Annotated in this window: 92 protein-coding genes and 2 pseudogenes (1 of these 94 only partly in view); 55 read left to right on the top strand and 39 right to left on the bottom strand. The window is 71.0% G+C overall.

Annotated features, from left to right (window positions below; all coding sequences use genetic code 11):
- Positions 1 to 289: 289 nt before the first annotated feature.
- The 3 genes from RPQ07_RS33065 to RPQ07_RS33055 all read left to right on the top strand — a co-directional run bounded on the left by RPQ07_RS33065 (position 290) and on the right by RPQ07_RS33055 (position 2,913).
- On the top strand, positions 290 to 505 hold the full coding sequence (locus RPQ07_RS33065; protein WP_313947907.1) for a hypothetical protein: 216 nt from the start codon (positions 290 to 292) through the stop codon (positions 503 to 505).
- Between the two features lie 155 nt (positions 506 to 660).
- Positions 661 to 1,443, top strand: a complete 783-nt coding sequence (nagB, locus tag RPQ07_RS33060) for a glucosamine-6-phosphate deaminase (protein WP_313949112.1) — start codon at positions 661 to 663, stop codon at positions 1,441 to 1,443.
- Positions 1,444 to 1,650: 207 nt separating this feature from the next.
- Positions 1,651 to 2,913: a globin domain-containing protein gene (locus tag RPQ07_RS33055; RefSeq protein ID WP_313947906.1), complete on the top strand. Its 1,263-nt coding sequence runs from the start codon at positions 1,651 to 1,653 to the stop codon at positions 2,911 to 2,913.
- Positions 2,914 to 3,001: 88 nt separating this feature from the next.
- Here the strand turns inward: RPQ07_RS33055 and RPQ07_RS33050 are convergent, their stop codons facing one another.
- Entirely contained in the window at positions 3,002 to 5,164 is a 2,163-nt protein-coding gene (locus RPQ07_RS33050) for a ThuA domain-containing protein (RefSeq protein ID WP_413777859.1), read from the bottom strand.
- Between the two features lie 27 nt (positions 5,165 to 5,191).
- Positions 5,192 to 8,011, bottom strand: coding sequence for a carbohydrate-binding protein (locus RPQ07_RS33045; protein ID WP_313947905.1), 2,820 nt, complete (start codon positions 8,009 to 8,011; stop codon positions 5,192 to 5,194).
- Between the two features lie 322 nt (positions 8,012 to 8,333).
- On the opposite strand from RPQ07_RS33045, the gene RPQ07_RS33040 reads away from it, so the two are divergent.
- From RPQ07_RS33040 to RPQ07_RS33010, 7 genes are all read left to right on the top strand, one after another.
- Complete coding sequence (locus RPQ07_RS33040; RefSeq protein ID WP_313947904.1) at positions 8,334 to 9,056, top strand: transporter substrate-binding domain-containing protein; 723 nt, start codon at positions 8,334 to 8,336, stop codon at positions 9,054 to 9,056.
- Positions 9,057 to 10,358: 1,302 nt separating this feature from the next.
- Positions 10,359 to 12,779, top strand: coding sequence for a Pls/PosA family non-ribosomal peptide synthetase (locus RPQ07_RS33035; protein ID WP_313949110.1), 2,421 nt, complete (start codon positions 10,359 to 10,361; stop codon positions 12,777 to 12,779).
- 5 nt (positions 12,780 to 12,784) lie between these two features.
- On the top strand, positions 12,785 to 15,496 hold the full coding sequence (locus RPQ07_RS33030; protein WP_313947903.1) for an amino acid adenylation domain-containing protein: 2,712 nt from the start codon (positions 12,785 to 12,787) through the stop codon (positions 15,494 to 15,496).
- A gap of 13 nt (positions 15,497 to 15,509) precedes the next feature.
- A complete protein-coding gene (locus RPQ07_RS33025; RefSeq protein ID WP_313947902.1) occupies positions 15,510 to 16,514 on the top strand; it encodes a TauD/TfdA family dioxygenase in 1,005 nt (334 codons plus the stop codon).
- Positions 16,511 to 17,581 (top strand): 2,3-diaminopropionate biosynthesis protein SbnB, encoded by a 1,071-nt coding sequence (gene sbnB / locus RPQ07_RS33020; protein WP_313947901.1) that lies wholly within the window; start codon positions 16,511 to 16,513, stop codon positions 17,579 to 17,581. Before RPQ07_RS33025 ends, sbnB begins: the two co-directional genes overlap by 4 nt.
- Positions 17,582 to 17,620: 39 nt before the next feature.
- Complete coding sequence (sbnA, locus tag RPQ07_RS33015; RefSeq protein WP_313947900.1) at positions 17,621 to 18,703, top strand: 2,3-diaminopropionate biosynthesis protein SbnA; 1,083 nt, start codon at positions 17,621 to 17,623, stop codon at positions 18,701 to 18,703.
- Between the two features lie 302 nt (positions 18,704 to 19,005).
- A complete protein-coding gene (locus tag RPQ07_RS33010; protein WP_313947898.1) occupies positions 19,006 to 20,655 on the top strand; it encodes a PHB depolymerase family esterase in 1,650 nt (549 codons plus the stop codon).
- Between the two features lie 348 nt (positions 20,656 to 21,003).
- On the opposite strand, the pseudogene RPQ07_RS33005 reads toward RPQ07_RS33010, so the two are convergent.
- Together RPQ07_RS33005 and RPQ07_RS33000 are read right to left on the bottom strand one after the other, a co-directional pair.
- Positions 21,004 to 21,198, bottom strand: a pseudogene (locus tag RPQ07_RS33005) (IS5/IS1182 family transposase); the annotation flags it as partial.
- Positions 21,199 to 21,241: 43 nt separating this feature from the next.
- Positions 21,242 to 21,877: a hypothetical protein gene (locus RPQ07_RS33000; RefSeq protein ID WP_313947897.1), complete on the bottom strand. Its 636-nt coding sequence runs from the start codon at positions 21,875 to 21,877 to the stop codon at positions 21,242 to 21,244.
- Between the two features lie 368 nt (positions 21,878 to 22,245).
- Here RPQ07_RS33000 and RPQ07_RS32995 point away from each other — a divergent pair, with 368 nt between their 5' ends.
- Both RPQ07_RS32995 and RPQ07_RS32990 read left to right on the top strand, forming a co-directional pair.
- Entirely contained in the window at positions 22,246 to 23,097 is an 852-nt protein-coding gene (locus RPQ07_RS32995) for a serine hydrolase domain-containing protein (RefSeq protein WP_313947896.1), read from the top strand.
- Positions 23,098 to 23,354: 257 nt separating this feature from the next.
- On the top strand, positions 23,355 to 23,525 hold the full coding sequence (locus RPQ07_RS32990) for a hypothetical protein (protein ID WP_313947895.1): 171 nt from the start codon (positions 23,355 to 23,357) through the stop codon (positions 23,523 to 23,525).
- A 40-nt stretch (positions 23,526 to 23,565) separates the two neighbouring features.
- On the opposite strand, the gene RPQ07_RS32985 is transcribed toward RPQ07_RS32990, so the two are convergent.
- From RPQ07_RS32985 to RPQ07_RS32970, 4 genes are all read right to left on the bottom strand, one after another.
- Positions 23,566 to 24,381 (bottom strand): inositol monophosphatase family protein, encoded by an 816-nt coding sequence (locus RPQ07_RS32985; RefSeq protein ID WP_313947894.1) that lies wholly within the window; start codon positions 24,379 to 24,381, stop codon positions 23,566 to 23,568.
- 11 nt (positions 24,382 to 24,392) lie between these two features.
- On the bottom strand, positions 24,393 to 25,241 hold the full coding sequence (locus tag RPQ07_RS32980; RefSeq protein ID WP_313947893.1) for an alpha/beta hydrolase: 849 nt from the start codon (positions 25,239 to 25,241) through the stop codon (positions 24,393 to 24,395).
- A gap of 198 nt (positions 25,242 to 25,439) precedes the next feature.
- A complete protein-coding gene (locus RPQ07_RS32975) occupies positions 25,440 to 25,871 on the bottom strand; it encodes an SRPBCC family protein (RefSeq protein ID WP_313947892.1) in 432 nt (143 codons plus the stop codon).
- A 203-nt stretch (positions 25,872 to 26,074) separates the two neighbouring features.
- On the bottom strand, positions 26,075 to 27,307 hold the full coding sequence (locus tag RPQ07_RS32970) for a cytochrome P450 (protein WP_313947891.1): 1,233 nt from the start codon (positions 27,305 to 27,307) through the stop codon (positions 26,075 to 26,077).
- A 317-nt stretch (positions 27,308 to 27,624) separates the two neighbouring features.
- Between RPQ07_RS32970 and RPQ07_RS32965 the strand changes: the two genes are divergently transcribed.
- Positions 27,625 to 28,557, top strand: a complete 933-nt coding sequence (locus RPQ07_RS32965; RefSeq protein WP_313947890.1) for a Ku protein — start codon at positions 27,625 to 27,627, stop codon at positions 28,555 to 28,557.
- A 130-nt stretch (positions 28,558 to 28,687) separates the two neighbouring features.
- Positions 28,688 to 30,118 (top strand): serine/threonine-protein kinase, encoded by a 1,431-nt coding sequence (locus tag RPQ07_RS32960; protein ID WP_313947889.1) that lies wholly within the window; start codon positions 28,688 to 28,690, stop codon positions 30,116 to 30,118.
- A gap of 133 nt (positions 30,119 to 30,251) precedes the next feature.
- Here the strand turns inward: RPQ07_RS32960 and RPQ07_RS32955 are convergent, their stop codons facing one another.
- Together RPQ07_RS32955 and RPQ07_RS32950 are read right to left on the bottom strand one after the other, a co-directional pair.
- Positions 30,252 to 30,455 (bottom strand): cold-shock protein, encoded by a 204-nt coding sequence (locus RPQ07_RS32955; RefSeq protein ID WP_313947888.1) that lies wholly within the window; start codon positions 30,453 to 30,455, stop codon positions 30,252 to 30,254.
- 255 nt (positions 30,456 to 30,710) lie between these two features.
- Positions 30,711 to 31,610 carry an RNA polymerase sigma factor SigF gene (locus tag RPQ07_RS32950; protein WP_313947887.1) on the bottom strand — a complete coding sequence of 300 codons (900 nt, stop codon included), beginning with the start codon at positions 31,608 to 31,610 and terminating at the stop codon, positions 30,711 to 30,713.
- A gap of 143 nt (positions 31,611 to 31,753) precedes the next feature.
- On the opposite strand from RPQ07_RS32950, the gene RPQ07_RS32945 reads away from it, so the two are divergent.
- Positions 31,754 to 32,161, top strand: coding sequence for a contact-dependent growth inhibition system immunity protein (locus tag RPQ07_RS32945; protein WP_313947886.1), 408 nt, complete (start codon positions 31,754 to 31,756; stop codon positions 32,159 to 32,161).
- Positions 32,162 to 32,389: 228 nt separating this feature from the next.
- Here RPQ07_RS32945 and RPQ07_RS32940 read toward each other — a convergent pair whose 3' ends face one another.
- Positions 32,390 to 32,851 carry a VOC family protein gene (locus RPQ07_RS32940; RefSeq protein ID WP_313947885.1) on the bottom strand — a complete coding sequence of 154 codons (462 nt, stop codon included), beginning with the start codon at positions 32,849 to 32,851 and terminating at the stop codon, positions 32,390 to 32,392.
- Positions 32,852 to 33,009: 158 nt separating this feature from the next.
- Between RPQ07_RS32940 and RPQ07_RS32935 the strand changes: the two genes are divergently transcribed.
- Positions 33,010 to 34,188: a PP2C family protein-serine/threonine phosphatase gene (locus tag RPQ07_RS32935; RefSeq protein ID WP_313947884.1), complete on the top strand. Its 1,179-nt coding sequence runs from the start codon at positions 33,010 to 33,012 to the stop codon at positions 34,186 to 34,188.
- A 260-nt stretch (positions 34,189 to 34,448) separates the two neighbouring features.
- Positions 34,449 to 35,585, top strand: a complete 1,137-nt coding sequence (locus tag RPQ07_RS32930) for a winged helix DNA-binding domain-containing protein (protein ID WP_313947883.1) — start codon at positions 34,449 to 34,451, stop codon at positions 35,583 to 35,585.
- Between the two features lie 40 nt (positions 35,586 to 35,625).
- Here the strand turns inward: RPQ07_RS32930 and RPQ07_RS32925 are convergent, their stop codons facing one another.
- Together RPQ07_RS32925 and RPQ07_RS32920 are read right to left on the bottom strand one after the other, a co-directional pair.
- Positions 35,626 to 36,534 carry a GNAT family N-acetyltransferase gene (locus RPQ07_RS32925; protein WP_313947882.1) on the bottom strand — a complete coding sequence of 303 codons (909 nt, stop codon included), beginning with the start codon at positions 36,532 to 36,534 and terminating at the stop codon, positions 35,626 to 35,628.
- Between the two features lie 114 nt (positions 36,535 to 36,648).
- Entirely contained in the window at positions 36,649 to 37,578 is a 930-nt protein-coding gene (locus RPQ07_RS32920; RefSeq protein ID WP_313947881.1) for a LysR family transcriptional regulator, read from the bottom strand.
- A 149-nt stretch (positions 37,579 to 37,727) separates the two neighbouring features.
- On the opposite strand from RPQ07_RS32920, the gene RPQ07_RS32915 reads away from it, so the two are divergent.
- Positions 37,728 to 38,954, top strand: coding sequence for an MFS transporter (locus RPQ07_RS32915; protein WP_313947880.1), 1,227 nt, complete (start codon positions 37,728 to 37,730; stop codon positions 38,952 to 38,954).
- Positions 38,955 to 39,002: 48 nt separating this feature from the next.
- On the opposite strand, the gene RPQ07_RS32910 is transcribed toward RPQ07_RS32915, so the two are convergent.
- Positions 39,003 to 39,425 (bottom strand): hypothetical protein, encoded by a 423-nt coding sequence (locus RPQ07_RS32910; protein WP_313947879.1) that lies wholly within the window; start codon positions 39,423 to 39,425, stop codon positions 39,003 to 39,005.
- A 140-nt stretch (positions 39,426 to 39,565) separates the two neighbouring features.
- Complete coding sequence (locus tag RPQ07_RS32905; RefSeq protein ID WP_313947878.1) at positions 39,566 to 39,700, bottom strand: hypothetical protein; 135 nt, start codon at positions 39,698 to 39,700, stop codon at positions 39,566 to 39,568.
- A gap of 273 nt (positions 39,701 to 39,973) precedes the next feature.
- On the opposite strand from RPQ07_RS32905, the gene RPQ07_RS32900 reads away from it, so the two are divergent.
- From RPQ07_RS32900 to RPQ07_RS32875, 6 genes are all read left to right on the top strand, one after another.
- Positions 39,974 to 41,077 carry a DNA glycosylase AlkZ-like family protein gene (locus tag RPQ07_RS32900; RefSeq protein ID WP_313947877.1) on the top strand — a complete coding sequence of 368 codons (1,104 nt, stop codon included), beginning with the start codon at positions 39,974 to 39,976 and terminating at the stop codon, positions 41,075 to 41,077.
- A gap of 393 nt (positions 41,078 to 41,470) precedes the next feature.
- Positions 41,471 to 43,465 (top strand): SpoIIE family protein phosphatase, encoded by a 1,995-nt coding sequence (locus RPQ07_RS32895; protein ID WP_413777858.1) that lies wholly within the window; start codon positions 41,471 to 41,473, stop codon positions 43,463 to 43,465.
- Positions 43,466 to 43,600: 135 nt separating this feature from the next.
- Positions 43,601 to 43,990: a TraR/DksA family transcriptional regulator gene (locus tag RPQ07_RS32890; protein ID WP_313947875.1), complete on the top strand. Its 390-nt coding sequence runs from the start codon at positions 43,601 to 43,603 to the stop codon at positions 43,988 to 43,990.
- Between the two features lie 150 nt (positions 43,991 to 44,140).
- Positions 44,141 to 44,560, top strand: coding sequence for a PPOX class F420-dependent oxidoreductase (locus tag RPQ07_RS32885; protein ID WP_313947874.1), 420 nt, complete (start codon positions 44,141 to 44,143; stop codon positions 44,558 to 44,560).
- Positions 44,561 to 45,042: 482 nt separating this feature from the next.
- Entirely contained in the window at positions 45,043 to 47,106 is a 2,064-nt protein-coding gene (locus tag RPQ07_RS32880; protein ID WP_413777857.1) for a transglycosylase domain-containing protein, read from the top strand.
- A 124-nt stretch (positions 47,107 to 47,230) separates the two neighbouring features.
- Positions 47,231 to 47,497 carry a hypothetical protein gene (locus RPQ07_RS32875; RefSeq protein WP_313947872.1) on the top strand — a complete coding sequence of 89 codons (267 nt, stop codon included), beginning with the start codon at positions 47,231 to 47,233 and terminating at the stop codon, positions 47,495 to 47,497.
- Positions 47,498 to 47,540: 43 nt separating this feature from the next.
- On the opposite strand, the gene RPQ07_RS32870 is transcribed toward RPQ07_RS32875, so the two are convergent.
- Positions 47,541 to 48,932 (bottom strand): FAD-binding oxidoreductase, encoded by a 1,392-nt coding sequence (locus tag RPQ07_RS32870; protein WP_313947871.1) that lies wholly within the window; start codon positions 48,930 to 48,932, stop codon positions 47,541 to 47,543.
- A gap of 265 nt (positions 48,933 to 49,197) precedes the next feature.
- Between RPQ07_RS32870 and RPQ07_RS32865 the strand changes: the two genes are divergently transcribed.
- Together RPQ07_RS32865 and RPQ07_RS32860 are read left to right on the top strand one after the other, a co-directional pair.
- Positions 49,198 to 50,316, top strand: coding sequence for a sulfite oxidase (locus tag RPQ07_RS32865; protein ID WP_313947870.1), 1,119 nt, complete (start codon positions 49,198 to 49,200; stop codon positions 50,314 to 50,316).
- A 188-nt stretch (positions 50,317 to 50,504) separates the two neighbouring features.
- Positions 50,505 to 50,747, top strand: coding sequence for a hypothetical protein (locus RPQ07_RS32860; RefSeq protein ID WP_313947869.1), 243 nt, complete (start codon positions 50,505 to 50,507; stop codon positions 50,745 to 50,747).
- Positions 50,748 to 50,818: 71 nt separating this feature from the next.
- Here RPQ07_RS32860 and RPQ07_RS32855 read toward each other — a convergent pair whose 3' ends face one another.
- Positions 50,819 to 51,244, bottom strand: coding sequence for an OsmC family protein (locus RPQ07_RS32855; RefSeq protein WP_313947868.1), 426 nt, complete (start codon positions 51,242 to 51,244; stop codon positions 50,819 to 50,821).
- A gap of 497 nt (positions 51,245 to 51,741) precedes the next feature.
- On the opposite strand from RPQ07_RS32855, the gene RPQ07_RS32850 reads away from it, so the two are divergent.
- A complete protein-coding gene (locus tag RPQ07_RS32850) occupies positions 51,742 to 52,194 on the top strand; it encodes an SseB family protein (protein ID WP_313947867.1) in 453 nt (150 codons plus the stop codon).
- 150 nt (positions 52,195 to 52,344) lie between these two features.
- The gene (locus RPQ07_RS32845) at positions 52,345 to 53,613 is read left to right on the top strand and encodes an FAD-binding protein (protein WP_313947866.1); all 1,269 of its coding nucleotides are present in this window, start codon (positions 52,345 to 52,347) and stop codon (positions 53,611 to 53,613) included.
- A 69-nt stretch (positions 53,614 to 53,682) separates the two neighbouring features.
- On the opposite strand, the gene RPQ07_RS32840 is transcribed toward RPQ07_RS32845, so the two are convergent.
- Positions 53,683 to 53,934 carry a DUF3253 domain-containing protein gene (locus RPQ07_RS32840; RefSeq protein ID WP_413777856.1) on the bottom strand — a complete coding sequence of 84 codons (252 nt, stop codon included), beginning with the start codon at positions 53,932 to 53,934 and terminating at the stop codon, positions 53,683 to 53,685.
- Positions 53,935 to 54,498: 564 nt separating this feature from the next.
- Positions 54,499 to 55,620, bottom strand: a complete 1,122-nt coding sequence (locus tag RPQ07_RS32835; protein ID WP_313947864.1) for an XdhC/CoxI family protein — start codon at positions 55,618 to 55,620, stop codon at positions 54,499 to 54,501.
- Positions 55,621 to 55,888: 268 nt separating this feature from the next.
- Between RPQ07_RS32835 and RPQ07_RS32830 the strand changes: the two genes are divergently transcribed.
- The 6 genes from RPQ07_RS32830 (at position 55,889) to RPQ07_RS32805 (ending at position 64,616) form a co-directional block, all read left to right on the top strand.
- The gene (locus RPQ07_RS32830; protein WP_313947863.1) at positions 55,889 to 56,413 is read left to right on the top strand and encodes a hypothetical protein; all 525 of its coding nucleotides are present in this window, start codon (positions 55,889 to 55,891) and stop codon (positions 56,411 to 56,413) included.
- A 160-nt stretch (positions 56,414 to 56,573) separates the two neighbouring features.
- Positions 56,574 to 57,509: an ornithine cyclodeaminase family protein gene (locus RPQ07_RS32825; RefSeq protein WP_313947862.1), complete on the top strand. Its 936-nt coding sequence runs from the start codon at positions 56,574 to 56,576 to the stop codon at positions 57,507 to 57,509.
- A gap of 288 nt (positions 57,510 to 57,797) precedes the next feature.
- Entirely contained in the window at positions 57,798 to 58,973 is a 1,176-nt protein-coding gene (locus RPQ07_RS32820; RefSeq protein WP_313947861.1) for an ROK family transcriptional regulator, read from the top strand.
- A gap of 7 nt (positions 58,974 to 58,980) precedes the next feature.
- Positions 58,981 to 60,840: an alpha-galactosidase D gene (locus RPQ07_RS32815; RefSeq protein ID WP_313947860.1), complete on the top strand. Its 1,860-nt coding sequence runs from the start codon at positions 58,981 to 58,983 to the stop codon at positions 60,838 to 60,840.
- Positions 60,841 to 60,960: 120 nt separating this feature from the next.
- On the top strand, positions 60,961 to 63,369 hold the full coding sequence (locus tag RPQ07_RS32810) for a glycoside hydrolase family 95 protein (RefSeq protein WP_313947859.1): 2,409 nt from the start codon (positions 60,961 to 60,963) through the stop codon (positions 63,367 to 63,369).
- Between the two features lie 155 nt (positions 63,370 to 63,524).
- Entirely contained in the window at positions 63,525 to 64,616 is a 1,092-nt protein-coding gene (locus RPQ07_RS32805; protein ID WP_413777800.1) for an SGNH/GDSL hydrolase family protein, read from the top strand.
- A gap of 20 nt (positions 64,617 to 64,636) precedes the next feature.
- On the opposite strand, the gene RPQ07_RS32800 is transcribed toward RPQ07_RS32805, so the two are convergent.
- Together RPQ07_RS32800 and RPQ07_RS32795 are read right to left on the bottom strand one after the other, a co-directional pair.
- On the bottom strand, positions 64,637 to 65,842 hold the full coding sequence (locus RPQ07_RS32800) for an aromatic ring-hydroxylating dioxygenase subunit alpha (RefSeq protein WP_313947857.1): 1,206 nt from the start codon (positions 65,840 to 65,842) through the stop codon (positions 64,637 to 64,639).
- 249 nt (positions 65,843 to 66,091) lie between these two features.
- The gene (locus tag RPQ07_RS32795) at positions 66,092 to 67,264 is read right to left on the bottom strand and encodes an epoxide hydrolase family protein (RefSeq protein ID WP_313947856.1); all 1,173 of its coding nucleotides are present in this window, start codon (positions 67,262 to 67,264) and stop codon (positions 66,092 to 66,094) included.
- 102 nt (positions 67,265 to 67,366) lie between these two features.
- Between RPQ07_RS32795 and RPQ07_RS32790 the strand changes: the two genes are divergently transcribed.
- The 4 genes and pseudogenes from RPQ07_RS32790 (at position 67,367) to RPQ07_RS32775 (ending at position 70,239) form a co-directional block, all read left to right on the top strand.
- Positions 67,367 to 67,942 carry a CGNR zinc finger domain-containing protein gene (locus RPQ07_RS32790; protein ID WP_313947855.1) on the top strand — a complete coding sequence of 192 codons (576 nt, stop codon included), beginning with the start codon at positions 67,367 to 67,369 and terminating at the stop codon, positions 67,940 to 67,942.
- Positions 67,905 to 68,083: pseudogene (locus tag RPQ07_RS32785) on the top strand (ISL3 family transposase); the annotation flags it as partial. The gene RPQ07_RS32790 and the pseudogene RPQ07_RS32785, both read left to right, overlap by 38 nt.
- Positions 68,084 to 68,483: 400 nt before the next feature.
- Complete coding sequence (gene ssuE / locus RPQ07_RS32780; RefSeq protein ID WP_313947854.1) at positions 68,484 to 69,038, top strand: NADPH-dependent FMN reductase; 555 nt, start codon at positions 68,484 to 68,486, stop codon at positions 69,036 to 69,038.
- A 46-nt stretch (positions 69,039 to 69,084) separates the two neighbouring features.
- The gene (locus RPQ07_RS32775; RefSeq protein WP_313947853.1) at positions 69,085 to 70,239 is read left to right on the top strand and encodes an LLM class flavin-dependent oxidoreductase; all 1,155 of its coding nucleotides are present in this window, start codon (positions 69,085 to 69,087) and stop codon (positions 70,237 to 70,239) included.
- Positions 70,240 to 70,264: 25 nt separating this feature from the next.
- Here RPQ07_RS32775 and RPQ07_RS32770 read toward each other — a convergent pair whose 3' ends face one another.
- Positions 70,265 to 70,651, bottom strand: a complete 387-nt coding sequence (locus RPQ07_RS32770; protein WP_313947852.1) for a helix-turn-helix domain-containing protein — start codon at positions 70,649 to 70,651, stop codon at positions 70,265 to 70,267.
- Between the two features lie 158 nt (positions 70,652 to 70,809).
- Here RPQ07_RS32770 and RPQ07_RS32765 point away from each other — a divergent pair, with 158 nt between their 5' ends.
- Positions 70,810 to 71,781 carry an NADP-dependent oxidoreductase gene (locus RPQ07_RS32765; protein ID WP_313947851.1) on the top strand — a complete coding sequence of 324 codons (972 nt, stop codon included), beginning with the start codon at positions 70,810 to 70,812 and terminating at the stop codon, positions 71,779 to 71,781.
- 18 nt (positions 71,782 to 71,799) lie between these two features.
- Here the strand turns inward: RPQ07_RS32765 and RPQ07_RS32760 are convergent, their stop codons facing one another.
- On the bottom strand, positions 71,800 to 72,279 hold the full coding sequence (locus RPQ07_RS32760) for a DUF2000 domain-containing protein (protein ID WP_313947850.1): 480 nt from the start codon (positions 72,277 to 72,279) through the stop codon (positions 71,800 to 71,802).
- A 73-nt stretch (positions 72,280 to 72,352) separates the two neighbouring features.
- On the opposite strand from RPQ07_RS32760, the gene RPQ07_RS32755 reads away from it, so the two are divergent.
- Positions 72,353 to 72,832: an Lrp/AsnC family transcriptional regulator gene (locus tag RPQ07_RS32755; RefSeq protein ID WP_313947848.1), complete on the top strand. Its 480-nt coding sequence runs from the start codon at positions 72,353 to 72,355 to the stop codon at positions 72,830 to 72,832.
- Positions 72,833 to 72,907: 75 nt separating this feature from the next.
- Here RPQ07_RS32755 and RPQ07_RS32750 read toward each other — a convergent pair whose 3' ends face one another.
- From RPQ07_RS32750 to RPQ07_RS32735, 4 genes are all read right to left on the bottom strand, one after another.
- A complete protein-coding gene (locus RPQ07_RS32750; protein ID WP_313947847.1) occupies positions 72,908 to 75,334 on the bottom strand; it encodes a phosphoketolase family protein in 2,427 nt (808 codons plus the stop codon).
- Between the two features lie 21 nt (positions 75,335 to 75,355).
- Positions 75,356 to 76,765: an NADP-dependent succinic semialdehyde dehydrogenase gene (locus RPQ07_RS32745; protein WP_313947846.1), complete on the bottom strand. Its 1,410-nt coding sequence runs from the start codon at positions 76,763 to 76,765 to the stop codon at positions 75,356 to 75,358.
- Between the two features lie 87 nt (positions 76,766 to 76,852).
- Positions 76,853 to 77,227 carry a hypothetical protein gene (locus RPQ07_RS32740; protein WP_313947845.1) on the bottom strand — a complete coding sequence of 125 codons (375 nt, stop codon included), beginning with the start codon at positions 77,225 to 77,227 and terminating at the stop codon, positions 76,853 to 76,855.
- Between the two features lie 1,025 nt (positions 77,228 to 78,252).
- Positions 78,253 to 78,543, bottom strand: coding sequence for a hypothetical protein (locus RPQ07_RS32735; RefSeq protein ID WP_313947844.1), 291 nt, complete (start codon positions 78,541 to 78,543; stop codon positions 78,253 to 78,255).
- Positions 78,544 to 79,032: 489 nt separating this feature from the next.
- On the opposite strand from RPQ07_RS32735, the gene RPQ07_RS32730 reads away from it, so the two are divergent.
- Positions 79,033 to 80,607 (top strand): MFS transporter, encoded by a 1,575-nt coding sequence (locus RPQ07_RS32730; protein ID WP_413777799.1) that lies wholly within the window; start codon positions 79,033 to 79,035, stop codon positions 80,605 to 80,607.
- Here the strand turns inward: RPQ07_RS32730 and RPQ07_RS32725 are convergent.
- A complete protein-coding gene (locus RPQ07_RS32725) occupies positions 80,574 to 81,212 on the bottom strand; it encodes a DUF6629 family protein (protein WP_313947843.1) in 639 nt (212 codons plus the stop codon). The genes RPQ07_RS32730 and RPQ07_RS32725 overlap by 34 nt on opposite strands.
- 100 nt (positions 81,213 to 81,312) lie before the next feature.
- Here RPQ07_RS32725 and RPQ07_RS32720 point away from each other — a divergent pair, with 100 nt between their 5' ends.
- Complete coding sequence (locus RPQ07_RS32720; RefSeq protein ID WP_313947842.1) at positions 81,313 to 81,939, top strand: GntR family transcriptional regulator; 627 nt, start codon at positions 81,313 to 81,315, stop codon at positions 81,937 to 81,939.
- Between the two features lie 82 nt (positions 81,940 to 82,021).
- On the opposite strand, the gene RPQ07_RS32715 is transcribed toward RPQ07_RS32720, so the two are convergent.
- Together RPQ07_RS32715 and RPQ07_RS32710 are read right to left on the bottom strand one after the other, a co-directional pair.
- Positions 82,022 to 82,819 carry a carbon-nitrogen hydrolase family protein gene (locus RPQ07_RS32715; RefSeq protein ID WP_313947841.1) on the bottom strand — a complete coding sequence of 266 codons (798 nt, stop codon included), beginning with the start codon at positions 82,817 to 82,819 and terminating at the stop codon, positions 82,022 to 82,024.
- 25 nt (positions 82,820 to 82,844) lie between these two features.
- Positions 82,845 to 84,212 (bottom strand): MFS transporter, encoded by a 1,368-nt coding sequence (locus RPQ07_RS32710; protein WP_313947840.1) that lies wholly within the window; start codon positions 84,210 to 84,212, stop codon positions 82,845 to 82,847.
- A gap of 121 nt (positions 84,213 to 84,333) precedes the next feature.
- On the opposite strand from RPQ07_RS32710, the gene RPQ07_RS32705 reads away from it, so the two are divergent.
- Positions 84,334 to 85,020: a DUF2848 domain-containing protein gene (locus tag RPQ07_RS32705; RefSeq protein ID WP_313947839.1), complete on the top strand. Its 687-nt coding sequence runs from the start codon at positions 84,334 to 84,336 to the stop codon at positions 85,018 to 85,020.
- A gap of 93 nt (positions 85,021 to 85,113) precedes the next feature.
- Here the strand turns inward: RPQ07_RS32705 and RPQ07_RS32700 are convergent, their stop codons facing one another.
- Positions 85,114 to 85,485, bottom strand: a complete 372-nt coding sequence (locus RPQ07_RS32700) for a VOC family protein (protein WP_313947838.1) — start codon at positions 85,483 to 85,485, stop codon at positions 85,114 to 85,116.
- 274 nt (positions 85,486 to 85,759) lie between these two features.
- Here RPQ07_RS32700 and RPQ07_RS32695 point away from each other — a divergent pair, with 274 nt between their 5' ends.
- From RPQ07_RS32695 to meaB, 3 genes are read left to right on the top strand one after another with little or no spacing between them, the layout of a single operon-like run.
- Positions 85,760 to 87,643 (top strand): methylmalonyl-CoA mutase family protein, encoded by a 1,884-nt coding sequence (locus RPQ07_RS32695; protein ID WP_313947837.1) that lies wholly within the window; start codon positions 85,760 to 85,762, stop codon positions 87,641 to 87,643.
- Positions 87,643 to 89,844 carry a methylmalonyl-CoA mutase gene (scpA, locus tag RPQ07_RS32690; RefSeq protein WP_313947836.1) on the top strand — a complete coding sequence of 734 codons (2,202 nt, stop codon included), beginning with the start codon at positions 87,643 to 87,645 and terminating at the stop codon, positions 89,842 to 89,844. Before RPQ07_RS32695 ends, scpA begins: the two co-directional genes overlap by 1 nt.
- Positions 89,845 to 89,848: 4 nt before the next feature.
- Positions 89,849 to 90,841 (top strand): methylmalonyl Co-A mutase-associated GTPase MeaB, encoded by a 993-nt coding sequence (gene meaB, locus RPQ07_RS32685; protein ID WP_313947835.1) that lies wholly within the window; start codon positions 89,849 to 89,851, stop codon positions 90,839 to 90,841.
- A 908-nt stretch (positions 90,842 to 91,749) separates the two neighbouring features.
- Here the strand turns inward: meaB and RPQ07_RS32680 are convergent.
- On the bottom strand, positions 91,750 to 92,979 hold the full coding sequence (locus RPQ07_RS32680; RefSeq protein WP_313947834.1) for a DUF2993 domain-containing protein: 1,230 nt from the start codon (positions 92,977 to 92,979) through the stop codon (positions 91,750 to 91,752).
- A gap of 124 nt (positions 92,980 to 93,103) precedes the next feature.
- On the opposite strand from RPQ07_RS32680, the gene RPQ07_RS32675 reads away from it, so the two are divergent.
- Positions 93,104 to 93,703, top strand: a complete 600-nt coding sequence (locus tag RPQ07_RS32675; RefSeq protein WP_313947833.1) for a putative glycolipid-binding domain-containing protein — start codon at positions 93,104 to 93,106, stop codon at positions 93,701 to 93,703.
- On the opposite strand, the gene RPQ07_RS32670 is transcribed toward RPQ07_RS32675, so the two are convergent.
- The 5 genes from RPQ07_RS32670 to RPQ07_RS32650 are packed head-to-tail and all read right to left on the bottom strand — an operon-like array spanning position 93,670 to position 100,765.
- Positions 93,670 to 96,600 carry a glycoside hydrolase family 2 TIM barrel-domain containing protein gene (locus tag RPQ07_RS32670; protein ID WP_313947832.1) on the bottom strand — a complete coding sequence of 977 codons (2,931 nt, stop codon included), beginning with the start codon at positions 96,598 to 96,600 and terminating at the stop codon, positions 93,670 to 93,672. The genes RPQ07_RS32675 and RPQ07_RS32670 overlap by 34 nt on opposite strands.
- A complete protein-coding gene (locus tag RPQ07_RS32665; protein ID WP_313947831.1) occupies positions 96,600 to 97,445 on the bottom strand; it encodes a carbohydrate ABC transporter permease in 846 nt (281 codons plus the stop codon). The genes RPQ07_RS32670 and RPQ07_RS32665 overlap by 1 nt, the downstream gene beginning before the upstream one ends.
- 12 nt (positions 97,446 to 97,457) lie before the next feature.
- The gene (locus tag RPQ07_RS32660) at positions 97,458 to 98,426 is read right to left on the bottom strand and encodes a sugar ABC transporter permease (protein ID WP_313947830.1); all 969 of its coding nucleotides are present in this window, start codon (positions 98,424 to 98,426) and stop codon (positions 97,458 to 97,460) included.
- Positions 98,423 to 99,706: an ABC transporter substrate-binding protein gene (locus RPQ07_RS32655; RefSeq protein WP_313947829.1), complete on the bottom strand. Its 1,284-nt coding sequence runs from the start codon at positions 99,704 to 99,706 to the stop codon at positions 98,423 to 98,425. Before RPQ07_RS32655 ends, RPQ07_RS32660 begins: the two co-directional genes overlap by 4 nt.
- Positions 99,707 to 99,748: 42 nt before the next feature.
- Positions 99,749 to 100,765, bottom strand: coding sequence for a carbohydrate kinase family protein (locus RPQ07_RS32650; RefSeq protein ID WP_313947828.1), 1,017 nt, complete (start codon positions 100,763 to 100,765; stop codon positions 99,749 to 99,751).
- Here RPQ07_RS32650 and RPQ07_RS32645 point away from each other — a divergent pair.
- From RPQ07_RS32645 to RPQ07_RS32635, 3 genes are read left to right on the top strand one after another with little or no spacing between them, the layout of a single operon-like run.
- Positions 100,715 to 101,641 (top strand): DeoR/GlpR family DNA-binding transcription regulator, encoded by a 927-nt coding sequence (locus RPQ07_RS32645; protein ID WP_313947827.1) that lies wholly within the window; start codon positions 100,715 to 100,717, stop codon positions 101,639 to 101,641. The two genes, RPQ07_RS32650 and RPQ07_RS32645, sit on opposite strands and share 51 nt — an antisense overlap.
- A complete protein-coding gene (locus tag RPQ07_RS32640; RefSeq protein WP_313947826.1) occupies positions 101,638 to 102,978 on the top strand; it encodes a 6-phospho-beta-glucosidase in 1,341 nt (446 codons plus the stop codon). The genes RPQ07_RS32645 and RPQ07_RS32640 overlap by 4 nt, the downstream gene beginning before the upstream one ends.
- 9 nt (positions 102,979 to 102,987) lie before the next feature.
- Positions 102,988 to 106,032: an alpha-mannosidase gene (locus RPQ07_RS32635; RefSeq protein WP_313947825.1), complete on the top strand. Its 3,045-nt coding sequence runs from the start codon at positions 102,988 to 102,990 to the stop codon at positions 106,030 to 106,032.
- 73 nt (positions 106,033 to 106,105) lie between these two features.
- Here RPQ07_RS32635 and RPQ07_RS32630 read toward each other — a convergent pair whose 3' ends face one another.
- The gene (locus RPQ07_RS32630) at positions 106,106 to 107,062 is read right to left on the bottom strand and encodes an NAD(P)-dependent oxidoreductase (RefSeq protein ID WP_313947824.1); all 957 of its coding nucleotides are present in this window, start codon (positions 107,060 to 107,062) and stop codon (positions 106,106 to 106,108) included.
- 204 nt (positions 107,063 to 107,266) lie between these two features.
- Here RPQ07_RS32630 and RPQ07_RS32625 point away from each other — a divergent pair, with 204 nt between their 5' ends.
- The 4 genes from RPQ07_RS32625 to RPQ07_RS32610 are packed head-to-tail and all read left to right on the top strand — an operon-like array spanning position 107,267 to position 112,626.
- Complete coding sequence (locus RPQ07_RS32625) at positions 107,267 to 108,115, top strand: hypothetical protein (RefSeq protein ID WP_313947823.1); 849 nt, start codon at positions 107,267 to 107,269, stop codon at positions 108,113 to 108,115.
- Positions 108,116 to 108,124: 9 nt separating this feature from the next.
- A complete protein-coding gene (locus tag RPQ07_RS32620; RefSeq protein WP_313947822.1) occupies positions 108,125 to 110,614 on the top strand; it encodes an FHA domain-containing protein in 2,490 nt (829 codons plus the stop codon).
- 12 nt (positions 110,615 to 110,626) lie between these two features.
- Positions 110,627 to 111,616, top strand: a complete 990-nt coding sequence (locus tag RPQ07_RS37845; protein WP_413777798.1) for a hypothetical protein — start codon at positions 110,627 to 110,629, stop codon at positions 111,614 to 111,616.
- Positions 111,616 to 112,626 carry a serine/threonine-protein kinase gene (locus RPQ07_RS32610; RefSeq protein ID WP_313947821.1) on the top strand — a complete coding sequence of 337 codons (1,011 nt, stop codon included), beginning with the start codon at positions 111,616 to 111,618 and terminating at the stop codon, positions 112,624 to 112,626. The genes RPQ07_RS37845 and RPQ07_RS32610 overlap by 1 nt, the downstream gene beginning before the upstream one ends.
- Before the next feature lie 42 nt (positions 112,627 to 112,668).
- On the opposite strand, the gene RPQ07_RS32605 is transcribed toward RPQ07_RS32610, so the two are convergent.
- A complete protein-coding gene (locus RPQ07_RS32605) occupies positions 112,669 to 113,952 on the bottom strand; it encodes a streptophobe family protein (RefSeq protein ID WP_313947820.1) in 1,284 nt (427 codons plus the stop codon).
- Positions 113,953 to 114,129: 177 nt separating this feature from the next.
- Between RPQ07_RS32605 and RPQ07_RS32600 the strand changes: the two genes are divergently transcribed.
- Positions 114,130 to 115,343, top strand: the 5' portion of a protein-coding gene (locus RPQ07_RS32600; protein ID WP_313947819.1) for a DUF6777 domain-containing protein. It continues 64 nt past the right edge of the window; 1,214 of the gene's 1,278 nt are visible here — the first part of the coding sequence; it begins with the start codon at positions 114,130 to 114,132; its stop codon lies beyond the right edge, outside the window.

Below are 115,343 nucleotides of genomic sequence, written 5' to 3'. Positions count from 1 at the left end.
ACACCGACACCGACACCGGCACCGGCACGGGCACGGGCACGGGCAGCGTGTCCGGGGCCAGGCACCGACAGCCCGGGCGTCCGGAGCCAGGCACCGTGGGTCGCGCGTCCCGGTACGGGGACGGGAACGGGCGACGGCAGGTCGGGCCTGAACCGGCAGGTCCGCGCATCCCCGCACCCGCGCACCCCGCGGCCCCGGCCGGCCACCCGCGCAGCCCACCGGCCGGCCACCCGCACACCGCGCGCGTCCGGCAACGCCCCTTGTCGGACCGTGCTGGCAGACTGGACGAATGTCCGCTCCCCGCCGGCTGTGCCCGGTCTGCCGCCGCGAGATCGCCGTCGTCGGCGGCCGTTTCGCCCGCCATGACCCAGCCGCCTCGCGCACCGCCGCCGAGCTGGTCTCGTGCCCCGGCTCGCTGCGGCAGGCGCCCTACGACCCGGCGGTGCAGCCGTCGCTCGACGGCTCCGTGGTGCCCGCCTTCCCCGGTCAGCTGCCGCTGTTCTGACCGGACGACCCGGCCTCCGCGGCCGCGTGCCCACGGGTGTTCCGGACCGGCCATCCCGCGTTCCCCGGAGGTACGGCAGGACTTCGCGCGACAGCACCCCCGCTCACCGGGTAGATTGGTCTACACCAGTGATGTCTTCAGAGACAGGGATCTTCGTGGAAGTTGTCATCGTTCCGGATTCCGCCGCGGGCGGCGAACTCATCGCCGAAGCCATGGCCGACCTGCTGCGACGCAAGCCCGACGCCCTGCTGGGGGTCGCCACGGGGTCGACCCCGCTGCCGGTCTACGAAGCCCTCGCCGCCAAGGTGCGCGCCGAGGAGGTGGACACCTCCCGGGCCCGGATCTGCCAGCTCGACGAGTACGTGGGCCTGCCGTACGGCCACCCCGAGTCGTACCGGTCGGTGGTTCTGCGTGAGGTCGTCGAACCGCTCGGACTGACCGACGAGGCCTTCATGGGCCCCGACGGCACCGCCGAGGACGTCGCCGCCGCCTGCGCCGCCTACGACCGGGCGCTCGCCGAAGCGGGCGGAGTCGACCTCCAGCTCCTCGGCATCGGCACGGACGGGCACATCGGCTTCAACGAGCCGTGCTCCTCGCTCGCCTCGCGCACCCGGATCAAGACCCTCACGCAGCAGACCCGCCAGGACAACGCCCGGTTCTTCAGCGGTCTCGACGAGGTCCCGCACCATGTGATCACCCAGGGCATCGGCACCATCCTGGAAGCCCGTCACCTGGTCCTGCTGGCCACCGGCGAGGCCAAGGCCGACGCCGTGGCGCTCGCCGTCGAGGGCCCATTGGCCGCCCTGGTCCCCGCATCCGCGCTGCAACTGCATCCGCACGCCACGGTGGTGGTCGACGAGGCGGCGGCGTCCCGGCTGAAGCTCGGCGACTACTTCCGCGCCACCTACGCCGCCAAGCCCGCCTGGCAAGGGCTCTGAGGGACTCGGCGCTCCTGTCGTTCGGATCTCGCCCGCAGATCCGAACGTACAGTCGGCCGCTCTGTCCGACGGCTCACAATATTGTCCCGTTCAGAACATATTCCGCTCCGAACGGCCCTTATCCGCCACCGAGTTGATACGGTGCGCTGGCTCGGCACTTGACGCGCGTTCAACTGACGCACGTACGTGCAGCCCCGGGGGATTTCCATGGACGACGACATATATGACGACATTCATGTGGTCAGAGCCAGTCTGGAGCGGGTCCGACGCCGGGCCGCTCATGTGGTCCGGTACTTCTACGCACATTTGTTCACCCACCATCCCGAGCTGCGCCCGCTGTTCCCACCCGCCATGGACGACCAGTACGACCGGCTGTTCACCGCCCTCGTCCATGTGGTGGAGCACCTCGGGCACCCGGGACTCCCCGCGCATCTGGAGGTCCTGGGCCGCGACCACCGCAAGTTCGGGATTCTGGACGAGGACTACCGGGCGGTCGGCGAGAGCCTCGTCGCCGCGATCAGCCACCACAGCCCGGATTCGTGGGACCGGCGCACGGAGGCGTCCTGGCAGCGGGTGTACGACTACGCCGCCTGCGCCATGACCGGCGGGGCGCGCCGGTCCTGTGCCACCGGCGAGCCTGCCTGGTGGGCGGCGACCATCCTGTCGCACCGGCTCCACGGCGATCACACGGCGGTCGTGCGCGCGTCCGTGTCCGAGCCCTACTCCTGGCTCCCCGGCCAGTACGCGACGATCGAACACCCGGAGCTGCCGGGCGTGTGGCGGCCCTACTCGCTCGCGGGACGCCCGGGCGACAGCCATGTGCTCGAATTCCATGTGGGCCGCGTGCCGGGTGGTCAGCTCAGCAATGTGCTGTGCGACCGGACCGAGCCGGGCCAGGTGCTGCGGCTCGGCGCCGCCTCGGGTTCCGCGCTCACCCCGCCGCCCGACACCGGCGCCGTCACCCTCATCGCCGCCGGCACGGGCTGGGCCCCGGTCAAGTCCGTCCTGGACGCACTGCTCTCCCGCAGGCCCGCACCCCGTATCCGTATCGACGTCGTGGCCCGCGGCGAGTCGCACTTCTACGACGGCGCGGCCCTGGACGACATCCTGCGCAAGCACCCCTGTCTGAGCGCCTATTGGTGGTACCAGGAACGCGGTGAGGGCCGGATGCGGGCCGCGGAACGGCTGCACACACATCTGCGGGAACGCCGGGACTGGCCCGGCGAGACGGTCTACCTCTGCGGGCCGGTGATGTTCGTGCACGAGACCGCGGAGTTACTGCACGAATGCGGGCTGCCGGAGGGCGCGCTCATCCGTGATCCGCTGCCCTCGTCGGTCAGAGCGCGCGGTCACGTCTCCCATGCGGAGGCCTTTCTCGACCCGCCGCCGGTGAACTGGATCGACCCGGACGCCCGCACCCGCCCGCTCGATCTTCCGCTCCCCCTGCCGCAGAGCTCGATCGGTCACTGACCACCGGCCCGGACAGCGCGGCACGAAGAGGCGCACCGCGGCGCCGGTTGCGGAATCCGGCGACGCGGCAGGAACGGGCGGACTCATCTCAGGGGCGTCGCGCGGCTCGCAGTTTCTCGAACTCGCCGACCCAGTACTTCGTACGGTCGAGATACGCCGTCTCGGCCGCGGCGCCGGTCTTCCCGAAGGCACCCGAGTAGGTCTGATAGCCGTGCCCGGCAGGCGGGTTGGCCGCGGCGGGCTCGATGGAGCTGCCCTCGTGCCACTCGTTGAAGGACGTCACGGAGACCCATGCCGGGGAGCCGCCGATCGCCGGATCGAGCGCGTTGTTCCACTCCTTGTCGTAGGTGGCGCCGTTCGAACGGCCCAGTGTGGGTGTGGTGTTGCCGGGCACGGCACGGTCGTCGACATAGCCGGGCGCGACCGAGGGGGCCCAGATGAGGTTGTTCGCGCGGGCGTAGTCACCGGCCTGCTTCCAGCCGGGGGCGGTGGCCCCCGCGATGCCGTCGTAGGTGTAGAGACCGGAGAAGTGGGCGATCTTCGTCGTGTCGGTGGTCTGCGCGAGAACGATGCTGCTCGCCGTGACCTGGTCGAGCGCCGTCCAGTCGGCGATCCGCAGGCTCTCGAAGATGTAGAAGGCCGAGCGGTTGCCGTGGGCGGCGTCCCGGTAGAAGGCGGGGTGGCCGCCGTAGGTCGAGTTCAGGTAGCGGATGTCGTCGACGACGGACTGCGCGGTGCGCCCGGCGTACGGCTCGATGTGCCAGGCCACCTTGATCCCGTGGCGCTGGGCGGCGTCCATGACCCGGCGGGCGATGCCGTCCTCGTAACCGCCGCGGCCCCACCAGCTGTAGACGAGTACGCCCGCACCCGACTGCGCCGTCCATCGCATGTGCTGGTCCACCGCTCCGGTGGTGTCCCCGGAGTCGTACGGCCCGAGGGCCGGGTAGAGGTCGGCGCCGATGTCGTCGGGCGGGGTGCGACCGCCCTGCTGCCAGTGCCGCCAGCTTCCCTGACCCGCGGGCGTGCCGTACCAGGGGTAGTAGAAGAGGTGCACGTTCTGCGAGAGGGCCTCGGTCACCGGCGGCGCCGTCGCGAGGGTGAAGGTGTCGATGTCGAAGAGAGCACCCGCGCCGCCGGTGAAGCGGAGGAACAGGGGTCCGCTCCCGGTCGCGGTGAGGGTCGTGGAGACGGTGGTGAAGGTCTCCCAGCCGCCGGTCGGCGCGACGCGCACCGAGCCGAGCAGCGTGCCCGTCGCGGAACCCGCCCGTACCTCGATGGTGCCCCCGGCTCCTGCCGAGGAGACCTTCGCGGTGAAGGTCCGGGCGCCGGCCGTGGCGACGGACGCGTAGCCCGCCCAGTCGCCGTTCTCGATGTATCCGAGCGTCTGGCCGCCGCTCGCGTTGGCGTGGGCCGCGGGCTGCACGCCCGACCCCGAGGTGTAGGACTCCCCCTCGACGGTCTTCGGCCCGGTTCCGCCCCGCGGGCTGCAGTCGGCGGGGGCGGTGCCTGCCGCGTAGCGGATGCCGCCGAGCAGCAGCGAGCGGAACGCGGGGTCGGCGTACGACTCGGCGGTGTGGCCGAGACCGGTGTAGAACGAGCGTCCCGAACCCTGCGGATGGCACCAGGTGATGGGGTGGTCCCCGCCCATCTCGCCGCCGCTGTACGAGGATTCGTCCAGGCTCTGCAGGACACGGACCCCGGCCCGGGGGTTGGAGCGGTAGTTGTACCACTCGTCGGTCCGGCTCCAGTCGGCTCCGAGGTGGGTGGTCGCGGGGTGCGAGCGGTCCTCGGTCTTCACCGTTGCCCGCTGGATCGCGGGATGGCTCTGGAAGCGGGCGCCGACGAGCTGTTCGTAGTGCGGCCAGCCGTATTCGGTGTCGGCGGCCGCGTGGACGCCGAGGAAGCCGCCGCCCGCGTCGACGTACGACTGGAGCGCGTTCTGCTGCGCGTCGCCGAGCACGTCGCCCGTCGTGTTGAGGAAGACGACGGCTTCGTAGCCCGCGAGTTGGGAGGCGGTGAAAGCGGCGCTGTCCTCGGTGGCGGTGACGGAGAAGTTGTTGGCGGTGCCGAGCGAGCGGATGGCATCGATCCCGGCCGGGATCGAGTCGTGCCGGAAGCCGGCCGTCTTGGAGAACACGAGCACGTCGTAGTCGGCCGCGGCCGCGGTGGCGGGCACGGTCACTGCCCCGGCGAGTCCGAGCGCCAGGGTGGCGAGTAACGCCAGGGAGCGGCGTCCGGGCGTGCGGTGGATGCGTTTCACGATGTCTCCTTCCACCCGTCAGCCGAGGGTGAAGGTGTCGATGTCGAGGAGGGAGCCGGACCCGCCGGTGAACCGGAGGAACAGAGGTCCGGTGCCCGTGGCGGTGAGCGTGGTGGAGACGGTGGTGAAGGTCTCCCAGCCGCCGGTCGGCGCGACCGCGACCGTGCCGAGCAGGGTGCCGGTGGCGGAGCCGGCGCGGATCTCGACGGTGCCGCCGGCTCCGCCGGACGACACCTTGGCGGAGAAGGTCTTCGCACCGGCCGTGGCGACGGAGGCGTAGCCGGCCCAGTCGCCGTTCTCGATGTAGCCGAGTGTCTGGCCGCCGCTCGCGTTGCCGTGGGCCGCGGGCTGGACGCCGGACCCGGAGGTGAACGCCTCACCCTCGACGGTCTTCGGTCCGGTGGGTGCGCCGGTGGCGAAGGTGAACGCGTCGACGTCGAAGAGGTTCCCCTGGCCCGTCACTCCCTTGAACACGAGGTAGAGGGTGGTGGTGCCGGACGGGGCGTTCGCCAGGTTCGTCGACACATCGGTGAAGTTCTCCCAGCCGCCGGTCGGCGCGACGGCCATGCTGCCCAGCAGGGTGCCGGTCGCCGAGCCCGCCCTCACTTCGAGGGTTCCGCCGACGCCACCCGAGGAGACCCGTGCCGTCACGCTCCTGGCGTTGGAGAGCGCGTACGGCTGGAAGGAGACCCAGTCCCCGTTGTCGGTGAAGCCGACCGTCTTGGCGCCCTCGGCGGCTCCGTGGTCCGCCGTCTGGATACCGGACTGAGCAGTGAAGTGCTCCGCCTGCCGGTGCCTGGGCTGGAGGATGCGGACGCTGTGGGAGGTCAGTCCGCCGTTGTCGGTGTACTCGGCGTCGAAGACGCCGTAGAGGTTGGCGGCGCTGTCGTGCTCGCCGTCGGCCGGGACGGCGATGGAGCCGGAGCAGCCGTTCTTCGAGGTGATCTGGTGCCGGTGGCTGTCGTGCCCGAGCAGATAGGTGACCTTCACCTTGGCGCAGTCGACCGGCCCGTCATCGGGGTCGGTGGCGGTGACGGTGAAGGGCACGGTGTCGCCGAAGGAGAACAGCGCTCCGTCCGCGGGAGTCGTCAGGGTGACGGTCGGTGCGGTGTTGCCCGCCGTGACGACCAGGCTCGCGGTGCCGGTCAGACCCTCGGGGTCGCGTACGGTCAGCGTCGGGCGGTAGGTGCCCGCCGTCGTGTACGTGTGGCTGGGGTTGGCGGCTGTCGACGTCGTGCCGTCACCGAAGTTCCAGGAGTACGTCAGGGCTTTGCCCTCGGGGTCGGAACTGCCCTGTGAGGAGAAGGCGACCGTGAGCGGTGTGGGCCCGGAGGTCTTGTCGACGGCGGCCTTGGCGATGGGGTTGCGGTTGCTGCCGCCGATGTACTCGATGCGGTACAGCGCCTGATTGCCGCTGCCCGAGCCGTAGTCGAGGACGTACAGAGCGCCGTCGGGTCCGAAGTCGGAGTCCATGACCTGGGTGCCGGTCCAGGGGAAGTCCTCGATCAGGCCGTACGAGCCGTCGGACCTGACCTCCACGGCCTTGATCCAGCGGCGTCCGTACTCGGAGGCGAAGTAGCGCCCGTCGAGCGACTGCGGAAACTTCACCGAGGAGTTGAGGCCCGCGTCGTACCGGTACACCTCGCCGCCCATGGGCGACTCGGAGCCGCCGCCGAATTCGGGCGGGGAGCCCGCGTCGCCGTATTTGATCCAGCTGGGCTTCGCGGCGGGAAGGGTGGCGAGTCCGGTGTTGCGGAAGGAGTTGTTGGCCGGCCCGCCGGCGCAGTTGTACATGGCGGCGCCGGGTCCGCTCGGGAAGGTGTACTCGTTGTACGTCTCCGAGGCGGTGTTGGTGCCGGTGCAGTACGGCCATCCGTAGTTGCCGGGGCCGGTGATGCGGTCGAACTCCACCTGACCGCCGGGGCCCCGGTTCGGGTCGGTACCGCCGGCGTCGGGGCCGTAGTCGCCGAGGTAGACGACTCCCGTGGCACGGTCGACGGACATCCGGAACGGGTTGCGGAATCCCATCGCGTAGATCTCAGGCCGGGTCCTGGCGGTGCCGGGTGCGAAGAGGTTGCCGGCCGGGACGGTGTAACTGCCGTCGGGCTGTGGCTTGATCCGAAGGACCTTGCCCCGCAGGTCGTTGGTGTTCCCGGAGGAGCGCTGGGCGTCGAACTGCGGGTTGCGGTCGGTCCGTTCGTCGATGGGGCTGTAGCCGCTGGACTCGAACGGGTTGGTGTCGTCGCCGGTGGTCAGATAGAGGTTCCCGGCGGTGTCGAAGTCGATGTCACCGCCGACATGGCAGCACTGCCCACGGTCGTTGGGGACTTCGAGGACGACCTTCTCGCTGGCGGGGTCGAGTGTGCCGTCGCTCCTGAGCGTGAACCGGGACAGATTCAGATGTCCCTTCCACTGCTCGAAGTCGGCGGCGGTGCCGGTGACCGGGGCGTCGCCGGCGGGGGTGCTCAGCTTGGGCGAGTAGTAGAGGTAGACATGGCGGTTGGCGGCGAAGCCGGGGTCGGCCGCCACGCCCTGGAGTCCTTCCTCGTCATGGGTGTAGACGTCCAGCTTGCCGGCGACCTTGGTGTTGCCCGCGGGGTCCGTGTACCGGACCGTGCCGTCGCGCGCGGTGTGCAGGACGGAGCGGTCCGGAAGGACGGCGAGGGACATCGCCTCGCCGAGTTCGGCTGCCCCGTAGGCGAGTTGGACCTGCTGGTAGTCGGAGGGCGGGATGGCGGCCGGCGCCGGGGCGGCCGCGGCGGGCACCGGTGCGCCGGACAGCACCAGCGCGAGGGCGGCGAGTGGTGCCGCCCATGCCGGAAGACGGCGTAAGGACATGGAGGTTCCTTCCTGACCTGGTGGGGGTGCGTCAGGCAAGGCGCGCGACGGCATGCGTCCACCGTCAAGGGGCATACGGCCCTGCGGAGTTCTTGCATGGATCGCAAGATTCTTGTCTACGTCGTGCGAGTGTTTTGCATGTTCGCAACGCAATCGTAATTTGTCAAGGCTATGTCAAAATCATCGGTTCGGCCCCCACCGTGCGTGTGGCGGTGCGGAGTTGGGCCATCCAGCGGCACTGCGGAGCGCGGCGATCGTCCGCTCGGGGTGGAGGCCGGTCCCCCGGGCCGGTGGCACCGGTTCGGCACCTACACTCCCCTTCATGAGGATCACGACTGCCGCCATCACCGAGGACCTGGCCCCGAGTGGCGTGCTGCGGGCCTCGATCAATCTGGGCAACGCGGTACTGGCCCAGGGCACACCGGAGGCGCCGTCCGGCATCACGGTCGACATCGCGCGTGAGGTCGGCAGGCGGCTGGGCGTCGCGGTGGAACTCCTCTGCTTCGACGCGGCGCGGAAGTCGTACGAGGCGATGACCTCGGGCCGCGCCGACCTGTGCTTCCTCGCCGTCGATCCCGCGCGGGAGGCCGAAGTGGCCTTCACCGCCCCGTACGTCGTGATCGAGGGCGTGTACGCCGTACCCCGCGACTCACCCTTCACCTCCGCCGCCGACATCGACCGCGCCGGTGTGCGCATCGGAGTGAAGAAGGGATCGGCCTACGACCTCTTCCTCTCCCGCACGCTCCAGCACGCGACGGTGGTGCGCGCGGACGAGGGGACCGAGGCGTTCCGCACCGAGGGGCTGGAGGTCGCGGCAGGCATCAGGCAGCCGATGACCGAGTTCGTCGCCGCGCATCCAGACATGCGTCTGATCGAGGACCGCTTCATGCAGATCCAGCAGGCGGTGGGCACGCCGGTCACCCGGCGGACCGAGACCGTCGAGTTCCTCCGGGAGCTCGTCGAGGATCTGAAAGCCGGCGGGTTCGTCGCCGATTCGCTGCGCAGGGCGAACCAGTCGGACAGCCTGGTCGCCCCTCCCGCGTAGGCACGGTCCGCCAGGTGGCACGCGGCCTGCGGGATTCACCTGATCGGCCGCGCCTGGAGCTGTGCCACGGGGGCACGCGGGGGATGCACGGCCGGCAGTGACCGCAGCTCGGGGATGAGCGCGCCGTGCACGGCCTCTCGCGAGGGGCTCGTCGGCGGGCGGGGCGACGTTCTGCGTCGACCCCGCCCGGTCGGGGCACAGCGTGTGACCGCCTTTCCCGTCGGCTGCGGGGAGAGCGCATTGCGGCGTGTCACGCGCGGCCGGTTTCGATGCGCGGCGCCCTTCACACACCGTCCGTGCGTAGGCGCCCGGGAGAGCGGGCCGGCCACCGGCGCACTGTCCTGCCACTTCGGCGCTCGCCGAGGCGACGGTGGTGGTGCGGCGAGCGGTGCACTCGGCTCCGCCCTGGGCGCGGCCGTGGCAGTCACCGTTTCCGGCCGATCGGTGCCGCGCTGCTGGTGCGGGCGACGTCGATCCCGCTTGTCGACAACCCGGCCACATCGGTCGTGACGGCAGCCCCGCCGGCCGGTCGGCGCGGCGGCGCGTCGTGGCTGCTGAAGACGTCCGCCATCCGGGCGGGACGCTCGGCACGGCGCTCGTGGGGGCCATGCCCGTACGGGCCGCGGGCCACCGCCGCTGCCGGGCGAGGCGTTCGCCGGGAGCCTCTTCGTCATGGCCGGGGTTCCGGCCGCGGCGGCGGTCACCCGGATGGTTCTGCCGGGCGGGGCGGGCGGGGCTGAAGGGCGCCCGCGCACCTCTCGTCGCTCCGGGTTCAGGCGCTGCGCGGACGGTACAGGGTTCCCGCCACCTCCACCCCCGGGGCGGCCCGGCACTGTCCACGGTTCGAGATCAAGACCGATATGCGAGACAAGTCACGATTTGGCCAATCCGTCCCACTGCCCGTGTCGAATACAGGTCAAGACGTCCGGCAGTGTCCGGCGTCGAGCCCCATGGGCACCGGGTCGGGTGAAGTGCCGACCGGTTTGCCGTCCGTGCTCGATACGCCACCCGCCGTACGGATCGCACGATCGACGCGTCGCGGGGGCGACGCCCGGGCCCTGCGCCTGGGCCCGTAGCGGTCCGGCCGTCACGACCTTCCGAGGAGCTCGCATGGTGGGAAAGCCCGTTGAAGCACTGGCCCCCGGCCCGGCACCCGGGTCGGCGGAATCCGCCGTGGTCCGGAAAAACGGGTACGACACCGCCACCGCCCCAAGCGAACAGACCCCCGCAGTCCCGGTCGGGCAGACACCCACCGCGCCAACCGAACCGTCCGCCGCCGGAACCGAGCAGATCCTCGCCGAGATGCTGGCCGATGTCGCGGGCGTTCCGGAGGTGTCGGCCGACAGCCACTTCTTCGACGAGCTCGGCGCCGACTCACTGGTGATGGCACATTTCTGCGCACGCATCAGAAAGCGCGCGGACCTGCCGTCGGTCTCCATGAAGGACGTATACCGGAATCCGACGATCCACAGCCTCGCCACGGCGCTCACCGACGCACCACAGCCCTCCACCCCCGTCGAGCCACCGCCTGCTCCCGTACCGACGGCTCGGACGAGCCTGTGGGAGTACGTCCTGTGCGGAGCGCTGCAACTGCTCGCGTTCGTCGGATACTCCTGTGTCATCGCGTTCATCACCGCGCGGGGCTACGAGTGGATCTCCGCCGGGTCGGGTGTGGCCGACATCTATCTGCGGTCGGTCGTGTTCGGCGCCGTCGGCTTCCTGGTGCTGTGCTCCCTGCCGGTCGTGGTGAAGTGGACGGTCATCGGCCGGTGGAAGCCGCGCGAGATACGGGTCTGGAGCCTGGGATACGTACGGTTCTGGCTCGTCAAGACGCTGGTGCGGGCGAACCCGCTGGTGCTGTTCGTCGGCTCGCCGCTCTACACCTTCTATCTGCGGCTGCTGGGAGCGAAGGTCGGCCGGGGTGTCGTGATCTTCTCCCGGAACATGCCGGTGTGCACCGACCTCTTCGCGGTCGGCGACGGAACCGTCATCCGCAAGGACTCGTTCTTCGCCTGCTACCGGGCCCACGCCGGCCGCATCCAGACGGGCCCGGTCACGCTCGGGCGGGACGTGACCGTCAGCGAGGCGACCGTGCTCGACATCGGGAGCTCCATGGGGGACGGGGCCCAACTGGCCCACGCCTCCTCGCTGCACAGCGGACAGACCGTCCCCGCCGGAGAACACTGGCACGGATCCCCCGCCGTTCCGGCCGACAGCGCGGTGGACTTCCGCGGAGTGGGACCGGCCGGCTGCGGTGCCGTGCGACGGGCCGTGCACAGTGTCCTTCAGCTGCTGACAGCACTGCTCTTCTACATGCCGCTCGCGGTGGGTGTCGTGGGCCTGATGTTCTCCCAGGTGCCGCAGTTCGCCGCGGCCCTGGAGCCCGGGCCCGCGGCGCTGACGAGCTGGACGTTCTACGTCGAGGCGCTGGTGGCCTCGGTCGTGCTCTTCTTCGGTGCCATACCCGTCGGCCTGCTGATCATGACCACGCTGCCCCGGCTGTTCAACCGCGCGATGACACCCGGCCGGGTCTATCCCCTGTACGGAATCCACTACGGGATGCACCGGGCGATCGTCCTCCTCACCAACAGGAAGTTCATGACCCGGCTGTTCGGCGACAGCTCCGCCATCGTCCACTACCTGCGGACGCTCGGGTACCAGCTCTCGCCGGTCGAACAGACCGGATCGAACTTCGGCACGGACGTGAAGCACGAGACGCCGTACCTGAGTTCCGTCGGAACGGGGACGATGATCGCCGACGGCCTGTCGATGGTCAACGCCGACTTCTCGAACACGTCCTTCAGCGTCTCCCGCACCTCGATCGGCCCGCACAACTTCCTCGGGAACAGGATCGCCTACCCGTCGCGGGGCCGGACCGGCGACAACTGCCTGCTCGCCACGAAGGTGATGGTCCCCATCGACGGGACGGTCCGTGAAGGCGTCGGCCTGCTGGGCTCGCCCAGCTTCGAGATCCCCCGGTCCGTCCACCGGGACAGCACGTTCGACCAGCTCAAGAACGAAGAAGAGCTGCCCGCCAACCTCGCCGCCAAGAACAAGCACAACGTCGTCACCATGGTGCTGTATCTGCTGGTGCGGTGGTTCTACTTCACCTGGTTCACACTCCTCGTCGCGGTGACCGCGGAGCTCTACGCCTCGCTCGGCGCGTTGGCGATCGCGCTGGGCAACCTCCTCCTCCTCCTGTCCGGCGCCGTGTACTACGTACTGGTCGAGCGGGCCGTCACCGCTCTGCACCCGCTGTGTCCGGTGTTCTGCTCGATCTACGACCGCCGCTTCTGGCGACGTGAGCGGTACTGGAAGGTGCCCAACGAGACCTGGCTGCGCATCTACAACGGCACCCCGTACAAGAACCTGATCTGGCGGCTGCTGGGAGTCCGGCTCGGCCGCAGAGTCTTCGACGACGGCTGCTCGTTCACGGAGCGCCCCCTGGTCGCCGTCGGCGACAACTGCACGCTGAACGCGGGGAGTGTCGTCCAGTGCCACTCCCAGGAGGACGGCACGTTCAAGTCCGACCGCAGCAGCATCGGCGCCGGCTGCACGCTCGGGGTCGGCGCCTTCGTCCACTACGGCGTGACGGTGGGCGACGGCGCGGAGCTGGCCCCCGACTCCTTCCTCATGAAGGGCGAGGCAGTCCCGCAGAACGCCCGGTGGACCGGGAACCCGGCTCGGCCGATCGGCCGGGACACCGGCGAGCAGTGGAGGTAGGAGTGATGGCAACGTCCACGCAGACCGACGCCGAGTTCTGGCGCGGGGTGCTCACCGCCGGCACCTTCACCGCGATCCCCCGCTGGTCGGGCGACCGCGTGCCGGGGACCGCCGAGTACACGGCGGCCGTACCGGACGAGTTGCTGGCATCGCTGCGCCGGTGGGCGGACGAGGCGGACCTGCCGCTGAGTTCGGTGCTGCTGGCCGCGCACGCCAAGGTGCTCGCGGCGCTGTCCGGCGAGCAGGCGGTCGCGACGTACGTCCGCACGCCGGACGGCACGCCGCTGCCGTGCCGGCTGTCGACCGCCTCAGGGACCTGGCGTGCGCTGATCGAGGACACCGACCGGGCACAGGCGGAGCTGCTGGCGCACCAGGACTTCCCCGTCGACGACTTCAGGCGCGAGCTGGGTCTGGGGGAGCCGCTGCCCGAGACCCTCTTCGATCCGTACGGCGACGGCGACGGCGAGGGCCGGGAGCGGGACACCGTACTGCGCGTGGCGCTCCCCCACCACGGCGCCCGTCGCGGTCTGCGGCTGTTCTACCGGACCGATGTGCTGGACGCCGAATGCGCCGCCAGGATCGCCGGCTATCACCTCACCGCGCTCGCGCTCATCGCCGCCGATCCGGAGGCCGATCACGGGCGGCAGAGCCTGCTGTCCGCCGGGGAACTCGATCTCCAGCTCGACGGGCTCGCCGGGCCCCACCGGGAGCTGCCGGACCGCCGGTTCCACGAACTGTTCGAAGAGCAGGTGCGGATCCGTCCGGACGCGGTCGCCGCCGTACAGGGCGAACGGCAGTGGACGTACGAGGAGCTCAACACCCGCGCCAACCGCCTGGCGGGCGCCCTCCTGGCTCGCGGACTGCGCCGCCAGGACGTCGTCGCGGTCGTGACCGAGCGCAATCTCGACTGGATGGCGGCGGTGATCGGCGTCTTCAAGGCGGGCGGCGTCTATCTGCCCGTCGAACCGCACTTCCCCGCCGGCCGGATCGCCGCCATGCTCGACCGCGCCGCGTGCCGGCTCGTCCTGACCGAACCCGGCAGCACCGCGACACTCGACGAGGCACTGGAGTCGCAGCGCCGAGAGTCCGGGGCCCGGGCAGCGGGGTCCGACCCATCGCAGCCCGATCGGTCGGCGGCCGCAGAGTCCCGCCCCGGAGTACAGACGCTCCTCGTCGAGGCCGCCTACGCGGAGGACCACTCCGACGCCGACCCCGGTGTCCGCGTCGGGCCGGACCAGCTCGCCTACGTCTTCTTCACCTCCGGATCCACCGGTGAACCCAAGGGCGCGATGTGCGAGCACGCCGGCATGCTCAACCACCTCTACGCCAAGATCGACGACCTGGGCATCGACGAGGGACATGTCGTCGCCCAGACCGCGCCCCAGTGCTTCGACATCTCCCTGTGGCAGTTGCTCGCGCCCGTACTGGCCGGCGGGCGGACCCTGCTCGTCGGGCAGGAAGCGGTCCTGGACGCACGGCAGTTCCTCGACACCATCGTCGACGGACGTGTCGCCGTCCTCCAGGTGGTGCCGTCCTACCTCGACGCCGTGCTCTCCTGCCTGGAGCGCCATCCCCGCGAACTCCCGGATCTGCGACGGGTGTCGGTGACCGGCGAGGCGCTGAAGATGGAACTCGTCCAGCGCTGGTTCGCCGCGCAGCCGGGGATCGCGCTGGTCAATGCCTACGGACTGACCGAGACCTCCGACGACACCAACCACGAGGTCATGGACCGGGTGCCGGACACCGACCGCGTACCGCTCGGCCGCCCCGTCAACAACGTGCACATCTACGTCGTCGACGAGCACCTCTCCCCCGTGCCGCTGGGGGCTCCCGGCGCCATCGTCTTCTCCGGCGTCTGCGTCGGCCGGGGCTACATCAACGACCCCGAACGCACCCGGCCCGCCTTCATGGAGGATCCGCACCGTCCTGGCCTGCGGCTGCACCGGGGCGGCGACTACGGCCGCTGGCTGCCCGGGGGAAAGCTGGAGTTCCTCGGCCGCAAGGACAGCCAGGTCAAGATCCGCGGCTTCCGGATCGAGATCGGCGAGATCGAGAACACCCTGCTGCGGGCACCCGGTGTCCGCGACGGTGCGGTGGTGATCACCCGAGCCGCGGGCCGCAGTGCGCATCTGGTGGCGTTCTACTCCGGCCCCGGCCCGCGGGAGGCCGACGACCTGCGGCACCGGCTGAGCCGGTCACTGCCCCCCTACATGGTTCCGTCGTCCTTCCACTGGCAGGAGAGCCTGCCCCTGACCGCCAACGGCAAGATCGACAAGAAGGCGCTGACGGCGCTGGCCGAACAGCTCGACGCCGCCGGGCCGCCCGAAGCGGCGGAGAACGGCCACCGCGCACCGCTGACGCCGACCGAACAGCGCCTGGCCGCGGCCTGGGCCCCGGTGCTCGGCATACCGCAGGACCGCGTCGGCCGGCTCGACCACTTCTTCGACCACGGCGGCACCTCGCTGACAGCGGTCAAGCTCGTGGTGTCCCTGGACCGCGTCGTCTCCCTCAAGGACATCACCCGCCACCCGGTCCTCGCCGACCTGGCCGCCCTCGTCGACGAACGAGCCGCGGCCGCCGACGCCCCCTCCCCACAGAACTCGCCGCTGCTGAGGCCCGTGTCGGTGCCGGACGGTCCACAGCCGGCCGGTCCACAGGACGGCGCCGTCTCCTGGCACGACCAACCCTCCGCCGCATCCGTCCGGCCCCCCGCCTGAAAGGAAGCCCACCATGCCCTCCTCGCTCACCACCGCGCTGCCGGGCCTGGAATCGCGCCCAGGCCGGCCTCCCGTGCTGGAACTGGAACCCGGCACCGACACCATGAGCTGGCCCGCCCAGCAGCGGGACGCACTGCGCGCCGCCGTCGCCGAGCACGGCGCGGTCCTGGTCCGCGGCCTCGGGCTGCGCGACGCGGACGACGTCGCCGCGGTGCTCCGGCAGCTCGCCACCGGACCGGCGGCCGACAAGGAGGCCTTCGCGCTGCGGGAGACCTACTCCGACGGCGTCTACTCGTCGACGGCCTGGCCGTCGAACCAGCCGATGTGCATGCATCACGAGCTGAGCTACACACAGGAGTTCCCCGGCCTGATGATGTTCGCGTGCCTGACCGCGCCCACCGAGGGCGGGGCCACCGCGGTCGCCGACTCGGCGGCCGTGCTCGACGATCTGCCCCCCGCCCTGACCGAACGGTTCGAGCGCGAGGGCTGGCTGCTCACCCGCAGCTACAACGACGAGATCGGAGCCTCCGTCGCGGAGGCGTTCGGCACCGAGGACCGCGCCGCCGTCGAGAACTACTGCCGCGCCAACGCGATCGAGTTCGCCTGGCAGCCCGACGGTGGACTGCGCACCCGACAGCTGCGCAGCGCCGTGGTGCGTCACCCGGTCACCGGCATGCGGTGCTGGTTCAACCAGATCGCGTTCCTCAACGAGTGGACGACGGCACCCGAGGTGCGGGAGTACCTGATCGACGAGTACGGCGCGGACGGTCTGCCGTTCAACACCCGCTACGGCAACGGCGACCCCCTCACCGAGGACACCGTCCAGCTGATCAACGCGGTGTACGACACCCACACCTCCCGGCAGCCCTGGCTGGCCGGTGACCTGCTGCTCGTCGACAACATCCGTACCGCGCACAGCAGGGAGCCCTTCGAAGGACCCCGGGACGTGGTCGTGGCGATGGCCGACCCGGTGCGCCTGGGCGACTGCTCGCCGACCGTCCAGGCGGCTGTCCGATGACCACCACCCCCTCTCCCGCAACGGAGCCAGCCATGCCAGAACCGCTGTCCGCGCCGTCCTTCGCCGTGATCACGGGCGACCAGGTCCAACACGCTCTGGAAGGCCGCGAAAAGGAGATCGTGGAGGTGGTCGAGGGCACGTACCGGCTGCACGGAGCAGGCGAGTCGGTGAACCCGCCGTCGTCCTTCCTCCGCTTCCACGACCGTCCCACCTCCCGGATCATCGCGCTGCCGGCGTCGATCGGCGGCCGGAACCGCGTGGACGGACTGAAGTGGATCTCCAGCTTCCCGCAGAACGTGGCCTCCGGTATCCCCCGGGCCTCGGCGGTGCTGATCCTCAACGACCCGGACACCGGCTATCCGTTCGCCTGTCTGGAGAGCTCGATCATCAGCGCCACCCGGACCGCCGCGTCGGCCGCGTCGGCCGCCGACCGGCTCACCCGTGACCGGCCGCGTCCGTTGCGCGTCGGCTTCTTCGGGGCCGGTCTGATCGCCCGGTACATCCACACCTTCCTGGTGGGGACGGGCTGGTCGTTCGACGAGATCGGGGTGCACGACCTGTCGGCCGACAGCGCGGCGGGCTTCCGCGTCTACCTCGAACAGTCGGGCGGCGGCGGACGCATCACCGTGCACAGCAGCGCCGAGGACCTGATCCGGCTCAGCGACCTGGTGGTGTTCGCCACCGTCGCGGGTCAGCCGCACGTCGGCGACCTGTCGTGGTTCGAGCACAACCCCGTGGTCCTGCATGTGTCGCTGCGCGACCTCGATCCGGAGATCCTGCTCGCGTCGACGAACATCGTCGACGACATCGAGCACTGCCTGCGAGCCGGCACTTCACCGCATCTGACCGAACAGCGCACCGGCAACCGGGACTTCGTGCACGGCACGCTGGACGACGTGATGGCCGGACGGGTCACGGTGCCGCCGGACCGGCCCGTCGTGTTCTCCCCCTTCGGTCTCGGGGTGCTCGATCTGGCGGTCGGCAAATACGTCTACGACGAGGTGGCCCGCACCGGAGAACTCCGGGTCGCCGACGGCTTCTTCCACGAACTGCGCCGGTACGGCTGAGCAGCCCACCCGCGCGCCCCCCACCACACGGAGGCCATCGTGCCTGTCATCTCCGTACCTCAGGCCTTCAACGAGGAGGAGCTCTATGTCGATCTCTCGGCGATCTACGGGCGTTCACTCTTCCTCAAGTGCGAGGGCTTCAACTTCGCCGGTTCGATCAAACTCAAGGCGGCGACCGAGATGGTCGAGACCGCGGAGCGGGAGGGCATCCTGACGCCGGACTCGATCCTGATCGAGTCCTCGTCCGGCAACCTCGGCGTCGCACTGAGCATGATCGCGGCCAGCAAGGGCTACCGGTTTCTGTGCGTGACGGACTCCCGCTGCAATCTTGCGACCAGGCTGATGATGGAGGCCCTGGGCAGCCAGGTGCACATCGTCGCCGGCCAGCGGTCCAACGGCGGACTCCTCGGCGCGCGCCTCGACTACGTCCGCGCCATGTGTGCGTCCGACGACCGCTACGTATGGCTGAGCCAGTACACCAATCCGGCCAACTGGAAGGCGCACTATCAGCGGACCGCCCCCGCCATCGCCCGCGCCTTCCCGAAGCTCGACGTCCTGTTCGTCGGCGCCGGCACCACGGGAACCCTGATGGGCTGCGCACGGTATTTCCGCGAGTCGCGCCGGCCGGTGCACATCGTCGCCGTGGACAGTGTCGGCTCGGTGAGCTTCGGCGGCGCCCCGGCGCGCCGGATGATCCCCGGCCTCGGCATGAGCGTCCGTCCGCCGCTGCTGGACGAGTCGTTCGTGGACGAGGCGGTCCGCGTCGAGGAGGCCGACACCGTTCGCGCCTGCCGCCGTCTGGCCAAACGCGGATTCCTGTTCGGCGGCTCCACGGGCACGGTGGTCAGCGGCGCCATGGGCTGGCTGGCCCGGCACGACGCGCGCGATCTCACGGCCGTGGCCGTCGCCCCGGACCTCGGCGAACGCTACCTCGACACCGTGTACCAGGCCAACTGGGTGCAGGCCCTGTACGGCGCGGACGTACTGGACCCCGACGGACAGACCGCGGGCCCCTCGGAGCCCGTGCGATCGCCGGGCTCGAACGCACGCTCCCGGCAGGAGAGGGACGACTCCTGGACCCCTGCCTCACCGGAGGGGCGGCCACGCCGCGGCGCGTGGTGAGGAACTGAGGGCAGCGGCCGGGGCGAAGGTGCCTCGGCCGCGGGCTGCGGGTTGCGGGTTGCGGGTTGCGGGTTGCGGGTTGCGGGTTGCGAGCTGCGGGCTGCGGGCTGCGGGTTGCGGGTTGCGGGCGTCAACTGCCATGCCCGATGCGGCACTTCGTCCTCGTGGTCTCCGCTGTGCACACACGCCCCCTCGGTGCTTTGTAGGTGCGAGCGACATATCCGGTCGGGTGACGGGCTCCTAATCTCCCGGAATCCACGGACGGGATTCCGCCGTGGGCCGCACCTCACCCGGGAGGGTCCATGAGATCGTCGCCCGCTGCCCGTCTCCTCCGGCCCGCCGCGCTCATTCCGTTGCTGGTCGTGGCCCTCGCCTTCCCCACCTCCGCGCCCGCGGCCGCCGCCCAGGCACCGGTCCAGGCATCTGCGCCCGTACCGGTATCCGCACCGGCACGGGCGCCGGTACCGGGTGAGCTGCGACCGTACGACGTGAGCGACGTCTACAGCGCCGGCATCTCGTCCGGCGGCTATATGGCCACCCAACTGCATGTCGCGTACTCCGGCACGTTCGACGGCTCGGCGGCGTTCGCGTCCGGCCCGAACTTCTGCGCACAGAACGACCTCAACAAGGCCCTGCTGGCCTGCATGGACACCCTTCAGGACCTCCAGCTCGACAAGCTCGAACAGACCACCCGTGACTGGTCGGCGCAGGGTCTCGTGGACCCGGTGTCCCAGCTCGCCGGAGATCCGGTCTACGTCTTCAGCGGATCGGGTGACACCACCGTCAAGCGCCCGGTGGCCGACGCGCTGTCGGACTACTACGGCCGATTGGGCGCGCGCGTCCGCTACGACAACAGCACGGCGGCCGGCCACGCGTGGATCAGCCCGCTCGGCCCCAACTCCTGCACGGTCACGGCGAATCCGTGGATCAACAACTGCGGCTTCGACGCGGAACGCGACCTGCTCGGCCACCTCCTCGGCAGCGTCACCGCCCCCGCCGCCGCACCCGGCGGAACCCTGACCCAGTTCGACCAGAACCCCTACGCGCCCGGTGGCCAGGCACGGACGATCTCGATGGACGAGAAGGGCTTCGTCTACGTACCCGACACCTGCGCGGACGGCGCGGCCTGCACCCTGGTGGTCGCGCTGCACGGCTGCAAGCAGGGCTACTCGTACCAGGGCTTCGGCAGCCAGTTCATCGACAAGGCGTATCTCAACGAGTACGCCGACACCAACAACCTGATCGTGCTGTACCCGCAGGCCGTCCCCACCACCACGCTCGACAACCCCAACGGCTGCTGGAACTGGTGGGGTTACCAGGGAGACTCCGCCTACGCCCGGCACGGCGGCAAGCAGATCGAGACCGTCATGGCGATGGTGAGGGCACTCGGCGGCGACGGCACACCGCCGCCTGCCGGAAACCGAATGACACTGCCGAGCACGGACGCCCAGGACGGCTACATCAAGGCCGCAGCGGACGGCTCGGTCGCGTCCGTCGGCACGCTGGAAACGACGTACGGCCTCGCTCTGGGCCGCGGAAGCGACGGCAAGTACAACCGGAGCGTGCTGTCCTTCGACACCTCCCGCATCCCGCCCGGCAAACAGCTCACCCGCGCCTATGTGACGCTCACCCACAGCAGCGGCTCCGGTTCCCCATGGACCAGCCCGACGGGCAACCGCCTGCTGGTCGATGTGCACCACGGCTGCCTGAGCGCCTGCACGGTAGAGCCGGCGGACTGGTCGGCCACCACGACGGCCCCGGGATCGGCGGAGGTCACCGCGTTCACCGCGGGCACCAGATCCTCGACGAACCTGTCGACGGCGGGACTTGCGGCGGTGAACCGCTCGGGGGTGACACAACTGCGACTGCGTTTCGCGGCGAACCAGACGTCGAATGCGTATGTGTTCGTCAACAAGGACACGAGGGCCACGCTGACGGTGGAGTACGAGTAGAAGTACGGGGGCAGGGGCCTGCCGGTGTCGTCGTAGTGCCGAGGCACCGGCTGAGCTCTCCGGGGAATTCGCCGAAGACTGTGACCTAAGGGCTGTCCCGTAATCCCCGGCGGGCGCACGACGACATCTACGGCACCTCGCTGCGTTGTCGGATCGCCCGAATACGCCCAGTATGAGGACGACCCTTCGCCTTGCGATGCACCGCATCTGACGCCGCGCGCTGGTCCACCGGGGATTACGGGACAGCCCTTAGCAGCCGGTGTGGAATGTCCCGCCGTGCACGGCGGGATGCCGACCGGGTTCCGGGGGCGAACACCGGGCCACGAGGTACGGCGAATCCGACGTCCCCGTCAGGTTCGTGCGCCAGTAGGCAGCGACGAGCAACACCCGGTCCTCTAGCGCCAGGCTCCAGGGCCGGCCCTTGCGCACCGGATCCGCATCCTCGCGCCGCAGCGCGGTGACCAGCTTGCCGAACTGGCTCGGGCTCAGCCCGGTGAATCGGGCTATCCAGGACGGCTCCGACACCGTGATCACACCAGCCACAACGCGATCGTCTCATGCGTGACCAGCGGTCTTTGCGGCAGTCTCAGCTGCTCAGAGGCGAGCCCCATGCGGGATCGTGCCACGGTCTCCCGGTCAGGCCGGTGAGCAGATGCTCCGTCGTGCTCAAGGCGATGTCTTGCGCCACCCCTACTGCGGTCAGGGCAGCGCTGAGCCGGGCAGACGCCTCCTCCGGCACCTCCAAGTCGTTGAGAATGAGAAGGGGAAGAAGCAACAGAAGGCGGGCGGCAGGCTCGTCGACACCGTCGACACCGTCGGCTTCTGACGCGGGGTTCTCGGCGATGCGGACCAGTTCCCGCCACGCAAGCCCGGTCCCCGAGAGTTCCCCCTCCCAACTGGCGAGCTGCTGGGCGTGGCTCTGGCCTGGATGGATGAGCAGGAAGTCGATGCCGCAGTCGCCGACCAGGTTGCGGAATACCACCACGACTCCGGAGCCGTCCGCACTGGGCACCCGGAGCACCGGCCAGCGTTCGGGATCGAAGAGGATCTCGGACAAGGCATCGACATCAGCTCCGTCCTCGCCGAACCACTCCGGAACGGGACTCTCGGCGTTGGCTCCACCAGCGCAGATCTCCGACAAGTAGTTCGACCAGAAGCCCGGGCGAGCAAGCAGTGACTCTCCTGCGTCCAACGGGCCGTCGTCGTATCCCTCAATCAACACCCCGTAATCCTGTCACCAGCCACTGACATGGCTCGTCCCAGGGGCAGGGGTCCAGGCAGTTGCGGGACGGCCCTTAGTTCCTCCATTTACCGTACTCAATTCAACAATCACGCGTTGTGCTGATCATCACAGTGCAACATCTTGAGGACATCCAAGACACCCTCATAGAGTCGTGATCATGGCAGGCAAGTGAGTCCGACTTTGCACCCTTCAAGCAATTTCGGGTACGAGGTGTCGGCTACAACTGAGCCCCACGTGGGCCACCTTCCGCCCCCGTCGGAACACAAGCCGCCGCCTCGATCGGCTTTCACGTCTCCATTGCTGTGTTCACGGGCGTAATTCCCCGTTCCCCAACCGGCAGGATGACCATGCCCGATATCCCCACCTGCATCATCGGCAGCTCACACAACACCGCCCCACTCGCTACCGGTGGACACGACCCCGACAAGTACGCCGAGGTGGGCTCCTTCACCAAAGTCATCACCGGAACCATCCTCGAACAGTTGGCCAGGGAGGGCGTATTGACTGTTGACGATCCTGTCGAACGGTGGCTCGACGCCCCTGCCGGGTCCGGTATCACCCTGCGGCATCTCGCCGAGCACACCTCCGGCCTCCCCCCGGTGCCACCCGGCACCACAAACATCGATCCCTACAAGAAGTTCAGCGACGACAGGCTGCGTGCGATCCTCGCTGCGGGTCTCGACCGGCTCACCACCGCACCCGCAGGAGAACGCGAGGAGTACTCCAACTTCGGCTACGCCGTGCTCGGGGCAGTCCTGACGGCGGCCGGCGGCCAGGACTACAGCGATCTTGTCGCCACGCACGTCCTCTCTCCACTCGGCCTGCCACCAGAAGCGATGACCGCGCACCCGCCGGAACACAACCGATCACTCGCGAGCGGGTGGTTCGGACGCAGCGTCACACCGTGGGACATGACAGGCGCGATTCTGCCCGCAGGCGGTCTCTGGGCCGCTCCCCGCACCGTCGCCCGCGTACTGACCGGCCTCGTCCTCGACCGCACGCTGGGGGAGCCGTCACTCAGCTGGCAACGAACCGGACCGCTGCCGCTGATGTGGCACAACGGGGGCACCCGTAGATCAACGGTCTTCGCCGGTGCCGTCCCCGACGGCCGCTGGATCGTCGTCCACCGCCTGCACGGGTCCCTCGAAGAGACGGACCGCATAGGACTGGGACATCTTCGCGCCGCCACCGCAGACTGACGTCGGCCAACGCCTCAGGGCTGTCCTGCTCCGTTACGTCACCCGCCGGAACAGATTCGACGCCGCTGTCAGGCAAATGCCGGGACCTCACATGATTCGCGGCTCATGGAAACGAAACTGCGCATCTCATGCTGACGTATTCCCGGCCCGGGAAAGGAGCAGGGATGTGTTGTGATCGCTCGGACGGGTACCCGCTTCACAGAATGCCCTCAGGGCATTTTCCCTTCCACGCCAATTGAGGATGAAGGAGTCTGACCGTGAACGGCTCACCCACGGAAAGCGGGCTGATCACCAGTCGGCACAGCAGCACCGGAGAGCCCGTGCGCATGTGCATGCCCGCTGTGATCGTCCCGGAGGACGGATCAGTGCCGAAGCAGAGCGACCGCCGAGACGAGGAAGAGCGCACCATCGTCGTCGGCGACGACTGAGACCCCCGGGCAGTCGCCAGGGGCCAACGCCCCCTCTGTGTCAGCCCTGTCCGCGCATCATCGACAGCAGCCGCCCATGCGTCTCCGCGTCCGAGGCCACGACGAGACCCCGGCCTCCCGGGCCGGCCCGTCCGGTCTCTCCGACCGGCACGCCGTCGACTCCGGTGACGACGCAGCCGGCGGCCCGGCACACAGCGATACCGGCCGCGAAGTGCACGCTCTCGGTCAGGTCACCGCCGTCGGTGACGTACGCGGCGCGCTTGCCGGCCGCGACCCAGGCAAGTGCCAGGGTGCTCGACACCACCCGCGGCCGGAACCCCGCGACGAAATCCGGGTGAGCGAGCAGGTCCACCGCCCTGAATCCGGGGGCGCTCGGAAAAGGCGGATCCAGGTTCACGTCCACCAACCCGGTGGCGGCCGTGGGTGTCAGCAGCTCGTCCACCGCGTCGCGCCGCACCCACGCCGTCGTGCCGTCGGTGAAGAAGACCTCGCCGCTGAACGGATCGGCCACCGCCGCCGGGCCGTCGCGCAGTGCCACGTTCACCGCGACCAGCATGTTGCCGACCGCGTAGTTGAGCGTCCCGCAGAGGGGATCCACCAACCACTGTCGCCCCGCGTCCGCCGGGCCCCGTCGGCCGCCCTCCTCGCCGTGCACCGCGTCCTCGGGCCGGGCAGCGCGGATGACGGCGAGGATCGCCTCCTCGGCCGCCACATCGGCGTCGGTGGCGAAGTCCCCGGCACCTTTGTCGATGCGGGAGAGCCGCTGCCCGTACCTGGCGAGCACAACCTCCGCACCGGCACGCGCCGCGGCCGTCGCGACCTCGGCATCGTCCCGGTGTGCGGTCGAGTCGGTCATGACTGGTTCGGTCATGACTGCCGGCCGAGGAAGCGGGCGGTGGTGGCGACGAAACGGTCCGCGTCGTCGAGCCACGGAAAGTGACCGGCACCGGGCTGGACGACGTATGCGGCGTCCGGGAACAACTCCGCGCACTCCGCCGTCGGCCCGGGGGGAGAGTTCAGGTCGAACTCCCCCGCGAGCACCAGTACCGGCCCAGCGAAGCGCGCGAGCGCCGCCCGCGTGGCATCCGGATCGAAGGCGCCCTCGGCGCCGAAGACCGCCGCTGCCTCCTCGTTCTTCTGACCGTCCTTCGCCGCCTGATGGGCGCGGGCGGTGTCGTCCCAACGGCCGTAGAAGAACGGCTCGATGGCCTGCCAGCTGTCGTCCGTCGCCTTGCCCGAGGTGATCGCCTCCAGGGCCGCGAAGGCGGTCGGGAACCACGGCTCCTCGCTGCGCAGTTGCGCGGTCTCGCGCCGGGCCTCTCCGGGGACGGCGATACCGAGGGCCGTGGCGCTCGGCGTGATGAGCGCGATCCTGCCGACCCGCTCGGGGTGACGGGCCACGTAGAGCGCCGCGAGGTTCGTGCCCGCGGAGTGGGCGAGCAGGTCCATCCGGTCGAGGCCGAGGTGCTCGCGCAGCGCCTCGATGTCGTCGACCAGCCGGTCGCAGCGGTAGGAGTCGGCGCTCTGCGGCACCGCGGATCTCCCGGTCCCCCGAAGGTCCGGCAGGATCAGCCGCCGGTGCGCGGACAGGCCGCCGAGGTCACCGAGGTAGGCCGACGCCTGCATCGGTCCTCCGGGCAGGCAGACCACGGGAGGACCGTCGCCGACCACGTGGTAGGCGAGTTCGGTGCCGTCGTACGCGGGGAGGGTGGGCATGGCGACGACCTTGTCAGCGGCATCCGCTCCCGGCAACTCAATTCGCGGCCCACAGCCGGGGAGTCGGGCCACAGCGGCCGGTCGTCGAGCGCGGCCGGGCAAGCCGAAGCCCTCCGCCGGCATGTGCGGCGGAGGGCTCGGACCGTACGGGTTCAGCGGGACCTTTCGGCTCCTGCGGGTTTTCGCGGCCGTCGCGCGTCAGACACGCCGGCCGGCGAGTTCCTCCGCCATGCGCTGGAACTCGCCCAAGTCGTAGTTGGCGAGCGTCTTGTCGAGGTTGGTGAGCGCGCCGAGGTGTTCGAGGAAGCCGTCGGGCTCGTACTCGACCTGAAGGGTCACGCGGCTCGTGGTGTCGCTGAGGTGGTGGAAGGTGACCACGCCGGCGTGGTGCACCCCGGCGACCGTCTTCCACGCGATCCGGTCCTCCGGCACGACTTCGGTGAGCTCCGCGATGAACTGCTTGTCCGCACCCGGCAGGGAGAGCCACCAGGCGAACCTCCGGTCGTCGAGCCGGTCGACCCGCTCGACATGGCTGAGGAAGCGCGGCCACTCGGTCACGTCCTGCCACAGACCCCAGCTCACGGAGACGGGGGCGTTGACGTCCACGGCTTCGATCAGAGATGCCGACATGGAGGGTCCTTTCCTGACGATCCGGTTTTCCGCGTTCCTCCACCGGGTGCCCTCCGATGCGCCGCGCACACGATCTGTTCCGGCGTGCCGGGGTCGGGAAGTGCCGCGGTGGGACGACGTCTGCGGCCACACCGTCCCAACTCGCCCCCGGCGCCTACAGGATGGGCACCGGCGCACGCGAGACGTATCCGCCCCCGTACCCCTCAGGCGTCGGAGGGCACCCGGAGCGACATGACGAAGCCGCTGCTCGGACGCGCCGGCACCCGGCGCAGACTGATCGACAGGTCCTGCGGCGGCACCAGGTAGTTCATGTCCGCCAGCCGCGTGGACAGGCAGGCCAGCAGGGCGACGGTGATGTCCTCGCCCGGGCACCGGTGGCCGGTGGCCGCGTCCCCACCGCCCTGCGGGATCAGCTCGTCGCTCGCCACGCTCCGGCCGAGGAAGCGCTCGGGGCGGAAGGTGTACGGGTGGGGCCACAGGCCGGGGTCGTGCTGCTGGCCGTAGACGTCCAGCAGGACGAGGCTTCCTTCGGGAATGACCACGCCCTGCCACCGCAGGTCTCCGGCCGCCAGACCGCCCACGAACGGCACGAAGGGGTAGAAGCGCCGAACCTCGTGCGCGAAGGCTTCCGCGTACGCCGGGTCACCCTGACGCAGTGCGTCCCGTCGGCCCGGCCACCGCTCGAGCGCGTGAGCCGCGAACGTCACGAACCAGGCGACGGCCACCGTGGGGCGAATGATGTTGAGGACCTCCACGGCGGCGGTGTGCGAGTCGAGCAGCCGGCCACTGTCGTCGCGGTGGAGCGCCACCGCCCGCAGGGGTGAGCCGGCGGGGTAGTGCGTGCCCCGGTCGGTGCCCGGGTCCGTACCGGCCTCCGCCCGCGCCGTACGGATCAGGGCCTCCAGCCACACCTCGCGCCGGGCCCGAGCGGCACGGGCCGTGAGGTGCCGGGGGCCGATCGCGGCGAAGCCGTCGACCATCGCCACCAGATCATCCGCCAGCTCCGCGGTCTCGGCCGCGCCGAGCGGAATGCCGGCCCAGTCGCACACCGCGCGGGTGAGCACCCGGCTCGACTCGGTGAACAGTTCGACGGCGGGGCGCATCGCCCATTCGCGCGCCGCCGCATCCCACTCCGCTCCGGCCAGCTCCGTCAGGCGCGCGACGGCACCCCGGTTCTTGAGCAGGGACATGAAGAGCGCCTTGCGAGCCAGGTGCTGGTGGCCGTCGAGGGTGTGCACGGCGCCGCGGCCGAACAGTGTGTCGAGAACGGGGCCGGGAAGTGCGGATCGGCGCTTCACATGCTGGTCGTCGTAGAAGAAGCGCACGGACTCCCGGCCATGGACGGCCGTCGTCGGCCGGCCCAGGATCCGGGTCTGCACCGGCGAGCCCCCGCTGCTGCGCATACGGTCGGGCAACCAGGCGTACCCCTTGGTCATCAGAGGAATGCTGCTGTCGCGGAGGGGGGCGGCGAGAGTGTTCATAGGGTGCCGAGTGCCCGGAGCGGTGATGCCCAGACACGCGACGGACGTCGGACGGGCGGGGCCGGTGCGGCCGGGCGGGGCATGCCTGGGTACGGCCGCGTGCGAGAGACGCTCAGCCGCGGCCACGCGGGCCCGGCCCGTCGCGTACGCCCCAGCCGGTCCCCCCCGGAAAGGCGGCCCCTGCGCCGTCCCCGGACTGGCGGCTGCGGGGGTGCCGCGTCGGGGACCCGGCCGTACGCTGACGGTCTCGGGGCTGCACACGGAGGTTCGTCATGCCCCGCCCCGTCTGGTCCGGAGCCATCTCGTTCGGCCTGGTCACCATCCCCATCAAGGTGCTGCCGGCTACCGAGAGTCACAACATCAGCTTTCACCAGTACCACCTGGACGACATGGGGCGGATCCGGTACCGGAAGATCTGCGAGCTGGACGGCAAGCAGCTGCGCGACGACGAGATCGGAAAGGCGTTCGAGGTCTCCAAGGACACCTTGATCGAGATCACCGACGAGGACCTCGCGAACATGCCGTTGCCGACGGCGAAGGCGATCGAGATCGTCGCGTTCGTACCGGCGGACAGCATCGACCCGATCCGTATCTCGAACGGTTACTACCTGGCCGCGAGCGGAGCGGTGTCGGCGAAGCCCTACACGCTGCTGCGGAAGGCGCTGGAACGGTCCAGCAAGGTGGCGGTGGCGAAGTTCGCGTGGCACGGCCGCGAGCGGCTGGGGCTGCTGCGGGTGAAGGACGACGCGATCGTTCTCCATGCGATGCGCTGGCCGGACGAGATCCGCTCCCCCGAGACACTCGCCCCCGATCCCGTCGAGGTCGGTGACAGCGAGATCGACGGCGCCGTGGCGCTGATGGAGGCCATGAGCGAGGACGACATCTCCGGCTACCGGGACCACTACCGCGAAGCCCTGGAGGAGGTCATCGCCGCCAAGGCCGAGGGGAGGACACCGACCCGGGCCGAGGACGAAGCGCGGCCGGCGGGCGAGGTCGTCGACCTGATGGCCGCACTGAACGCGTCGGTTCAGGCGGCGAAGGAGTCCCGCGGGGAGAGCGGCGAGCACGCCACCGTCCACGACATGCCCACCTCGAAGAAGCGGGCCGCGAAGAAGACGGCGGCCAAGAAGACCGCGGCGAAGAAGGCCACCGCGAAGAAGGCCGCTGCCAAGAAGACGAGCGGACGCAAGCCGCGCAGCGCCTGAGGACAGGCGGCCCCGGTGAGCGCCGTCGGGGCTCCCACGTGCGTTGCCGGGGATGGTCGGCCATGTGGTGGGTACACGGGTGGAGCGTCGCAGGACGCTGCCCGCTGCCGTCGAAGACTCGGGAGACCTCATGAAGGTCCGCCGCACGCCGTCCGTGTGGGAATCCGGGCTCACAGCCAACGTGCTGGCCGGCCGCTACCGGATCGACGACCTCGCCGGACGAGGCGGGGCCGCCGACGTGTACCGGGGTCTGGATCTGCGCCTGAGGCGTCCGGTGGCCGTCAAGGTGTTCCGGCCCGGGGCTGATCCGGAGATGGAGGAACGCTTCGCCGACGAAGCGCTCCTGCTGGCCCGCCTTCAGCACCCCGGTCTGATCACGGTCTACGACACCGGGCACCACGAGGGTTCCGACTTCCTGGTCATGGAGCTGGTCCAGGGCGTCACTCTGCGGCGGCGCATCGCCTCCGGCCCGCGTCCCCTTTCCTGGGTGTGCAGGTTCGGAGCCGCGCTCGCGGGAGCGTTGACCCATGTGCACGCCGCCGGAATCGTGCACCGCGACGTCAAGCCCGGCAACATCCTGCTCGACGCCGAGGACAAGCCGCACCTGACCGACTTCGGCATATCCCGGATGCTCGACACCCCCACGCACACCGAGCCGGGCGCACTGATCGGCACAGCGGCCTATCTCGCACCGGAGCAGGTGCTCGGCAAGGGCGCCGGAACGGCGGCGGACATCTACGCCATGGGCCTGGTGCTGCTGGAGTGCCTCAAGGGCGAACTCGAGTACACGGGGACCCCGTTGGAAGCCGCGATCGCGCGTCTGCACCGGCCTCCCGCCCTGCCTCCTTCCCTCCCCGGCGAGATGGCGTCCCTGTTGACCGCCATGACCTCCGTGGAGGAGGCGGATCGACCGGACGCGGACGAGTGCGCGGCGGCGCTGGAGTCACAGCGCCTGGACCCTCCCGAGGTCGCGCCTCCCTCGCCCGCCCCGCGCCGGTTCGCCGTCCGCTCGCTCGGCTCGGGCGCTCACGGCAATGTCCTTCCCCGCCGCCGGGACGGCGCCCCGACCCACCGGATCGACGCCTCCGCCGCACCCGGGCCGACACGGAGCCGGCGCCTGATGATGGCCGGCGCTGCCGCCCTCGCCGCCGTGCTCGGCACCACGCTCACGGCGGCGGACGGCGGTTCGGACGCGGGCCGCAGGCAGACGGCCGTCCCCCAGCCCGATCCCGCCCCGGAGCCCGAGTCCGCGCCCCGGCACGGGCGCCCCGGCACACCCGCGCCCGAGCCCGGAAGTGCGCCGGCGGCAGCGGGGCCGGCCGCCGCGCCCCGCGGTCCGGCCGGTGCCGTCGACCCCGCCCGCAGCGTGGCCCCCGCGGAACAGCTGCCGGTGGTCGGCTCCCGCACCTCGCTCCCGGGCGGACCCGGCGCTGTCCGGCCGCCCGCGTCCTTCGGTACACCGGAGTACGGATCGCCCGGGCACGGCCCGGAGAAGGATCACCGGTCGAAGAACCGGTCCGCCCGGTCGAAGGAGAAGGCGGGCAGGGGCACGCACGACTGACGCCCTCTCACGTACCGGAGAGCCCCACGCGACCCACCGGGCCCGGTCACGCCTCGGAGCACTGCCCCACGACACACCGGTGCCCCGCCCCCGGAAGCCGGGAACGGGGCACCCTCTTGCACCTTCAGGCGACTCAGACGGGGGTGATGTTCTCCGCCTGCGGGCCCTTCTGGCCCTGCGTGATGTCGAAGGAGACCTGCTGGCCCTCCTGGAGCTCACGGAAGCCCGTCGCGTTGATGTTGGAGTAGTGGGCGAAGACGTCCGGACCGCCACCGTCCTGGGCGATGAAGCCGAAGCCCTTCTCCGCGTTGAACCACTTCACCGTACCGCTGGCCATTTGTCCTCCAAGGACTTGACGTCGGCTCCGCACCTTGCGGAAGCCGGAGGTGATCGCCCTGGTCCTCAGGCACTCTGAACAGCAAGACGCCCGTGAACACGGGGCTCACGGACGTTGGATACTTGGAACCACGACAGCTGACGCTGACGCTACACCGCTCCCCACCGGCCTGCCCAGCAACCTGATCAAGTTCGTGCGGCCAAGGCGTGTCTTTCGGACGGCCGGTGGGGGTGACGCGGTGCGTACGACTGCCCGTCAGCCGGTGAGCAGCCCGGTACGGAGCTTCGTCAGCGTGCGGGCGAGAAGACGCGATACGTGCATCTGGGAGATGCCGAGCTCCTCGCCGATGCGTGCCTGCGTGAGCTCCTGGCCGAAGCGCATCTCGATGATGGTGCGCTCCCGGTCGTCGAGCTGTTCGAGCAGCGGAGCGAGGGAGTGCAGGTTCTCCAGCAGGTCCATGGCGGGGTCGTCGTCGCCGATGCCGTCGACGACGGTGCGGCCCCCGTCGCTGGAGTCCTCGTCACCCGCGGTCGGTGTGTCGATCGAGTCCGCGATGTAGCCGTTGGCGGCGACGAGGCCCTCGATGATCTCGTCCTCCGTGAGATCGAGGTGGTCGGCCAGCTCCTTCACGGTGGGGTCGCGATCCAGCCGGTTCGCGAGCTCCTCCTTGGCCTTGGCCAGTTCGACACGGAGCTCCTGAAGGCGGCGCGGCACATGCACCGCCCAGGTGCTGTCGCGGAAGAAGCGCTTGATCTCCCCCACGATGTAGGGGATGGCGAAGGACGAGAACTCGACCTCGCGGGACAGCTCGAACCGGTCGATCGCCTTGATCAGGCCGATCGTGCCGACCTGGGTGATGTCCTCCATCTCGCCGTCACCCCGGTTGCGGAACCGGCGCACCGCGAACTTGACGAGCGAGAGGTTCATCTCGATCAGGGTGTTGCGCGCGTACTGGTATTCGGGAGTGCCCTCCTCCAGCACCTGGAGCTGATCGAAGAACAGCTTCGACAGCTGCCGGGCATCCTTGGGAGCGATCTTGCCCGCATCCTCGATCCACGGGAGGGCGTCGGCTCCGCTGCCGGTCACGTCCGTAGACGCCCCGGCAGCGTCGAGGTCCTGAGCCGAAGCGCCGGTCAACTGAGTCGAGAAAGTCACAACTTCACCTCGGGGTGGGGGCCATGTCTGACGACCGCCTGCCCACTCGCCACACATCCACACTGTTGCCGCTCGACAACTTTTCGCTGAATGCACATGAGGGTGACCGCCGCGCCCCGTCGCGCGCCCTCTAGCCTGTACGGATGAGCCGCCTGCTGCACCTGGACCGGTCCCTCGAAGACCTTGAAGGCGAGCGCTGGCCGGAGCCGTCTGCCGGGACCACACGCCTGGTCAGGACGGTGCACGCCCTGCGGCGGGTGAAGGTCGGAGCGCTCACGGTGGACGACCTCCGCACCCTGATCGCGCAGGATGTGGGCCTGCCCTTCCTCCTCCCCGTCGCGCTCGCCGTGTTGCGCGACGATCCGCTGGCCGAAGGCAGGTACTACGAGGGCGATCTCCTGTCGGTGGTGATGCGGAAGAGCCCCGCCGCGTGGTCGATGTTCCCCGACCTCCGCCGGGAACTGGTGGCCGTCGTGTCGTCGCTGCCCGAGGTGCCCGAGGAGCTGACGACCGAGGTCGGGCGGTTCCTGGACCGAGCGGATCGCCCCTGACGCCCAACGGCACCGGGTCGCCCCTGACGCCCAACGGCACCGGGTCGCCCCTGACGCCCAGCGGCTCCGGGTCACCCCTGCCACCACGGCCGCTCCGGAGCGGCCGTGACGCTCCGGCCGCCGCAGACGGGCCGAGACTCGATCCGACCGCCGCGGACCAGGCCGAGAATCGATCCCGCCGCCTCGTGCCCGACGCGTCCGAGGCGCCACGCCGACCCGGCAAAAGCCTCAGTGCACGCAGAATTCGTTGCCCTCCGGGTCCGTCATGACCACCCACTCCCCCGACGGTTCCTTGATGTGGGTCTGGACCTGGGCGCCGAGAGCCCGCAGGCGCTGCACCTCGCTGTCCCGCTCGCCGGCCGGGCCGTGCAGGTCGATGTGGAGACGGTTCTTGGCCGTCTTCTCGGGCTGCGGCACGCGGTTGAAGAGCAGCCGGCGGCCCAGGCCCGCGCCGCTCTCCGGGTCGTGCGGGTCCTCGGGGTGGCGTACCGCCGCCGCGTCACGCCAGCCGTGCCGGTCATGGCGATCGACCACGATCTCGGCCGGGATGGCGCCGAGGCCGAGGAGCTTGTCGATCAGGACGCTGTGGTCCTCGACCGTGTAGTGCAGCGCGGCCGCCCAGAAGTCGGCCTGCGCGTGCGGATCGTCGGCGTCGACGACGAGCTTCCAGTGCATCGGAGTGGGAGTCATGCTCACCACTTATAGGCCCCGGCACCGACATCCGCGAGGAACCCGGGATCTCCGACCCCACGGACCCGCGCGTGTGACACTCCCCGGAGGTACATCGCCCCGGCAAGGCCGGACCGCCCCGGTCGTAGGATGGACTCCTTTCCGCAGAAATGGGACATGTGAAGGCTGACAGACCCGGCGGGGTGGAGCGTCAGCTCCGCGACGCTGCACCCCATGCGCTGTTCGACGTCGCCCGCGCGCTGATCGAGGAGCGCTTCGACGCGGTGACGGTCGACCTCCTCATGGCGGACTACGCCATGACCAGACTCCAGCCCGTGGCGAAACTGCCGCGCACGACCACGCCCCTGCCTCTGAACTCCAGCGCCGCCGGCCGCGCCTTCGGAGCGCAGGAGCCGCACATGGTCGCCGAGACCGGCAACCGCGCTCCGACCGTGACGGTCCACCTGCCGGTGAGTGTCCGCGGTGACCGCCTGGGGGTGCTGAGCGTGACCCTGCCCGGTACGGAGCCCGGTCCCGCGACCGTCGAAGCGCTTCAGGAGATCGCCGACGCCCTGGCTCACGAGATCATGGTGGCCGAGCGCGACACGGACGTGTTCCTGCTGGCCCGGCGGGCCGAGCGGCTCACTCTGGCCGCCGAGATGCAGTGGCAGCTGCTCCCGGGCCGCTCCTGCTCGCGCACCGAGTACAGCATCGGCGCCCAGCTGGAGCCGGCGTACGCCATCTACGGGGACAACTTCGACTGGTCCGCCTCCGCCGACCACCTCACGCTGAGCGCCAACAACGGCATGGGCGAGGGGATCGATGCCGCGCTGCTCACCAATCTGGCGGTGAACGCTCTGCGCAACGCACGCCGCGCCGGTCTGAGCCTCGCCGGTCAGGCGTCCCTGGCCGATCAGGCGGTCTACGGCCAGCACGCCGGCCGGCAGTACCTGTCCATGCTGCTGTTCCGCTTCCATCTGCCGACCGGCAGGGCCGAGGTCATCGACGCCGGGTCGCCGCGGGTGTGGCGCATGCGCCAGGGCGTCGTCGAGCCGGTGGAACTGGAGGCGCAGCTGCCGCTCGGCATGTTCGAGGTCACGGACTACACGCCGCAGCATTTTCAGGTCGAGCCGGGCGACCGGCTCCTCTTCGTCAGCGACGGGGTCTACGACGTGCCCTCGCCGAGCGGCGAACGCTACAGCGAGCGCGCCCTGATCAGGGCCGTGCGCGACACCCGGCTGCTGCCGCCGTCCCAGGTACCGCGGGCGGTACTGGAAGAGCTCGCCGGCCATCGCGGCCCCGGGCCCTCCGAGGACGACGCCATGGTCGTCTGCCTCGACTGGCACGGCCGTCCCTGACGGCTCGCAGGTCATCCGGCTGATATCGGGCCTGCGGCACGAACGCCCACGGCTCCTTGTCCTCGCACCTCCCGGAACCGCTCTCGTGCTCCAGCCCGCGGTACCGATGCCGCAGCTGCTCGCTCAGGTCCCGACGGGGAACCGCAGCACCCGCAGGTGGCGCGAAATGACGGGGCGACGGCGCCCGCACCTCCACCTGCACGGATACCGGAGCCGGACGGGTCGATGAGCCGGCTGACCATTTTCGGCACAATCGCGGTATGAGGATCACTCCACGGGAACTCAACCGGTCCACGCTCGGCAGACAGCTGCTTCTGCGGCGGGAGCCGTTGGGTGCCGTCGACGCGGTCCGTCGTCTCGTCGCACTCCAGGCACAGCACGCCGCGTCGCCGTATCTCGCGTTGTGGAACCGGCTCAGCGGATTCGACCCGGCCGACCTCGACGCCGCCTTCGGTGAGCGGGCGATCGTGAAAGCGACGCTGGTACGGATCACCCTGCACGCCGTCCACCGGGACGACTACCGGTCGTTCCGCGAGGCCATGCATCCGACGCTGCGTGCCGCCCGGCTCAACTCCCGCTTCACCGCGAGCGGGTTGTCGCCCGACGACGCGGACGCACTGGTCCCGGAACTGCTGACCTTCGCGGACCGGCCGCGCACGACCGCCGAGATGGAAGCCTGGCTCGAAGCACGGATCGGTGTGCCGCCGAAGTCCGGCGCGTGGTGGGGACTGCGGTCGTACGCACCCCTGGTGCACGCCCCCACCGGAGGGCCGTGGTCGTTCGGGCTCCGCCCGTCCTACGTCGCGTCGGGGACCCGGCCGGCGCTCGACCCGCACACGTCCGCCGCCTCGCTCCAGACGCTGGTCCGCCGCTATCTGGAAGGGTTCGGGCCGGCGTCGGTTGCGGACATCGCGCAGTTCGCCACGGTTGCGCGCGCGAGGGCCCGTGAGGCGGTGGGCGCGCTCTCCGACAACCTGGAGGAGTGGGAAGGGCCGGACGGCAAGACCCTGTTCGACATCCCCGGCGCCCCGCGCCCGGCGGCCGACACACCGGCACCGCCCCGGCTGATGGCCATGTGGGACAACGTCCTGCTGGCGTACGCCGACCGCAGCCGCATCATCCCGCCGCCATACCGGCCCCTGGTCATCCGGGTGAACGGTGACGTCCTGCCCACCCTGCTGGTCGACGGCTATGTGGCCGGCGTGTGGCGCCCCGTGGAGGGAGGCATCGAGGCGACGGCCTTCCACACCCTCCCGGCCGCCGTCTGGGACGAACTCGCCGCGGAGGCCAAGGGTTTGATGGCGCTGCTGGCCGACCGCGACGCGCAGGTCTACCGCCGGTACGCGGGATGGTGGGCCGGGTTGCCGAGCGCCGAGGTCCGGGTGCTCCCCGGGTAGCGACACCGATCGCCCGCGTCCGGACCGGAACCGGGCGCGGCTACGACGCCTTCGGCGCGGGCATCCCGTCGGTTCCGGGGTCACGCGGACGGGAGTAGGAGTACAGACGGTCCACCTCCGCGAAACCCACCGACTCGTACAGGGAGATCGCCGCCGTACGGTCCCGCTCGTCCCCGGCCGCCGCGTCGTCGTCCACGTACAGGACCACCTTGTCGGCTCCGCATTCGGTCAGCACACCGAGAGCGTTGCCGAGCATCGCACGGCCCAGGCCCCGGCCGCGCAGGTCGGGCAGGACGCCGATCCAGCGCAGCACACCGGTCCCCTGTACGGGAGAACCCACGACGGCTTCGGCCACCACCCGGCGGTCCCGGTGAGCCTCCAGTCGCCACGCCTGCCGGTCCCCCGGCTCGTGGCCCACCCGCACGTCCGGCAACCGCGGCATGCCGTCGACGGGCAGCGCGGCCAGCATGTACCGCCACAGCCGCTCCCCGGCGAACCCGGCCCGCCGAAGCGCCTCCGCCGTCGCCGGACGGTGCAGGACCGGCAATGCCTCCAGACCCAGGGAAAGAGCCGACGCGAAGCTGAAGGCATGCGCCTCACGCGTCCCGAAGGCGGCGAGGGCATGGCGGACCAGCGCATCGGCCGTCCGCGCGTCCTCCCGGCAGTGGAGCCACAGCAACTGGCCCGTGTCGTCCTTGAGCCGCAGGGCGTAGGACGCCACACCCACGACGACTCCGTCCGTGTCCTCGGCCACCACGACGTCCGGGGGCTCCAACTCCGCCCACCACCCGGCGTCGACGGACGAGCGGCCCTGGAGGGCCTCGTCGAGCATCGCCGGGGTCGAGACCGGCTGACCGCCCATCCGGTCGTCATCGACCAGGGCGAGGACGGCGTTTCGGTCCGCGGACGTGAAGGGACGCAGCGTCGGGCCGAGCAGGTGAGGGCTCACAGTGACGACCCTGACCGGGACGACCCGTTCTGTCCAGGATCGAGCCCTCCCGGCAGTTCGCGGCCGAGCAGCGGTCCACCGCCCTCGTGGAACCGGCCCGCGACGCCTGCGGGATCACTGCGCCCACTGCGGTGTCCACGTCTCGCCATGGCGGTGGCCGGACCGGAGGGAGCCGAGATGGTCGCGGAGTGCGGTGAGCGCGGGATGCGGATTGTCGCTGCGCCAGATCAGTGAGTGGGGATAGACCGGCGTGGGTCCGCGCACGAAGACGCGCCGCAGGTCGTCACCGGCGGGCCGGACGAACTCGGTCTGTTCACCCACGAAGGTCGCCAGCACCGAGGAATCGGCGATCGTTTCGAGGAGCGGCTCGGTGCCGAAATCGGGGCCGGTCGCCTCGATGGTGAGCCCGAAGGCGGCGGCGAGGTCCTCGTAGTAGGCCGCCCACTCGGTACCGGCGACGATGCCGGGCATCCAGATCCGGTGCCCCGCGAGCTGTGCGGGTGCGACCGCGCACGCAGTGGCCAGCGCATGACGCGGCCCGGTGAGAAGGTGCAGTGGCTCGTCGAAGACCCGGACGGTCTCGACGCCTTCGGGAAGCTGCCGGGCGGGCAGGGTGACAGCGCGGAACGACGCGTCGATCGTGCCGTTCCGGACGGCGGCGATCGCCGCGTCGGCGTCGAAGAGCGTCACCACGTCGAGCGCGATCCCCGGATGGGCACGGTGGAAGCCGCGCATCAGACCTGCCGGCGCAAGCCGTCGGCCGATCACATCGACACGCAGCGCGCGACTGCCGGGCCGTACGGAAGCAGCAGCTCTCTCCGCGGCGCGAAGGAGATCACGGGCGTGCGGCAGGAAGACCTGCCCGTCGAGGGTCGGCCGGGCACCACGCGGCGTACGCGTGAACAGCCGGACGCCCAGGGCCTTCTCCAGCGCCGCGATGCGCTTGGAGACGGCCTGCTGCGTGATCGACAGATCCGCGGCCGCTTCCTGGAACTGCCCGGCGTCCGCGACGGCGACGAACGTGCGTACGGCTTGGAGATCCACGCCGCACATCCTAGGCCGTGTGCTGGGAGTACAACTTCTGGTTGTACCTCACGAACCGAGCGGTTGTTTGATGCGCGGACCCACTGGTGGCTTTGATGTGACCGGTCGAACGAGGGTGTCGGGGAGCGGCGGCGAGGGGTGTGCTGGGCATGGGCGCCAGGCGGTCGCTGGGCCGGGAGTTCGCGTGGCTGTGGTCCGCGTACGCGATCAGCACCTTCGGCACACGGCTCGCGTTCGGGGCCTTCCCCCTGATCGCGATCCTCGTGCTGCACGCCGGGGCGGCGGAGGTCGCGGCGCTGGCCGCCGCGGGCCTGGCGGTCGGCGCGGCCGTGGCGCTGCCGCTCGGGCCGTGGGTGGACTTCCGCCGCAAGCGCCCCGTCATGATCGCGATGGACCTGGCCCGCTTCACCGCGTTGATCAGCATCCCCGTCGCGTACGCCCTCGATCTGCTCACCTTCGTCCAGCTGCTCGTCGTCTCCGTCGTCGTCTCCGCCGCCGAGATCACCTTCGGGGCGGCCGGTGGGGCATTCCTCACGTCACTCGTGCCGCCGCAGGACCTCCTGGTCGCCAACGGACGGTTCGAGGCCACGACATGGACCGCCACCATGCTCGGACCGCCCGTCGGCGGAGCCGCGATCGGGCTGTTCGGTCCCGTGATGACCGTGCTCGCGGACGCGGTCAGTCACCTGCTGTCGGCGGCGGCCATCCGCGCGATCGGCAGCAAGGAGGCACCTCCCGCAGGCGCCGGTGCGCGGCCCCGCCTCCGCGCCGGCGATGTCCTCGACGGATGGCGGCACATCCTGGCCGAGCCGGCCCTTCGTCCCCTGTTCTTCAACACGGTCCTCGTCAACGGCCTGATCATGGCGACCTCACCGCTGCTGGCCGTCCTCATGCTCGGTCAACTCGGCTTCGCACCCTGGCAGTACGGCCTCGCCTTCGCCGCGCCCTGCATCGGCGGGCTGATCGGCTCACGGCTGGCCCGCCGCCTCGTCGCGCGGTACGGGTCGCACAGGGTCCTGCTCACATCCGGGTGGCTGCGGGCGTGCTGGCTGCTCGCGCTTGCCTTCACCGGCCCCGGCGCTGCCGGGCTCCTGCTCGTCATGGCCGTCGAGCTCGGGCTGATCACCTGCATGGGAGTCTTCAACCCGGTGTTCGTCACGTACCGACTCGACCACATCGCAACGGATCGCATCGCCCGCACGCTGTCCGCCTGGTCGGTCACCAGCAAGGCCACCATCGCGGCATTGACCGCCCTGTGGGGCCTGCTGGCCGGCCTCACCGGGCCGCGCACAGCACTCGCGATCGCGGGCCTTCTTATGCTGGCCACGCCGCTGCTGCTCCCCCGTCAGAGCCTCACGGCAGACCGGGCGCGGTGATACCTGCCGAGCGGGCCGAGGCGGCCCGCTCCCCTACGGGTTCGCCCGCTACCTGATCGTGAACGAGCAGCCTTTCAGGGTCTGTCCGCCGTCGTTGTCCGCGACCGCCTTGCCGTCGACCGTGATGAAGCAGGGGGCCGGCTTCTGCGTACCGTCGACGGACTTGATGGCCCCCGGGACGATCGACACCGGATAGCCCGCCTTCTGTTCCGCGGCGGAGAGCCGGACGGTCTCCGTCTTCCGCCACGGCAGGGTCTGCTCGGCGAAACCGCTGGTCTCGGCGCGGTAGGTGATCGGCACCTTGCCCAGCCCCTCGACCGCCAGGGTCACCTCGTGGGACTCGCCCGCCTCGGCGGGCGACGGCGAGGCACTCCGTGAGGCGTCACTCCTGCCGCGATTCTCGTCCTGCGTGGTCCCGCCGCCTTCGCAGCCCGTCAGTGCCACGGCCACGAGCAGTGCCACAGCGGTCATCGACGTTCGCATACGTCCCGTTCCCGTGCTCTCGGTTCCTGCCGTCCCTCGGGCAAGGGATCCGACATCCGAAGATCCAAGCACGTGCGGTACGGCACGAACGGTCATGAGCCCCGGTGGCGGGAGCCGAATTCCCGGTGTCAGTCGTCGCCCGAATCGGCGGACCCGCCGCCACCCTTGCTGCTACGGCTGAAGACAACTGACAGGACGTCCACGACAGCGGCGAGGACGATCAGGGTCACGCGACCGGCGTGGCGCATACGCGGAGAGGCCATGCGCCGGATCCTACGGACCGGCCCCGCGAGCTCCGAGAAGGGTGGCCAGGGGAAGCCGGTACGGGCGTCCCGCCGGTCCGTGCATCGCCGGGCAACGCGGACGTAACGCCGCGCAGTTTTACCCCTCCCCCGTTGCCGCCTTCTTGTCGTCACTGAGGTGAGGCGAGGAGGCCAAGGGGCTTGTTATCGGATGATCTACGCGCCTGCGGTGCCCTGCCCCTCCGCTGAACCGCGTATACGGTACGGACAGGACGTACGAAGGGGGCCGTCGTCGTGAGCAGCGCGCAGCGGATCGAGGTCCGGCGGGAGCAGGTGCTCGCCCATCGGGTGGCGGCTCATGGCTTCGACCGGGCCTCCGCCGCACCGGGGGTGCTCGACCTCGGGGTGCAGGACACTCCGTACGGCTCTGCCCGGTTGGCGCTCGCCGCTCGCAGTGCGTCCGCCGAGGGGCTGGAGCTCGTGTGGTCGTTCCGTGGCGCGCCGCATCTGCACAGCCGCGCGAGTCTTCCCGGTCTCGCCACGGCGCTCTGGCCGGTCGGCGACACGGACGCGACAGCGCGGATCGACACCGCCGTGATCAAGGAGGGGGCGCGGCTCGGGGTCGAGGCTTTCCGCCTCACCGCCGAGGCGTTCCGCGACACGGTCACCACCCCGATGGCCAAGGGCGAGGTGAGTACCGCGGTCAGCGCCGCCGTGCCCCCGTCGCTGACGTACTGGTGCGAGCGGTGCGGAGCCGAGCACATCTCCGGGCTGCTCTTTCAGCAGGCCGGGCTCTTCGGTGCGACCGGGGTGGGCGTGGAAGGGGGCCGGACCGTTCTCGCTCCGCTGGAGCACGGGTTCCCGGTGCCGGCCGAGGCATCGGGCACCGCCGGGCTGGTGCGGGCGTATCTGCGCCACCTCGGTCCCGCGACACCCGCCGAGGTGGCGAAGTACCTCGGCACGAAGCCGGCCGTGGTGAAAGCGCTGTGGCCGGACGACCTCGCCGAGGTGCGGATCGAGGGACGGACGTCCTGGCTGCCCGAGACCGATCTCGACGCCTTGGTATCGGCGGAGTCGGAGTTCGCGTCGACGTTCCGGGGGCTCGTCCGCCTGCTGCCGCCCGGTGATCCGTTCCTCCAGGCGCGGGACCGGAGTCTTCTGGTGCCCGACAAGGACCGCGCGAAGGAGATCTGGCGGGCGATCGGTGGCCCGGGCGTCCTCCTGACCGGCTCGGAGATCGCCGGCACCTGGCGTGCCAAGGCCGCCGGCCGCAGGCTCGACCTCACGGTCACGCCGTTCGGGCCGCTGTCCGCAGCCGTACGCAAGGCCGTGGAGGCCGAGGCGGACACCGTGGCCGCGGCCCGCGGCGCGAGAGACGTCCGGCTGCGGTTCGCGTAGGGCGTCGCTGCCCCGCGAGGCCTTGTGGGGCAGCCGGTGACGAGCACGCCATTCGCCTGTCCGTACGGCTCGGCCGCGGCGACGGCCCGCCCGAGCGCTCCCGTACCTCGCCCCGGCGGCCGGGGCCCGCGGCGTCGAGATCCCTGCACCCGCGACTGCGTCGCAGACCGGCCCGGCCGCCCGGGCGCCCCCTCCTGGCACGGCGGAGCCGCCCTGATGTCGGCACACTGGTGGGGAAAGACTCTCGGCGCCTCGCCCGCCTGTCGGGGTACCGGGCGAGACGCTGTGTGCCGCGAGTGGAAGGCGACGTCAGTGGCGTCAGACCGTTCGGAGGATGATCGGGCTCCTGGACCGCTCTGGTCGGAGCCCGGGTCGCTTCTTGAACACGTGCCCGTGGCCGTCCTCGGCATCGACGAGGACAACCGCATCTGCTACTGGGGGCCGGGCGCCGAGGGACTCTTCGGGCACGACTCCGCGGAGGTGCTGGGCAAGGCCGCCGCCGTACTGTTCTCCGACGGCCCGGACGACTCCCCCGGCCCCTCGGTCCGGCTGGCGGAACACGGCCGCACGCTGGGGTACTGGCGCGGACGGCTGCCGGCCCGGCACCGGAACGGCGAGGTCTTCGACTGCGGTTTCCGGGCCTTCCGCGTGGTCGGTACCGACAGCACGTCGATGGTCCTGGCGCTGGCCAGCCGCAGTGACGTCCTCGATCGGGTGAAGACCAATCTGGCGTTTCTCGATTCCCTCTTCGAGACGACCCCCATCGGCCTGGTCATGCTCGACGACCACCTGCGGTACGTCCACCTCAATGAGGCCCTCGCCGACATGGACGGGGTGTCCATCGAGGAGCACATCGGGCGGCCGATGGACGACATCATGATCACCTCCGACGGCGGCGCCTATCTGCGGATGCTGCGCTCGGTCGCCGAAGAGGGACGGACTGTCGCCGGTGTTCTCGTGGGGCTGCGTACCCCTGGTCACCCGGATCTGGACCAGGTGCGGTCGGTGAGTCTCTTCCCGCTCAGCGGCGCGGTCGGTACACGGTCCGGGGTGGGCGGCCTGATGGTGGATGTGACCGAGCGGGAGCAGGCCATCATGGAGGCCAGTGCCGCTCGTCGGCGTCTGGCTCTGCTGGCCCGGGCCACCGCGCGGATCGGTACCACCCTGGATGTGGATGTCACCGCCCGGGAGGTGGTCGCCGCCGCGATTCCCGACTTCTGCGACGCCGCCGTGGTGGAAGTCGTGGAGTGGATGGACGAGCGGGCGCTGTTCGACCCGCAGCAGCCGCTCGTCACCCGAAGAATCGCCTCCGGCACGGTCCTGGCCCCACCCGCCGGCGAGCTCGTGGGCGGGCTGGACCGTGTCACCTACCCACCGGATTCCTCCATCCACCGGACACTGATGTCGGGCCGCCCCCTCTACGTCCCGGTCGACGACGACTTCATGACCCGGACCGTCATTCACCGGGCGCGTGCCCAGCTCCTCAGGGACAGCGGCCTGACCGGCCTCGTCATCGCCCCGCTCATCGCCCGCGGCACCGTCCAGGGCATCACCATGTTCGGACGCTCCGCGGCCAGGCCGGCCTTCACCGACGAGGACCTCCGCCTGGCCGGCGAGCTGTCCTCCAGGGCCGCTCTGTGCCTGGACAACGCGCGTCTCTACAGCCGGGTGCAGCACATCGCCCTCACCCTCCAGCGCGCACTGCTCCCGAGCGCGCTGGCGACCAGCCCCCATGTGCAGGTCGCCCACCGCTACGTGCCCGGCAGCCAGGTCACCGAGGTGGGTGGCGACTGGTACGACGTGATCGATCTGCCCGGCGACCGCGTCGCGCTGGTGGTCGGTGACGTGATGGGACACGGCGTCCGGGCCGCCGCGGACATGGGGCGGCTGCGCATCACCGCCAAGGCACTGGCCAGGCACAACCACGAGCCGGCGGACCTGCTCGCCGAACTCGACGCCTGCGCCCAGGAGGCAGGCATCGAGCTGGCGACGTGCCTCTACGTCTCGTACGACGCCGCGACAGGACGAGCCCGCATCGCCAATGCCGGCCACCCGCCGCCCCTCGTACGGCACCCCGACGGCACGGTCGAGATCCTCGGCGAGGTCCTGGGCGTGCCCCTGGGCGTGGGCGGTCACCCGTTCCGGACGATCGAGACCGATATCCCGGACGGCGCGATTCTCGCGCTGTACACCGACGGCCTCGTCGAGGCCCGCGGCCACGACATCGAAGAGGGCCTGGCCGCCGTCTGCGCGGAACTGAGCCAGGTCTCGGACCAGCTCGAAACGATGGCGGACCGCATGCTGTCGCGCCTGCTGCCCGATCCCCCGATCGACGACACCGTCCTCGTCCTCGCCCGTGTGCGCCGGAGCACCGCACCTGAGCGGTGAGCGGGCCACCAAAGCCTCCGGGGCGCCGAGGACGACGCCGGGCGGCTGCCGCACACGGCGACGGCAGGGACGGCAGGGACGGCACGAATGGCACACACCGGAATGAGCGGCTGATCCGATTTGTTCTGCCCCGGCATGGAGGACGAGACCGGAGCGGCCGCGAGCTCACCCGCCCAGCGGAAGGCCGCGGCAGAGCTGATCGACGACGCCCGCGCCAGTGGTCGGCGGCTGATCGACTCCCTGACGCGCCTGTGGGACGGCGTCGTCGAAGCGTCGACCATGACCAACATCGACGACGAGCACGACCCCGAGGGCGCCACGGTCGCCTTCGAGCGTGCCCAGCTGCGGGACATGCTCACCCGGGCACGGGCCGATCTGGAGGACCTCGACCGGGCCGCGGAGCGGGTGCGCACGGGCGCCTACTGGATCTGCGAGCGCTGTGGCGGCCCGATCGCTCCGGAGCGGCTCGCCGCGCGCCCGACGGCCACGGTGTGCATCACCTGCGCGAACAAAGCCGCCCGCTGATGCGTATCACTGTGTGAGAGGGATGCAGTGGCGCGACGGCTCGACATGTAGAAAGGTCATGGCGGCCGAAAAGCCTCGAAACGCCCGGTTCGGACGATCATGCCGATGACCGTCCGTACGACTTCAGCAACGCCTGACGGAAGGTGTCCCATGTCGAAGCCACCGCTCCCCGACGAAGCAGTCGCCATGCTGACGAAGGCCAACCCGGCAGTCGTCACGACCCTGCGTTCGGACGGCCAGCCGGTGTCCACGGCCACCTGGTACCTGTGGGACGACGGCCGGGTGCTGATCAACATGGACGAGGGTCGCAAGCGCCTGGAGCACGTGCGGAACGACCCGCGTGTCTCGCTCACCGTGCTCGACGAGGGCAACTGGTACACCCACCTCAGCATCATCGGCCGCGTCGCCGACCTCGTCGAGGACAAGGAGCTGCTCGACATCGACCGGCTGGCCCAGCAGTACCTCGGCAAGCCGTACCCGCAGCGGGACCGCCGCCGGTTCAGCGCATGGATCGAGATCGACCGCTGGCACGGGTGGGGCACCCTGAAGGACAACAGCCAGCCCGGGTGATGGGCGACCGGCCGCGACCGGTGCGATGAGGAACCTCCGGCGTTCACGTCGAGCACACGAACGAGCATGTGTTCCCGTCGAGGTTTCGAATGTCCCTCCGGCACGGCCGGTTTCGTCTCCCGACAAACCCTCCGGGCACTCTCCTGACCGGCGTGTACTGTGTGCCGCGCCGCCATGCCAACGTTCCGGCAATCGTGATGGTTGCGCCGGGAGTTGCGCGGCCGGCTTTCACATTCGCCTCCCGGAGGAGTGTCCGTTCGATGACCCAGAACCGTCCCGATGGGCCCCAGTCCCCCGACGGCGAGAACACGGACGACCGCCGTCGTCCCGGATTGGCCCCCGAGGACGGGACGGACACCGGCCACGCCGAAGAGGACGGGACGGACACCGGCCACACCGAAGGCGACGGTGGCCGGGGAGATGTCGAGGGCGGCGACGGCAAGGCCGACCGCGACACGGACGCACATGCCGACAAGAAGCGCCTGATCGACTACCCCCGTCGCGACAAGGGCGGGGTGCGCCGCTGGATACCCTCGTGGCGGCTCGTCGTCGGCACCTCCTTCGCCGTCGTCACCGCAACGGTGGGGGCCGCGACCGTCGCCTACGCACTGGTGGAGGTCCCTGACCCGACCAGCGCGGCCGAGGCGCAGAACAACGTCTACTACTGGGCCGACGGCACGCAGATGGCCGCCACCGGTGGAGAGATCAACCGCCAGATCATCGGCATCGATCAGATCCCGCAGGCCATGCAGAACGCGGTGATCTCGGCGGAGAACAAGACGTTCCGCACCGACGCGGGCGTCGACCCCATGGGGATCGGCCGCGCCGTGGTGAACATGACCAAGGGCAGTGAGACCCAGGGCGGTTCCACCATCACCCAGCAGTATGTGAAGAACACCCGGCTCGGCGACCAGCCGAGGAGCGTGAGCCGTAAGGTCGCAGAGCTGTTCGTCTCCATCAAGGTCGGCGCCGACATGGACAAGTCGGAGATCATGGCCGGCTATCTCAACTCCGCCTACTACGGGCGGGATTCCTACGGGATCCAGGCCGCGGCCCGTACGTACTACGGGAAGAACGCCAAAGCCCTGAACCCCAGCGAGTGCGCCTTCCTCGCCTCGCTGCTCAAGGGCGCGGTGTACTTCGATCCGGCCGGTTCCGTGGACGTCGATCCGGCGGCGACACCGGAGGCCAATCTGGCGCGGGTGACCGACCGCTGGAAGTGGGTCATGAACGAGATGGTCAAGGACGGGCATCTGAGTGCTGCCGAGCGGGCGCAGTACCCCTCGTTCCCCATGCCCCAGTCCATCTCCAAGGGGACCCAGCTCGGCGGACAGGTCGGTTATCTCGTCGAACTCGCCAAGGCGAACGTCCTCAAGGACCGGACCCTCGACCTGACTTCGGACGACTTGGCGCGCGGCGGCTACGAGATCCACACCACCTTCGACAAGAAGAAGGTCGACCAGCTCGAGAAGGCGGTGCGGAAGGTCCGCGAGGCCAGCATCAAGCCCGACAAGCGGCCGAAGACGGACACGCACGTCCAATTCGGCGGTGCGTCGGTCGACCCGCGGACGGGTGCGATCGTCGCCGTCTACGGCGGTGAGGACGCGACCGAGCACTTCACCAACAACGCCGACGCGACCGGCGTCCCGGTCGGATCGACCTTCAAGGCCTTCGTCCTGGCGGCGGCGCTGCGCGACGGTGTGCGCGACCCGCAGGGCGGCGCGACTCAGGGAAGTGCCGAGCGTACGCCCGTCGATCCCGACACAAACGTCTACAGCGGCCAGGACAAGCTCAAGATCAAGAACTATGACGGCTCGGTGTGGCTGACCGCGGAGGGCAAGGAGTGGCTGCAGACGAACGACGGCAACGAGTCGTACGGAAACCTCTCGCTGCGTGAGGCCATGATCCGCTCGGCGAACTCACCGTTCGTTCAGCTGGGCATGGACGTCGGCATCCCCTCGGTCCGCCGGGCCGCCGTCGACGCGGGCCTTCTCGAGAACTCGCTCAACACGTCGGACGTCCCCTCGTTCTCCCTCGGTACCTCCTCCCCCAGCGCCATCCGTATGGCCGGGGCCTACGGCACCTTCGCGGACGGGGGCAAGCAGCGTGAGCCGTACTCCGTCACCAAGGTGAGCCGGGAGGGCAGGGTGGTCCACGCGCACAAGGACGAGTCCAAGCAGGCCTTCCCCGCCGCGGTCGCCGGCTCCGTGACCGACGTGCTCAGGGATGTCGTCGAGAACGACGAAGGCACCGGACGGAACGCGCGGCTGCCGGGCCGTGAGGTCGCCGGTAAGACCGGTACGACCGACGGCAACAAGTCTGCCTGGTTCGTGGGCTACACCCCGCAGCTGTCGACCGCGATCGACATGTACCGCCTCGACGACGACGAGAAGAACCGCAACGGCACATTCCTGGAGATGTTCGGTACGGGTGGCCAGGAGAAGGTCCACGGCGCCTCGTTCCCGTCGGAGATCTGGCGGACGTACATGACCGAAGCCCTCAAGGACCAGAAGGTGTTGCGCTTCCCCGCCCCCGAGCAGCCGTGACGGCAGGGCCGGTGTTCCCGCCGCACTGAGCCTGGGCGCCATATCGGCTAACGGCTCGGTGACGGCGGGATTGCGGATCGGACGCGTGCCGGGCCCTTTCGGCCGGCCGGACGGTTGATTCGGCATGAGCGCTTGGGAAAGTGACCCGTTGCCCGTGGCCGGGGTTTCGGTCGTGACCGTCACCCGGCCACCGGACGAACGGCCGTGCGGCGGAGAGGACGAGGGCGGCGCCGTGTGCACCGCCCCAGGAGACGTGCGTGCCGTCCCCGTGTCGGACGCCCGGTTCCGGATGGCCGTGACCGACCTCCTGGTGGCACCCGTGCGGACGGCCTTCCTGTGCGTGGCCGCCGCCACGGTCGTCGCGGCCGTGCTCGTCGTGTGGTCGACCTGACGGCGACGGGGGCGGAGCCCGGAACATCCGGACCGTGGGCCCGTCAGCGGCCTGCCGGTTCGGCGGGCCGGACGTTCTGGGTGGCGTGGAAGAGGTTGTGCGGGTCGTAGGTCCGCTTGATCTCCGCCAGCCGGTCGAAGTGGTCCCCATAGGTGGCCCTGACCCGGTCCTGGCCCTCGTCCTCACCCAGGAAGTTCACATAGGAGCCGCCCATCGAGTACGGGCGGAGCGCCTCCTCGTAGGCGGTGCACCACTCCTTGAGCGCCGGGGCGTTGGCGGGGTCGGGGTCGATGCCGACGACGACACCGGACCAGATGGCGTCCCGGTGGCTCCAGGCGGTGGCATCCCTCGGGACCCGGCCGGCGGCGCCGTCGACCGGATACAGGTGCATGGTCGACAGAGGGGTGGGGAGGTTCTCACCGTAGTGGAGATGGACGTCGAGGGACTCGTCGGTGATGCGGTCGAAGAAGGCGCCGCGCCAGTACCACTGGAGTCCGCTCGGAAGCAGGTCGTCGAACATGCTCTGGAGCGCCGGGTAGGGCATCGGCGTCGTGAAGTGGAAGGCCGGGGTCCCGGCGTCGTTCACGGGCCGGAGCACCTCGTCCAGGCGGTCCGGGTCGCCGGTCCAGCACCACACCACCCCGCACATCTTCCGTCCGTGGATCTCCTCGGGGAACGGCGGGCCGGGCGGTACCGACAGCAGCGCGAAGAAGCCGTTCAGGTCGTCGGCGGACTGCGGCAGGAACTCGCGGTACCACCGCAGCACCTCACGGGTCCGCTCGACCGGCCACAGGGTGAACGCGACGCCCACGGTGCTGACGGGATGCAGCCGGTAGCGGAACGAGGTGACGATGCCGAAGTTCCCGCCGCCTCCACGCAACGCCCAGAACAGATCGGAATGCTCGCTCTCGCTCGCGGTGACGAGGCTGCCGTCCGCGAGGACGACGTCGGCGGAGACCAGGTTGTCGATGGTGAGGCCGTATTTGCGGGTGAGGTGGCCGTGGCCGCCGCCCAGGGTGAGTCCGCCGACGCCGGTCGTCGAGTTGATGCCGGAGGGGGTGGCGAGACCGAAGGCGTGGCCGGCGTGGTCGAGGTCGCCGAGCTGGCTGCCGCCGCCGACCAGGGCGGTCCGCGTGCCGGGATCGATGTGCGTCCAGCGTATGGGCGCCAGGTCGATGGTGACGCCTTCGTCCACCAGACACAGTCCGGGACCGCTGTGGCCGCCGCCTCTCACGGCGAGCTCGAGACCGTGGTCGCGTACGAAATCGACGGCGGCCATGACATCGGCCACGTCCGTGCATCGCGCTATGGCCGCCGGCCGGCGGTCGATCATCCCGTTGTAGATCTTGCAGGCCTGCCCGTAGTCCAGATCGTCCGGGCCGATGACCGGACCGCGCAGCGCTGTCCGCATCGCTTCCAGAGTGGTGTCGTCCATCACGATCTCCTCCGGCGGGGGCACGGACCGTGACCCGCCTGCCCTTCGGCTCTTCCGGCTCTTCCGGCCGTCCCGGCCGCAGCTTCCGAACGCCCCGCCGTCGTGGTCCCCGCCGACGGGGGCATGGCCCGCAACCGACGCGCGGTCAGGGCCTCTCAGGTGTCCACATGGCTCGTACGTCCAGGGTCCCGCCGACCGGGGACCGCCGCAAACCCCGCACGTCCCACGAGGCGCCCGCACTGCCGTGGAAGAGCACCATGGGGTCATGGACGGACACATCGGCCGGGTCAGCGGTCCGGCACGGGTGGCCGGGCCCGGCGAAGGCATCGGCCTGGAGGAACTGGCGCTCGCGGCCCGGAACCACGGGCTGCCGCTGGAAGCCATGCGCGACGACGTGACCCCGCCAGGACTGCACTACGTACTGACCCACTACGACATTCCCGCCGCCGCTGCCGAGGCGTGGGAGCTGACCGTGCAGGGGCTGGTCCGCACCCCACTGACCCTCGGCATCGACGCCCTGCGGTCCTTCCCGGCCGTCACCCAGCGCGTGACGATGGAATGCGCCGGCAACGGTCGCGCGCGCCTCTCGCCACGACCGGTCAGCCAGCCGTGGCTGGTCGAGGCGGTCGGAACCGCCGACTGGACCGGAGTACCGCTACGGGTGCTCCTGGCCGAGGCGGGGCCGGCGGCGGATGCCGTGGAGGCGGTGTTCACCGGCGCCGACCACGGCATCGAGCGGGGTGTGGAGCAGGACTACCGGCGGAGCCTGCCGTTGGCGGTGGCCACCGGCGACGACCCCGAGGTGCTGGTGGCGTACGAGATGAACGGATCTCCCCTGCCGCCGCAGCACGGCCATCCCCTGCGGCTGGTGGTGCCCGGCTGGTACGGCATGGCGCACGTGAAATGGCTGTGCGACATCGACGTCACCGCGACGCCGTTCACGGGATTCCAGCAGGCGGTGGCCTACCGCTACCGGCAGTCGGCCGACGAGCCCGGCGAGGCGGTCACCCGGATCGCCCCGCGGGCCCTGATGATCCCGCCGGGGTTCCCGGACTTCATGTCCCGTGCCCGCGTGCTGAGGCCGGGTCGCGTCCTCCTGGAGGGCCGGGCGTGGTCCGGCAGGGCACCGGTGACCGCGGTCGAGGTGAGCACCGACGACGGCCGAAGCTGGCGCGCGACGGAAGTCGACCCTCCGGGCCGACACGGCTGGGCGTGGCGGCGCTGGCGTACGTGGTGGGACGCCGCACCCGGGACGTACGTGCTCAGCGTCCGCGCCGGCGACGCCGAGGGACATGTCCAGCCTCTGACGCAGCCGTGGAACCGCGGCGGCTTCGGCAACAACGCCGTCCAGCGGATTCCGGTCCTGTGCCTGCCTCCGGACTGATCCGCGCCGACGCGCCCACCTCGGTGGGGGCACCGGCACCGGGAGACCCCCGCGCCCCGAAGTGCGGTGAGCAGCGGCGCTTCTAAAATGGACCTGGTACACGCACCTTGCGTTGCGTACGCGCACCCTGCGTCCGATGAACCACGGTTGCATCAGGGAGCTGTGATGCCCAATCGTCCCGGTCGGTCATGATGACCACCCCTGAGGATGAGCCGCGGAGCCCCTGGCCCCCGCCGATCGTGGTTCACCCCGTCATGCAGGGCGACCCGCCGTTCCGCTCCGTCGAGATCAACGGGGAACTGGCCGGCATCGCCCGCGATCTCGTGGAGTTGCTCGACCTGGCGTACAGCGCGGGTCTGAAGCACATCGATCTGGACGACCCCGCGCAGGTGAGATGGGTCGGCGGCGCCAAGTACAAGTGGGTTCTCTGACGGCCTTCCCACAGCCCAGGGCGGGCCGCCGCCCAGGCGGCGGGCGGCGGCGCGGCACAGGGATCGCGGCGTCAGTCGAGCGCGGCGGTGAGCGTGATCGTGGTGCCGGTGAGAGCCTTGCTGACCGGGCAATTGGCCTTCGCGTCCTCGGCCGCCGCCTTGAAGCCGGCCTCGTCCGTACCCGGCACCTGACCCGTCACCGTGAGGTGGATGCCGGTGATCCCGGGGCCCGGCTCGAACGTCACCGCGGCCTTCGTCGTGAGCATCGTCGGAGGCGTACCGGCCTTCGTGAGGATGTTCGACAGGGCCATCGAGAAACAGCTGGAGTGGGCGGCTGCGATCAGCTCCTCCGGGCTCGTCCTCCCGTTGGGATCCTCGGCACGAGAAGCCCAGGTCACGGGGAAGTGGCCGAGGCCCGACGAGTCGAACGTGACCTCCCCGAAGCCCTTGAGCAGTTCGCCTTCCCACTCGGTGTGCGCGTTGCGTGTGGTGGCCACGAAGAATGCCTTCCTGTGTTTGGACGACGTCTCCCAGATCGTCCGCCCTGCGGCGGCCGGACCGGGCCATCGACGCGCCGGGGCGCTCGTACTCGCCGTGCGTCGTGCGCGAGCTGCACCCCGGGCGTCGGTGCGCGGGATGTGCGCCGGGGTTGGGGTGCGCAAGTTGTGCGACGGGCGTCGGTGCGCGGGCTGTACGCCGGGGGCCGATCCGCGGGATGTACGCGGGCCACTGGGGCGCACGTGGCCGCCCGAGCCTCAGGGGCAGGCGCTCCCGGGCGGGTCGAAACCGCCGGGGTCCGTGGGGCGGGGCCCCGGCCCACCGGACGCGGTGATCGTCGACTGCGCACCCGGCGCCCGGCGGCTTAGCCTGGACGTATTGCCACGCTCGCCCCCGGCCCCGCGCCGCTGGGCGGCATCCGGCGGCGACTGAGGCAAACCGCGTCCACCCGCATTCGGCGGACGGGCGGTAGGCAACGCCGACGAGAGGACTGGCCATGACCCCCTCGACCCCCGACGAGCACGGGCCCCCGACGCCCTCCCCCGAGGAGACCCCGTCCGCGGCGGACATGGCGGACACGCAGGCCGCGCTCATCGATCTCGCGAACAGCGTGGCCCTGCTGCCGCAGGCGCCGCCGGCCGAAGGCGAGGAGGAACGTCCCGAGGGTGCCATCGCACTGCCGGTGATCGAACAGGACGGCACGCGGTACATCCCGGTCTTCACGTCGGAGGACGCTCTGCTGGCGGTCGGCGGGGACCCCGAAAGCGCGGTGCGCATCCCTGTCGTCGACCTGGCCGCCAACTGGCCGGCGGACGACCTGTGGCTCGCCGTCAATCCTTCCTCCGAGGAAGGATTGACCCTCCCGGCCGACCTGGTGCGTGCGCTCCCCATGGTCACGCGGCGCAACGGCCAGACCGGCATGCCCGAGCAGGGCGGCGCACCAGCGTAGGACGGCGCGTCGGAAGACAACGGCACGCCGAGGAGGCCGGCGGCGGAGCACGTCGGCGCCGGAGCACCCGGTCGGAGCCCGGCCGTACGACCGCATGGGAGCATGCCCGGCAACGCACTGACGTAGAGGGCTTCCAGAAGGGCTGCGGGCATGGGTGTGACCAACTGGGCAGGGAACATCACCTTTTCGACGGCTCAGCTGCACACTCCCGGATCGCTCGACGAACTGCGCACCCTGGTCGCCGACAGCACCCAGGTGCGGGTCCTCGGCAGCGGACACTCGTTCAACACGATCGCCGACGTCGACGGTCCGGGCGGGACGCTGCTGTCCCTCACGCGTTTCCCGTCCTCCGTGGAGGTCGACACGGGGGCCCGCACGGTGCGCGCCGGGGGCGGTGTGCGGTACGCGGAACTGGCGCGGCTCGTCCACGGGCACGGACTGGCGCTGCCCAATCTGGCCTCGCTCCCGCACATCTCGGTGGCGGGCTCGGTCGCGACCGGCACACACGGTTCCGGCAGCGCCAACCAGCCACTGTCATCGGCGGTGAGCGCCGTGGAACTGGTCACCGCCGACGGCTCCTCGCTCGTGATGCGCCGCGGAGACGCCGGTTTCGAGGGCGCCGTGGTCTCACTGGGCGCCCTCGGAGTCGTCACCGCGCTCACGCTCGATCTGGAGCCGGCATTCGACGTGAGTCAGCACGTCTTCACCGATCTGCCGCTGGCGGGGCTGGACTTCGAGGCCGTGAGCTCGGCGGCGTACAGCGTGAGTCTCTTCACCGACTGGCGCGCGTCACGCTTCACGCAGGCATGGTTCAAACGGCGTTCCGACGGACCGCCTCTCGACGTGCCCGGCGTTTCTTCGGCGGCCTCGGCGACGGAACAACTGCATCCCGTACCCGGCATGCCCGCGGTCAACTGCACTCCGCAGCTGGGTGCACCCGGGCCGTCGCACGAGCGACTGCCGCATTTCCGCGCCGAGTTCACTCCGAGCAGCGGCGCCGAACTCCAGTCGGAGTACCTGCTCCCCCGTGCCGACGCACTCGCCGCGCTGCGGCAGCTGGATTCCGTGCGCACGGCGCTGGCCCCCGTCCTCCAGATCTGCGAGGTACGCACGGTCGCCGCCGACACCCAGTGGCTCAGCCCGGCCCAGGGCCGCGACACGGTCGCCTTCCACTTCACCTGGGTCCCTGACGCGGCGGCGGTCCTGCCGGTGGTCGCCCTGGTCGAAGAGTGCCTGTCGCCTTTCGCGCCGCGACCGCACTGGGGCAAGGTCTTCGGCGTACCGTCGGCGGAACTGCGGGCGCGCTATCCGCACGTGGGCGACTTCGCGGCGCTTGCGGACAGGCTGGACCCGGCCGGGACGTTTCGCAATGCGTTCGTACGGGGGTGCCTGGCGGGTTCCAGCCGGCCAGGTGCTTGAGGCAGCGTGAGCCGACGAACGGCGCAACCGTGCAGCCCGGCAACTGGGCAATGCCACGCCTGAGGTGCGTCAACGGGCGCGGCGGATGCGGATCGGGCCGCGGGCCTCTGTCGGCTCGACGGGGCGTCCGGCCTGGGTGATCTCCACCTCGCCGGCGGCGACCAGCCGCCGGGCCGCGTCCCGGGCCGGCTCCATCAGCGCACGCCAGCCGTCGTCGTCCCCTCGGTACACGGCCCGCGCGGCGTCCGAGGGGCAGATGCTCGCAGTCGGGCTGCGACGCTCCAGCAGATCGAGGATGGCTCGCTCCAGACGCCGGTCCATCTGCCGTTCACTGTCCGCCACACCGCCAGTGTGGCACCGGCGGTGACACGTGGCAGTGCGGCGGAGCAGGTGGACGAGCGGGAACGCGCAGAAGATGGACCGCAAGGCTTGATCCCACGCGCTCCGATGCACCTCAGGCGTTGTTCTCGTCACCTCGTTGGACACACCCGTACCTCTCCTCACTGCGGACACCTGGCCGCCGGCATCGACGTCAGCGCGACGTACGCCCGCGCCGCCGCAACGCCGATACTTCATGATCGAGCCATGCTGGTCGACATCATGGAGCTCGCGACATCTCCCCGGAGTCCAGGACTTGCCCTGATACGGACGGCGTTCGGCGACGCCTGGGTCCGGTGGTGTGGAGATCCGGCCGCCCCACCGGGTGAGTATCACGTCGAGTGGACCATCGACGACGACATCACCTGGGGGGAGAACCTCAGGGCAACTGCCGCTTGCGGTCCCGGTGTTCGCTCCGGAGGTCTCGGACGCGTCATCCTGCGGGGTCGGCTGGAGCTCGTGGATGACGAGCCGCCGGGCCGGCCGCGAGCAGGAGGAGCCTCCCCCTCAGACCGACTTCAGCCCCGACGTCCGCGCCCCGTGAATGGCCCCCGCCGTCCGCGCCAGCGGTGTGCCCGTGCCGCCCCAGCGCAGGGCGACGATCTCGGCCGCCACCGAGACCGCCACCTCCTCCGGTGTGCGGGCGCCGAGGTCGAGGCCGATCGGTGAGTGGAGGCGTGCCAGTTCGTCCTCGGTCAGGCCCCGCTCCCGCAGGCGTGCCATGCGGTCATCGTGCGTGCGGCGGCTGCCCATGACGCCGATGTACGAGGCCGGTGAGCGCAGGGCGACCTCCAGGAGCGGTACGTCGAACTTGGGGTCGTGGGTGAGGACGCAGAGCACCGTCCGGTCGTCCGTCCCGGTCGTGCGCAGATAGCGGTGCGGCCAGTCGACGACGACCTCGACGCCGTCGGGGAAGCGTCGTGGGTCCGCGAAGACCGGGCGGGCGTCGCACACCGTGACCCGGTAGCCCAGGAAGGCTCCGATCCCCGCCACCGCGGCCGCGAAGTCGATGGCGCCGAAGACCAGCATCCGGGGTGGTGGGGCGAAGGAGTGCAGGAAGACCGTGACGTCGTCCACGCGTCGCTCGCCGTGCGGGCCGTAGTGGCGTCGGCCGGTCGCGCCCTGGGCGAGTTCGCCGCGGGCGTCGTCGGTGACCGCGGCGTCGAGTCCCGTGGAGCCCAGCGAGCCCGACACGCTGTCCGGCCACACGGCGATGGACGCGCCCCGCGCGGCGGGGCCGTCGACGACGGTGGCGACCACCACGGGGCGGTGGTCGGCGACCGATGCCGCGACCTCACCGAAGGACGGGTCGGTGGCCGCCGACACCGGGCGTACGAGGACGGTGATCTCACCTCCGCAGGTGAGGCCCACGGCGAACGCGTCCTCGTCGCTGTATCCGAAGGTCTCCAGCCGGGCCAGGCCGCTCTCGGCGACCTCCTTGGCCAGTTCGAAGACCGCGCCCTCGACGCATCCCCCGGAGACGCTGCCGACGACCTGGTCGTCCGGCCCCACCGCCATCGACGCGCCGGGACCCCGGGGTGCGCTGCGGCTGACGCCGACGACGGTTGCGAGACCGAAGGTGGCACCGGCCTCGTACCACTGACGGAGCGTCGGGAGGATCTCACGCATGGGCCGCACCTCTCACCACGGCCGCCGGCCGTTCGGGCGCGGCCGTGCCGGCGCCGCTCGATGCCGCGACGGGACTCGGGGTGTCGGGCATCCCGGCGGCGTGCGCAGCAGAGATCAGCCGTTCCGCTCTCACAGTCGCCACCTTAGGACCGGCCGCCAGGGTGCGCGAGCCGTTGCCGGACGGTGATCCACCAGGCCGCCCGGCGCCGGTTACGCCCTGGGCTGATCCCTCTCCCGCTGCCGAAAGCACGGATGTAATCTGAATTACATGATCACTCAAGAGCAGGAACAGGTGCTGCGGGGCTGGTTCGCCGGGCGACTGCCCGACGGGCTCTTCGCCGAGCTCCTGGAAGTGACTGTGGACCGCGAGGAGATCACCGTCGTCGGCCGGATACCCGAGCCGGAGCTCGCCGACGACGTCTCGCCCGCGGAACGGGAAGCGGCGCGGGAAGGCCGTGCCGCGGAGTTCAGGGAGCGCACCCGCGACGACCGGGTGCAGGTCGCACGGCAGGCGGAGCGGAAGTTCGGGCGCAAGGTCTCATGGGGCGTCGAGTGCGGCGGCCTGCGGACCATGTTCACCACCGTCTCGGCGCCGACGATGACCCGGCTGCGCCAGCCGGAGCGGCAGCTCCTGGACACACTGATCGCCGCGGGTGTCGCCCGCAGCCGCAGCGATGCCCTCGCCTGGTGCGTCCGCCTGGTCCAGCGCAACGCGGACACCTGGCTGACCGATCTGCGCGACTCGCTCAGGCATGTCGAGGAGGTACGGGAGCAGGGGCCCGACCGCGCCTGAGGGCTGTGCCGTCGCGAAAGGGGCCTGCCGCGGGCGAGACTGTTCCCGTCGGGCCGGGTGCGGCGCCGGAGCCGGCCGCTCCGGCGTCCGCCGCGCCGCAGACATGCACGCAGGCAGACATGCACGCAGGCAGGCAGGGCAGCTCTCCCCGGAGGACCGGATGAACGACGGCACGATCGCCTTCCTCGACGCCGACGCGGTACGCACCGCACTGCCCATGGCGTCGGCGATCGCCGCCCTCCAGCGGGCTCTGCGCGACGGACTGGACCCGGAGTCCGATCCCGCCCGGTCCGTGGTCCCCGTCGAGCACGGACAGCTGCTGCTGATGCCGTCGCACGCCGCACGCTACGCGGGCGTCAAGATCGCCTCCGTCGCGCCGGCCAACCCGGACCGCGGACTCCCCCGCATCCAAGGCAGCTATCTGCTGCTCGATGCCGAAACGCTCGGCCCGGTCGCCGTGCTCGACGGGATCGCACTGACCGCCGTACGCACCGCGGCGGTGTCGGCCGCCGCGGCGGACCTGCTCGCCGTGCCCGACGCACAACGCCTGGTCGTCTTCGGAACCGGACCTCAGGCCCACAGCCATGTCGAGGCCCTGCGGGCGATCCGGCCGCTGCGGCACATCACGGTCGTCGGCCGCGACCCGCAGCGGCTGGCGCGCTTCCTGGGGCAGTACGAGGCAGCAGCGGACGTCTCCGTCGAGGCCGGGACCGCGGACGCGGTGGCCACGGCGGACCTGGTGGCCTGCTGCACCACCGCCCGTACGCCCCTGTTCGACGGATCGGCACTGCCCGCGCGGGCGACGGTCGTCGCCGTCGGATCCCACGAGCGCGACGCACGCGAGGTGGACGACGAGACCGTGCGCCGCTCGATGGTGGTGGTGGAGGCACGGTCCGCCGCGCTCCGCGAGGCCGGCGATGTCGTGCTCGCGGTGGAGTCGGGGGCGCTGGATGCGGACGAACTCGTGGCCTTCGCCGGGCTCGCGCGCGGTGAGGCGCGGGTCGACGGCTCCCGTCCGCGGCTGTTCAAGAGCGTCGGGATGGCATGGGAGGACCTGGTCCTCGCCGGCGTGGCGTACGAGGCCCTGCGCAACTGACCGCGCACTGTGCGGCGTTGACACTGACCGCGCACTGTGCGGCGTTGACCGACTCGGCCGTCGGACCACTCCGCCCGTCCCGGGCGTGCGCACCGGCCCTGCCCGCCCCGGGGCAGATCGCGGACGCACCTGAGCGTTCCGCGTATCGCGGGCCGCGCCGCCCACATCGTCGGACAACTCACCACCCGGACCAGGCATTTGACGGCCTCACCGCCCCGGCGGCATCTCTTCCCACGGTTTCGGTTTCTTTTATTGACAGCGGAAATTAACTCACCTACGTTTCCCGCCATGCCGTCGACGTACCGTGTGGAGACGTTCCCGGTGGCCACCCCCGCCGCCTCCGCCGTCTTCATCACCGTGCTCTCCCAGGGCCCGCTCACCCGGGTCGAACTCGCCCGCCGCACCGGGCTCTCCTCCGCCGCCGTGACCAAAGCGGTCCGCCCGCTGATCGAGGCGGGCTATGTGATCGAGACCGAGGGCGACGGGATGCGCGCATCGCTCGGGCGCCCCGCCAACCCCGTACAGGTCGACGGCGGCCGGGCCCTGTTCATCGGCGTCAAGGTGACCGGCGACGAGGTCATCGCCGTACTGACGGACCTGTGCTGCCGCATCAGGACCGCGCGCCACGCACCGTTCACGACGCAGCGGCCGGCCGATGTCATCGGGCTCATCGCCGCGCTGACCGAGGAGTTGGCCGCCGAGGCGCAGGGCCTCGGAGTCGCGGTGCAAGGGGTCGGCGTCGCCGTGTCCGGGGACGTCGACCGCTCCGCCGGGGTCGTGCACTACTCCCCCTTCCTCGGCTGGCGCGACATCGCGCTGGCCGAGCTGGTGTCGGCGGCGACAGGGCTCCCGGTGACCGTCGACAACGATGTCCGCGCACTGACGATCGCCGAGCAGTGGTTCGGCGGGGGCGTCGGCTGCGCGAACTTCGCCGTCGTCACGGTCGGCGCCGGTATCGGCTGCGGACTCGTGGTCGACGGCCGTGTGGTCTCCGGCTCGCACGGTGTGGCGGGTGAGATCGGCCATCTCCCCATCGACCCGCAGGGGCCCGTCTGTCACTGCGGCAACACCGGCTGCGTCGAGGCGATCGCCTCGGACTCCGCGATTCTGCGGCGCATCCGGGAGGACACCGGCCGTCCGGTGGCCGACTCCGCCGAAGCCCTGGAACTGGCCCATGCGGGTGCCGCGGGCGCCCGGGAGGCGTACGCCCGGGCCGGTGAGGCGATCGGGCGCGCGATCGGGGCCGTGGTCAATCTGCTCGGACCCGAGCGCGTGATCATCTCGGGCGAGGGACTCGCGGCGTACGACCTGTTCGCCGAGCACATTCGTGACGCCTTCGGAGCGGCGGCCTTCGGGGCCGCCGCCCGGTGCGAGGTGACGACCCGTCCGCTGCCCTTCGAGGAATGGGCGCGGGGGGCCGCGGCCGCCGCGATTCAGACGTTCATCGGATCCGAACCCCGATAGGAGCCCCATGCTGTCCCCCGCAGCGTTCACCTCAGGAGCCGTGGCACTCGCCGTCGCCACCGCCCTCATCTCGGCCGCGCCTCCCACCGGACCCACGGCATCGATCCAGAGACCGGCCACCACGATCCCCGCCGCGCCCGCGGCCGTGACACCGGACGCACGTGCGCAGGAAGCCCCCGCGCAGGACGCCGTCGCGCAGAAGCCGTACATGGGATGGACCAGCTGGTCCATGCAGTCCAGCAAGTACCCCGGCCTCAACCCGCGGGGTGACTACAGCTATCTGACCGAGGCCAACGTGCTCAAGCAGGCGGACGCCATGGCCGCCAAGCTCAAGCCCTACGGCTACGAGTACGTCAACATCGACGCCGGCTGGTGGCGCGACTGGCAGTGGAAGCCGCACTTCGACGCGTACGGCCGGCAGCAGGCCGACCCCGAGCGGTTCCCGAGCGGGATGAAGGCGGTGGCCGACCGCCTGCACCGCAAGGGCCTCAAGGCGGGCATCTATCTGCCGGTCGGCCTGGAGAAGGAGGCCTACGGCGAGGGCAAGGTGCCCGTCTGGAACGCCCCCGGCTGCACCACCGGCGACATCGTCCACAGCGATCTGCGCACCACGAACGGCTGGGACAGCGCCTACAAGATCGACTTTTCGCAGGCGTGCGCCCAGAAGTACATCGACTCCCAGGCGCAGTTGTTCGCCGACTGGGGCTATGACTTCCTCAAGATCGACGGCGTCGGCCCCGGCTCCTTCAAGAGCGGTGACAACTACGACAACCGCGCCGACATCGCCGCGTGGAAGCAGGCCATCGCCACCGCCGGGCGCCCCATCCACCTCGAACTCTCGTGGTCGCTGGACGTCAACCACGTGGCCGACTGGAAGAAGTACTCCAACGGCTGGCGTATCGACACCGATGTCGAGTGCTACTGCAACACATTGGTGACCTGGGACAACTCCGTCGAGGACCGGTGGCGCGACACCCCGGCGTGGACCCGGCACGGGGGCCCCGGCGGGTTCAACGACCTGGACTCCCTGAACGTCGGCAACGGCGCGATGGACGGGCTGACCAAGGCCGAGCGGCAGAGCTACATGACCCTGTGGGCGATCTCCAAGTCCCCGCTGTACACGGGTGACGACATCACCGAGCTGGACTCCTACGGCCTCTCCCTCCTCACCAACCGCGAGGTGCTGAAGCTCAATCAGCAGGCCTCACCGGCGGCCCGGCCGGTGACCGCGGGCGACAGTCAGGTGTGGGGCGCGAAGAACCCGGACGGGACGTACACGGTCGCCCTGTTCAACCTGGGTGACACACCGGCCGCGGTCACGGCCGACTGGTCCAGCCTCGGCTTCGGCGGCCGGGCTTCCGTGCGCGACGTGTGGAACAAGGAGAACCTCGGCCGGTACAACGGCGGCATCACCCAGGCCGTACCCGCCCATGGCTCACGGCTGTTCGTCGTACAGCCGGGCGGACCCGCGCCGGCGATGACGGCCTACGAGGCGGAGGCCCCGGCCAACACGCTCGCCGGCAGCGCGTCCGTCGCCGGCTGCGACGAGTGCTCGGGCGGCAAGAAGGTCGGCAACCTGTACGTCGGCGGCTCGCTCCGCTTCAACGAGGTCGTCGTCAAGAAGGCCGGCACCTATGTCCTCAACGTCGCCTACACCTCCGGAGACCCGCGGCAGATCCGGGTCGGCGCGAACGGGTCGCCCGGTGCCACCTGGGACTTCCCGTCCAGCGGCGGCTGGGGCGCGGCCGAGAGGGTCAGCGTTCCCGTCACGCTGAAGGCCGGCAGCAACACGATCACGTTCGACAGCGGTTCCGGCTACTCGCCCGACATCGACCGGATCGACGTCCCGCAGCAGCAGCGGTCCTGAACCGGCGGCCGGGGGCGCCTGACCGCCCCCGGCCGCCCGCTCTCCCCCGAGGCCCCATGTCTCGTGCGGTCCTCCTCGCCAACCCCCCGCCCTGTCATGCCCCGATCACCGGAGTGCCTCGTGGACGACCAGCACCCGCACAGACCCGCACAGCCCAGCCGCCGGGGATTCCTCTCCCTCGCCACCGCCCTCGGTACGGCGACCGCTCTCGGCGGACTCCCCGCCTTCAGCGCCACCGCGGCGCCGGTCCGGCCCCCCGTCTCCCCGATGCTCTCCCCCGGTGCGACGACCCGGATGTGGTACCGCGCTCCGGCCGGTGAGCGAAAGATGATCGAGCAGGCCCTCCCGGTCGGCAACGGCCGGATCGGCGCACTCGTGAGCAGCGACCCCGGCCGCGAGCTGGTCTATCTCACCGATGCCACGCTGTGGACGGGACACCGGAACGGCACGCTCGACCAGGACGGCCAATTCCCCTACGCCCGTGAGAACTTCGGGAGCTTCACGCAGCTCACGCATCTGGCGGTCGACATACCGGACCATGAACTCCAGGGCGTCTCCGGCTACCGCCGCAGCCTCGACCTCAGCCAGGGCCTGGTCAGCGCCCAGTACACCCGCGGGGGCGTGACGTACGAGCGGCAGATCTACGCCAGTCACCCCGACGACGTGATCGTCATCCGCCTCACCCAGCGCGGCGGCGGCCGGTACACCGGCTCCATCGGTCTCGACGGCACTCACGGCGAGACGACGACGGCGGACGGCTCCCGGGACACGCTCTGGTTCGGCGACACGTTCGACAACGGGCTGCGCTACGGCGCGGCCGTCACCGCGACCGGCCGGGGCGGCTCCGTCTCGGTGCAGGGCGGCCGGATCGCCTTCTCCCGCTGCTCGGAACTCACGATCGTGGTCACCGGCGGTACGAACTACGCGCCGAACGCGGCCCAGGACTACCGGGATCCGGATCTGGACCCGGCCGCACTCGCCCGGACGAAGGTGACGGCCGCCTCCCGGCACTCCTCCACGGCGCTGCTGCACACCCATGTGGCCGACTACCGGGCGCTGTTCGACCGGATGAGCCTCTCCCTCGGGGAGTCGACGGACGAGCAGCGGCGTCTCGACACCTGGGAGCGGCTCAAGGCCCGTACACAGAACGCCGAACCGGACCCGGAACTGGAGGCGTTGTACGTCCAGTACGGCCGCTACCTCATGATCTCGGGATCGCGGGACGGACTTCCGCTCAACCTCCAGGGCCTGTGGCTGGACGGCAACGACCCTGACTGGATGGGCGACTACCACAGCGACGTCAACATCCAGATGAACTACTGGATGGCTGACCGCACCGGGCTCTCGCGCTGTTTCGACGCCCTCGCGGACTACTGCCTGGCGCAGCTGCCGTCGTGGAGCAAGCTCACCCAGGAGCTGTTCAACGACCCGCGCAACCGCTTTCGCAACACCTCCGGCAAGGTCGCGGGCTGGACCGTGGCGTACTCGACCAATGTGCACGGCGGCCTCGGATGGTGGTGGCATCCGCCCGGCAACGCCTGGCTGTGCATCTCGCTGTTCGAGCACTACGAATACACCCTGGACAGGGACTATCTGGCCCGCATCCATCCGCTGCTGAAGGGTGCCTGCGAGTTCTGGGAGACACGCCTGGTGCCGATGACGGTCACCGACCGGGAGACCGGCGAACCGCGCGAGGTCCTGGTGGCGGACCGGGACTGGTCGCCCGAGCACGGGCCGCAGGACACCCGGGGCAACGCCTATGGGCAGGAGGTGGTGTGGGCGCTGTTCGACCAGTACCGCCAGGCGTGTTCGGTGCTGGGCAAGGACGCCGCGTACAGCCGGACGGTGGGAGCGATGCAGGAGCGGCTGTATCTGCCTGAGGTGAGTCCGAAGACCGGGTGGCTCCAGGAGTGGATGTCGCCTGACAACCTCGGCGAGACGACGCACCGTCATCTCTCGCCGCTCATGGGGCTGTTCCCCGGGGACCGCATCCGGCCGGGAGCCGTGTCCGGTGAACTCCTCGACGGAGCGACGGCCCTGCTCACCGCACGCGGCACGGAGAGCTTCGGCTGGGCGAACGCCTGGCGGGCGCTGTGCTGGGCGCGCCTGAAGAAGGCGGAGAACGCCTACCAGTTGTTCGCCAACAACCTGCGGCCGTCCACGGGTGGCGTCAACGGCACGGCGATGAACCTCTTCGACATCTACGAGGTCGAGAAGGGCCGGGGGATCTTCCAGATCGACGCCAACTTCGGCACACCGTCCGCCGTGATCGAGATGCTCGTGTACGCGCGGCCCGGTCACGTCGAACTCCTGCCGGCACTGCCCGGCGCCTGGGCCGCGTCGGGGTCCGTGACCGGTGTCGGTGTCCGGGGCGGCTTCGTCGTCGATCTCGACTGGAGTGACGGCACGGTCGACCGGGCGCGGATCACCAGCGTCGGCGGGCGGACGACCACGGTGTCGTGGCGGGGCTCGTCCCGTACGGTCACGCTGCGGCCGGGGAAGTCCGTCACCCTGCGGGACTTCGGGTGAGGCCCCGGCGCTGGGCCGTGCTTCTCGGGCCTGCGCTGGCACTCGCTCTGTGCACACCCGGACAGGCCTCGCCGGTACCTTCCGCCACGCCGGTACCTTCCGCCTCGTCGGTACCGGCCACCACGCCGGTACCGACTGCCGCGCACCCACAGGTGGTGACCTGGGCGGCGAGCGCGGACCGGATGGGCGACGCCGTCGCCGACCGCAGCCACCGCCTCGTCGTCCACACCAGCGCGGGCGGACGCGGACTGCGGATCCGGCTGTCCAACGCCTTCGGGGACCGGCCCGTGGCCTTCGGGGCCGCCTACGCGGGCGTCCCGGCGCGCGGAGCAGCGCTGGTGCCCGGGAGCAACCGGCGGCTGACCTTCGCCGGCTCCCGGTCCGTGACGCTCGCGCCCGGCGAGGTGCGCTACAGCGATCCGCTGCCGGGGGCGGTGAAGGCCCGGAGCAATCTGGCGATCAGTCTGTACGTGCGGGACGCGGGCGGCCCCGCGACCGGCCACGGCATGGCCCTGCAGACGTCGTACGCGGCCACGGGCGACCACGCGGCCGAGTCCGGCGCGGACACCTTCGCTGAGCAGAGCGGCTCCTGGCTCTATCTCGACGCACTCACCGTGGAGGCGGCGCCCGGCGCGGGTGCCGTCGTCACCCTCGGGGACTCGATCACCGACGGCTGGCAGTCATCGGTGGACAGGAACCGTCGCTGGCCCGACTATCTGGCCGGCCGGCTCCAGGCCGCCCAGGGCAGCGTGCGGGGCGTGGCGAACGAGGGGATCTCGGGCAACAAGGTCCTCGCGGACGGCGCCGGACAGAGCGCCCTGCGCCGCCTCGACCGGGACGTGCTGTCGCAGGCGGGCGTGCGGACCGTCGTCGTCTTCGAGGGGATCAACGACATCAAGGCCCACTCCGGGGTGACGGCCGCCGATCTCATCGCCGGTTACCGCGAGATCGCCGCCCGGGCCCGTGCGGCGGGCGCCTGTGTGGTGGGCGGGACGGTGCTGCCGTTCAAGGGCTGGTCCGAATGGGGGCCCGCCGAGGAGGCCGTACGCAAGGAGGTCAACGACTTCATCCGGACCGGCGGACTGTTCGACGCGGTGGCCGACTTCGACCGGGCACTGAGAAGCCCGTACGACGGGGAAAAGCTGCTGCCGACCTTCGACGGCGGCGACCATCTGCATCCGAACGACAAGGGGATGCAGGCAATGGCCGACGCGATCGACCTCACGTCACTGGAGTGCGCCGACTGAGCACGGCCGCACGGTCGGAGTCAGCCGGCGTGGCTCCGACCGGCGTGCGGTGCGGCGCCGTTGAGCATCGCGTTGCCGCAGAACGCGGCGGCTCCGCACAGTGCGGACTCGGGGCGGATGGGCACGCCGTTGGTGCGCAGCACGTCGCGGACGTCGCGGATCAGGGGGAAGACCTCCTGATTCCAGTCCGCGCCCTGCTCGTCCCAGGCCCGCTGTTCCGCCTCGACGGCCATCCGGTCCTGGGCGAACACCCGCTCCGTGAAACGGCGGATGAGGGGCCAGGCAGCATGCAGCGCTCCCGGGATCGGCGGCTTCGCGATCATCAGCAGGCCGTAGACATGGGTGATGCGCTGCTCGACGTCCTTCGGTACATAGGCCGCCCAGAGGGAGAACGCGGGGAGTTCGGCGTTCTGCGGAACCGTCCGGAGGGTCTGGTAGGGGTACTCGGTGCGGATGGTGACGACATCGGGCGAGTTGGCGCCGCCGATGCCCTCGGCGGACAGCAGACCGGCACCGCGGTCCTTCTTCCCGCCGGCGGGAACGAACAGATACCGGGCCTCCACCGACCGCGGACCGGTGTCGAAGCCGAGGAGCTGCGGCTGGATCCTGCCGAGGACGCCCCGGTGCAGGAACTGGTGGTTCATGTCGAGGAGGTTCTCGTGCATGAACGTGTAGTGGCACCGCACGGTTCGCGAGAACGTCATGGTCCTGTGCCCGGCCGAGGCGAATTCCGGCAGTTCGGGAAGCGTTGCCGTCGCCGCCCTTTCCGGGTCACCGGGAAAGACGAAGACCAGGCCGTAGGCTTCGCGGATCGGATAGGCGCGCACACCGCGGGGCGGCCGGTCGACGCCCTTGGGCAGATAGGGAATCTGCGAGATACGGCCGTTTCCGCGATAGGCCCAGGCGTGATAGCAGCAGCGCAGAGCCTCGCCCTCCACGACGCCCATGCTCAGGGGCACCTGGCGGTGGGCGCAGCGGTCCTCCAGCGCATAGACCTTACCGCTCGCGCCGCGATAGAGGGCGATCCGCTCACCGGCGAAGGTGGCCGCGAAGGTCTTGTTCTTGCGGACACTTTTCGAGACGGCGACCGGGTACCAGAAATTCGGGTCGATGCCGGTACGCCGAAGGTCGGTCACTGCGTCGGATTCCTGATCGCGCGAGGGGAACGAGCCGTTCGTCGCTCCGGACGCAGCTGTCCCCTGCGGTGCGAACCGTTCCTCGGCCATGAGCGAGCCTCTCCGTGCAGGCAGGTCATCGGGTACCGGAGGGGAAACGGGAGGGGAAGGGGACGCCGGAGGTGCTCAGCTGCTGTCCCGCCCACTGCCGACCCTCATGACCGTCCTACCATCTGCCCGTCAGGCGCGCAGCCGGGCCCGCCCGGGATGCGGTTTCCGGTGGCGGGTGCTAAGGGCTGTCCCGACACGCTCCGCTTGTGCCGGATCAGGCGGTGATCGAGTGCCGGCACCCAGCCGCGTTCACCGATGAGCGGCGAGCACTGCCGCGAGGCCCTCTTGCAGATCCTGGACGAAATACTCGGGCACTTCCAGCGACGGGAAATGTCCTCCGGCTCCGGGCGAACTCCATCGGACGATCTGCCGGTACCGCTCCTGCGCCCAGGGGCGCGGACACTTCTCGATGTCGCGGGGATACATGCTGATTGCTGACGGGACGTCGACCCGAAGGCCGGGATCCAGCGAGTTGTGGCTCTCGTAGTAGATGCGGGCCGCCGACGCGCCGGTCCGCGTCAGCCAGTACAGGGTGACGTCGTCAAGAACGCGGTCGATGGAAATCGTCTCGAACGGGCTGTCCTCGGTGTCCGACCACTCCGCGAACTTGTCCAGGATCCACGCAAGAAGCCCGACCGGTGAGTCGACGAGCGAGTAGCCGATGGTCTGCGGTCGGGTGGCCTGCTGCTTCGCGTACGCCGCGCGGTGGCGCCAGAAATCGCGGGTTTCCTCGGTCCATGTGCGCTCGGCCGCCGTCAGCCCGTCCGTTGTCGACCCGGGCGGCGCCTCCGCGAACGTCGAGTGGATGCCGAGAACGTGCGCCGGGAACCTGCCGCCGAGAACCGTGGTGATATTCCCTCCCCAGTCGCCGCCGTGGGCCAGGAACTTGCTGTATCCGAGCCTTCCCATCAGTTCCACCCATGCGGCCGCGATCTTTTCGGTCCCCCACCCGGTGGTGGCCGGCTTGTCGCTGTACCCAAAGCCTGGCAGCGACGGGACCACGACGTGGAACGCCGGCCTGTCCGCATCTTTCGGATCTGCCAGCTCGTCCACCACATCGACGAACTCGGCGATGCTGCCCGGCCAGCCGTGCGTCAGGATCAGAGGAGTGGCATCTGCCCGCGGGGATCGGCGGTGCAGGAAGTGGATACCCAGGTCGTCAACGGTCGTGCGGAACTGGCCGATTCGGTCGAGGCGCTCTTCGAACGAGCGCCAGTTGTACCCGGTACGCCAGTAGTTCACGACACCGACCAGGTCTGCGAGAGGAACGCCCTGGTCCCATCGGCGAGGGCCGGGCGCGCTGCGGTGGACCGTCTCAGCCTCCGGAAGCCGCGCCGCGGCCAGTCGAGCGCGCAGATCGTCGAGGTCGGCGTCGGTTGCGTGGGCTTCGCATGCTTGCACGTCGCTGGTTGGGCGGGGCATGACACCTCCTGGCCATCGCGGAACCGGCCATGACCTTCGAGAACCGGCTAAGACGGTTCTACCTCGCCTCTATGCCGGCGTGCAACCGGCTAAGGTGGTTCCATGCCTCCTGAGTTCCCTGACTTCCGCCTCGGCTCCGTGCTGGCGACCAGCTTCACGGGGACGCTGTCGGAGCGTCACGGCGACGCCGTGGAGCGCATCCCCACGCCGCACCGACTCGTCGACTGGCTGGCGGTGAGCGGCCTCGCCGTGGACTCCTGCACCACCGCCCAGCTCGACCTCGCCCGGGAACTGAGGGAGTCGATTCACGCCGCCGCCACAGCGGCCGCGATCCAGGACGCTCTCCCCGCGTCCGCCGTCCACGTCATCAATGAGCGCAGCGCGCAGGGTCGGGCCGCGGCCATCCTGACGCCCGAGGGCAAGCGGCAATGGCGGCTCGGCTCGGCTTCCTGCGTGGAAGATGCCCTCAGCGTGATCGCCGCCGACGCGGTCAGCATCATCGCCGGCGAACGGGACGGAAAGCTGGCCTTGTGCGCATCGCCGACCTGCCGAGCCGCCTTCTTCGACACCAGCCAAAGCCGTACCCGCAAATGGTGCGACATGAACACGTGCGGGAATCGCCAGAAGAAGGCGCGCTTTCATGCCAACCGGCGCAGGAACCCCGTTTCAACGGAGTGATCGGTACCGCCGTATCGATGAACTCGGTCCGGGAGCCGCGGGCAACGCCTTGAGCCGGATCAGGCGGTGATCGAGTGCCGCGTCGCCGAGCCGGATCCGTGGTGCCGGAAGTGCGGGTCGCAGGGCGTGCTGCGCGACACTCCCTGGGCATCCGGCGCCCGTGGACGGGCTCGAGGCGGCCGGTCCGGTATACGAGACCGATCACGGATTGCTTGACTCACCGTCGTCGCCTTGCTGCAATCGTGGACATGCAGACGCGACTGGACCTCACACGGCGACGCCATGTCGACCTCGCCCGTGTCTCCAGCGCCTCTTGTTGCTGCGTCACGGCCCGCTGACGGGCCGAATCCCCGCACCACCGGCCCCTCGGGGGTTCCGGGTCCGGGGATTTCCTCTGTTGCCGGCGCGTGAACAATTCCGCGCCGTTCCCCCACGGTTGCGCGCCTGAATCCGGCTGTTCCCCGCATCGTCGTTCCGCCTGCCCGAACGCATCGAGATGACGCGGCAGCAGTCGGCCCACCCACTCCCCGAAGGAATTCCCATGGCCACCGTCCTGTCCGTCTCCGGCAGCCCCTCCGCGACCTCCCGCACCGGCCGTCTGCTGCGCCATCTGGACGCTCGACTGGCCCTCCAGGGCCATGAAGTGCTCCCGTTCGACGTCCGTACCGTCCCGGCGGAGGCGCTGCTGGGCGCCGACTTCCAGCATCCGGCGATCGTGGCGGCGGCCGAACTCTTCGCGCGCGCCGACGGAGTGGTCATCGGAACGCCGGTCTACAAGGCCTCGTACTCCGGTGTGCTCAAGGCGCTCCTCGATCTGCTGCCGCAGTACGCGCTCACCGGCAAGACCGTGCTGCCCCTCGCGACGGGCGGCACCACCGCACACGTACTGGCCATCGATTACGCCCTGCGGCCTGTGCTGAGTTCGATGGGCGCGGCCCATGTCGTCCAGGGCTGGTTCACGCTCGACAAGGACATCACCGTCCAGGAGGACGGCGGGCTCGCCATCGCGCCGCACGCGTCCGAGGCGCTCGACCATGTCGTCGACCAGTTCTCCTCGGCGCTCGGCCGGACCGCCGTGCTCGCCGCGGCCGGCTGACGACTCCCGCCACCGAGGACCCGACGACGACACCGAACGGAGACCCGTGTCCCTCACCTTCCACTGGTTCCTGCCCACCAGCGGCGACAGCCGCCATGTCGTGGGCGGCGGGCACGGCGCGCCCGCCGGCGCCGCGCATGCCGAGCGTCCACCGACGATCGGCTATCTCTCCCAGATCGCCCGCGCCGCCGAGGACCTCGGCTTCACCGGCGCACTGACGCCGACGGGCGCATGGTGCGAGGACGCCTGGCTCACCACCGCGATGATCAGCCGCGAGACGGAGCGGCTGAAGTTCCTCGTCGCCTTCCGTCCCGGCTTCGTCTCCCCGACGCTCGCCGCGCAGATGGCCTCCACCTATCAACGGCAGTCGGGCGGCAGGCTGTTGCTCAATGTCGTCACCGGTGGTGAGAGCCATGAGCAGCGGGCGTACGGCGACTATCTGGACAAGGACGCCCGCTACGCACGCACGGGTGAATTCCTGCACATCGTGCGGGACTTGTGGGCCGGCAGGTCGGTCACGTTGGACGGCGAGCACCTGCGGGTGACGGACGCGAAGCTCGCCCAGCTGCCGGATCCCGTCCCTCCCGTGTACTTCGGCGGCTCCTCGGCCGCCGCGGGCACCGTGGCCGCCCGTCACGCGGATGTGTATCTGACGTGGGGTGAGCCGCCTGCCGCCGTGGCGGAGAAGATCGGCTGGATCCGCCGGCTCGCGGCACGGGAGGGTCGCACGGTGCGATTCGGCATCCGGCTGCATGTCATCACCCGGGACACCTCGGACCAGGCCTGGGCGGAGGCGGACCGGCTTCTCGCCGGCTTCGATCCGGCGACCGTGCGCGCCGTCCAGGACGGGCTGGCACGCAGCGAGTCGGAGGGACAGCGGCGGATGCTCGCGCTGCACGGCGGCCGACGCGACGAACTGGAGATCTCGCCGGGCCTGTGGGCGGGTATCGGCCTGGTCCGCGGTGGTGCCGGTACGGCGCTGGTCGGCAGCCATGACGAGGTCGCCGACCGGATCGATGAGTACCGGGCCCTCGGCATCGAGGAGTTCGTGCTGTCCGGCTATCCGCACCTGGAGGAGGCCTACTGGTTCGGCGAGGGGGTGCTGCCGCGTCTGCGGTCGCGCGGTCTGTGGGCCCATCCGCAGGCATCTGCCGCGCAGGCCGTCTCCCAGGTGCCGTTCGCGACGGCCGGGGGCAGTTGAGGCGGAGGGCGGTCGACGCCCCGGGTCAGACCGGGGCGGGGGCGCAGGAGTCGGTGCCGCGGATCTCGTGGAGGTGCAGCTCCACCCAGCTGCGCAGCTGCCCGAGAGGTTCGGCGACACCGCGGCCCAGCGGGGTGAGCGCGTACTCGACATGCAGCGGTACGGCCGGGTAGACAGTCCTCTCGACGAAGCCGTGCGCCTCCAGCTTCCGCAGGGTGTTGGTCAGCACTTTCGGGCTGACTCCCTGGAGCCGCCGCTGCACCGCGCCGAAGCGCTGCGGGCCCTCCTCCAGGGCGCCGATCGCGAGGGCCGACCACTTGCCCGCGATCAGGTCCAGGATGTCCCGGCACGGGCACAGCGAGGCGTACACATCGTGGTCCGCGTGCTGGCCCGTGGTGCAGGGTATGGGCATGGACGTCTCCTCGGCAGTGCTGTGACCTCAATACTTTCTCAGGGATAGTAGATGTCCTTGCGGGTTACCACTACCCCGGGGGTAGCTTTCCGGCGTTGTCGACCAGCCCGCCGGGGCCGTGCGCCCGCACCCCCGGACCTTTCTCGCAGGAGATGTACATGACCAGCAGCCCGACCATGCGCGCGATCACCCAGGACACCTTCGGGGGCCCGGATGTTCTGCGCCTCGCCGATGTGGCACGGCCGGAGCCCCTGCCCACCGAGATCCTGGTGCGCGTGCACGCGGCCGGTGTGAACCCGGTGGACTGGAAGACGCGGGAGGGCGGCGGCATGGCCGGTGTCCTCGGCGAGCCGCCGTTCGTCCTGGGATGGGACGTCTCGGGCGTCGTGGAGGCGGTCGGCTTCGGTGTCCACACCCTGGAGGTCGGCGACGAGGTGTACGGCATGCCGTGGTTCCCGCGCCAGGCCGGCGCGTACGCCGAGTATGTGACGGCCCCGGCACGGCAGTTCGTGCGCAAGCCGTCGACGGTCGGCCACGACCTGGCGGCCGCCGTGCCGCTGGCCGGGCTCACCGCCTGGCAGGCACTGGTCGACGCCGCGCGGGTCGAGCCGGGGCAGCGGGTGCTGATCCACGCGGCGGCGGGCGGCGTGGGCCACTTCGCCGTGCAGTTCGCCAAGCACCTCGGCGCGTATGTGATCGGCACCGCACGCGAGGCGAAGCACGACTGGCTGCGCTCGCTCGGAGCGGACGAGCTCGTCGACTACACCGCGGTCCGGTTCGAGGACGCGGTGAAGGACGTGGACGTCGCCATCGATCTGATCGGCGACGGCGTGGAGGAGACCAGCACCCGGTCGCTGGAGACCCTGCGCCCCGGCGGGACGCTGGTCGCCGTGCCGTCGGGCGTCTCGCCCGAACTGGTCGCCGCGGCCGAGGCCCGGGGCCTGGTGGCGAAGCCGTATCTGGTGGAGCCGGACGGCCCCTCGCTCGCCCGTATCGCCGCGCTGATCGACGAGGGCACGGTCCGGGTGGAGGTCGAGGACGTGCTGCCGCTGGCGGAGGCGGCCGAGGCGCACCGCCGGGGCGAGCAGGGCCGTACTCGCGGCAAGCTCGTACTGCACGTGGCCGGCTGACCGCGGTTCCCGCCAGGCTCAGAGCAGGGCCAGTTTGCCGACCAGCTTGCCGACCTGGTTGCGCGGTCCGACGAAGCTGACGGCGAGGTAGGTCAGATCCTCCCTCTTCGTGCCGGCCAGCTGGTCGAGGTATGCGTCGTAGACGCGTGAGGTCTGTGCGGCTTCGGGCATGTCGGCGACGAAGAAGCCTTCCTTGCCGACGGCCTTCTCCCGCAGTTCCCGGACGGTCGCGGCGTCGGCGGCGAGCACGGAGCAGCCCGCCCAGGGCAGTCCCGCGTGCGCGGTGCCGGAGCCGTCGTGGCCGTCGCTGCCGAGAAGATCGGGCAGGGCCTTGCCCACCGCCGCGGCCATGCAGGCCGCGGCGTTCGCCGCCCTCCCCGCGGGAAGGTCCTGGTCGACGACGACGACCCATTTCAGCGGTGCCTGTCGGGTCGGGATGTCGGTGCGTACGTCGGTGCGGGGCAGCCGAGCGGCCGCCGCGTCGTGGTGATCGGTCATACCGCGAAACGCTAAGCACTCATGCGTACTCTGGGGAGTCCTGCCGAACGTCATCAGGCAAAGGAGAGTATTCATGGAACTTGATGCGCTCGACTGGGCTCTTCTGCGGGAGCTGCAGCACGATGCACGGCAGACGAACCGCGATCTGGCGGCCAAGACCGGTGTCTCCCCCTCCACCTCCCTGGAGCGGGTCAAGTCGCTGCGCGAGCGCGGCGTCATCGGCGGCTATCACGCGGCGCTCGACCTGTCGGCCGTCGGACGGCCGGTGCAGGCCCTGATCTCGGTCCGGATCAGACCGCCGTCCCGTCCGGTCATCGAGGGGTTCCGCGAATGGGCGGCCCAACTGCCGGAGACCATCGGCCTGTTCGTCACATCGGGGCCGTTCGACTTCCTCATCCATGTCGCCGTCCCCGATGTGAACGGCCTGTACGCCTTCGTCATCGACCGGCTCACCGAGCGGCGAGAGGTCGCGGACGTGCAGTCGACCATGGTGTACGAGCATGTGCAGTCCCGCGCCATCACCGCTCCTGCGGCACGGCGCCGAACGGGGTGAGCGCGGAGCTCCTGATGCGCTCGGAGCTGCCCGGGCGCCGGCTGCCGTCAGCGATACCCGCGAACGGCGGGACGGTCACTCGCCGCCCCGCCAGACGTGCGCCTCCTCGGCTCCCGCGGAGCTGCCCCAGGTCCAGTCGGCGACCTCGGGCATGTCGGTGCCGTGCTCGCGGATCCAGTCGTGGTGGCGGCTGCGCATGTCGGCCATCGCCTGGCGCAGCGCGATGAGCCGGACGGAGAGCCCCGGCACGCGGTCCACGACGTCCATCACCAGCCGGAAGCGGTCCAGGTCGTTGCGGACGACCATGTCGAACGGCGTGGTGGTGGTGCCCTCCTCCTTGTAGCCGCGGACATGGAGGTGGGCATGGCCCGTGCGGCGGTAGGCGAGGCGGTGGATCAGCCAGGGGTAGCCGTGGTATGCGAAGATGACCGGCCGGTCCCGGGTGAACAGGGCGTCGTACTCGGGGTCCGTCATGCCGTGCGGGTGTTCCTCGTGCGGCATCAGCCGGGCCATGTCGACGACGTTGACCACCCGTACGGACAGCTCCGGGGCGTGCCGTCGCAGCAGTTCCGCTGCCGCCAGCGTCTCCTGGGTCGGTACGTCGCCCGCGCACGCGAGCACCACGTCGGGTTCGCGGGTGCCGTCCTCCGTACCGGCCCACGGCCACGCTCCGGCGCCGCGCGCGCAGTGGGCGCGGGCCTCCTCCATGCTGAGCCAGTCGAAGGTGGGCTGCTTGCCGGCGACGATGACGTTGACGTAATCCCGACTGCGCAGCGCGTGATCGGCCACCGACAAAAGGGTGTTGGCGTCCGGGGGGAGGTAGACGCGGACGACTTCGGGGCTCTTGTTGAGGACGTGGTCGACGAAGCCCGGGTCCTGGTGCGAGAAGCCGTTGTGGTCCTGCCGCCAGACGTGCGAGGTCAGCAGGTAGTTCAGCGAGGCGATGGGCCGGCGCCAGGTCAGTCTGCGGGAGGTCCTGAGCCATTTGATGTGCTGGTTGACCATGGAGTCGACGATGTGGGCGAAGGCCTCGTAGCTGGAGAACAGGCCGTGGCGGCCGGTCAGCAGATAGCCCTCGAGCCAGCCCTGGCACAGATGCTCGGACAGCACCTCCATCACCCGTCCGTCGCGGGCGAGATGCTCGTCGGTGGCGTACACCTCTGCCTGCCAGGCCTTGCCGGTGACGTCGTACAGGGCGCCGAGACGGTTGGACTCGGTCTCGTCGGGGCCGACGACGCGGAAGTCCCGTCGTTCGGCGGTCGTCCGCATCACATCGGCCAGCAGGGTGCCGAGCACCCGGGTGGGCTCGTGGAGCGTGGTGCCCCGCTTGTCGACGGCGACGGCGTGCTCTTCGAGGGCGGGCAACGGCAGTTCACGGACGAGGAGTCCGCCGTTGGCGTGCGGTGTCGCGCCGAGCCGCCGCCCGCCGCCGGGAACGCAGGCGAGCACCTGCGGCACGGGCCGGCCCGCGGTGTCGAACAACTCCTCGGGGCGGTAGGAGCGCAGCCAGGTCTCGAGGTGCCGCAGATGCTCGGGGTTCTCCCGGACACCGGACAGCGGCACTTGGTGGGCGCGCCAGGTGTTCTCGACGGGCAGGCCGTCGACTTCGGCGGGTCCGGTCCAGCCCTTGGGCGTACGCAGGACGATCATCGGCCATTGGGGACGCGCCTGCACGCCGTCCCTGCGGGCGGTGCGCTGGATCTCCTCGATGCGGTTCAGGGCCTTGTCCATGGCCGCCGCCATGGCACGGTGCACGGTCGCGGGGTCGTCGCCCGTGACATGGAGGGGTTCGTGACCGTAGCCGCGCAGCAGGTCGTCCAGTTCGGCCTCGGGCAGCCGGGCGAGCACGGTGGGGTTGGCGATCTTGTAGCCGTTGAGGTGCAGGACGGGGAGGACGGCGCCGTCGTGGACGGGGTCGAGGAACTTGTTGGAGTGCCAGGACGCGGCGAGCGGCCCGGTCTCCGCCTCCCCGTCGCCGATCACGCACGTCACCACCAGGTGCGGGTTGTCGAAGGCCGCGCCGTAGGCGTGGGCCAGCGCATAGCCGAGTTCGCCGCCCTCGTGGATGGATCCGGGCGTCTCGGGGGCGACGTGGCTGGGCACCCCGCCGGGGAAGGAGAACTGCCGGAACAGCCGTTCCATCCCCTCCGCGTCACGGCTCACGTCGGGGTACGTCTCGGAGTAGGTGCCTTCCAGCCAGGAGTTGGCGAGGACGGCCGGCCCGCCGTGGCCCGGGCCCCAGACGCAGAGCGCGTCCAGGCCGCGGGCCTTGATCACCCGGTTGAGGTGGGTGTGGACGAGGTTCAGCCCGGGTGAGGTGCCCCAGTGGCCGAGCAGCCGCGGCTTGATGTGCTCGGGTCGCAGGGGCTCCGTGAGCAGCGGGTTGGCCATCAGGTAGATCTGGCCGACGGCGAGGTAGTTGGCTGCCCGCCAGTGGGCGTCCAGGGCAGCCAGTTCCGTGTCGCCGAGGCCTTCCGGGGCGGGTGCGGTGGCGTCGTCCATGGGTGGGGGCTCCTGTCGGCGTCAGCTCGCGCGGTCGGGTGCTGCGCCGTGCCAGATCGTGGTGATGTTGCAGAACTCGCGGATGCCGTGGTCGGAGAGCTCCCTGCCGTAGCCGGAGCGCTTGGCGCCGCCGAAGGGCAGTGCGGGGTGGGAGGCGGTCATGCCGTTGAAGAAGACGCCACCCGCCTCGATGTCCCGCTCGAAGCGGCGCACATCGCTCGCGTCCCGGGTCCAGGCGTTGGAACTCAGGCCGAACGGGGTGTCGTTGGCGAGCGCGACGGCTTCCTCCGCGTCGGCCACCCGGTAGACGGTGGCCACCGGGCCGAACGCCTCCTCGCGGTGGATGCGCATCTCCTCGGTCACATCCGCCAGAACGGTGGGTTCGTAGAACCAGCCGCGGTCCTGTCCCTTGGGGCGCCCACCGCCGCACAGCGCGGTCGCGCCGCGCTCCAGCGCGTCGTCGACGAGTTCCTCGACGTCGGCGCGCCCCTGCTCGGTGGCGAGCGGGCCGACCTGCACGGACTCGTCCAGCGGGTTGCCGACGGTGAGTTCGCGCATCCTTCCGGTGAAGCGTTCCACGAAGGCGTCGTAGACGTCGGTGTGGATGATGAAGCGCTTGGCGGCGATGCAGGACTGCCCGTTGTTCTGCACCCGGGCCGTCACGGCCGTGGCCGCGGCGCGGTCGATGTCGGCGGACGGCATCACGATGAACGGGTCGCTGCCGCCGAGCTCCAGGACGGTCTTCTTCACCTCGTCGCCGGCGATGGCGGCCACCGAGCGGCCCGCGGGCTCACTGCCGGTCAGCGTCGCCGCGGCCACCCGGTTGTCGCGCAGGATGCCCTCCACCGCGCCGGAACCGACCAGCAGCGTCTGGAAACACCCCTCGGGGTAGCCCGCGCGGAGGAAGAGATCCTCCATGTACAGGGCGGTCTGCGGGACGTTGGAGGCGTGCTTGAGCAGTCCGACGTTGCCGGCCATCAGAGCCGGGGCGGCGAACCGCATGACCTGCCAGAGCGGGAAGTTCCAGGGCATGACGGCGAGCACGACACCGAGCGGCCGGTAGCGGACGACGACCCGGGAGGCCCCGGAGTCCTTCACATCGGCGGCGTCGGGGTGCTCGTCGGCGAGGAGCTTCTCGGCGTGGGAGGCGTACCAGCGCATCGCCTTGGCACACTTCGCCGCCTCCGCACGGGCCGCCGCGATGGGTTTGCCCATCTCGGTGGTCATGGTGCGGGCGATCTCCTCCTCGTCGTCGCCGAGCAGATCGGCGGCTCGGTCCAGGAGCTGCGCGCGGCGGCCGAAGTCGGTGAGTCGGTGTTCGGCGAAAGCGCTCCTGGCGAGCGCGAGGCGCCGTTCGATCTCATCGGCTCCGAGCGCGTCGAAGGTCCTGAGCGTCTCACCGGTGGCCGGGTCGACCGTGGCGATGGGCATGGGCACTGTCCTCCTCGAACTCGGTTCTCCGACACGTGCGCGCTCGGGCCGTCCGGTTGCCGCGGACAGCCTCCCGGCGGGTGTCGGTCAGCTGCCGCCACTCGACAGCCGCAGCTGTACGTCCTTCTCCTGGTCACCCGCCGCCATGCCCTGCTCCTGCACGGTGAAAGCGGAGGCGAGGGTCTCCTGGATCCGGTCGACGGCCCAGTAGCCGCCCTGGATCTCGGCCTCGACGGGCTCGGACAGCTCTACGGGCCCGGAGGCCGTGTGCGTGCCGGAGACGTCGAACGTCGCCGTCCACACGGTCGCGTGATCGCCCGACACGTACTGGGGCGCGTCCCCGTCATCGCGGTCGGACGCATGCGACTGTCCCAGCGCCCGGAAGACCTTGTCGGCGTCCTCCTTGGCGCATCCGGTGATGCTCACCACGACAGGTGTGGTGCTCTGATCGGCACTGTTCACCGTGATTCCTCGCTCTCCGTGCGGTGTTCGCGGGGGCCGCCGAGGGCCGACCGGGCAGGGGTTCGCCGGTCGAGGCGCGATCCCTTCGGCGGCGAACCCGAAGCGTGTGGGGGCCGGGGTGGCGTGAGGCCGCCGGCGATGGTGCGGCTGGTGCGGTACAGCTGCCGCGGGGGGTACGGCTTCGGCGCCGGTGACCGTTGTGAGCTGCCGGGCAGGGCACGAGTCGAAACGCCGTCCCTCGCGCCGGGTGGTGCCTGACGAGCCGAGCTTGTGGTCCGGCGGCCCGGGCCGCCGGCTCGTGTGCGGTCGCGGTGTGCGCCGCAGCGCCCAGGGCCGGTGAGCGCTCCTGGCGGGGCCGAGGCCGCGTGCCGGGCTCCGGGCGGCTCCGGGCGCCGGTCGCGAAGAGCCGGGCAGGTGGGGCCCACGGCACTGTCGCCCTGAGACGGTACGGACGGCGAGCGTCGCCGTGTCGGCAGCGCGGGCTGCGAATGCCGACGGGCCGACGGTGTGGGCGGCGGCCCCCGCCGAATCGGCGACGACCGTACTTGCGGCGAGCACCGGAGCCGAAGAGAGCCGCCCCGGCCCACGCGACACCAGGTGCTTCGCCCCACTCGTGGCCGGCCGGCCCGCAGGCCACCGGCCCCCACCAGTCGTGCCCGTCGACGACGTCAGCTCGATCACCGGCAGCCTGCCGACGAATCTCGCGGGGCCGCCGAAGTCGTCGGCCGTCGCGGTCACCGGGAGGGAGAGCGCCCGCCGCACCGGGCCTGTGCCGGGCGGGCTTCCGAGGACGAGGAGTCCTGCGATGTCGCGCGCCGACCGGGCGGGAGCCTCGATCACGGCCCGGCCCCGGCCGAGCGGATCCGATCCCGTGTGCCGCCGGAACACGGCCCGGCTGCGGATCGGCTCGAACACGCCCATCGGATTCCTCTCGCTTTCCTCTTCCTCCGGTGCGGCCGTGGTGCGGGCCGGGAGGGGTGGCGCCTCTCCAGGCTCGCCCGTCTCGGCGCGGGGTGCGAGCCGGGTCAGCCGGATGGCTCGTCGGGGACCGGCTGCTCGGGGTGGACGGAGCCGCTGCGCGGCTCTCCGGTCGGGCCCGCCCCCGACTCGTCCGCGTCCGGCAGGCTCTGATCGGGCTTGTCGTCGTCCTTGCCGCTCCGGCCGCCCTCCCCGTCCTCGGTCTCGTCGGAAGAGGAGCGAGGGAGGTCCAGCGCGTCCTCACCGCCCAGGTCCTGCTGGTCGGGAGGGTCGCGGGGTACGGGCTGGTCCGGCTCGTGATCGCTCTGCACCGGATCCTCCTGCCGACGGTCCGTCATGGTCGTTCCTTTCTGCCGGGCCTGGCGGCCGGCCTGTCGCTCGGTCGCCGGGCGGCGGCCTGCCGTACGGACCGCGTCGCCCGCTCGCAGCAGGCGGCGGCCGCGGTACAGCGATCACGCACCTCGCGTGCCCCTGGCGGCTCGATCCCCGCCCGGGCCGGTGGCGCCGACGGACGTGAGGAACTCCGGGTCCTCGGTCAGGACCGCACGGCGCCGCCCCTCCATCGTGTCCCCGCCGCCCGGCCCGGGCGCGGGGTGTCGCGGTGGCCGGCGCATGTGCTCAACTCCTTCTCGTCCTCGGCACCTCACTGCGCCCGCCGGGTACCCGGATGCCCACGGAATAACGGCCGGACAAGAAAACGTTCACCGTGCACATACTTGGCTCGCCAGTGCACACCCCAGGTTCGTCCGGCAGGGGCCGGGCGAATTCCGCTGTCCCCCGCACATGGCGCAAGCCGCTGGACCCCGTCAGCCCCGGAGGCCGCCCGCATGCCGCACGACACAACCGAAGAGCCGCCAGGGGCACAGCCGGGCGGTGGACTGACCGGCGCGGGGGGACGGGGCATTCGTGGCGTCGTCCCCGTTCTCGCGTTCGCCGGCATCACCGTCGCGGTCATGCAGACCCTGCTCGTGCCTGTCATCAAGGATCTGCCGGTCCTGCTGAGCACCAGCCCTGCCAACGCGACCTGGGTGATGACGGCCACCCTGCTGGCCGGTGCGGTGTCGACCCCGATCATGGGACGGCTCGGTGACCTCTACGGCAAGCGACGGATGCTGCTCGCAAGCCTCGCCGTCATGGTCGTCGGCTCGCTGATCTCCGGTGTCACCGACGACCTGGTGACGATGATCGTCGGCCGCGCTCTCCAGGGCTTCGCCATGGGTGCGATACCGCTGGGGATCGGCATCATGCGCGACGAGTTGCCGCGGGAGCGGCTCGGCTCGGCGATGGCCCTGATGAGTTCGTCGATCGGCGTGGGCGGCGGTCTCGCCCTGCCTGCGGCCGCTCTCGTCGCCGAGCACACCGACTGGCACACGCTGTTCTTCGCCTCGGCGGGTCTCGGTCTGCTGTCGATGCTGCTCACCGTGCTGGTGGTGCCGGAGTCCTCGCTGCGCGCCAAGGGCGGCTTCGACCTGGTGGGGGCCCTCGGGCTGAGCGCGGGCCTGGTGTCCCTGCTGCTGCCGATCACCAAGGGCGGCGACTGGGGCTGGGGCTCCCCGACGACGCTGGGCCTGTTCGGCGTCGCGGTGGCCGTGCTGCTCACCTGGGGCGTGTGGGAGCTGCGCAGCTCCGCGCCGCTGGTGGATCTGCGGACCACCGCTCGTCGCGAGGTGCTGCTCACCAACCTGGCGTCGATCATGGTCGGCGTCGCGTTCTACGCCGTCTCGCTGGTCCTTCCCCAACTGCTCCAGCTGCCCGAATCGACCGGCTACGGTCTCGGCCGCTCCATGGTGGTGGCCGGCCTCTGCGTCGCGCCGCTGGGTCTGACGATGATGTTCGTCGCCCCGGTCTACGCACGGATCTCCGCCCGTCGCGGACCCAAGGCGACCCTGCTGCTCGGCATGCTGATCATCGCGATCGGCTACGGCGCCGGCCTCGGCCTGATGAGTGCCGCCTGGCAGACCGTCGTCATCTCCGTCGTGCTCGGCGCCGGCATCGGTCTCGCGTACTCCTCCCTGCCCGCCCTGATCATCGGCGCGGTCGACCCGTCCGAGACGGGCGCCGCAAACGGCTTGAACACGCTGATGCGGTCGATCGGCACCTCGGTGTCGAGTGCCGTGATCGGCATGGTGCTCGCGCACACCGCCGTCCCGATGGGCGATGTGCTCGTGCCGAGCATGAACGGCTTCCGGGTCTCGTTCCTGATCGCCACCGGGGCGGTGCTCGCCGGGCTGGTGCTGGCCGCGTTCCTGCCCTCGCAGAAGACGTCGGGGCGGCTCACCCTGCGTGCCCGCAGCGACGAGCCGGGCACCGTGTCCGCGGACGAGGGCGCTGCCGCCGGTGATGCCGGGGCCGCGGGCGCGGGTGGTTCTCAGACGGCCACGTGCGGTGCCGCGGGCGGCTGAGGCCGCCGCCGCACCCAGACGAGCAGAACGACCGAGGCGACGGCGGCCAGCGCGCACCAGGTGGAGACGAACTCCTCCCGCCACAGCAGGAGGCACACCACCGCGCCCACCCCCGCCACGATGCCGAGCAGCCGCAGCGCCGGGTCCCGGGCGAGGAGCAGCGCACCGACGGTGGCCAGCAAATAGCCGGCGATGATCAGCGGCGAGCGCGGCAGATCGAGGAGATAGCCGACGGTGTGTCCGCGGATCTCGGCGGTGACCGTCCGCGTGGCCAGGCAGTAGGAGAGAACGGCGGCGGTGGTCAGGCCGGCCGCGAGGGGGACGACGAGCCTCTTGCGCACCTCGGCGGGCTCGGCGAGCAGGACCCCGAGCGGTACCCACAGCGGCAGCAGGGGCAGCGCGATGGCGGCCCAGGCGTCGGTGGCCGCACCCGGCCCGCCGCCGCTGCGCCAGACGAGTGACTCGATGATCTGGTGCGCCCCGAGGAGCAGGGGCAGCGCGGCCAGCGGCAGATCGCCGACCCGGCGGACCCGGGCCACGCAGACCACCCCGATCGCGGCGATGCCGGTGCCCGCCACCAGATCCGCCGTCGCACTCCAGCACATGGGGTAGGTGTTACCCGAGGCGCACAGAAACGTACCCGCGGACCGCGGAACGCGTGGTAATTTCGGTATACCCGTTGTATGCAACCAAGTGGGGGTAGCCGTGGCGTCGGGCCGGGACAAGGCGTACGCGTATCTGAAGGACCATGTCCTCACCGATCCCGACATGCAGGGCACCTTCCTCTCGGAGCAGGACCTCGCCGACCGCATCGGGGTCTCCCGCACTCCCATCCGGGAGGCGCTGCTGCTGCTCGCCGCCGAGGACCTGGTGCGCCTGGTGCCCAAGCGCGGCGCACAGGTCGTGCCGCTGACGGGCCGTGAGATCACCGAACTGATGGAACTGCGCGGGATCGTCGAGCGGTACGCGGCCGAGCAGCTCATCTCGCGCGGTGGTACGCCGATGCGGGAGCTGAACGACATCCTGGAGCGGCAGCGGACGCTGAGCACGCCCGGCCAGGCCAGGGACTTCATCGCCGTCGACCATCTCTTCCACGCCACGATCGTCTCGGCGGTGGGCAACGCGTTGCTGGACCGGCACTACGACGGACTGCGCAGCCGGCAGATCCGGGCGGGCGTGGTGGCCCTGTTCAACCAGCACGGGCGCCAGGCGGCGGTGCTGGAGGAACACCACGCGATCCTCTCGGCGATCGCCTCCGGTGATGCCGAAGCGGCGTGCGCCGCGATCGACAGCCACCTGGAGACGACACTCAAGGTGCTCCTCGCGGGTTAGGGAGCGCCGACCCGGCTAGTACGTGCGGGGCCTGATCCCGAAGGACCGGCCCCGCTCCCGCGGTGGCCGCGCAGAGCCGCCCCTAGGCGCGCAGCCTGCGGTTGGCCAGGACCGGAATGGCCCGGCGTACCGCCGCGACCTCGTCGGGGTCGATGTCCGCCACCAGCAGACCCGGTCCCGCGTCGAGCCGCTGCCTCACGGTCCCGTCCGGGCCGACGACCGCGCTGTGGCCGATCCCGGTCGGCGCCTTCGAGGTCACCGTCGCGCCGGACGCGACCGGGTCCGCCTGACCCACGGCTGCGACCCACAGGGTGGCGTCGAGCGCCCGGGCGCGGGTGAGCAGTTCCCACTGGTCACGCTTGCCGGGACCGGCTCCCCAGGACGCGGGCAGCAGGGTGAGCACGGCTCCGGCGTCGGCGTGCGCCCGGAACAGTTCGGGGAACCGGACGTCGTAGCAGGTGGCCAGTCCGACGCGGACACCGTCGACGTCGATCGTGACCACATCCGACCCGGCGGCGACGGTGTCGGACTCGGCGAAGCCGAAGGCGTCGTACAGATGGATCTTGTCGTAGGCCGCCTCGACGCCGGGGCCCGTGGCCAGCAGAGTGTTGGTCACCTTGCCCTCGGCGGCCGGGGTGAACATGCCCGCGACCACCACGAGTCCGGCCTCCTCGGCGATCCGCCGGACCTCGGTGGCCCACGGGCCGTCGAGCGGTTCGGCGATCGGGCCGAGGCGGGTTCCGAAGCAGGCCATCGCGGCCTCGGGGAAGACGACGACACGTGCGCCGGACTCCGCCGCGCGGTGAGCCTGTTCCCGCAGGACGGCGAGGTTCTGTGCCGGGTCGGGGCCGGTGGTGATCTGGCTCAGGGCGATGCGCATGGGGGTCCTTTCCGGGGTGCTGAGGTCAGCCGGCGGTGGTCGTGGCCGCAGAGCCGACGGCCGGCTGCGGGTGCTCCGCGGCCATCGGCGTGTCCTCGTCGTCGGTGCCGTCGCGGCCGAGGAGGAGTCCGGTGACGGTGACGGCGGCGGTCACCGCGACGTACAGGGCCAGCGGGATCCAGCTGTCGTAGGCGTCGAGCAGTGCGGTGAACAGCAGGGGTGCGACGGCGCCGCCGATCACGCCGGCCAGGGTGTAGGCCAGCGAGGAGCCGGTGTAGCGGAGCCGGGGGGTGAACTGCTCGGCGATGAAGGCCGCCTGCGGACCGTACATGAGCGAGTGGAGCGCGAGCGCGACGACCACTCCGAGCACGAGCAGCGGCCAGCTGCCGCCGCCGATCATGGGGAAGAAGAGGAACGGCCAGATACCGGCGGCCGCGGCGGAGACTCCGTACACCAGACGGCGGTTGACGCGGTCCGAGAGCGCTCCGGCGAGCGGGATCAGGGCAACCTGGAGCGAGGAGCCGATGAGGACGGCCGCGAGGGCGGAGCCGCGGGACATGCCGAGTTCACCGGTCGCGTAGGTCAGCACGAAGACGGTGAACAGCGCGTAGAGCACATCGGGGGCGACGCGGCTGAGGATCGCCGCGGCCAGGGCGCGGGGATGGGTCGCGAAGACCTCCTTGATGGGCGCCTCCGGGCGGGTCTGCTCGGCCTCCATCGCCTTGAAGACCGGCGTCTCCTCCAGCTTGGCCCGGATCCACAGACCGAAGCCGACCAGGACTCCGGAGAGCAGGAAGGCCACGCGCCAGCCCCAGGACAGGAACTGGTCCTCGGTGAGCAGGACGCCGAGGGCGGCGAGCACACCGTTGGCCAGCAGGTTTCCGGCGGGCGGGCCGATCTGGGCGGCCGAGGCGTAGAACCCGCGCTTGCGCGGATCGCCGAACTCGCTGGACAGCAGTACGGCGCCGCCCCACTCACCGCCGACGCCGACCCCCTGGGCGAAGCGCAGCAGCACCAGCACGATCGGGGCCGTCACGCCGATCGTGGCGTACGTCGGCAGGAGACCGATCAGCAGGGTCGCGGCGCCGATCAGGACAAGGGTCGCGATCAGGACCTTCTTGCGGCCGATGACGTCTCCGAGCCGGCCGAAGACGAAGCCGCCGAGCGGGCGGGAGACATAGCCGACGGCGTAGGTGGAGAAGGCCAGCAGCGTCCCGGTCGTGGGGTCACCCGAGGGGAAGAAGAGGTCGCCGAAGACCAGGGCCGCCGCCGCGGAGTAGATGGCGAAGTCGTACCACTCCAGGGCGGTACCGGTGAGGCTGGCGAAGAAGGCGCGGCGGACCGCCGGCCTGCCGCCCCGGGGCTTGTCGATGCTGGTGCTGGTGCGCTTCACGGTTTCCGTCCTTGTGCGAGGGCGTGATGTCGACCTTCCGGCATACTTCTTGCATACAGGTCGTATGCGCAACCCCTCGGCGCACATTCATCCGCTTCGCTTCCCCCGGTATGGAGAGATCATGGCCCTGCTGAGCTTCGAACTTCCCGACGGATCGACCCGGGAGGTCGACGTCGTCCAGGTGCTCAACGCCGGATACGCCGGCCGCAGCCAGGACGACGTGGCGGCCCATGTGGCCGAGCTCGCCGAGCTGGGCGTGCCCGCCCCCTCGACGACCCCGGCGCTGTACCCGGTCTCCGCGTACCTGGCCCAGCAGACGGGACAGGTGGGCGCGCAGCACGGACGCACCTCCGGTGAGGCGGAGTGGGCTCTCGTCGTCGACCGTGACGGTGAGCTGCTGCTGACCGCCGCGTGCGACCACACCGACCGCGAGCTGGAGGTGCACGGCGTGGCCTGGAGCAAGAACGCGGGCCCCGATGTCCTCGCCCGGCGGGCCTGGCGGCTGGCCGATGTCGAGGACCGGCTCGACACGCTGACCCTGCGCGCCTGGGTGACCCACGACGGCGACGAGCTCCTCATCCAGAACGGCACGCTGGCCGAGCTGCTGACGCCGGCCTACTGGGCGGACGTGCTGCGCGGGCGCGGCGATCTGATTCCCGGCACCGTGCTGATCTCGGGCACGATCCCGATGCGCGACGGCGTGGACCAGTTCGCCGGCCGCTGGCGCGTCGAGCTGGGCGACCCGGCCACCGGCGATGTCATCGACCTCGCGTACGACGTGGTGCCGCTGCCGGCGCCGATCGGCTGAGCAGCCGCAGGGGAGGGGCGCCGGGTCCGAGCGGCGGGCGGGAGGCTCCGAGCGACGGACCGCGGCGGCAGAGCACCGTCCCCCACGGGTCCGTCAGGCAGGCTCGCCCTTCGGGGGTTCATGCAGCCCGAAGGGCGATCCCTGGTCGTCGTGGCAGAACGTGAACCGGCCGAAGCGGGCGACCGTCTCCTCGTCCCCGCCGACGTCGAAGTCGTCGATGGTGCCGCCGAGTTCGGCGACCCGCGCCAGGGCGGTCCGCATGTCGTCGACGCGGAAGAAGAGGTACGGGCCGGCGCCGGGGTCGCTGCCGTGCACACCGCCCGGGACGTCCGGGGTGCGGATGGCGTAGCCGCCGCCCTCCGTCGTGCCCTCCTCGAAGGACCAGCCGAAGAGTCCGCCGTAGAACGCACGGGCCTGGGCAGGGTCGCCGACACCCAGTTCGAAGAAGGAGATCTCACCGGTCATTGCGGGCTTCCGCCTTCCTGTGACTGTGCTGTCCACGCTACGGCCGTCGCCGGACCCGCGCACCCGGCTGTCCCACGGTCCGCGGCGCGCCGTCCCCCTCCCCGGCCCGGCCGCCGACCCCGACACGAGGCGCGCGCGGGACGGACGTTCCCGCACGTCGAACGGCCCGCGGAAATAGGGCATCGCCCGGGAAGGATCAAGAGCGACCGGGAGAGTGCAAGGTCACAGCCTTCTCCTCTGCTGCACAGTTGTGTGCTTGACCTAGCATCTGAGCATGACGGTCCTCCCCGATGACGGGTTCTCACTGGCCGCCGAATTCCCGGATGCCACCCACGAGCAGTGGCAGCAACTGGTCGCCGGCGTGCTGCGCAAGGCAGGCAAGGACACCGCGGACACGGCGGCAGAGGACGCGCTGTCCACAGCCATCGAGGACGGGATCTCCACCCGTCCTCTGTACACCGCGGGCGACGGCGCGTACGACAGCGCCGGCCTTCCCGGCTTCGCCCCCTTCACCCGGGGCGGAAGGCCCGAGGGCGGGGCGGTGTCCGGCTGGGACGTGCGCCAGCGGCACGACCGCCCGGATCCGGAGCGTACGAACGAAGCCGTCCTCGCGGACCTGGAGAACGGGGTCACCTCCCTCTGGCTCACCGTCGGGCCGACCGGTGTCCCGGTCTCGGGCATGGCGACGGCCCTGAAGGACGTCTACCTCGACCTCGCTCCCGTCGTACTCGACGCCGGTGCCGAATTCGACACGGCGGCACGGGAGTTGCTGCGCATCCACGAGGAGCGCGGACTCGCTCCCGAGGCCGCGCTGGGCAACCTCGGCGCCGACCCCCTGGGTCATGCCGCGCGCACCGGTGCGTACGACGACCTCGCCGGGCACACCGCCGCGGCCGTCGAACTCGCCCGGCTGTGCCACACCTCCCGGCCCGGGCTGCGCGCCCTGACCGTCGACGCGCTGCCGTACCACGGGGCCGGCGCGTCCGCCGCGCAGGAACTCGGCTGCTCGCTGGCGACCGGCGTCGCCCTGCTGCGTGACCTCACCGCCGCCGGGCTCTCCGTCGAAGCCGCCTGCGGTCAGCTGGAGTTCCGGTACGCGGCCACCGCCGACCAGTTCCTCACCGTCGCCAAGCTCCGTGCGGCGCGCCGGGTGTGGGCGCGCGTCGCCGAGGCGTGCGGGGCCGGTTCCGCCGGCGCGCAGCGCCAGCACGCGGTGACGTCGCCGGTGATGATGACCCGGCGCGACCCGTGGGTGAACATGCTGCGCACCACGGTCGCCTCGCTCGCCGCGGGGGTCGGCGGCGCCGACGCGGTGACCGTGCTCCCCTTCGACCACGCGCTCGGTCTCCCCGACGCGTTCGCCCGCCGTATCGCACGCAACACTTCGACCATCCTCGTCGAGGAGTCGCACGTGGGCCGCGTGATCGACCCGGCCGGCGGCTCCTGGTACGTGGAGCAGCTCACCGACGAGGTCGCGCAGGCCGCCTGGGCCTGGTTCCAGGAGATCGAGCGGGCCGGCGGGCTGCCCGCCGCGCTGCGCTCCGGGCTGGTGGCCGAGCGCATCGGTGCGACCTGGGAGAGCCGCAGCGCCTCGCTGGCCAAGCGGCGCGAACCGATCACGGGCGTCAGCGAGTTCCCGCTGCTCGCCCAGGCACCGGTGCAGCGCGACCCGGCGCCCGCCGCGCCCTCCGGCGGACTTCCCACCGTGCGCCGCGACGAGGCGTTCGAGGCGCTGCGGGCCCGCTCGGACGCGCATCTGGCCGCCACCGACGCCCGGCCGCGTGTCTTCGTCGCGGCCATCGGCCCTGCGGCCGCCCACACCGCGCGGGTGAGCTTCGCCACCAACCTCTTCCAGGCCGGCGGCATCGAACCGGTCCACGACCCGGTGTCGGTCGACGCGGCCACGGCCGCCGAGGCGTTCACCGCGAGCGGGGCGCAGATCGCCTGCGTCTGCTCCAGCGACAGCCTCTACGCCGAGCACGCGGTGCCGGTGGCCGAGGCGCTCAAGGCGGCCGGCGCGCGGCTTGTCCTCCTCGCCGGGCGTCCCGGCGACCAGCGTGAGACGTACGAACGGGCCGGAGTCGACGAGTTCGTCGTCGCGGGCGGCGACGCGGTCGCCGTCCTCACCACCGTCCTCGACCGGATCGGAGTGGCGTGATGCGGATCCCGGACTTCACGGAGATCGAACTCGGGGACGGCGGCACGTCGCAGGTCTCCGAGGACCAGTGGCGTACGGCGGTGAAGGAGTCGACCGGCAAGGGCGACACCGACCTGGTGTGGGAGACCCCCGAGGGCATTCCCGTCAAGCCGCTCTACACCGGCGGGGATCTGGCGGGGCTGGACTTCCTGGGCACGTACCCGGGCGTCGCGCCGTATCTGCGCGGCCCGTACCCGACGATGTACGTCAACCAGCCGTGGACGATCCGTCAGTACGCCGGGTTCTCCACCGCGGAGGAGTCCAACGCCTTCTACCGGCGCAATCTGGCCGCCGGGCAGAAGGGTCTGTCGGTCGCCTTCGACCTGCCGACCCACCGCGGTTACGACAGTGACCACCCCCGGGTGACGGGCGATGTCGGCATGGCCGGTGTGGCCATCGACTCGATCTACGACATGCGCCAGCTGTTCGACGGCATCCCGCTGGACAGGATGAGCGTGTCGATGACCATGAACGGTGCCGTGCTGCCCGTTCTGGCGCTCTACATCGTGGCCGCCGAGGAACAGGGCGTGCCGCCCGAGAAGCTGGCCGGGACCATTCAGAACGACATCCTCAAGGAGTTCATGGTCCGCAACACCTACATCTATCCGCCGCGGCCCTCGATGCGGATCATCTCGGACATCTTCGCGTACACCTCGCAGAAGATGCCGCGGTACAACTCCATCTCGATCTCCGGCTATCACATCCAGGAGGCCGGGGCCACGGCCGACCTGGAGCTGGCGTACACCCTCGCCGACGGCATGGAGTACCTGCGCGCGGGCATCGGCGCCGGTCTCGACGTGGACGCCTTCGCTCCGCGGCTGTCGTTCTTCTGGGCGATCGGCATGAACTTCTTCATGGAGGTCGCCAAGCTGCGGGCGGCGCGCCTGCTGTGGGCGAAGCTGGTCAGGACGTTCGACCCGAAGAACGCCAAGTCGCTGTCGCTGCGCACCCATTGCCAGACGTCGGGCTGGTCGCTGACGGCGCAGGACGTCTTCAACAACGTCACGCGTACCTGTGTGGAGGCCATGGCGGCCACCCAGGGACACACGCAGTCGCTGCACACCAACGCGCTCGACGAGGCGCTCGCGCTGCCGACGGACTTCTCCGCGCGCATCGCCCGCAACACCCAGCTCCTGCTCCAGCAGGAGTCCGGGACCTGCCGGGTCATCGACCCGTGGGGCGGCAGCGCGTACGTCGAGAAGCTCACGCACGACCTCGCCCGCCGCGCCTGGCAGCACATCGAGGAGGTCGAGGCGGCCGGCGGCATGGCGCAGGCCATCGACGCGGGCATCCCCAAGCTGCGCGTCGAGGAGGCGGCCGCCCGTACGCAGGCCCGGATCGACTCGGGACGCCAGCCCGTCATCGGCGTCAACAAGTACCGCGTCGAGACCGACGAGGAGATCGACGTCCTCAAGGTCGACAACTCCTCGGTGCGCACCCAGCAGGTGGAGAAGCTGCGGCGGCTGCGCGCGGAGCGCGACGAGGGCGCCTGCCAGGACGCGCTGCGGGCGCTCACCGCGGCCGCCGAGTCCGGTCCGGGCGCGGGCCTGGAGGGCAATCTGCTGGCTCTGGCGGTCGACGCGGCGCGTGCCATGGCGACCGTCGGCGAGATCTCCGACGCCCTGGAGAAGGTCTACGGGCGCCACTCGGGGCAGATCCGTACGATCTCCGGTGTGTACCGAAACGAGGCCGGGACGTCACCGGCGGTGGAGACGACCCGGACGCTGGTCGAGGGGTTCGAGGAGGCCGAGGGCCGTCGCCCGCGCATCCTGGTCGCCAAGATGGGCCAGGACGGGCACGACCGCGGCCAGAAGGTGATCGCGACGGCCTTCGCCGACCTCGGCTTCGACGTCGACGTGGGCCCGCTGTTCCAGACGCCGGCCGAGGTCGCCCGCCAGGCGGTGGAGGCGGACGTCCACATCGTCGGCGTCTCCTCGCTCGCCGCGGGCCATCTGACGTTGGTGCCCGCGCTGCGGGAGGAACTGGCCGCCGAGGGCCGTGAGGACATCATGATCGTGGTGGGTGGGGTGATCCCTCCGCAGGACGTCCCGACCCTGCTGGAGGCCGGCGCGGCAGCCGTGTTCCCTCCCGGCACGGTGATTCCCGACGCCGCGCAGGACCTGGTGAAGACGCTGGGCGCCTCGCTCGGCCACGAGTTGTGAGCTCATGCCACCGACGATCGACATCGACAGTTACGTCAAGGGCGTACGTGAGGGCTCGCGCGCGTACATCGCGCGCGCCGTCACGCTCGTGGAGTCCACCCGCCCCGATCACCGGGCGCTGGCGCAGCAGTTGCTCACCGAGCTGTTGCCGTACGCCGGTTCGGCCCGGCGGGTGGGGATCAGCGGGGTGCCCGGGGTCGGAAAGTCCACCTTCATCGACGCGCTCGGGACGCTGCTGACCGGGCTCGGCCACCGGGTCGCGGTCCTCGCCGTCGATCCGTCGTCCAGCCGTACGGGCGGCTCCATCCTCGGCGACAAAACGCGGATGGAGCGGCTGTCGACGGACCCTGCGGCGTTCGTACGGCCCTCCCCCACGTCGGGCACGCTCGGCGGTGTCGCCAAGGCGACGCGCGAGACCATGATCGTGATGGAGGCGGCGGGCTACGACGTGGTGCTCGTCGAGACGGTCGGCGTGGGCCAGTCGGAGACGGCCGTGGCCAACATGGTGGACACCTTCCTGCTGCTCACCCTGGCCCGCACCGGCGACCAGCTCCAGGGCATCAAGAAGGGTGTGCTGGAGCTGGCCGACGTGATCACGGTGAACAAGGCCGACGGACCGCACGAGCGGGACGCCCGCTCCGCGGCACGTGAACTCGCGGGCGCGCTGCGGCTGATGCACCCCGCCGACGCGGCGTGGACTCCCCCGGTGCTGTCGTGCAGCGCACGGGAGGGCACGGGCCTGGACACGGTGTGGGAGCGGGTCGAGCAGCACCGCTCACTGCTGGACTCGACGGGGCGCCTCGCGGCGAAGCGCCGTTCCCAGCAGATCGACTGGGCATGGACGATGGTCCACGACGGGCTGCGCGACCGCCTGCGCGCGCATCCCGAGGTACGGGCACTCGCGCCCGACCTCGAACAGCAGGTCCGGGAAGGGCAGTTGACGGCGACGCTGGCGGCGGAACGCATTCTGGACGCGTTCTGGAAGCCGCAGGCGTAGGGCGTTGCGGCGCGCGCCGGGGCGTAGTCGCTTGCGCGCGCCGAGCGGGGGTCGCGGCCGCGGGACCGGGGGTACTCGCGGGGCCGGCGGGGGCCGGGCGTTGGGTTCCGCCGCCCGGGCCCGAAGCGGTAGTCGCGGTGGTCGACCGATGGCGGGTGCGGTGGACCCGGAGCCGGTGCGGCCGTCTCGATCGCCGGGCCCAGTGGTGTCCGGTCGCCGGACCGGTGAGGTGGTCGTGGACGCGAGCATGGGCGCCGCCGAGCGTCAGCCCGGAACAGTGGTCCCGGGCACAGCCTCCCGGTTGTGGTCCCCGCGCCCGCGGTGGACGCGGCCACAGGCGCCGGCGCGGGCGCCCTGCCTGAGGGCAAGTCGTAGCAACGCCCCTGGGCGTCGGTCCCGGGCGCGAGCCCTGGGCGGTTCCCAGTGCGGCCTCGGAGCAGTAGTCCCCGTACAGAGCCGAGGACTTGCTCTCGCGCGCGGGCTCAGAACGGCGTCGTCCGGCGCGGGCGCCCGCCCTCCCGGGAGCGGCGAGCACCGGCGGATGCGGTGGCCCCGAGCGCGTGCCCGCAGCACCGGCCGCGGGCGCGGGCCGGCGTGGTGGCCCCGGCACGCGGCCGGAAGAGTGGTCCCGGAGTCCAAGCCGGAGTCGCGGGCGTGGGCGCCCGCCCGGAGCGGCAGATACGGGCACCTGCCGGAGCAACAGCCCAGGAGCAGTGGTCCCGGCGGGCCCCTGAAGAGTGGTCCCGGGCGCCGGCCCGGAGAGGCGGTCGTGCGCGGGCACGAGCCCGCAGCAGCTGTCCCGGGCGCGGGCACCGACCCGGCGGCAGTTTCGGGCGCGAGCACGCAGCAAGAGCGCCGCGCGGCGGAAGGCTCACGCCCCCCGCCCCCTCACCTCACCTCACCTCACCTCACCGACCCGACGCCTCCGCGCCACCCGCTTCTCCCACCTTGATGCCCGAACCGACCACCCGGGCCTTGATGCCCTCCTTCTCCACCCTGATGTCCTGAAGACTCAGCTCACGCAGCGACGCAGGCAGTTCGAAGGACAGGGACAGCCGCTCCGACAGCTCCGGGGGCCTCAGCGCGAGCAGGCCCTTGATCAGTGCGGGGTCGATGCCGACCTTTTCCAGGAGCTCGGGGTGTGCGACCACCACATCGACGAGGTTGACCTTCATCAGCTGCTCGGCGAACTTCGGGGCGCCCGTCAGCCGGTTCAGTTCCTTCTCGCTCGCCAGCGCCCGGCGCACCTGCGCGTCGCTGACGCCGAGCCGTTCGACGATCGCCGGCACGGAGAGCAGCGCCTTGGCGCGTGCGGCCTCGCGGCTGATGAGGTCGGCCGTCTCCCGGTGCAGCCGCAGGCCGGAGTGTTCGGGGTCCTTGCCCGGCCGGTAGACGGCGACGCCCGGGATGTCGAGCTGCATGCCGTCGATGGTCGTGGTGAGGGCACGGCCGTTGTCGCGGGTGATCCTGGCATGGGCACGGACGCTCAGATCCTGTCCGGCGACGGCGAGTTCACCGTTGACGCGGACGGCGTCGTCGCCGCTGCCGGTGAACGTCAGCTGGGAGGCTCCGAGTTCGCGATTGAGATCGTCGAAGGAGAGCAGGACCTCGCCGTCGAGGCGGCCGATGACCGCACCCTGGATGGAGGTGGGGGCGTCGCCGACGATGCGGACGTCTCGCACGCTGGCCCGTACCTCGGCGAGCGAGACACGGTCCGCAGAGACGTCCGGCACGGTGACGTCGACGCGGTCGATCCGGTCGCCGAGCACCTGGGTGAGGAAGGGGAAGCCGTGGATGTCCACGTCCGGCCGCGTGGCGAGACCGAGCGAATTCTGCAGCTTGTCGGCGGCCTTGGTCTGCGCGTACGCCTCGGCGAGCCGGTCGGCGAGCAGCAGACAGACGGCGAACAGGCCCGTGACCAGGACCAGCTTCACCAGGGCGGGCAGCGCCGCGAAGCGGCTCCTGCCGCGGTGGTTGGGCGGCTGCCAGTCGTCCTCGTCGTCGGTGTCGGACCGCAGTCCGAGCTCCAGCGGATCCCTCGGAACGTAGTCGGTGTAGTCGGGCTCCGGATCTGCCAGTTGAGCGAGTTCCTCGTACGGATTTCGCGAATGCGTCGATATGCGTGTGGGGGGTCGCATCGGCTCATCCCACCATGCGGGCCACCCTCGAACGCAAGTCCAACCGCCTTTACGTGAGGGTTTGAGACAAAGATCGGCGCAGCCGCGGCGCCCGGACCTCCCACGACGCGCCTAATCTGTGTCCATGGTCACGTCGCACGTTCTCACATGGGAAGTCACCCAGAGCCGGGGATACGAGACGGCGTGGGTGGATCTCGGGCATGCGGATCTGCGGGCGCGGGGCCGCGCCGTCGGCATGGTGCCCGAGCCGTACTGGGTCTCCTACGAGCTGGAGACCGACGCGGGCTTCGTGACCCGCGAGCTGCGGGTGACGGTCGAGTCGGCCGACGGGATGCGCGCGCTGCGGCTGCGACGAGACGGCGGTGGCGCGTGGCAGGCGAACGGGGAGCCGCTGCCCGGGCTCGACGGCGCGCTCGACTGTGATCTGGCGCTGTGCCCGCTCACCAACACCATGCCGGTGCTGCGCCATCGACTGCACACCGCCGCGGGTGAGCAGAGCCTGGAGATGGCGTGGGTGTCGGTGCCCGATCTCACCGTGCACGCCTCGCCGCAGACCTACACCCACCTCGGCGCCTCGGAGCACGGCGCGCGCGTCCGGTTCGTCTCGGAGGACTTCCGCCGCGACGTGGAGTTCGACGCGGACGGATTCGTCGTGGACTACCCCGGACTGGCGCGCCGCACGAGCGCGCGTCAGAGCGACCGCAGTACCCACGACCAGGTGTAGGTGCCGGCCCCCACGAGATACGGCGGCAGGGTGTCGGGCCCGCAGGAGGCCGTGCCCAGGCCGCGGTGGGCCGCGTCGATGCGGACCACGGGGCACGGGCGCGGCACGAGCTCGTCGTGGTGGGCCGCGTCGGCGAGGTCCTTGTCCCGGTAGCGCCCCACTCCCACCTGCCGTGGGCTGTCCAGCCGGACCGCGAGGCCCGGTCCGCCGTCGGCGGGCCGCAGGGCGAAGCCGCGGACGCCATGGCGGCCGCCGCTCTCCTGGGGCCGCAGATACGGGGTGAACAGCGAGTCGACGTCCGCGCCGTACCGCCCGACGGGAGCCGAGCGGCGGTCGGGGTAGGACTCCCAGGGGCCCTGCCCGTACCACTCGATCCGGTCCAGGCTCGCGACCGTCTCGAAGACCGATCCGACGCGGGCGACGTCCGACAGGCCGTCCGGCAGCACCGCCCTCTCCTCGATGAGCAGCCCGTCCTGGACCGGCGTGAGGACCTGCTCGTGCACGACGGTCCCGGCGCCGGTGTCGTACGCCGAGCGCACCGACACCTTGGCGCCCTCACGGCTCACCGACAGCGGCTTGCGGACCGGGGCGTCCAGGCCGAGTTCGCGCCACAGGTCCGCGGCTCCGCCGAGCAGATCGTTGTCGGTCGGCGCGCGCCACAGGTTCAGGACGGGCGGTGCGGTGAGCAGCGGGTGCAGAAGTAGTCCGTCGTCGTCGACCTCGATACGGCCCGGGGCGGGCGTGGTGTCGAACGGTACGGTCCCGCGCTCACGGAGCCGGATCTGCGGTGTGCAGATCTCGGTGCCGCGCGCCGCCCACGTCTCGTCCGCGGCCGTGGTGACCCGCAGCGTCAGCCAGGTCTCCCCGCCGTCGGCGGGCAGCGCGGTCGTCAGTTCGGCCGGCACGGGGAGTTCGGCACAGCCGCCGGGCGGCAGGGCCGGCAGCGCGGCCGGGGCGGTGGCCTCTCCCCCGTCCTCGCAGGAAAGCAGCCACTCCGCGGTCAGCCAGGAAAGATCCCGGAAGTGCTGGTGGTTGTGGACGGTGACCGTGCGGCCGTCGTACGACAGCCGCAGGGGCGCGGCCAGTTCGCGGTGCTCGTACATCGCCGGCTTCGGCGTGCGGTCGGGGAAGAGCAGCCCGTCCGCGCAGAACGCGCCATCGTTGGGGGTGTCGCCGAAGTCGCCGCCGTACGCCCAGCGGTGGCCCTCCCCCGCCACGCCGTCCGCGTAGGCGCCGGCCCCGGCCCGTCCGGCGGGGCGGCCGTCGGACAGCCGCTGGAGGATGCCGTGGTCCCACAGCTCCCAGATGAAACCGCCCTGGAGACCGGGCGTGGACTCGATCGCGGCCCAGTGGTCGGCGAGGGTGCCGTTGCTGTTGCCCATGGCGTGCGAGTACTCGCACAGGATCAGCGGCTTGGTCTGGGTGCCGGAGCGGGCGTGCGCGACGATCTCGTCGAGCGAGGCGTACATGGGACAGACGATGTCGCTCGCGATCCGCGTGGACGACCAGTCCGTCTTCGCGGCTCCCTCGTACTGGAGGGGGCGCGTCGGGTCGTGGCGGCGCAGCCAGCCGGCGGCGGCGTCGTGGTTCGCGCCGTAGTCGCTCTCGTTGCCGAGCGACCAGACGACGACACTCGGGTGGTTCCTGTCGCGCAGCACCATGCGGGAGACACGGTCGACGAAGGCGGGCAGATAGCGCGGGTCGTCGGCGATCTCGTGGGCATGGTCGTGGCTCTCGATGTCGGCCTCGTCCACGACGTACAGGCCGAGTTCGTCGGCGAGGTCGAGCAGCGCGGGGTCGTTCGGGTAGTGGGAGGTGCGTACGGCGTTGAAGCCGAAGCGCTTCACCGTCGCCAGGTCGGCGCGCATCTCCTCCACGGTGAGGGTGCGTCCGGTGAGCGGATGGAAGTCGTGCCGGTTGACTCCGCGGATGAACACGCGCTCGCCGTTGACGAGCAGGTCCCGGCCGCGGATCTCGATGTCACGGAAGCCGATGCGGTGCCGCGAGCGGTCGGCGACGGTGCCGTCGGCCCGGTGGAGCCGCACGGTCAGCCGGTGGAGCGCGGGTGTCTCGGCCGACCACGGCCGGACGCCGGTGACCGTGGCGCTCAGCCGGGCCTCTCCGAGGAACTCCGAGACGCGCTCGTCGTCCCGCATCGCCGCGTCGAAGGCGGTGTCCTGGGCGAGTTCGCCCCAGCCCTCCAGCTCGGCACTGACGAACCAGCCCGGCGGGAGCGCTCCGCCGGCCAGGCGCACCCGGCAGTCGATCCGCAGCGCACCGTCGCGACCGGCCCGTACGGCGACATCGGCGAGGTGCAGCGGATCGGTGGCGTAGAGCAGGACGGAGCGGGTGATGCCGCCGTGCCACCACTGGTCCTGGTCCTCGATGTGGGAGCTGTCGGACCACTTCACGACGGTGAGGCGCAGGGTGCTGCGCTCTCCGGGACGCACCACGTCGGTGAGGTCGAACTCGCTCGCCAGATGGGAGTCCTTGCCGATGCCGACGGCCTGCCCGTCGACCTCGACGATCAGCACGCTCTCGGCGGCACCGACCTGGAGGACGATCCTGCGGCCCGCCCAGTCGGCGGGAATGTCGATGTCGCGCTCGTGGACGCCGGTGGGGTTGGCCGCGGGCGATGCGGGCGGATGGTGCGGCCAGGGCATCGTCACATTGGTGTAGTGGAGCAGATCGGGCGCCCCGGCGTCCTGCATGGTCCAGACGCCGGGGACCTCCAGGGACGACCAGTGGTCGGCGAGCGGGGCGTCGGGGGCGGGCAGCAGTTGGAAGCGCCAGATGCCGTCCAGGCAGATGCTGCCGGGGCGGCGGTCCACGGCGTGCATCGGCAGCCGGCGCCAGGAGGTGATCTCGGGCGATTCCCACGGACGGAGCGGCAGCATCAGCGGATGGCTCCCTTGGCCAGGTCGGCGATCATCTGTCGGGCACCGATCAGGAAGATGATGAGAAGCGGGATCAGCGCGAGGACCGCACCGGCCATGACCATGCCGTAGTCGGTGTTGCCGTGCACGCTGTTGAGCTGCGACAGGGCGACCTGGAGGGTCACGTTGTCGGGGTTGATGAGGGAGATCAGCGGCCACGCGTAGTCGTTCCACTGTGACATGAAGGTGAAGATGCCGAGGAAGGCGAGTCCGGGCCGCACCACCGGCAGTGCCACGTGCCAGTACTGGCGCAGGAATCCGCAGCCGTCGAGCCGGGAGGCGTCCATCAGTTCGTCGTGGATCGCCCCCTTCATGTACTGGCGCATCCAGAAGATGCCGAAGGCGTTCGCCGCGGCGGGGACGACGAGTGCGGTCAGGGACCCGATCCAGCCCAGCTTCGCCATGATGACGAACTGCGGGATGGCCTGGAGCTGGGCCGGCACCATGAAGATGCCCATCATCAGCACGAACAGCACCCGGCGGCCGGGGAAGGCGAACTTCGCGAAGACGAAGGCGGCCAGCGAGTCGAAGAACAGCACCAGCACGGTCACGGACCCGGCGACGATCAGCGAGTTGAGCATCGAGCCGAAGAAGTCGGTGGTGTCGAAGAGGTTGCGGACGTTCTCGCCGAAGTGCGAACCGGGCAGCAGTTTCGGCGGGTACTGGAAGATCTCGCTGGACGTGTGCGTCGACATGACGATCGCCCAGTAGAACGGCAGCAGCGAGAGGATCACGCCGATGAGGAGCGATCCGTGGAGGGCGACTCCCGAGGCACGGGCGCCCTTGACGGCCTTGTCACGGTGCACGGCGGGCCCCTCCTACTTTTCCCTGCGCGCGACCAGGCGCCAGTTGACGATCGAGAAGATGACGACGACGAGGAAGATGCCCCAGGCGACGGCGGCCCCGTAGCCGAAGTCGTTGTTGTCGAAGCTCTGCTGGAAGAAGTAGAGGACCATCGTCTGGCCCGCGTTGTCGGGACCGCCCGCGAACGTCGAGGTGTTGGACGTCGTGGACAGCAGCACCTGCGGCTCGGAGAAGGACTGGAGCCCGGTGACGGTGGAGACGACGAGGGCGAAGAGGATGACGGGGCGCATCAGCGGGACGGTGATCCGGAAGAAGGTCTGCACGGGGTTCGCGCCGTCGACCCGGGCCGCCTCGTACAGCTCGCCGGGGATGGTCTGCAGGCCCGCGAGGAAGATGATCGCGTTGTAGCCGACCCACTGCCAGCTCATCAATGCGGCGATGGAGACCTTGATGCTCCACGGTGTCTGGAGCCAGGCGACCGGGTCCAGACCCAGTCCCTGGAGTACGGCGTTGACGAGGCCGAAGTTGGTGGAGAAGACCGAGCCGAAGACGATGGCGACGGCCACGACGGAGGTGACGTTCGGCACGAAGAAGGCGAAGCGGTAGAAACTCGTCAGCCGCTTCGCGGAGTTGATCATCACCGCGACGAGCAGCGCCAGGAAGAGCATGGGGAAGGTCGCCATCGCCCAGATCACGAGGGTGTTGCCCAGCGCGTTCCAGAACTGCGTGTCGGAGAGCAGATAGCGGTACTGGGCGAGGCCGGCGAACTCCATGGAGCCGAGGCCGTCCCAGCGGTGGAACGAGAGGTACAGCGAGAACCCGACGGGGATCAGGCCGAACGCCAGGAAGATCAGGTAGAACGGCGATATCGCTGCGTACAGCCGCCAGTGCCGGAGCACCGAGCGGGCCTTGGAGCGCGGCGGCGGCTCGGGCGGGGTACGCCGGCTCGCGGCCGTCCGGTCGAGGGCGGGTGCGGTGGTCACACGCTCACCCCGAGATGGTCGGCTATGCGGCGGCAGGTCTTCATGGCGTCCCTCCAGGCGCGCTTCGGGTCCTTGCCCGCCTGCGAGACACGGGTCAGTTCGTCCCTGATGGGCTGACCGAGGGCCACGTCGTACGGGCTGTTGTAGGCGACGGGGATCTTCTCGGCGGCCGGTCCGAAGACGTCGACCGTGCGCTGGCCGCCGAAGAAGGGGTCGGGGTCGAGCATCGCCTTCTGCCGGTACGACGCCGGGGTCGAGGGGAAGAGGCCCGCGTCGACGAAGCCCCGCGTCTGGTTGTCGGCCCCGAGGAGCCAGGTGATGATCTCGAAGGCCTGCTCGCGCTCGCGGCACGCCTGGGTGATCGACAGGAACGAGCCGCCGTCGTTGGCGGGCCCGCCGGGCATCTGCGCCACGCGCCATGTCCCCTTGGTCTTCGGCAGGTTGAGCTTCAGGTCGCCGCCGATCCAGGAGGCGCCGAGCTGGTCGGGCAGCAGTCCCTTCTCGGTGGCGGCGATCGCGTCGGGGGTGCCGGAGAGCATCGGGGAGACGAGGCCCCGGCGGCGCGCTTCGAGCGCCAGGTCCCAGGCGCGGCGGACATGCTCCCCGTCGCCGATGAAGTGGCGGTTCTCGTCGACGAAGCGCCGGGTGCCCTGGCCGATCGCGTAGTTGTAGACGGCGATGATGTCGACGACCCAGTACGCGCCCTTGATCTTCTTCTGCAGCGTCTCGCCCGTCGCGAAGTACGCCTCCCAGGTCGAGGTCCGGGCGGACACCTCGGCGGGGTCGGTGGGCAGTCCGGCCGCCTCGAAGGTGTCGGCGCGGTAGAACTGGCCGACGGGTCCGGCATCGATCGGGAAGCCGATCAGACGGCCGTCGGGCGCGGTGCCGGCGTCCCATTTCCAGGGCAGGTACTGGTCCTTGAACTTCTCGGCGCCGAGGGTGCGCAGGTCCACGAACTGGTCGGCGTTCGGGAGGTAGGACGCCATGTCCTCGCCCCTCAGCCCCGCGATGTCGGGGATGTACGCCTGCCCGGTCATCGTGGTCATCAGCTTGGAGCGGTAGTAGCCGCCGATCTGGACGGGCCGCAGCGACACGCCGGTGAAGCGGCGCTCGGCGTCGGCGACGACCTTCTCGCTCAGCCCCCCGGACCAGTACCAGAGGGTCATGGTGCGGCCGGTGGAGCCGCGGGGGACGGCGCAGCCTGCCGCGGTGGAGCCGAGCGCGGCGGCGGCCGTGGTGGCCAGCCCTGCGCGCAGCAGTCCTCTTCGGGAGAGGTGCACTGCTCCTACCGCCTTTCGGGGTCGGTGTGTCCGGACGGATGGTCAGCGGGGGGTGACGGGCGCCTCGTGCGGAGCCGGGCCGGGGTCGGCGGGCAGCCGGTCGGCCAGGAAGGCGTAGTCGCGAAAGAGCCCGGGGGTGCGTGAGCCGGTGGTGTGCCACCAGTGGGCGATGCCGTGCAGGCCGGGTGCGGCGAGCGCGCCGGTGTGGCGCCGGACGGAGAGGCCGGCGGCGAGGGTGGCGAAGCGCAGCCGGTCGGCGAGGGGCCAGCCGCCGAGGCTCGCGGCGACGAAGCTCGCCCCGAACACGTCACCGGCCCCGGTGGCGTCGATGGCAACGATGTCAAGGGCCGGGACCTCGGCGTACTCCCCGGTGAGCTGGTCGACGGCGAGCGCGCCCTCGCGTCCGCGGGTGATCACAACGACGGGGGTCAGGTCGGCGAGCGCACCGAGCGCGGCGGCCGGGCTGTCGGTGCGGGTGTAGCGCATGGCCTCGGTGTCGTTGGGCAGGAAGGCGTGGCAGAGGGAGAGCTGTTCCAGCAGCTCGCCGGACCACTGTTCGCTGGGGTCCCAGCCGACGTCGGCGAAGATCAGGGTGCCGGAGGCGGCGGCCTTGCCGAGCCACTCCTGGCGTTCGGCGCCGAGATGCACGAGTGCGGTGCGGGCGGGCGGCGGGTCGGGCAGCAGCTGGTCCTGTGTGTACGGGGGCGGTGTGCCGTGGGTGACCAGGGCGCGGTCGTGGCCGTGGGCGAGGGAGACGGTGACCGGTGTGTCCCAACCTTCGGCCGTGCGGGAGCACCTGAGGTCGATGCCCTCCTGCCCGGCGAGGATCTCCTTGAGCTGTCTGCCGTACAGGTCGTCGCCGAAGACGGCGGCGAGCGAGGTGGTGAGTCCAAAGCGGGCGGCCGCCACGGCGAGGTTGGCGATCCCGCCCGGGCCGCAGCCCATCCCGCGGGTCCAGATCTCCTCCCCCGGCGTGGGCGGCTTGCCGAGGCCGGTGAGGACGATGTCGTGGAAGAGCAGGCCGGTCAGGAGGACATCGGCCCTCGGCTCCTCGTCCACGCGCCCGCCCTCTCGTCAAAGACCTGCAAGCTGTGCACAGGATCGTGCGCCCGACGAACAGAATTGGCAAGAGTTGAGCACGAAGATGCATGGAAATGCTTGAGATTGACGAGTAGCGTGCCCGGTGTGCTGGCTGAGCGACGACATCAACTCATCCTGCGGGCCCTGAGATCAGGCGGCCCCGCAGCCGTAACCGACCTGTCCGAGCAGCTGGGTGTGAGCGCCGCCACCGTCCGGCGGGACCTGGTCAAGCTGGAGGAGGAGGGTCTGCTCACCCGGGTCCACGGCGGGGCCGCCGTGGACGAGGGCGATCAGCCCTTCGCCGAGGTCGCCGAGATCCGGGTGCCCGAGAAGGACGCCATAGCGGTCCGCGCCGCCGCGATGGTCGAGGACGGACAGTCCGTGCTCCTCGACATCGGCACCACGGCCTACCGGCTGGCCCGGCAGCTGCGCGGCCGCCGGCTCACCGTGATCACCAGCAATCTGGTGGTGTACGAGGAGCTGGCCGACGACACCGGCATCGAGCTGATCCTGCTCGGCGGCATGGTCCGCCGGGAGTACCGCTCCCTGGTCGGCTTCCTCACCGAGGACAATCTCCGCCAGCTGCACGCGGACTGGCTCTTCCTCGGCACGAGCGGCATCCGCCCGAACGGCCACGTCATGGACACCACCGTCGTCGAGGTCCCGGTCAAGCGGGCGATGATCGCGGCCGCCGACGCGGTGGTCCTGCTCGCCGACGCGGGCAAGTTCCCCGGCACCGGCATGGCCAGGGTGTGCGGCCCGGACGCACTCGACACCGTGGTGACCAACGCCCCCGCGGATCCGGCGACCGGCGCCGCCTTCGACGAGGCAGGAGTGAAGGTGATGGAGGTATGAGGCTCACGATCCTCGGCGGTGGGGGCTTCCGGCTGCCGCTCGTCTACGGCGCCCTGCTCGGCGACCACGCCGCGGGCCGGGTCACCGACGTCGTCCTGCACGACCTGGACGCCGGCAGACTCAACGCCATCGCGCGGGTCCTGGCCGACCAGGCGGCCGGGGTGCCGGACGCACCACGGGTCACCGTCACCACGGACCTCGACGAGGCCCTGCGCGGGGCCGACTTCGTCTTCTCCGCCATCCGCGTGGGCGGGCTGGAGGGCCGCGCCGCCGATGAGCGCATCGCCCTCGCCGAGGGAGTGCTCGGCCAGGAGACCGTCGGCGCCGGTGGCATCGCGTACGGCCTGCGGACGGTTCCCGTGGCCGTCGACATCGCGCGCCGGGTCGCGAGACTCGCGCCTGACGCCTGGGTCATCAACTTCACCAACCCGGCAGGGCTGGTCACCGAGGCCATGGCCCGTCATCTGGGCGACCGGGTCATCGGCATCTGCGACTCACCGGTGGGCCTCGGCCGGCGTGTGGCGCGCGCCCTGGGCGCCGACCCGGACAACGCCTGGATCGACTACGTGGGCCTCAACCACCTCGGGTGGCTGCGCGGGCTGCGCGTCGAGGGCCGCGACGAGCTGCCCCGGCTGCTCGCCGACACCGAACTGCTCGGCTCCTTCGAGGAGGGCAAGCTCTTCGGCCCCGACTGGCTCCAGTCCCTCGGCGCGATCCCCAACGAGTACCTGCACTACTACTACTTCAACCGTGAGGCGGTGCGCGCCTACCAGGAGGCGAAGCAGACCCGCGGTGCGTTCCTGCACGAGCAACAGGCCCGTTTCTACGCGGAGATGGAGCGCCCGGACGCCCCGGCGCTGGAGACCTGGGACCGTACGCGCGCCGAACGCGAGGCCACGTACATGGCGCACAACCGCGAGGCCGCCGGGGCCGGTGAGCGGGACGCGAGCGATCTCGAGTCGGGCGGCTACGAGCAGGTGGCGCTCGCCCTGATGCGGGCCATCGCGCACAACCAGCGCACCACGCTGATCCTCAACGTGCGCAACCGGACGACCCTGTCGGTGCTGGACGCGGACGCCGTCGTCGAAGTCCCCTGCTTCGTCGACGCGAACGGTGCGCATCCGGTCTCGGTCAGTCCACTGCCCGCCCACGCCACGGGTCTTGTCCTCGCCGTCAAGGCCGTGGAACGTGAAGTGCTGGCCGCGGCCGGCAGCGGATCACGGGCGGCCGCCGTCAAGGCGTTCGCCCTCCATCCCCTGGTCGACTCCGTGACCGTCGCCCGCCGTCTCGTCGACGGATACACCGGCGCCCATCCCGCACTCGCGTATCTGACGTAGGAGCCGTACATGCACGACGAACGCCGCCGTATCGAGGAACGTGTCGAGCGGATCCTGGAGCAGCGCATCCGGCCCGCCGTCCATACCGACGCGGTGCCCTTCGTGATCGAGGCCTGGGAGGCGCCGGGCGAGCCGGTGCCGTTCGAGGAGGCCGCGGCCCAGTCGTACGAACCGTTCGTGACGGGCACACCGTGGGGTCCGCCCTGGGGCACCACGTGGTTCCGGGTGCGCGGCGAGGTCCCGGCCCGGTGGGCCGGCCGCCGGGTCGAGTCCGTCTTCGACCTGGGCTTCGTCGGCGACTGGCCGGGCAACCAGGCGGAAGCGCTGGTGCACACGGTGGACGGCACCCCGCTGAAGGCAGTCAACCCGCAGAACCAGTACGTCCCGGTCGCGCACCCGGCCGCCGGCGGCGAACGGGTCGACTACCTCATCGAGGCCGCCTCCAACCCTGACATCCTGGCGAACGACTTCCGCGGCCCGACCCCGCTCGGCGATCCGGCCACCGCGGGCCGTGCGCCGCTCTACACCTTCGCCCGCGCGGACCTCGCCGTACTCGACGAGAACGTCTGGCACCTCTCCCTCGACCTTCAGGTGCTGCGGGAGCTGATGCTGGAGCTCGGCGACCACGAACCGCGTCGCCACGAGATCATGCACGCCCTCGACCGCGCGCTCGACGCACTGGACCTGGACGACATCCCGGGCTCGGCGGCGGACGTACGGGAGCTGTTGCGGCCGGTCCTCGCGCGGCCGGCGCACGCGAGCGCGCACACGATGTCGGCGGTCGGCCACGCCCATATCGACAGCGCCTGGCTGTGGCCGATCCGCGAGACCAAGCGCAAGGCGTCGCGCACGTTCTCCAATGTGACCGCCCTGGCGGAAGAGTACGAGGAGTTCGTCTTCGCCTGCTCCCAGGCACAGCAGTACGCCTGGGTGCGCGAGAACTACCCGCGGGTGTGGGAGCGCATCAAGAAGGCCGTCGCCGACGGGCAGTGGGCTCCGGTCGGCGGCATGTGGGTGGAGTCGGACGGCAATCTGCCCGGCGGTGAGGCCATCGCACGCCAACTCGTGCACGGCAAGCGGTTCTTCATGGAGCACTTCGGCATCGAGACCAAGGGCGTGTGGCTGCCGGACTCGTTCGGCTACAACGCGGCCTATCCCCAGCTCGCGAAGCTCGCCGGCAACGAGTGGTTCCTCACCCAGAAGCTGTCGTGGAACCAGACCAACAAGCTGCCCCACCACACCTTCTGGTGGGAGGGCATCGACGGTTCGCGGATCTTCACGCACTTCCCGCCGGTGGACACCTACAACGCCGAGTTCTCCGGCAAGGAGATGGCCCACGCTGTCCGCAACTACCAGGACAAGGGCGGCGGTACACGCTCGCTCGCGCCGTTCGGGCACGGCGACGGCGGTGGCGGTCCCACCCGGGAGATGATGGAGCGCGCCCGGCGGCTCGCCGACCTCGAGGGTTCGGCCAAGGTGCGCGTCGAGCACCCGGACGCCTTCTTCGAGGCGGCCCGGGCCGAGTACCCCGACGCGCCGGTGTGGTCGGGCGAGCTCTATCTGGAGCTGCACCGCGCCACGTACACCTCGCAGGCCCGCACCAAGCAGGGCAACCGGCGCAGTGAACACCGGCTGCGCGAGGCGGAGCTGTGGGCGACGGCCGCCGCCCTGCGGGTCCCCGGCTACGACTATCCCCACGAGTGGCTGGACCGGCTGTGGAAGACGGTCCTGCTGCACCAGTTCCACGACATCCTGCCCGGTTCGTCGATCGCCTGGGTGCACCGCGAGGCGGAAGCGGAGTACGCGCGGGTCGCCGGGGAGCTGGAGGCGCTGACGTCCCAGGCGCTGGCCGCGCTGGGCGAGGGTGCGCCGCAGGTGTTCAACACGAGCCCGCTGGACCGCGCCGAAGTGGTGCGGACCCCGGACGGCGGCCTGACGTACACCGAGGTGCCCGGCAGCGGCAGTGCCGCGCTCGGGACGGGCACGGCTCCCCGGCAGGTCACGACGACGGACCGGGTGCTCGACAACGGCCTGGTGCGCGTCGAGTTCGCGCCCGACGGCACACTCGCCTCCGTACGTGACCTGGTGGCGGGCCGCGAGGTGCTGGCCGGGCCCGGCAATCTGCTGCGGCTGCACAGCGACCTGCCCAACTACTGGGACGCCTGGGACATCGACAAGCACTACAGGAACCGCTTCACCGATCTGCTCGACGCCGAGTCCGTCACGGTCGTGGAGTCGGGGCCGCTGCTCGGCGCGGTGCGGATCGAGCGGGCCTTCGGCAAGGGTTCCCGGATCACCCAGACGGTGACGGTCCGGGCGGGTAGCCGGCGGATCGACGTGGAGACCGACATCGACTGGCACGAGGCCGAGAAGATCCTCAAGGCGGTCTTCCCCGTCGACGTCCGGGCCGACCGGTCCACGGCGGAGATCCAGTTCGGGCACGTGCACCGGCCCACGCACACCAACACCAGCTGGGAGGCGGCCCGTTTCGAGGTCTACGGGCACCGCTGGGTGCATGTCGCGGAGCCCGGCTACGGCGTCGCCGTCATCAACGACTCGACGTACGGGCACGACGTCTCACGGACCACCCGCGAGGACGGCGGCACGACGACCACGGTCCGCCTCAGCCTGGTCCGCGCGCCGCGCGTCCCGGACCCCGAGGCCGATCAGGGACGCCACCGCTTCACCTACGCCCTGCTGCCCGGGGCGACGGTGCAGGACGCGATCGCGGAGGGATACGCGCTCAATCTGCCGCTGCGGGTGGCCGAGGCCGGGCCGGTCGCTCCGCTGGTGACCAGTGACAACCCGGCCGTCACGGTGGAGGCGGTCAAACTCGCCGACGACCGCTCGGGCGATGTCGTGGTGCGGCTCTACGAGAGTCTCGGCGGGCGGGCCCACGCGACGCTGCGCACCGGATTCGCCCTCGCCGGGGCGCAGGTGAACGACCTGCTGGAGCGGCCGTTGGCCGACGAGGCGGTGTCCTGCGGCGGGGACACGGTGTCGCTGACCCTGCGCCCGTTCCAGATCCTGACGCTGCGGCTCGCCCGCGCCTGAGGGGAACCGGACTCGTCCGCACCTTCCCCACCCGGGAAGGTGCGGACGAGGACGGGCCCGGCTGCCGCGGGCCTCACTCGGCGCGCGGCTCCGGGGCCTTCTCCGGGTCGTCGAAGGAAGCGAGGTAGCTGGCGGCCATGTCCTTCTCCCCCAGCCCCCGGTCGACCAGCCGCTCGAAGCGCTCCGCCCCGGCGCGGGCGACATCCATCGCGACTCCGCGCCGCTCCCCCGCCTCGACGATGAGGCGCGCGTCCTTCAGGGCGTTGTCGACACTGAAGCTGGGGGTGAAGTCGCCGGCCAGGATCGCCTCGGTCTTCAGACGCAGATAGCCGTTGTCCAGCGGCCCGCCGGACACGCTGTCGAGGAAGGCCCGGGGATCGACACCGAGGCCGTCGGCCAGGGCGATCGCCTCGGCGGCGGCGTGGTTGAGAGCGGCGACCCAGCTGTTCAGGACCAGCTTGAGCTTGCTGGCACCGCCGTCGGAGCCGTCGTCGCCGACCCAGGTGGTGCGCCGCCCGACGGCGTCGAAGACGGGAGCGAGCGCCGCCCGAGCACGGTCCGGACCGGCCGCCAGCACGATGAGTTCGCCCGCTTCCGCAGGCTGCTTGGTGCCGAGTACGGGGGCGTCGACGAAGGTCAGTCCGTGCTCGCGTGCGAAGTCGGCCAGCTCCGCCGTGGCGGCATCCCCGACGGTGGCCGACTGGGCCCACACCGCGCCCGGGGTGAAGCCGTCGGCCGCCTCCCGCATGGCCGCGAGCACCCGCGGGCCGTCGTTGAGCACGGTGAGCACCACATCCGCGCCCCGGACGGCGTCGGCCGGCGAGTCGGCGCAGTACGCCCCGTCGGCGACGAGGGCCTCCGCCTTCGCCCGGGTGCGGTTCCAGGCACGGACGGCCAGCCCGCCGCGGAGCAGGTTCCGCGCCATGGCGGCACCCATGATCCCGGTGCCGAGCACCGCGACCGTCGTGGGTGCGCCGTCGCCGTGCGGGTCGCCTTGAGCTGCGTGCGGGTCGCCTTGAGCTGAGGGCATGGTCACGCACATCGCCTTCCGTCGTCGGGGGATTCGACGGTGCGAGGGTAACCAAGGAACCACCGGCGGTGCGGTGACGACGCGTCAGCAGTGCGCGCAGCGTGGCCGGTTCTGCCCGGTGCGGTCTACCGGTCCGCGGCCCGTCTCCGATAGAGGTTCCTCCGCGCTGCACCCGACGGTCCGTGAGAGCTGTGGAGGCCTGCCATGATCCGAGGACGGAGCAGTATCGACCTGGACCGGAGCCGGTTCGACGACCTCCACGACCGGCCCGATCCGCGCGCGTACGTGCACCGGCTGGTCCAGCTGTCGTACGAGACACCGCATCACGCCCAGCGGGCCGTCCGCGCCACGATCGCCGAGCGCGCGTCGGTCCACGGCGGAGGGCCGTTCACCGTTCTCGACCTGTGCTGCTCGTACGGCATCAACGCGGCACTGCTCAACCACCATGTGACGCTTGCCGAGTTGTATGGGCACTGGACCCGCCCGGACGCACAGACACTGACCCCAGCCGAACTCGTCCGGCACGACCGGGAGTTCTTCGCCCTGCGGCGCAGATCGGACGCGGTCCCGGTGGTGGGGGTCGACATCGCGGGCAACGCGGTCCGGTACGCCCAGGCCGTGGGTCTGCTGGACGAGACGTACACCGAGAATCTGGAGTGCTGTCCGCCCAGCAGACATCTGCGGCGAGCGATGGCCGCCACCGGGCTGATCACCGTCACCGCAGGCATCGGTCATGTCACCTGGCGCAGCTTCGAGACACTGCTGCGCTGTGCGGACATCCCGGTGTGGGTGAGCGCGTTCGTGCCGCGCACCGTCACGTACCGGCCGGTGGCCGACCGGCTGGCCCGGCACGGCCTGGTCACCCGGGCGGATCCCGGGCGGACCTACCCGCGGCGCCTGTTCACCGGGCCGGCGGAACAGCGCCGGGCAATCGAGCGGGCCCTGCGCGGCGGTCACGATCCCTCCGGGCTGGAGACGCGCGGCCGCTGCCACACGCATCTGCACCAGTCCCGCCCGGCCACTGCCTGGGCGCATATCGGTACGAAAAGTTAGAATTCGAGCATGGGAGAGCGGCCTGTAGCACCGACTGCGCCCGAACTTGTCCTCGAAACAGACGCGGGCTCCACGGTGATGAGTCCGAGCCGGGACTACCACATCGGGCGCGACCCCTCGAGCGACATCGTGCTGGACGACGACCGGGTGTCCTGGCACCACGCGGTGCTGCACGCCGACGACGGCCACTGGACCGTCGCGGACGAGGGCAGCACCAACGGGACCTACGCCGACGGCCGGCGCATCGACGAGCAGGGCGACGTCGGACCCGGCAGCGTCCTGCGGTTCGGCCATGCCGTCGACGGTGCACGTGCCGTGCTGACCGGGCAGGCCCCTCCGGAGCCGGAGCCGGAGCCGGAGCCGGAGCCGGAGCCGGTGCCCGAGCCCGCGCCTGTGTCCGTGTCCGAGCCGGCGCCTGCGCCCGTGTCCGTGTCCGAGCCGGCGCCCGCGCCCGTGTCCGAGCCGGCGCCCGAGCCCGTGTCCGGCGGGCGGGACAGGCCCTCGGTGGTCTCGATGCCCCGGGCGACCGGCACCTTCCGGCAGCCGACCAGTGTGCGTCCGCTCCCGGCCCGCACCGTCCGTATCGGCCGGGGCGACGACAACGACCTGGTCATCGATGATCTGGTGGTCTCACGCCACCACGCCGAGCTGCGGGCGCACTCCGACGGCACCTACGAGATCGTCGACATCGGCTCCCACAACGGCACCTTCCTCAACGGCCAGCCGGTCGAGAGCGCCCGGATCGGCTCCGGTGACATCGTCGGTATCGGCCACTCCGCGTTCTGCCTGGTGGGCGACCAGCTCCAGGAGTACGTCGACACCGGCGAGGTCTCCCTCGATGTGCAGGACCTCGCGGTCACCGTGGACCACGGACGCAAGACTCTCCTCGACCATGTCTCGTTCCCGGTCGGCGAGAAGTGCCTGCTCGGCGTGGTCGGCCCGAGCGGGGCCGGCAAGTCCACCCTGCTCAACGCTCTCACCGGCCTGCGACCCGCCGACGAGGGGACCGTCCTGTACGACGGGCGCGATCTGTACCGGGACTTCGCCGAGCTGCGCCAGCGCATCGGCCTCGTGCCGCAGGACGACATCCTGCACACCCAGCTGACCGTGCGCCGGGCCCTCGGCTACGCCGCCGAACTGCGCTTCCCCCAGGACACCGGCAAGGCCGAGCGCCTGGCCCGGGTCGAGGAAGTGGTGCGCGAGCTGGGCCTGGAGGAGCGTGCGGACCAGCCGATCCACAGTCTGTCCGGCGGCCAGCGCAAGCGGGTGAGCGTGGCGCTGGAGCTGATGACCAAACCCTCGCTGCTCTTCCTCGACGAACCGACGTCCGGGCTGGACCCCGGTATGGACCGTTCGGTGATGCACATGCTGCGCGGCCTGGCCGACGACGGACGCACGGTCGTCGTGGTCACGCACAGCGTGCTCAGCCTGGAGGTGTGCGACCGGCTGCTCGTCCTCGCGCCCGGCGGCAGGATCGCCTACTACGGGCCGCCCGATGAGGCACTGCCGTTCTTCGGCTTCGAGCAGTGGCCGGAGGCCTTCGAGGCGTTCGAGAACGACCGGGACCGCGACTGGGCCGGTGCGTACCGGGACTCGCCGCTTCAGCGGCGGTACATCGCGAACGCCTCCCCCCAGCCCCACCAGCCGCAGGAGTCGGCGGCCGCCTTCGTGGCGCCGCCCAAGGCCCAGAGCTGGGGATCGCAGCTGAACACCCTGGTGCGCCGGTACGCGGCGGCGCTCTCCGCCGACCGCACCTTCCTGGTGATCATGATCGCGCTGCCGTTCGTGATGGGCGCGATGGCCCGTGCGCTCGCCGGCAGCCGTCTCACCCAGGAGACGGCGATGAACGCGCTGCTCATCCTGTGTGTGGGCGGTGTCCTGATCGGTGCCGCCAACGCGGTGCGCGAGCTGGTCAAGGAACGGGTGATCTACCGGCGGGAACGAGCCGTCGGGCTGTCCAGATCCGCCTATCTGATGTCCAAGGTCGTCGTGCTGGGCACGGTCACGGTGCTCCAGGCCGTGGTCCTGACCCTGGTCGGCCTGGTCGGCGTCGCCCCCAACGCGCCCGGTGGCAAAGGGGTGCTGCTGCCACCCCTCGTGGAGATCACCCTTGCGGTCGCGGTGCTGTCCTTCACGGCCATGATGCTCGGCCTGCTCGTCTCCGCCGTGGTCCGCAAGGAAGAGGTGACCATGCCTCTGCTGGTGCTCCTCGCCATCGTGCAGGTCGTGTTCTGCGGAGCCCTGCTCAGGCTGAGCGGGCTGCCGGTGATCGAGCAGCTGGCCTGGTTCATCCCCTCGCGCTGGGCGCTGGGAGCGATGGCGGGCACCGTCGGCCTGTCCCGGATCGTGCCCGGCGATCTCACGGCGGACCCCCTGTTCGAGCACTCCGCGGGCGTGTGGCTGCTGAACATGGGAATGCTGCTGGTGCTCTCGGTGATCTTCGGCTACGCCGTCCTGCGGCTGCTGCGCCGCCACGAGCCCGCCGTCATGCGGAAGTAGGGCGAAGCCACCATGACCATCGAGGACTTCCGTCCGACACATGTCGTCCCCCGCGACGGTCTGCCCGCCTGGGAGGAGCCGGACGTGTCCCGGCCGACGGCGCCGCTGGACGCGCTGCTGCCGGTGCGACTGGTCGACCGGCGGGGCGACTGGGGCCGTATCGAGTGCGCCAACGGCTGGTCGGCCTGGGTGGACGGCCGGCTGCTGATCTCCGTGCCGCAGGAGCCCCCGGCCACCGGTCAGCCCCTCACCCGCACGGCCGATCCGCGGCCGCTGCTGACCCGGGCCGGGGAGTCCCTCGGGACCTACCGGCGCGCGGCCGAGGAGCTGGCGACGGGCCGGACCGACCGGGAGACGTTCCGCCGCCGGACGCGGGGACTGCGGGTCGGCATGGTGGTGGACGGGGAGTCGGTGTGGTTGTACGACTCCGAGCACGAGCGCTGGGTGTACTGCGACGGCGCGCGGCTGAGCACGTTCGCGACCGCTGCCGGGCCGGAGGAGTCGGCCGGCCCGGCAGCTCGGGCGGCAGCACCGCCGGAGCCCACCCGGGTGGTGGACCAGGCGGAGGCGGCGGGGCCGGCACCGATGCAGGCACGGCCGGAAGGCGCGGGACCGGCTCCGGCACAGGTTCGGCCGGAGGCGGCTGGGCCTGACGAACCGGCCCCCGCTCGGGCTCGGCCGGAAGCCGCGGAACCGGCGGAACCGGCTCCGGCGCAGGGCCGCCCGGAAGCGGCGGAACCGGCCGGACCCGCCCCCGCTCAGGCTCGACCGGAAGCGGCCGGGCCTGACGAACCCGCCCCCGCTCGGGCCCCCGCTCCTCCGGAGCCCACTCGTGTCGTGACCCCGGCGCCCCCGCCCCCGGAAGCCACCCGGTCCGTCGATCCCGCGCAGGCGCAGCCGCAGGCCGCCCAGGACCAGGTCCCGGAGAACGGGCAGGAGACCCGCCGCGTACCCCCTGCCGACGCCGATCCGGATCCGCCCGCCCGGCCGGGTGACACATGATGGCGAGAAGTCCGCGCGACACCGGTCTGCCGACCGGAAGGCCCTCCGACCTGGTCGGACAGCAGATCGCGGGCTACCGCGTGGAGAACGAGATCGGGCGCGGCGGGATGGCGGTGGTGTACCGCGCCAAGGATCTGCGGCTGGACCGTACGGTCGCGCTGAAACTGCTCGCGCCCGAGCTCGCCCGCAACGACACCTTCCGCCAGAGGTTCACCCATGAGTCCCGAGTGGCCGCGGCCATCGATCATCCGCACATCGTCCCGGTCTTCGAGGCGGGCGAGACGGAAGGCATTCTCTACATCGCGATGCGCTATGTGGCGGGGCAGGATCTGCGGGCCCTGCTCGACCGCAAGGGACCGCTGCCGTTCGCCACGGCGGGCCGGATCGCCGCGCAGGTCGCCTCGGCCCTGGACGCCGCACACACCCACGACCTGGTGCACCGGGACGTGAAGCCCGGCAACATCCTGGTCGCCGAGGGCACGGACAGCGAGCACCCCGAGCACGTCTATCTCACGGACTTCGGGCTGACGAAGAAGTCGCTGTCGCTGACGGGGTTCACCTCGGTCGGGCAGTTCGTGGGCACGCTCGACTACGTGGCGCCCGAGCAGATCTCCGGCCGTCCCGTCGACGGCCGGTGCGACGTCTACAGCTTCGCCTGCGTCGTCTACGAGACCCTCGCCGGGACGCCCCCCTTCCAGCGGGACGACGACATGGCGCTGCTGTGGGCCCATCAGTTCGATCCGCCACCGCCGCTGACGTCGAAGCGCGCCGACCTGCCGGCCGCGGTGGACGGCGTCCTGGCGAAGGCGCTGGCCAAGAGCCCGGACGACCGGTACGGCTCCTGTCTGCAGTTCGTGGCGTCGCTGCGGGCGGCGGCGAGGAGCGGGACCGAGGCAGGGCACCCGCCGGCCCATGGGGATCTGGCCGCGGTAGCGGGGGCCGTGGACCCGGGCCCGCCACCACCGCCGCCGAGCTGGGCCATGCCGGTGTTCCCCGGGCTGCCGGCCTGAGGCCGGATCCGTGAGGGCAGGGCACGGCCTGTTGTCCCGTTCTCAGACGTCGGTGGTCCCGACCTCGCCGCGCCGGTGGACACGCAGTGCCGGCAGGCTGCCGAGGAAGCCGGTGACCAGTCCCCACAGGGCGGCGAGCCCCAGGGCGGACCACAGCCGCGGCCGCAGGAACACATCACCGCCGAGACCTCCGTCGATGTCCCCGATGCCCAGCAGCGACAGTCCGTAGTGCGCGGTCAGCCGGGCGACGAGGCAGACGGTCAGCACCGTGAGGACGAGTGCGACGGCCATGTGCACGGCGTGCTGCCACGGCCGTACGCGGGCGGGTGAGCGCACGGCCATCAGGAAGGCCGCGCCCAGCAGGAGTACCGCGGCCACGACGAGCAGCCACCAGGCGCGGCTGTCCCGCTCGGTGAGCGAACTCAGGTTGACCGTGGAGCCGCCCGGTGTGCGCAGGACTTCGTCGAGAATCTGCGGCACGGGCAGCCCGAAGGGGCCCTCGACCTTGCCGTCCCAGGTGGCGCCGAGTCCGACGGTGAAGGCGATCCAGGCGAGGTTGGGCAGCCCGAGCAGGATCACCGCGAACGTCTCGGCGGTGTGCCCGCGCGTCGCGGCGACCACGAGTCCCACGACGATGCCCAGGACGACGTAGGCGAGCAGCAGGACGACCATGGCGAATGCCGCCGGGCGCACCGACTCCTGGAAACGCAGCAGACGGCCGGGCAACGGGGTCTTGCGCGAGACGAGTACGGCCAGCAGGAGGAGGCCCGCGAGCCACACCAGTCCCAGGACGACGGTGACGGGGATGTTCGCGCGGAAGCCGACCTGCGGGGCGGAGTCGAGCAGGTCACCGATGTCGGAGACGGTCCCTTCGCCCAGTGGGACGGCGAAGGAGTGCCGGGCGACGGCAGCCAGGGCGATGAGGGCGATCGCCCACAGCACGGCGAGCCGGCCGGCCCAGCCGGCCAGCTCGCGGGCGCTCGCGACGGCGCGGTGCCGCAGAGGGCGCAGAAAGCCCTCGGCGATGACCACGGCGCCGGCCAGTGTCACCGAGAGGGGCAGCACGGTGAGTCCCGCGCTCGTCTCGGCGATGAGCCCGGCGTCCCCGGAGAGCTCGACGGAGCCGCCGACCGCCATCACGACGACCGCCGCGACGACGGAGGGAAAGGCGCCTCCGGGCAGTTCGGCGGCCCCGGCGGCCCACAGACCGAGGCCTGCCGTGACGAGGAGGGCCACCACGCCGGCGAGCACTGCCACCAGTGCTTGGAGCCAGCCGTGCGAGGCACGGGCGGGCCGGTCTCGGTCGCGGATCTCCTCGTGGCTCACGCTGCCACGCTAAGCAGCCGAGCGTCGCTCCGCCCGCCGGGAGGGCCGACCGCGTCAGCTTGCGGGCCGTGCGGATACGGAGCACACAATGGTCGTGAAGTGCCATGAAACGTCTTCAACGGAATATGCGGTGCATTTCCACTCCGCTTGACGTCCTCATCGTGGGAAGAAGAGCCCGTGAGCGCCGAACAGCCACCGTCCGAACGCCCCACAGGTCCACCGTCAGGCCCCTTGTCCGGACCGTCGCGGGGAGGACCGACGCCACCACCCGGCCCGCCGCCCGGCCCGTCGAGCGGCGGTGGCCCGAGCGGACCGGGCGGACCCGGCGGTACGGGCGGCTCCGGCGGAACGGGCGGCTCCGGCACTCCCACGGGAGGGCCCGGCGACGGAGGGCAGCGCCCGTGGTGGCGCTCCGTACCCAAGGTGGCCACGATCGCCGTCGCGCTGGTGGCCGCCGTGGCGCTGATCGTCGTCTTCACCCGCCCCGACGGAGGCTCCGGCTCCGGCAGCGAGGTGTTCCTCCAGGCAGCGGGCACGGCCGGCCCCGATCCCTACACCCCCTCCACCGCACGCGAGGACGCGCCCACCGACGAGTCGGCGCAGCCGACCGCGACCGCGAAGGCCGCGAATCAGACGCAGAGCGTGGTGGGCTCAACACCCGGTCTGTACGGGGGAACCCGCAAGGTCGCCAGCTGCGATGTCGAGCAGCAGGTCACCTACCTCACCGACAATCCGGCCAAGAACACGGCCTTCGCCTCGGTCGTGGATGTCGAGCCCGGCGCCGTACCCGCGTATCTGCGCTCGTTGACGCCCGTCCAGCTGCGACTGGACACCCGCGTCACCAACCACGGCTACCGGGACGGCAAGCCGACCAGCTACCAGGCGGTGCTCCAGACCGGCACGGCCGTCCTCATCGACGACCGCGGCGTCCCGACGGTGCGCTGTGCCTGCGGCAACCCGCTCCAGGAGCCCAAGGAGCTGAAGGGCACACCGAAGCGCACGGGCGACGCCTGGCCCGGCTATCGCCCGGAAAAGGAAGTGATCGTCGCGCCCGCGCCGCAGCCGGTCAAGGAGTTCGTGGTCTTCGACGGCGAGAACGACGACTGGTTCGAACGCCCCGCGGGCGGCACCGGCGGCAGCGACAAGAAGACGGCACCCCCGAAGAAGCCGCTCCCCTCGGCGCCCACACCGGGCACCTCCCCCTCGGGCTCGTCCGGGTCCGCGTGTCCGTCGCCGGGTGGGAAATGCCCGCCGTCGTCGCCCAGTTCACCGCCCTCGAACCCGCCGGACTCACCCTCTGAGCCCCCGCCCTCGCAACCGCAGAGCCCCGAACCCCCGCCCACCCAGTCACCGGAGCCACCGCCGCCACCTCCACCGCCGCCGCAGTCCGA

The organism is Streptomyces sp. AM8-1-1 (assembly GCF_032229325.1).
Taxonomy (GTDB): domain Bacteria; phylum Actinomycetota; class Actinomycetes; order Streptomycetales; family Streptomycetaceae; genus Streptomyces; species Streptomyces achmelvichensis.
Note: the sequence above shows the minus strand (reverse complement) of the source record. Positions and strands in the feature narration are given on the sequence as shown.

What these genes read in the sequence shown, in the direction of transcription:
- RPQ07_RS32970 (WP_313947891.1), bottom strand. Translation starts at nt 27,307, where the DNA reads ATGACCAAGGGGTACGCCTGGTTGCCCGACCGTATGCGCAGCAGCGGG.
- ssuE (WP_313947854.1), top strand. Translation starts at nt 68,484, where the DNA reads ATGGCCACCGTCCTGTCCGTCTCCGGCAGCCCCTCCGCGACCTCCCGC.
- RPQ07_RS32885 (WP_313947874.1), top strand. Translation starts at nt 44,141, where the DNA reads ATGTCGAAGCCACCGCTCCCCGACGAAGCAGTCGCCATGCTGACGAAG.
- RPQ07_RS32610 (WP_313947821.1), top strand. Translation starts at nt 111,616, where the DNA reads ATGGCGAGAAGTCCGCGCGACACCGGTCTGCCGACCGGAAGGCCCTCC.
- RPQ07_RS32960 (WP_313947889.1), top strand. Translation starts at nt 28,688, where the DNA reads ATGAAGGTCCGCCGCACGCCGTCCGTGTGGGAATCCGGGCTCACAGCC.
- RPQ07_RS32980 (WP_313947893.1), bottom strand. Translation starts at nt 25,241, where the DNA reads ATGCCCACCCTCCCCGCGTACGACGGCACCGAACTCGCCTACCACGTG.
- RPQ07_RS32705 (WP_313947839.1), top strand. Translation starts at nt 84,334, where the DNA reads ATGGCCCTGCTGAGCTTCGAACTTCCCGACGGATCGACCCGGGAGGTC.
- RPQ07_RS32730 (WP_413777799.1), top strand. Translation starts at nt 79,033, where the DNA reads ATGCCGCACGACACAACCGAAGAGCCGCCAGGGGCACAGCCGGGCGGT.
- RPQ07_RS32965 (WP_313947890.1), top strand. Translation starts at nt 27,625, where the DNA reads ATGCCCCGCCCCGTCTGGTCCGGAGCCATCTCGTTCGGCCTGGTCACC.
- RPQ07_RS32860 (WP_313947869.1), top strand. Translation starts at nt 50,505, where the DNA reads ATGATGACCACCCCTGAGGATGAGCCGCGGAGCCCCTGGCCCCCGCCG.
- RPQ07_RS32945 (WP_313947886.1), top strand. Translation starts at nt 31,754, where the DNA reads ATGAGCCGCCTGCTGCACCTGGACCGGTCCCTCGAAGACCTTGAAGGC.
- RPQ07_RS32675 (WP_313947833.1), top strand. Translation starts at nt 93,104, where the DNA reads ATGGTCACGTCGCACGTTCTCACATGGGAAGTCACCCAGAGCCGGGGA.
- RPQ07_RS32800 (WP_313947857.1), bottom strand. Translation starts at nt 65,842, where the DNA reads ATGGCCGAGGAACGGTTCGCACCGCAGGGGACAGCTGCGTCCGGAGCG.
- RPQ07_RS32750 (WP_313947847.1), bottom strand. Translation starts at nt 75,334, where the DNA reads ATGGACGACGCCACCGCACCCGCCCCGGAAGGCCTCGGCGACACGGAA.
- scpA (WP_313947836.1), top strand. Translation starts at nt 87,643, where the DNA reads ATGCGGATCCCGGACTTCACGGAGATCGAACTCGGGGACGGCGGCACG.
- RPQ07_RS33055 (WP_313947906.1), top strand. Translation starts at nt 1,651, where the DNA reads ATGGACGACGACATATATGACGACATTCATGTGGTCAGAGCCAGTCTG.
- RPQ07_RS32620 (WP_313947822.1), top strand. Translation starts at nt 108,125, where the DNA reads ATGGGAGAGCGGCCTGTAGCACCGACTGCGCCCGAACTTGTCCTCGAA.
- RPQ07_RS32835 (WP_313947864.1), bottom strand. Translation starts at nt 55,620, where the DNA reads ATGCGTGAGATCCTCCCGACGCTCCGTCAGTGGTACGAGGCCGGTGCC.
- RPQ07_RS32985 (WP_313947894.1), bottom strand. Translation starts at nt 24,381, where the DNA reads ATGACCGACTCGACCGCACACCGGGACGATGCCGAGGTCGCGACGGCC.
- RPQ07_RS32635 (WP_313947825.1), top strand. Translation starts at nt 102,988, where the DNA reads ATGCACGACGAACGCCGCCGTATCGAGGAACGTGTCGAGCGGATCCTG.
- RPQ07_RS32940 (WP_313947885.1), bottom strand. Translation starts at nt 32,851, where the DNA reads ATGACTCCCACTCCGATGCACTGGAAGCTCGTCGTCGACGCCGACGAT.
- RPQ07_RS37845 (WP_413777798.1), top strand. Translation starts at nt 110,627, where the DNA reads ATGACCATCGAGGACTTCCGTCCGACACATGTCGTCCCCCGCGACGGT.
- sbnB (WP_313947901.1), top strand. Translation starts at nt 16,511, where the DNA reads ATGACCACCACCCCCTCTCCCGCAACGGAGCCAGCCATGCCAGAACCG.
- RPQ07_RS33045 (WP_313947905.1), bottom strand. Translation starts at nt 8,011, where the DNA reads ATGTCCTTACGCCGTCTTCCGGCATGGGCGGCACCACTCGCCGCCCTC.
- RPQ07_RS32865 (WP_313947870.1), top strand. Translation starts at nt 49,198, where the DNA reads ATGGACGGACACATCGGCCGGGTCAGCGGTCCGGCACGGGTGGCCGGG.
- RPQ07_RS32700 (WP_313947838.1), bottom strand. Translation starts at nt 85,485, where the DNA reads ATGACCGGTGAGATCTCCTTCTTCGAACTGGGTGTCGGCGACCCTGCC.
- RPQ07_RS32995 (WP_313947896.1), top strand. Translation starts at nt 22,246, where the DNA reads ATGCCCGATATCCCCACCTGCATCATCGGCAGCTCACACAACACCGCC.
- RPQ07_RS32845 (WP_313947866.1), top strand. Translation starts at nt 52,345, where the DNA reads ATGGGTGTGACCAACTGGGCAGGGAACATCACCTTTTCGACGGCTCAG.
- RPQ07_RS32825 (WP_313947862.1), top strand. Translation starts at nt 56,574, where the DNA reads ATGAACGACGGCACGATCGCCTTCCTCGACGCCGACGCGGTACGCACC.
- RPQ07_RS33065 (WP_313947907.1), top strand. Translation starts at nt 290, where the DNA reads ATGTCCGCTCCCCGCCGGCTGTGCCCGGTCTGCCGCCGCGAGATCGCC.
- RPQ07_RS32955 (WP_313947888.1), bottom strand. Translation starts at nt 30,455, where the DNA reads ATGGCCAGCGGTACGGTGAAGTGGTTCAACGCGGAGAAGGGCTTCGGC.
- RPQ07_RS32795 (WP_313947856.1), bottom strand. Translation starts at nt 67,264, where the DNA reads ATGCCCCGCCCAACCAGCGACGTGCAAGCATGCGAAGCCCACGCAACC.
- RPQ07_RS33030 (WP_313947903.1), top strand. Translation starts at nt 12,785, where the DNA reads ATGGCAACGTCCACGCAGACCGACGCCGAGTTCTGGCGCGGGGTGCTC.
- RPQ07_RS32850 (WP_313947867.1), top strand. Translation starts at nt 51,742, where the DNA reads ATGACCCCCTCGACCCCCGACGAGCACGGGCCCCCGACGCCCTCCCCC.
- RPQ07_RS32640 (WP_313947826.1), top strand. Translation starts at nt 101,638, where the DNA reads ATGAGGCTCACGATCCTCGGCGGTGGGGGCTTCCGGCTGCCGCTCGTC.
- RPQ07_RS33010 (WP_313947898.1), top strand. Translation starts at nt 19,006, where the DNA reads ATGAGATCGTCGCCCGCTGCCCGTCTCCTCCGGCCCGCCGCGCTCATT.
- RPQ07_RS32680 (WP_313947834.1), bottom strand. Translation starts at nt 92,979, where the DNA reads ATGCGACCCCCCACACGCATATCGACGCATTCGCGAAATCCGTACGAG.
- RPQ07_RS32695 (WP_313947837.1), top strand. Translation starts at nt 85,760, where the DNA reads ATGACGGTCCTCCCCGATGACGGGTTCTCACTGGCCGCCGAATTCCCG.
- RPQ07_RS32670 (WP_313947832.1), bottom strand. Translation starts at nt 96,600, where the DNA reads ATGCTGCCGCTCCGTCCGTGGGAATCGCCCGAGATCACCTCCTGGCGC.
- RPQ07_RS32625 (WP_313947823.1), top strand. Translation starts at nt 107,267, where the DNA reads ATGATCCGAGGACGGAGCAGTATCGACCTGGACCGGAGCCGGTTCGAC.
- RPQ07_RS32725 (WP_313947843.1), bottom strand. Translation starts at nt 81,212, where the DNA reads ATGTGCTGGAGTGCGACGGCGGATCTGGTGGCGGGCACCGGCATCGCC.
- RPQ07_RS32820 (WP_313947861.1), top strand. Translation starts at nt 57,798, where the DNA reads ATGCCGTCGACGTACCGTGTGGAGACGTTCCCGGTGGCCACCCCCGCC.
- RPQ07_RS32630 (WP_313947824.1), bottom strand. Translation starts at nt 107,062, where the DNA reads ATGCCCTCAGCTCAAGGCGACCCGCACGCAGCTCAAGGCGACCCGCAC.
- RPQ07_RS32745 (WP_313947846.1), bottom strand. Translation starts at nt 76,765, where the DNA reads ATGCCCATCGCCACGGTCGACCCGGCCACCGGTGAGACGCTCAGGACC.
- RPQ07_RS33035 (WP_313949110.1), top strand. Translation starts at nt 10,359, where the DNA reads ATGCTGGCCGATGTCGCGGGCGTTCCGGAGGTGTCGGCCGACAGCCAC.
- RPQ07_RS32815 (WP_313947860.1), top strand. Translation starts at nt 58,981, where the DNA reads ATGCTGTCCCCCGCAGCGTTCACCTCAGGAGCCGTGGCACTCGCCGTC.
- RPQ07_RS32975 (WP_313947892.1), bottom strand. Translation starts at nt 25,871, where the DNA reads ATGTCGGCATCTCTGATCGAAGCCGTGGACGTCAACGCCCCCGTCTCC.
- RPQ07_RS32890 (WP_313947875.1), top strand. Translation starts at nt 43,601, where the DNA reads ATGGAGGACGAGACCGGAGCGGCCGCGAGCTCACCCGCCCAGCGGAAG.
- RPQ07_RS32755 (WP_313947848.1), top strand. Translation starts at nt 72,353, where the DNA reads ATGGAACTTGATGCGCTCGACTGGGCTCTTCTGCGGGAGCTGCAGCAC.
- RPQ07_RS32830 (WP_313947863.1), top strand. Translation starts at nt 55,889, where the DNA reads ATGATCACTCAAGAGCAGGAACAGGTGCTGCGGGGCTGGTTCGCCGGG.
- RPQ07_RS32930 (WP_313947883.1), top strand. Translation starts at nt 34,449, where the DNA reads ATGAGGATCACTCCACGGGAACTCAACCGGTCCACGCTCGGCAGACAG.
- RPQ07_RS32735 (WP_313947844.1), bottom strand. Translation starts at nt 78,543, where the DNA reads ATGACGGACCGTCGGCAGGAGGATCCGGTGCAGAGCGATCACGAGCCG.
- RPQ07_RS32915 (WP_313947880.1), top strand. Translation starts at nt 37,728, where the DNA reads ATGGGCGCCAGGCGGTCGCTGGGCCGGGAGTTCGCGTGGCTGTGGTCC.
- RPQ07_RS32905 (WP_313947878.1), bottom strand. Translation starts at nt 39,700, where the DNA reads ATGGCCTCTCCGCGTATGCGCCACGCCGGTCGCGTGACCCTGATCGTC.
- RPQ07_RS32765 (WP_313947851.1), top strand. Translation starts at nt 70,810, where the DNA reads ATGACCAGCAGCCCGACCATGCGCGCGATCACCCAGGACACCTTCGGG.
- RPQ07_RS32875 (WP_313947872.1), top strand. Translation starts at nt 47,231, where the DNA reads ATGAGCGCTTGGGAAAGTGACCCGTTGCCCGTGGCCGGGGTTTCGGTC.
- RPQ07_RS32870 (WP_313947871.1), bottom strand. Translation starts at nt 48,932, where the DNA reads ATGGACGACACCACTCTGGAAGCGATGCGGACAGCGCTGCGCGGTCCG.
- RPQ07_RS33025 (WP_313947902.1), top strand. Translation starts at nt 15,510, where the DNA reads ATGCCCTCCTCGCTCACCACCGCGCTGCCGGGCCTGGAATCGCGCCCA.
- RPQ07_RS32770 (WP_313947852.1), bottom strand. Translation starts at nt 70,651, where the DNA reads ATGCCCATACCCTGCACCACGGGCCAGCACGCGGACCACGATGTGTAC.
- meaB (WP_313947835.1), top strand. Translation starts at nt 89,849, where the DNA reads ATGCCACCGACGATCGACATCGACAGTTACGTCAAGGGCGTACGTGAG.
- RPQ07_RS32760 (WP_313947850.1), bottom strand. Translation starts at nt 72,279, where the DNA reads ATGACCGATCACCACGACGCGGCGGCCGCTCGGCTGCCCCGCACCGAC.
- RPQ07_RS33040 (WP_313947904.1), top strand. Translation starts at nt 8,334, where the DNA reads ATGAGGATCACGACTGCCGCCATCACCGAGGACCTGGCCCCGAGTGGC.
- RPQ07_RS32790 (WP_313947855.1), top strand. Translation starts at nt 67,367, where the DNA reads ATGCCTCCTGAGTTCCCTGACTTCCGCCTCGGCTCCGTGCTGGCGACC.
- RPQ07_RS32840 (WP_413777856.1), bottom strand. Translation starts at nt 53,934, where the DNA reads ATGGACCGGCGTCTGGAGCGAGCCATCCTCGATCTGCTGGAGCGTCGC.
- RPQ07_RS32910 (WP_313947879.1), bottom strand. Translation starts at nt 39,425, where the DNA reads ATGACCGCTGTGGCACTGCTCGTGGCCGTGGCACTGACGGGCTGCGAA.
- RPQ07_RS32715 (WP_313947841.1), bottom strand. Translation starts at nt 82,819, where the DNA reads ATGCGCATCGCCCTGAGCCAGATCACCACCGGCCCCGACCCGGCACAG.